This window comes from Micromonospora sp. A200, from assembly GCF_029893845.1.
GTDB classification, from domain to species: domain Bacteria; phylum Actinomycetota; class Actinomycetes; order Mycobacteriales; family Micromonosporaceae; genus Micromonospora; species Micromonospora purpureochromogenes.
In genome coordinates, this window is record NZ_JARXXY010000022.1 from 1 (window position 1) to 115,343 (window position 115,343).

Consider the following 115,343-nt stretch of genomic DNA (forward strand, 5'->3'; position numbering starts at 1 on the left):
AGGCGCACTTCGGGCCGCTGCGCACCTTTGTCATCGCCGGCTCGGACCACCCCAACCACACCGTCCTGGCCCGCGGCCTACACGCCTACCTGCGCTGGCGCAACGCCAACGCCCGCCACCCCGACGTCCTGGCCGCCCAACGCCGCCACCGCGCCCGCGTCCGCAGCGAACGACACCGCCGCTGGGGCCAACCCGCCAGCCGAGCCGCATAACCAACCCGGCCAACGTTTGTGGTCAGAGCACTAGCTGCCTGCCGTTCGGTCGGAAGCGGGAGAGCGATCCGACAGCGGCTGGCCGCCAGCGAAACCGAACGAGGGCGGCTAGGAGATCAACTGTCCGCGATCCTGCGAACCCTGCAGAAGGTGGGGCTCTGGATGCGCAAACTACGCCCCAGCAAGGTTTGCGCCGTCGTGAGCATCTGATCCGTAGACAGATGACTGTCTATGCACTGGGAGCGCGGCGCGGAGGGCGGGCCCCGGTCCCGCTCGTTCCAGGTTCGTCGCGGCGGATACCAGCAGGTCCGGGCGATGTATTCGTCGAAAACGGTGGCTCCGAGTTGCCCTGGAAGAGACGCTATTCCGGACAGGTACCGGCGCGTCCGCGCCAGTTCGCCGACGTCCGATCACCATCCGAGCACCAAGGGATGGGCCACGTGCCCGACTACGAGACGGCCCTCACCGAGTTGGACGGCAACCTGGTCAGCGGGAACTATCCCTTCGTGGCGGCCCCGGTCGACCCCTTCGAGGTGGAGTCACTGGAGTTCCTGGAACCCGACCACTCGGTCTACGCGCTGCGTCCGGCCGAGCCGCTGGAGGTCGTGTGGGGCTTCTACTCGCTGCGTTTCGTCATTCGCTTACCCGGGTGGCGAGTCGATGCTCGACTGAGCGGTTCCGGGAGGCTTCGTCGAGCTTCGGGTGGACTGCCGAACAGGTCCGCCGCATGTCGCTCTTCCGGCCGTCAGCCGCGCCATCTGGTCGTTCGCGGGTAAGCCGAGTAGTCGCGTGCGCGCGGTATCGCTCGTGGATGCGTCGATAGACCGACACGCGATGGTCGACCCTCCCCGGCGGCCAGTCGACGGGCGCCGCGGGAAAGCATCGCCACGACCCCTTCCAGTGGGCCATGACGCGCGGTGGCCAACCATGCGGTCCCGGACAGCACGATGGCCAGGACCTGTACGAGGTATCCGGTCATGGCCCCGAAGGAGTCGAGTGGGGAGCTGATGAACATGATGTGCGCGGTGTAGAGCGTCAGTGTCATGCTGCCGGCCGCGGCCAGGGGCAGCAGCAGCACGGAGATCGCCCGCCGCGGGAAGGGCCGTGCGACGTGGCCGGCGAGCAGCATGACGGCGAGCAGGGCGACCGCGCTCCCGGTGGTGCCGAGCAGGTCGAGCGGTGTGCTGGTGTGCGGCGCGTCGACGGCGAGCCACCACCAGGTGGAGGTGGGCGTGCTGCCGTTCCCGCCGAACGTGAGGAGTTCGCTTGTCTCAGCCGCGTTCAGCCCGCTCTTCGGCTGGGTGAACCAGATCTGCCGCAAGCCCTCGTACCGGTTGAGCAGGACCGAGGACGCCACCGGTGCCGCGACGGCGAACGTGACTCCGGTCAACAGCAGCGAGAGGACTACTCTGATCCTGGTCAAGTTCAGCCGCCCGATCACCAAGCCCGCACACAGGTACGCCAGCCACGCCACCGCCGGGTACACCCCCGTCACGGAGAGCTCGATGAGCAGCGCGCTGGGGTGGTCGACGAGGTGTGCGAATGCAGGGTTCTGGTAGGTCGGTTCCGGCAACTGCGGCAGCAGGATCTGGCGGAGCGCGAGAGTGCCGGCGGCCACGGTCAGGCCGGTGAACGCCACCAACCAGGTCGGCAGGAACACCAGCGGGATCGCCATCAGGAACATCACCGCGTAGGCGGGCAGGACCACCAACGCCAGGGACGCGTCGGTGTAACCCAGTGCCAAGCCGATCGCCCCGATGACCAGGGCCCGGACGACGAGCCCGGCAATCGGGCCCAAGCCATCGGTCCGGCGGACCCGGCGTCGACCGGTGATGAACGCGATACCGACTCCGGCCAGCACCGCGAACAGGGCAGCCGCGCGACCGCCGAAGATCGTGAACGTCCAGGTCGGCCGCCCTGCGGCGTCAGAGACGTACAACGAATGCACGGCGATCATGCCGAACAGCGCGACTCCCCGGGCCGCGTCCACGCCGAGCAGCCGGGATCGCTGGGCCGGCAGGCTCGTCGTCGTGGCGGGACGCTCGCCAACCTCTTCGAGGGCGTGGCGGCTGAGGTAGATGGTCGATGTCATGGCCTCATCACAGTGTCAATCAATTAGGCTTGGAGCGGGTATCGGTGCCGAGCCGGTCGGCGGGGGGCGGGGCAGCGGGCAGCGTCGCGGCCCCCCGGTAGACCAGCGCCATCGTGTTGCGGGAACTGGGGTAGTGGCGAGCGGACCGTCAGGCCGCGGCCGGCAGTGGGTTGTCCAGGGTCAGCGCGGTGCAGCGGACTCCGCCCCCGCCCTTGGCGAGTTCGGTCGTGTCGAGTTCGACGACCCGCAGGCCCCGCTCGCGCAGCGCGGCCGCCAGCCGGGGCGCCCCGTTGGTCATGGTCACGGTGGTGCCGTCACTGACCAGGTTGAGGGCGAAGCGGGCCGCCTCCTCGACGCAGACCTCGATCAGGTCCAAGCCAAGTCCGCGCAGCCGGTGGCGGCTCGGCTCATCGAGTGCCTCTGGGCAGTAGGCGAGTGTCCGCCCGGGCTCGACGACCCCGACTGCCAGGTCGAGGTCGTACCACCGGTGGCTGACCGTCTGCAGCGGCACCACCTCGTAGTCCAACTCCCGGGCGAGGACGGCGTGCATGCGCCGGTCGGTCCGCTGGCCGTAGCCGGCGAGCAGCAGGTCGCCGCAGGCCAGGGCGCGCCCTGCCCGCTGAACGGGTACGGCGCCTCCAGGACCTCGTAATCGTGGTTGATCAGCCACTCCTGGAAGTACGGCATCTCGGCCTTGCGCTCCGGCGGGGGTGCTCCCAGCACGGCCCGGTCGCCCCGCACCACTGCGGCGTTGGCGGTGAAGACCATGTCCGGGCACTCCGGCGCGGACGCCACGTACTCGATGCGGCGGCCCGCCGCTCGGTGCGCGACGACGATGTTCAGGTGCTCGACGACCGCCGCCGCGTGATCGGGCTGCACCTCGGTGTGCATGTACGGGTTGATCTCGTAGTCGACCCGGAAGTGAGCGGCGTCGGACACCAGCAGTGCCTTGTTCATTGAGCGGTTTCCCTCTCGGTGAGTGGAGAATGGACGGGATCTTGCTGGAGGCGATGCGACCCCCGGCCGTGCGTGCGGCATCAGGCCGCGCGTTGTTCGACGATCTCGCGGGTGATCACCCCCTGGGCGGGGATCCCGCGCCATCGAGTGCCGGGAGTGAGGTGTTCGCCCTTCATCAGGAGCGAGAGTGAGCCGAGGCTGACGTCGTCGCCGACGACGGCGTCGTAGAGCACGATGGCGCGGGTGCCGATGGTGGCGCCGGCGCCGACGGTGACGACGGACATCTTCATCACCCGGTCCTCGAACAGGTGCGTCTGCAGCGACACCTCGGTGCCCACGGTCGCGTCGTCGCCAATCTCGACCAGGTCGAACTCGGTGAGGTAGGTGGTCCCGATCCAGGTGCGTCTGCCGATGTGGACCCCGAACCAGCGCAGCACCGGCGGCAGGAACGGCGTGCCGACCAGGAGCCCGACGCCGACAGGGACCGCTGCGGCCTCGTAGAGGCCGGTGACGAACTCGGTGCGCCGGACGAAACCGCTCCACAGCGGTTCCACCCGAGGTCGGTAGGCGCCGATGACGTTGCGCTTGGTCGCCGCGCAGAACAAGATCACCCCGACGCTCGACGCCATCGCGACGAACGGTGACGCCAGCGCCGGCACGAGCAGGCTCCGGCCGTTGGCGAGCCAGGAGAGCGCCAGGAGGTAGAGGTAGAAGCTGGCGCCGAGCACCGATGCGGGCAGGGTGGCACGGAAGAACTCGACGAACAGCCGACGGGCCACCATCTTGCGCGGTGGGCGGAACGTCTGCTCCTCCGAGAAAGAGCCGCTGCTCTGGCGCACCGGCAGGTGCATCGCCGGTGAGCCCAACCAGGACGTGCCCTCCGGGACACCGCCGTCGGGCGGCAAGGTGCCGACGCCGAGCAGCGAGCCGTCGCCCAGCACCGTGCCGGCCGGCACGAACGCGGCGTTCCCGACGAAGGCTCGGCTGCCGACCGTGGTGGGTAGGAACGCCACCCGGCCGTTGGCGAACGTTGCGGCGCCGAGGCTGGCCATGTCGGCGACGAAGCTCTCCGATCCCAGGGTGAGCAGGTCGGGGTCCAGGTGCGCGGCGGTCGAAACCTCGGCGCCGCGACCGACCTTGGCACCGAGCAGTCGCAGCCAGGGCCCGGTGTAGAGGGTCGCGTAGAGCGAGTTGGTGAACGTCAGGCTGGACTCGAGCAGTCTGTCGGCGATCCACTTGCGTATGCCGAGCATCGAGTGCACCCGGTGGTGGACGCCGACGGGTACCCGCGCCAGCACGAGACGTTTACCGGTGGCGACCACCGCGCAGACGGTCAGCACGTAGACGACGCCGGCCGGGATGGTGGCGACCAGGCCGGCGAGCAGCCCCTGGGTCAGCAGCACCCACCAGACCAGCGCCACGCTGGGCAGGACCATCGCGATCGCGCCGAGTTCCAGGCCGATCAGGCCGACCAGGGCGGCGGCGATGTGGTGCAGGCGCCAGCCACGCCGCAGACGCCGGTAGCTGAGCATGGCTTCCACGGTGGGGGCGAGCCGGCGGGTCGGAGCCGGCGGTGAACCAGCCCAACGCGCTTCGGGTGGTACCGCCTCGCCGTGGACGAGGACGGACTGCTCGCCGAGGCCGGCGCGCGGCCCGACCGAAGCGCCGGGGTCGAGGACCGCGTTCGCGCCGACGAAGGCATCCGGCCCGACCGTGATCCGCCCGACCACGACCCAGCCGTCCTCCGCACGCCACGGGCGCAGGGAGACGCCGTACCCGATCGAGGCGGCCCGCCCGATGGAGATCAGGGTGGGCAGGCTGATTGCGTTGGTCGCGATCATGGTCCGGCGGCCGATCCGGGCACCGAGCAGTCGCAGGTAGGTCGCCATCAGCGGAGAACCACTGAGCACGTTCAGCGGCGAGACCGCCAGCAGCGTGTTCAACGCCCACAGCCGGACGTAGGTGGGTCCCCACAGGCGATACCGGCCGGGCCGGATGCCCGCGGCCAACGGTCGGGCCAGCAGCACCGGCAGCACCCACCGGACACCGAGGTAGCTGAGCAGGATCGCGACCATCAACTCCACGAGGACGCGGACCGACACGAAACCGTCGTTGCGGGTGTAGACGTAGGAGACGGGCAGCGTGACGGCCAGCAACAGCAGGTAGATCACCGCCCCTTGGCCGAACCCGGCCAGCGCGACCCGCCGGCTGCTGTGCCGCAGCGGGGCGAAGCGGGCGGGAGCGGTAGGCCCGCCGACCCGCTGGCCGGCGAGATGAGCGGCCATGCCCCGTACGGTCGGATTGGCGTACAGGTCCCGGATCGCCGGGCTCACGCCGATCTTTCGGGAGCGCAGCAGCGACACCACCCGCGCCGCGAGCAGCGAATGCCCCCCGAGGTCGGTGAAGAAGTCCGCCTCGACCGAGAGCGCCTCGGGCTCGATGCCGAACGCCTCCGCCCACGCCGCACGGACCTGCTCCTCCAGCTCGCCCTCAGCGGCCACCACGGGGCCACTGGCGCGGGTGAGCCGACGGCTCGGCGCGGGCAGACGTTTCCGGTCGACCTTCCCGCTCGGCATGGTGGGCAGCGCGGTCACGACATCCAGAAAGGACGGCACCATGTAGCCGGGAAGCCGGGTCTGCAGGGTCTGGCAGAGCCGGCCGGTCAACTCCTCCCACCCGCGCTCCGCGCAGTCGAGCGGAACGACGTACGCGGCCAGCTCGCGGGGGCCGTCCGGGCCGTCGACGACCGGAACGAGCGCCGCCACGGCCTCGGCCACACCCGCGTCCTCCAGCAGCACACTCTCGATCTCACCGAGGTCCACCCGATGGCCACGGATCTTGACCTCGGAATCCGCCCGGCCGAGGTACTCGATCTCGCCGTCGGAGGTGAGCCGACCAAGGTCCCCGGTGCGGTACAGCCGACTGCCGGGCGGCGCCAACGGATGCTCGATGAACCGGTCGGCGGTCAGGTCGGGGCGTCCTACGTACCCGCGAGCCACCCCCGGACCGCCGATGCAGATCTCGCCGACCTCTCCGTCGGGCACCGGCCGCCGCTGCTCGTCCAGCAGCACCACGGAGTACGTGGGCAGGGGCCGCCCGATGGTGACCGGCCGTCCGGGGAGCAGTTCCCCCCAGGTGGCGGTGACCGTGGCCTCGGTGGGCCCGTAGGTGTTCAGGATCCGCCGACCGGGTCGGCTCCACCGGTCCACCAGCTGACCCGGGCACGCCTCACCGCCGACGAGCAGGTTCCGGATCCGGGGCAGGTCTCGGGGAATCGTCGCCAGCAGGGTGGGCACGCAGTAGAAGACGGTGATGCGCGCCTCGTCCAGGAAGTCCGCCAGCTCCGCCCCGAGGCGGCGGGAATCGGTCGGCCCGGCCACGAGCGTCGCACCGACCGACCAGGTCGGCCAGATCTCCTCGATCGCGAAGTCGAACGCGATCGTCATGCCCTGATAGACCCGATCATCCGGACGCACGTCGTACACACCCGGAACCACGTCCAGGAAGTTGCAGATGCTCGACTGCGCCACCTCCACGCCCTTGGGTCGGCCGCTGGATCCGGAGGTGTAGATCACGTAGGCGCTGGGGTCCGGCACGCCGTCGCGGCTGAGGTCCGGCCGGTCGCCCGGCGCCGCGGCGAGTTCGGCGCACCGGTCGAGGACGAGAGCGCGCCGGTCGCCCACCCGGTCGGCGAGCGCCGAGGAGGTCAGCACCAGCTGGACGTCGGAATCCTCGGCGATGTAGGCGACCCGGTCGGCCGGGGACTCGGGGTCGATCGGCACGAAAGCGCCGCCGGCCTTCCCCACGCCCAGCAACGCCACGTACGTCTCGACCGAACGCTGCAGCAGGATGGCCACCCGGGCGCCGCCCGCGACGCCGAGAGCCCGCAGGTGTCGGGCCAGCCGGTTGGCGCGCTCATCCAACTCGCGGTACGTCAACGACTCGCTGCCACACTCCAGCGCAACGGCCGACGGATCGCGGTCACACGCGGCTTCGAACACGTGGTGCAGACGCCGCGTGCCCGGGACGCCTCCCCCGGTGCAGCGTCCTCGCACAAAATCGACGAGCGGCGGGCCGACGATGATGCGGGCGTCCGCGTCCGGAAGATCCTCCGGTCGCAGCGGCGAGATGGACGTGCTGGTAGACGCTGACTGCTGCACGGAACCGCAAACCTCCTGCACCGACCCACGCCCGAACCGCCCGTTGCCATGCAGCGACGACCGTGCGGACTCATCCGGTCACCAGGAAGGTGAAACGAGGGTGTCCGATAGATTCGAAGCAACCGACATAGGCTTATAGAAGCGAAATATGCCCGCAACACCGGCGGACCTCCGCAAAACTAGCAAAGGACCGCAATCGATGCCGCCGAAACACTGATTGACGCCGCAGTTAGTGCGCGCGTCGACGTGTGGGGCGTTCCAGCCGCAGGGCACGTCACATATTCAGATGACAGCGTGCCGTCACATCGGTGAGGGAGGTGGCGCGCCTGGTCGTCGCAGCCGGTCCGAATGGTCGCCTGAGGTGACCAGTAAGCGACCAATCCACCGAGACGGACGACCGGGTACCCGCGACAGCACTTCGGTGGCCGAGGACGGAGTCGTGACGCTGACACATCACGCAAGCGCGGTCAGGCTGGCCAGCCAATGGGTGTCACGGACCTCGACGTCCTTGTTTTCACCCGTATCGTGCCCGTCGGCGGACAAGCCGAGCCGCCGGGCGGCGTGCACGTCGGGGCCCCGCCAGCCGGAGTCGCCGGTTGATAGCTCGCACGTGGGCCACTGTCGCGAAACCCGCGGGCGGTGTAGGTGATCACGTAGTAGCCGTGTCTGGCGAACCAGTGGCTGTTCCAGTGGTACTTGTCCGTCCCATCGGCGACATCCGAGGTGGACTCCCACTCGGTGCTTGTCGTTGCCGAAGCCGTACAGCAGCACGATCATCGGATGGCGGTCACCGGTGCCGGGCATCGGCCGTGTCACGCGTCAAGCGGTGAACCATCGAAGCTGGGTACCTGGGCCGAGCAAATGGTCACATCACCCGCGTATTCCGCGCAGTTGGCCCTCAGCTCCCCGGCATCAGTCGGCCCGCTGCCCGCAGCACCCGACGTCACCAAGAGCGCACACCTGTTCCACGCCGACGGCACCATCACCGCTCAGGATGCCTCCGGCCGGAAGTACGAGGTCGACGGGGAGGCCGCCATCTACGGCAACGAGGACGCCAAGGGCTTCCTCGACGAGATCAACCCGGGCAACTCGGTGAAGGCGAACGTCTACTTCGACGTGCCGAAGGGCACGAAGCTGAAGACGATCACCTTCGACGCCGGCCTGTTCACCCTGGCCGAGGACGCCGTCGTCACCCTGTGACCGGCCCCCAGCCGCGAAATGCGTGACAGGCGAAAGCAGCGACAGCCCGAGAACCCCGGGTTGTCGCTGTCTTACCGCAGGTCGGCGGCGATCCGGTCGGCGTCGGCGGTCAGGGCGTTGTAGCCGTCGGCGGTGAGCTTGCCGTCGCGTCGCAGGTCGCCGAGCTTGTCGCGCAGCTTTTTGAGCTGGTTCTCGGCCTGGTCTGGGTCGTTCTCGGCGATCTCCTTCGCGATCGCGTCCACCTTGGTGTGCAGGTCCTTTGCGGCATCTGGGTTCAACCGGCCGGCTTCCACCTGCTCCCGGATCGACTGGCGCATGGCGGCGATCGGGTCAGCGGGTGGAGTGGGGCTCGGCCGGCGGGAGGTGGCCCGAGGGCTCGGTGTCAGGCTGGCCGGGTTGCGGGTGGCGGACGCGACGGTGCGCAGCGTCGGCGTGGCGGGCGCGACGGTGAGCGGCACAGCCGGCACGCGGGGTGCCACGGCGGTGGTGGCCGATGCCGGCGGCGTGGTCGGCCCCGCGCCCGAGGTGTGGTCGTCGCGGTCGCGCAGCGTGACGCCGGTCAGGGCGAGCAGCGCGACGCCGAGCAGGGCCGCCGCCAGCAGAGCGTCGCGCCGATGCCGTGCCGGGCGGCGGCCCGGCTTGGGGCGTGCCGGGCCGACTGCGTCCGGCCTGGGCGGACGAGCTGTCACCGGCGTGGGCCGTCCCGGCCGGCCTGGGTCCGCTGGCGCGACCGGCACGAGGGGAATCGGCGTGCCGGCCCGGGGTAGCAGGGCTGCCATGCGGTCCCGGACTTCGGCCGCGTCGCGCGGTCGGTCGGCGGGATCTTTGGCCAGCAGTTCGGCGGCCAGGGCGTCCAGCTCGGCGGGTACGTCGGGCCGGCGCTCGCGCAGCGGCTGGGGTGGCTCGTTGACGTGCTGATGCAGCACGCTGAGCGGCTCGCCGGTGAACGGCGGACCGCAGGCGAGCATGGCGTAGAGGGTGCAGCCCAGCCCGTACAGGTCGGTGCGGTGGTCCACCGGCTGGCCGAGGGCCTGCTCGGGAGACATGTACGAGCTGGTGCCGAGCTTGGTTGCCGGCTCGGTGAGGGTGTTCTCCCCCTCTGTCCAAGGAAGGCGGGCGATGCCGAAGTCGCAGATCTTCACTGTGCCGGTGGCGGTGACGATCAGGTTGCCCGGCTTCACGTCACGGTGCACCACCCCGGCCGCGTGCGCGGCGGCGATCCCGTCGCAGGTCTGTACGGCGATCGACAACGCCTGCAGGACGGTGAGCGGGCCGTCGGCGATCAGGGCGGACACGGTCCGCCCCTCCACCAGCTCCATGATCAGGTAGGAGTCGTTCTCCGCGGTGCCGAAGTCGTAGACGGCGACGATGTGCGGATGGGTCAGCCCGGCGGCTGCACGGGCCTCGCGGTCGAAGCGTTCCGCGGCCATCGGCTCCGTCAGGCCGGCGGCGGCGAGCACCTTGATCGCCACCGGGCGGTCCAGGCGCAGGTCGCGACCGCGCCACACCTCACCCATGCCGCCGCTGCCCAGCAGCTCCTCGGACTGGTAGCGGCCATCGAGCAGACGTCTCGGCACGCGTCTCACTGCTCCATCCCTGCGCGCCGCTACACGGGGGCGGTGACGCGACGGCCGGCATCGGGGTCATCGGACGAACCATCAGGAGTTGCTCATGGTGGTGGGTCCCCCAAATTGGTCAACGCGCCATTGGCACACGAGGAAACGACCGACCGGCGCCGGCTACGCCCTGCTCCGGCGGGCCGCCGAAGCTGCCGCCGTCCGCGTGCAGCTCAACAAGGTCGTGACCGCCTCCGCCGCCGACGGCGATCCCGGCGTACCCACCGTCCTCCGCGTGACCGCAGAATCCGCGCTGAGAAGTCGGTGCGCCGGATCTAACTGCCGGAGTCTGGCTCGGCGAGCGAGGGCAGGATCCCGGTCATCGAGAGCACGCGCCGGACATGGCCGGTGGGATTGATCAGGGCGAGGCTGACGCCCTTGTCGGTGGCACGACCGTGGGCGTTGACGAACGCGTTCAGCACGGTGGAGTCGATGAAGCTGACCCGCGCCAGGTCGACCTGCACGCGGGGCGCGCGGGCGATCGCGGCCTGAACGACGTCCCGCAGCGGGCTGGCTGCGGCGATGTCGAGTTCGCCGAACAGCGTCACGACGGCGGTCCCGTCGCGCACCGTCGTCTCCGACTGCCACGTCTGATCCACGCCGCACCTCACCCGCTCGACTGTACGCCGGGGAGGCGGGCGGTGACGGTTGCTGTCGTCCCGTCCGGCCCGCTGTCGATGACCAGGCTGTCGGTGAGCTGCTGGGCCAGCCACAGCCCCCGGTGGCCCGGGATCCCGGGGCGCGGCAGCGCGATCGGAACATGGTTCGCTCCGGGGCCGTGGTCGGTGACCTGGCAGGACAGGGATGCGGCGTCGCGCAGCAGGCGGAGCCGTCCGCTGCCGCCACCGTGGCGCACGACATTGGTGACCAGCTCGTGCACGGCCAAGACGAAGTCCTCCAACGGGTCACCAGCGAGACCGGCCGCGCCGGAGGCCGCGGCGACGGCGTGCCGCAGCCGCGGCACCGCGACCTCAGTGATTGATTCCGACAGTAGAGTCACCGCGCCCCGGACCTCGTCCGGATCGCCCCCGCCGGCCTCGACGTGGCCACGCCAGCTCACGTGGGCACGGTACAGGGGGTGGATGACCACCGCATGCGATGGGACGTCGGGTGGGGCGCTTCATGGCCTGGCCGCGGCTTGCCTCAAACGCGTGCCCGCTCTGCAGGTGCCGCGAGTCGTGCCTAGTATGTTCCCCGGATACGTCGGTGACCGGTTTGAGAGGTCGGGGTGCGCGGCCACCCATCCGTAGCGGTATGCCCCTCGACCCCCGGGGTTCCGGTACGGCGCTCAGGAAGGCCCCGTTCCCCCCAGAACGGGCCCCTCCGCGATGAGCAGCCAGCCAGCACAGGCACCCGGGCAGCTCGGTTCGAGCAGACAGTTGTCTATCCGCGCTGCTGATGGCGTCGAATCTTCCGCGAGCGCTGCAGGGCGCGCATGAATATCGGCCAGCTCCACGGCAGCCTACGGTCCGACTCGACGATCACTCGGACCTGGCAACTTGATCCAACAAGGCGCGGCCGACAGCGGGGGTCTGTTGTCTGTTCGCCGGATGAGCTGGGTGGACTTTTGGCTGATGGTGTGTAAGGTCAGCTAGCTGTCCGCACCTGTGCGTTCAGAGGAGGCCGGCGACCGTGGCCGAGAAATCGACCGCTCGCCCCGCCGATGGGGCTGCCCAAGTACACGACGACCCAAGTGAAATTGACAGTTGGATCGCTCACCTGTCGCGGCCGGCAGGAAGCGACTCCGACACGTACGACGAGTGGCCGGAGGCCGCCGCGCCGCAGTGGCGCGAGGACGTGTCGGACCCGGACGAGGAGTCGTACCAGCCCGAGGACACGAACCAGGATCACGAAGCGCGGCAGGCAAGACACCGGGCGGACCAGCAGTACGAGGAATACGAGCAGCACGACGGGGCCTACGGCCAGCACGAGTACGCGTACCGGGGGTCCGACCCGGTGGCCGACACCGCACCGGCGGGCTACGAGCCCGACCAGACCTACCGGGGCGACGAGCACGAGCAGGCCTCCTGGGAGGAACGGCGGGCCCAGGCGCCGTACGGACCGATCGATGTCGGTCCGGTGCGCGAGGACGCGCATTCCGGGCTGCAGGAGACCTACGTCGTACCAGAGGTGGGCTACGCCCACGAGGAGCATTACCCGCACGACGATCACGCCGGCCTCAACGAGTACCGCTACGGCGGGTCCGCCCCACAGTACCCCGAGGCGATCGAAGACGCTCCGACCCAAATGCTGCACAACATGGAGCTTGATGCCCGCCCGCGGCCGGCCGGTCGGCGGCGCTGGCTGATCGCGGTCGGCGGGCTCGCGGTGGGGGCGCTGGTCTGCGCTCTGGCGTTTGCCTGGGGGTCGGGCGGGCCGCCGGAAGGCGCGCTGCCGCTGGTGACAGCCACCATCCCGCCGGACGCGTCTGAGGAGCCGATTGCCCTCCCGGAGATGCCGACGGCGACGCCGAGTTCCGCGACCCCGCGCAGCTCCTCCGCCACACCTAGGACCACACCGAAAGTCACCCGTTCGCCTAGCGCCGCGCCGTCGGTCACCCGCCCCGCCGCGCCGCCCCCGACACCCGCCGTGGCCACGCCGACACAAACCCGAAGCGCGAGTCCGCTCCTGCTCGGGCCATCGAGCAACGGCGGGGTGGCGAACATGGTCCAGGGATACTGCGATCGGCACGCCGCCGGGAGCTCCGCGGAGCCCCGCAACGACGGCAGTTGGCAATGTACGAGGCTTCTCTCTGCGTCCACCGTCGACATGAACGTCGCCTGCCGCGACACGTACGGTTCGGACGCCTACGCACGAACATCGAATCCTGGCGATCCATACGCCTGGCGGTGCTACCGCTGACCACCGGTGCCGCGCAGAGTAGCTTTCCGGCCCGGCCGAACATTTGTACGAGTAGCCTGCCCTCGTGGAGTGGCGCACGCGCTGGCACATCACGATCCGCTGGGACCGGGCCGACAACTCGCCCGCCGGCGTGACCGTCGTCGAGCGCGTCGCCGACTCCCCCGCCGACCTGCGCCGCCTGATCGACCGGGCCCGCGCCGATCCGCACGTGGTCGCCTTCCCCTACCGCCAGGGCCGCGAGCTGGTCGGCGACGAGCCGCATGAGTGCCACAACGGGCACGGCTACGCCGGAGGGTCGGCGACCCGGCCGGTGCGGGGCTGGTGGCCGTGCCAGTGCGGGGGGCACTGGTTATCCGGTGCCAGGCGATTCGGGCGTCCAGCCAGGCAGGAGCAAGGCAGGCCAGCTCCGGCGTAGAAGCGAGGATCATTGTCCGCAGATGCCGCGTCGAGGGCTGGCGGTCCGAGGGTCATTCCCTTAGCTGGTTCGGTCTGGCTTCGCAGACCTGTGCGGCAAGTTCTTGGACGGCTGCGTGATAGGCCGGCTGCGTGTGGTACGGCCAGTGCCGCTCGATGGGTGGTGGCACGGTGTCGGCTGGGTCGATGGTCAGGCTGCGCGGATCGCGAAGCCGGATGTCAACCGACTCGGCCTGCGGGCTCTGACACGGCAGCTGCCCGCACGGCTGCGGAGTGAAGATGGGCCCTCCGACCGGGTCGGTCTCTCGCCACAGGTTCCGCCACCGCCAGTCCAGCCGCTCACCCAGTTCGCACAGGGTTCGCCCGCCCAGGTATGCCGGATAGAGGTGGGCGTAGATGCGCCGCAGCGGAGAGCCGTGGGTCAGCAGTGCGATTCGGGGCAGGACCGTCGGCGGCAGTTGCAGGATCGTGGCGGCGGCGAGTACCGAGCCGTGACTGTGCCCGGAGATGATCACACCCCCTTGTGCGGCGAGGGCGGAGACGCGCTTGACGAGTTCGGGCACTGCCCGGGCGGCGTAGCAGGGAGGCGCGAACGGGTGGACCGTCCGGGGCCAGAAATCGCCCAGGTCCCAGAGGATCGCCACGATACGTCGGGTCTCGGTTGACCGGTACGAGCGGAAGCCGAGAATCATAAGGCCGATCACGAGCAGGCTGATCAGCCAGACCCCCGCGTCCGTGGCTAGAGCGGCGATCAGCGTGGCTTCGGTGTGTGGCGCGAAGAGTTCGGCCGCGAGCTGGGTGGGACCGACACCGATCAGATCGAGCGCGACGGTCACCAAACCCAGCGAGGAGATCAGAAAGGACACCGTCAGCACGGGACCGAGTTCATCGGTCACCCGAGATCTCGCGATGGCCTCCCGGACAACTTCCCGCCGCGCCGGCGCCCGCGCCGACGCCTGTGCGTAATCGCGCTGGACAACATGATCGGCCAGCCGGCGTCGCCGCCGTCGGCCGAGTAGGAGTGTGGTCAGGGCGGCGGCGACGACGATCAACAGCGTGATCAGCCCGGCGAGTACGGCCCACCAGTAGGCGACCGGCGGGTCCAGCGGCGCGCCACCTGGTGGACCTGGGTGGACCGGACCAGGAATGGCACCGCGGTCAAGGAGATCGGCGACGCGGAACGTCAGGGTGCCCGCGAAGGCACCCCCGACGGTCACCGACGCCGCCGCCACGATCGGCGTTCCGAGCCCCTGCAGGACAGGCCGAACCCCGGACGTGGCCGCCCGCCCACGAAGGGTCGTGACGCCGGCGAGTACGGCTAGCAGGACGCCCTGTCCTGCCATCAGACCACCCGCAATGCCCTCGAAGCCAGGCAACTGCCCGGCCGCGGCTGGATTGCCCGGGAGTAGAACGGCATAGCCGAGGCTCAGGCCGGTCACCCCGGTCGTGGCCACCCACAGAGAGCGCAGGATGCGCCGAGCACTCCGCCGGGTGGTCGGCACGGGTAGGCACAGCAGCACTGCACAAAACCCCAGCAGGCCGACGGCGGCGGCGAACAGCAGCCAGCTCGCGGAGGCCTGCCCGCGGGAGATTGCGGCGAGCAGGCTGGCATCCACGGTGCCGGCGCCGATTCCCACGTGGATCTGACGCAGCCATGCCGTTGTCCGCTCGTCATCCCAGAATCCGGCAGTGCTGAGGCTCTCAGTCGGCTCGGACGTTTCCGCACGTGGCGGCGGTGGTCCGAAACCCTCGAGCGCCCGCGCGGACCGTACGCCGATCGCCCACATCAGCCGGAGCGCGAGCAGCGGGATGAGCGACATCAGGGCCAGACGCGGGCCCATCGCCACCTGACCAAGCCAGGACAGGTAGGGGCGGCCGTCCCGGCATTGCTCGTACGGCACGCATTGCCAGCCCACGAGGTCCAACGTGACGCCGACGATCGAGAGGACGAAGGCGGCCGTGAGCGTGCCGGCGAGCAGTCGGCACAGCGCACCGAGCAGCCCGAACCGGTCAGTCGGCGTCGGGCGCAGCCAGACCGCGAGGTTACCGAGCATGAACGGCAACAACAGCAGCATCGAGGCGGTCCGCATGGTCGCGCCGGCGGTCAGGGCACCCCAGCGGTACGCCTCCACGGCAACACCATCGGTGGAGCCCCCTGCTGCGCCGCTCCCCGCCCGCGGGCGGTAGAACCCGGCGTGGGCATCACCGGCGACACGCACCACGATCGGATGGTCGAGAATCTTCTCCGCCGTGCCACCGGATACCCCGTGCACCCTCAACTCGACAGCGCCACTTACCGGTGCTCTGCCCACGCCGACAGACTCACAGACAAATAGTGGGCTGGCCCCCGCTATCGCACAAACAGTCAACCTGGTGGGGGTGTCGTCGGCGGTCCTGGTCCAGACGAACGCTTCGGGTCGGCGTTGCAGGCGTCGATCCAGGCGCGGTTCGCTCGCCACGACCCGGGTGACGGGTGGTTCGTCGACGAAACGTACGTGAAGGTCAACGGGTTACGGCGCTACGTCTACCGTGCCATCGGCCAGCATGGGCAGGTCATTGACGTGCTCGTCTCGGCCCGCCGTGATGCCGCCGCAGCCCGGCGGTCCTTCCAGAAGGCCCTACGGTGCTGAAGGTGACGCACAGCGAAGTCGTCACCGACGCCGCCCCCGTCTACCCAGCGGTGCTCGACCACCTGATCCTCTCGGCCTGGCGCCACGTCGAGCGGCACGCGAACAATCCGATCGAGGCCGATCACAGTCAGCTCAAGCTCCGAGTCGCTTCGGCGTTCAGTGAACTCGCCCAGGTCATCTGACCGCGGACCCGACCCGGGCGTAACGCGCCTCCCGAGCAGATAATGCAACGGCGCCTCGGAGGCCGTGGAAGCCTCGTCGGCTTGGTCGTCGTTTGGGTGCGAGCCTGCTCCCGCCGCTGACATTAACGGCGCGAATGCGGGAAGAAGCGGTTCGTCGTGAGCGGATCAGGTCGAGGATCGTCCGAGTGACGTCTGGGGCCGGTAACGGGACCGGGCGGGTGCGCAGACAGCAGAAGAACGGGTCCTGTCCAGGCGGGCGGACGCGAACTGCCTACAGGTGCCCCGGGAGCCCGGCGATGGGGCACGAGGACGACTTCGTCCTGGCTCGCCGGTGAATAGACGCGATCGCGCTAAATCACTTTTGTCCGGTGCGACGTTGTCTGACCGGCTCTGCGTTCGCACCACGCCCTCGCCAACCGGATCCCGGAGATGGCGATAGGGAAATTCGACGGTTGATGGGCGAGCAGGCGGGGTTGGTTCGGGAGGGGGCTTGTGGCTGGGAAGGCACAGGCGGCCGGCGTGGCGGCCAGGCCCATACGAACCGCCGCGTGGTCGTGGTGGGCGGATGTGATCGCTTCGGCCGGCGTGGTCAGCGTGCTGATCGTCGTCGCGCTCTGGGTGCGGGGCGGCGGTGTGCAGGATCTTCGTGGCTGGGCGGCGGGCCTGACGTCGCTCGGCCGGTTGACCGGGCTTGTCGCGGCCGACCTGCTGCTCATCCAGGTGCTGCTGATGGCGCGCGTGCCGTGGATCGAGCGCACGTACGGACAGGACAGGCTCGCCCGTTGGCACCGTGTGGTCGGGTTCGTGTCTTTCAATCTGATGCTCGCGCACATCATTCTGATCACGTTCGGATATGCCGCGACGGGTGGTGTTTCTGTGACAGGCCAGGCGTGGAGCCTCGTCACCACATACCCGGGAATGCTGCTGGCAGTGGCCGGGGCGTCCGCCCTGACGATGGTCGTGCTCACCTCCCTGCGGGCTGCGCGGCGGCGGCTGCGCTACGAGGCGTGGCACCTGCTGCATCTGTACGCCTACCTCGGCGTCGGCCTGGCGCTGCCGCATCAGCTCTGGACCGGGGCCGACTTCACCAGCTCCCGGGCCGCGACGCTGTACTGGTGGACCGCGTACGCCGCGTGCGCCGGCGCGGTGGTCACCTTCCGGCTCGGGCTGCCGGCCTGGCGGACGCTGCGGCACCGACTCACGATCGCCGCTATCGTCCCGGAGGCTCCCGGCGTGCACTCGATCTACATGCGCGGACGCCACCTGGACCGGTTGCCGGCACACGCCGGGCAGTTCTTCCAGTGGCGCTTCCTCAGCGGCCCGGGTTGGAGTCGCGGCCATCCGTACTCGCTGTCCGCTATGCCGCGGGAGGACACACTGCGGATCACGGTGCGATCCCGCGGCGAGGGCAGCGAGCAGGTGTCAGAGTTACGCCCGGGAACCCGTGTGCTGATTGAGGGGCCGTACGGCCGGCTGACCGCCGCCCAACGCAGGGCTCCGCGGGTAACCATGATCGCGTCCGGGATCGGAATCACCCCGCTGCGGGCGTTGTTGGAAGAGTTACCGTACGCGCCGGGCGAAGCCACGCTGCTGTACCGTGCGCGCTCGGCAGAAGACCTGGTGTTCCGCCAGGAACTTGAGCGCCTCGCGGCCGTCCGTGGCCTGCGCGTGGAGTACCTGTTGGGACCGCGCGGGCAGGAGGGCTCGTGGTTGCCGGCCGGGTTCGGTGACGACGCGAAAGCCTTGCGTGAACTTGTCCCGGACATCGAGCAGCGCGACGTGTTCGTCTGCGGACCGGATGACTGGATGCAATCGGTGGTACGGGCGGCTCGGCACGCACGCGTGCCGGCGGAGCGCATACATCTTGAGCGCTTCACCTGGTAACCCGGCCACCCATCCTCATGGCGCTCACAAACCCACCCGAGGAGGACGACATGCGCAGGATCACGATGTGGTTCCTCGCCACGATCGCCGTGGTGGTACTTCTCTTCAGCTACCGAACGTCGACCGGAACCGACAGCTCGCCTTCGGCCGCGCCAGCCATGGTGACAGGCCCCGTTGCGCCGGCGGAAACCGGTACGTCACGCGGCACGGTTGCACGGTCCGGTTCCACCACCGTCGCCGACGGCCCGGTCGTGCAGACCAAGCGGGGGAACGTCCAGGTGCAGGCCAGCATCAGCGGTGGCCGGATCACCGAGGTCACGCCGATGACGGTGCCGAGCACGAACAACCGCTCCCGTGAGATCAACAAGCGCGCGGTGCCGCAGCTGCGCACGGAGGCGCTCGCCGCACAGAGCGCACAGATCGACGCGGTGTCCGGAGCGACGGCGACCAGCGAGGGCTACACGAAGTCGCTCCAGGCCGCCCTGGACTCCGCTCAGTTCCAGGCCAAGCCGTGACCAGGCAGGCATTCGTCGAGCAGATCATGGGTCTGCCCGTCAGCGTGCACGTGCGCGGTCCCGGCGCCGACTCCCCGGCGGCGGCACACGCCGTCGCCGGGGCCTTCGCCGAACTACGCGCGATGGACGCCGTCTTCAGCCCGTACCGCCCGGACAGCCGGGTGAGCGCGCTGAACCGGGGAGAACCGGTGGACGATCCGCTGGTCGCCGCGGTACTCGACCTGTGCGAGCAGGCGCGGCAGCGTACCGACGGCTACTTCGACGCGTACCTTCCCGAACCCGGCGGTGGCACCCGCTTCGACCCATCCGGCCTCGTGAAGGGCTGGGCGGTCGAACGCGCCGCGGAGCACCTGTCGGGATACGAGTTCTACCTGAACGCCGGTGGGGACATGACGGTACGCGGATCCTGGCGCGTGGGCATAGAGGATCCGGCACAGCCCGATCAGCTCCTCACCACCCTCGAGGTCGTCGACGGGGCCGTCGCGACCTCGGGCAGCGCACACCGCGGAGCCCACATCGTCGATCCGCACACCGGCACCCCCGCCCGCGGCCTGCGCTCAGTCACCGTCATCGGGCCGTCCCTGACTTGGGCGGACGTGTACGCCACTGCAGCGGCCGCGCAGGGGCCTCAGGCAATGACATGGCTCGCCACGCTACCCGGGTACGAGGCCCTGCTCGTTGGCGACGACGGCGCCCTGCTGGCCACACCCGGCTGGTCGCTACCCACGTAACGCGGCCAGGACCGTGACGGCTTGGAGATGGACATCCTGCATGTGCGGCTAGGCCCCGTGCTGGCGTACCGGCCCGCCGACCCTTATGGGTCGGATCGGCCCTGCCCCTTGCCGAGCTCCGATGGGGCAGGATGGTCGCCATGTATTGCGCCTCCGTCGTCTACCCGACCGACGCCGAGAACTTCGACTTCGAGTACTTCCGCAGCCGCCACGCGCCCATGTTCGCAAGGTTGCTCGGCGAAAACTGCATCCGGTTCGAGGTGCATCGGGCTCTCGCCACTCCGGGCGCACCGCCGCCGCCCTTCGCCGCCGCGCCTACTTCTGGGTTACGTCGCCAGACGTTCGGCGCCACCCTCGCCGAGCACGGCGCGGAGATCTACGTCGACATCGCCAACTTCAGCGGTACCCAACCGACCCGTGGCTGGGCAGAGGTGCTCTGACAGCCCCGTCCACGCACCACACACAGCGGAAGATGCAAGAAGCATTCAGCGACGCGACGATTTCCAGTCGCGACAGACTCATCTCGCACCTGGCAGGGCCTTCGATGTCAGTACAGAGGCAATGAGTTACCGGCTTATCAACCTCGGGCTTTACTCGGACGAACTCCTGCCTCCGTTGGCTGCGACGTCTCGCTTACCCGCCGGGGATTTCACCCGGAGCGGGTGATGACGGCGCATGCCTCTCCTTCATAGCGTGACGGCATGGAAGCCCGTCCCACTCCGGCCGATCCCACGCCCGGCGTGGTCGCCGTCGCCCGCGAGAGCGGCGACCAGCGGTCCATCCCGCCCGAGTTGGGCCCGGAGTCCATCGCCGTCCTGAACGGCCCCACCTTCATGTACTCCGAGCCGTCCGGCGACGTGCCGCCCGGCAGCATCGGCGGCCTGGTCCACCTGGACACCCGGCTGCTCAGCGGGTGGGTGCTCACGGTCAACGGCAAGCGCCTGCTCGTGCTCCGCTCGCAGACTCTTCAGCACTACTCGGCCCAGTTCGCGCTCGCCAGCCCCGAGCTGGCCGGCCTGCCGGCGAACAGCCTCGGGTTCCGGCGGCTGCGCTACGTCGGTGACGGCTTCCACGAGCGTGTGGAGCTGGTCTCCTACCAGGCCCACCCCGTCCGGATCGAGCTGCGCCTGGCGGTCGCCGCCGACTTCGCCGACCTCTTCGAGGTCAAGTCCGGGGTACGGGACCGCTCGGCGCACATCATTCGCCGGCACACCCCCGACGGGCTCTGCTTCTCGTACGCGTACAACGACTTCTCCGTCGAGACCTGGGTCCGCTGCTCGCGGCCGGCAGACCGGGTCGAGGGCGACGAGCTGGTCTGGGACCTGGAGCTGCACCGCCGGCAGGAGTGGTTCGTCGACCTCGACGTGCCGCTGCCGCCAGGCCCGGGGGTGGTCGAGTCGGTCCGCGGGGACATCGCCGAGGTGGTCCACGAGCAGGTACCCGACCCGATCCGCCGCTGGGTGGCGGGGCGGGCCCGGCTGTCCAGCGACAGCGAGGCGCTGGAGCGGACCATGCGCAAGTGCCGGGACGACATCGCCGCGCTCCGGTTGGAGCTGGAGGTCAAGGGGCAGCGGATCACGTTGCCCGGCGCTGGACTGCCTTGGTTCCTGACCGTCTTCGGCCGGGACACCCTGATCACCGCCTACCATGCGCTGGTCGCCGGTCCGAGCCTGGCTCGCGGCGCGCTGCTCGCCCTGGCCAGCCTGCAGGGCGACTGCTGTGACGACTTCACCGACGAGGAGCCCGGAAAGATTGTGCACGAGATCCGCAGCGGGGAGCTGACCCGGACCGGGGTGAAGCCGTACGGCCCGTACTACGGCACCGCCGACGCCACGCAGCTCTGGTTGATCCTGCTCTCCGAGTACTGGCGGTGGACCCGGGACGACGGGCTGGTGCAGAGCCTGCGGGACAACGCGATGGCCGCGCTCGACTGGATGGACCACTACGGCGACCGGGACGGCGACGGCTACGTGGAGTACGGCACCCGCTCGCCGGAGGGGCTCGGCAACCAGTGCTGGCGCGATTCGCCGGACGGCGTCATCTTCCACGACGGCCGGATTCCGGTGCTGCCGATCGCCACCTGCGAGCTGCAGGGCTACGGCTACGACGCGAAGCTGCGGCTGGCCGAACTCGCCGACGGCCCGCTCGACGATCCGGCCCTGGCTCGTCGGCTGCGCGAGGACGCCGCCCGGCTGTACGAACGGTTCAACCGGGACTTCTGGATCGAGGAGCGGGGTGGCTTCTACGCCGTCGGCCTCGACGGCGACAAGAACCGGATCGACTCGAAGACGTCGAACATGGGTCATCTGCTCTGGAGCGGCATCGTGCCACCGGAGCGGGCCGACCAGGTGGTGCGGCAGCTGATGTCGCCCGACCTCTTTTCCGGCTGGGGGATCCGGACCCTGTCCCGGGAGGACGAGTTGTTCAACTCCCTCGGCTACCACCACGGAACCGTCTGGCCGCACGACAACTCGCTCGCCGTTCTGGGGCTGGCCCGGTACGGGTACCGGGCCGAGGCCAACCGGATCAGCGTGGCGCTGATCGAGGTGGCGGAGCAGTTCGGCTACCGGCTGCCGGAGGCGCTGAGCGGGTACCCCCGCGAGCGGCTGCTGTTCGCTGTGCCGTACCCGACCGCGTGCAGCCCGCAGGCCTGGGCGTCCGCCACCCCGCTGGCCCTGGCCCGGGCGATGCTGAACCTCAACCCGGTCGACGGCCGGCTGGTCCTCGACCCGGACATTCCGTCAGAGTTCGGCCGGATCAATGCCCAGCGGGTCCGGGCGTTCGGACAGTTCTGGGACGTCGAGGCGGTGGGGCGCCGGGGGTACGTCCGGCTCTCCGCGGACTGACCGCTCGGCCAGGTTGTCCCGGCCGGCGATGGGGCCGCAATGACGAATCTTCGTGTGGTGATCGTGGGGGCCGGGTTCGCCGGATACCACGCGGCGAAGACGTTTGAGCCGGCTCGCCGGCACGCGGGCCGAGATCGTCCTGCTGAACACGACTCGACAGCCGCTACGAGCCCGGCAAACGCGGCTGGCAGAAGTACCGCGCCTACCACACCACCGAGGCCATCATCGGCGGCGTCAACCCCAGCCTCAGCAGTCCAAAACCCTCCTGCTCGGACGCCTCGACGAGCACGGACGACTCCGCTACACCGGCCGGACCCACGTCCTGCGGCCCGCCCAGCGCGCGGAACTAACCGACCTGCTAACCCCTCACACCGCAGCACCAGACGCCCATCCTTGGCCGCAACCACTGCCCGCCTCCTAGACCGGGCAGCTCGACCGGCCCCAACCCCTCCCCTACACCCCGGTCCTCCCCGCCGTGCCCGCGGAGATCGACGTCGACACCGCCTACGAACACCACCGATGGCGCCACCTCGTCCGCTACCGACGCCCCCGCCCCGACCTCGACCTCGACGACGTACCACCGCTCGACAGCCAGTTCTAACGTCCGCCAACACGGCGACCCAGGCAGAGACGGCCGGTTCGCCACTCCATGAAGCCGTAGCGCCGAGTCCGGCGCTAGCACAACCGGAACATGATCAGAGCGGTGAGATGCTTCGTCCCGCCCGGTCGGCCATGATCGTCGTGCTCCCGGCGCTGGTCTGACTCGTTATCCACCTGGCGCCACGGCTGCCCTTTGCTTGATTTGTCGGCCGCGCCGGGTGCACGCGCCGAACGGACGGGTGTGACCTAACAGGAGCCTGTGCAAGAGGTCCCATCACCGTGCTGTCCGTCCGCCCGACGGTGCGTGCTGCCCCGGTTGGACGCCTGGAAGGACAGCACCACCCACCATGACAGACCACCAGCTCGAAATCATCGGCGGCGTCGACACCCACGCCGACACCCACACCGCCGTCGTCATCGACGAGGTAGGCCGGATGCTCGGCCACCGCCAGTTCCCCACCACAGTCGCTGGTTACCGGGCGCTGCTGACCTGGATGAGCGAACACGGCCCGGTCCGGTCGATCGGAATCGAGGGCACCGGCAGCTACGGCGTCGGCCTGGCCCGCTACCTGCGCGCCCAAGGCATGCACCTCGTGGAGGTCGACCGGCCCAACCGCAAGATGCGCCGCCAGCGCGGCAAGTCCGACCCGATCGACGCCGAGGCCGCCGCCCGCGCCGTGCTGGCCGGCACCGCGACCACCGCCCCGAAGAACCGAGACGGGCAGGTGGAGGCCATCCGGGTCATCCGCGCGGCCCGCACCTCGGCAGTGAAGTCGCGCACCGCCGCGATCAACGCCCTGGTCGGCATGGTCCGCACCGCCCCGGAACCGCTGCGCACCCAACTCCTGGACCTGCGTAACTCGGAACTGATCATCACTGCTGCCGCGCTACGGCCAGCCATGGACATCGCCGACCCGATCGCGGCGACCAAGACCGCGATCCGTCGGCTGGCACGCCGCATCATCGACCTGGACCGCGAGATCCGGGCCGCCGACGTCGACCTGCAGGTGCTACTCAAGCAGGCCGCCCCGCAGCTGCTGGAGTTGCCCGGAGTCGGCCCTGAAGTCGCCGCGCAGCTGCTCATCACCGCCGGCGACAACCCGGAGCGGATCCGCGACGAGCGGGCCTTCGCCGCACTCTGCGGGGTCTCACCCATCCCCGCCAGTTCCGGGCGCACCGACCGGCACCGACTCAACCGAGGCGGGGACAGGATGGCCAACAGAGCCCTCTACATCGTCGCGGTCAACCGGATGCGCTGCCATCCCGAGACGCTCACCTACGTCGAACGCCGACGGAAACAAGGACTGAGCAACAAAGACATCTCCCGATGTCTGAAGCGGTACATCGCGCGTCAGGTCTACCCGCTGATCTTGGAATCCCTGCAGATCCGACCCCCGTCATCCACAACCCTCGCAGGGCTCTGACCAGCCCGGCTTGCATTACAGGAGCATCAGCCACGAGAGTTATCCACAACCGCAGGAGCGGCCGTGGCGCGCCAACGTCTTGGCGGGGAAGCTGAGGTGGTCGGCGAGGCCGCCTCCCGGCTGCTGGCCACGGCTACGTGCAGGTGGAGCAGCCCTGGCCGCAGGCCACCGACCACCGGTCCCCGCGCGACCAGCGCGGGGACCCACTGCATGTGGCGACAGGCACGTCCAGGGCCCGGCGGGCCAGCCGCATTCGCACCGCCGTGGTGTCCCAGGTCGGTGAAGCCTCATCCGGAGCAGCCAGCAGCAAAGACACCTACCTGCAGGCCCGATACCAGCGCATCGCCAGCCGCCGCGGCAAGAAGCCCGCCGTCGTTGCCGTCGGACACGGCATCCTCACCGCCATCTGGCACATGATCAGCAACGACGCCGTGCGGAGGCGGCACGGATTACTCGAGCGGCAACTAGGCCTGCTCGAATTCTTCGTCGGCATAGTTCCCCATAGCCACATCATCCAGGAAGGTCTCCCATAGACCGGTCGCTGCGGTGAGCGGGATGCACTCCGGCGCCCGGGAGCGCCACCCAGCCACGGAGTGCACGAGCCGCAGGAACCCGACTTAATCGACAGCACGGCATCGAATGGCGCTTATCGGCTCTATTGCACATTATTCCGAACACCGGCCCGGTCGCTGCGTCAAGCCACCGCAACAGCAGTTCTCAGAGTGACTCTCCGGCTGAAGCATTAGTGCCCATGTCAGGCGGCCTCAGAAACGTGCGTCCCGACTGGAACATACCATTCAGCATCCGCATTTTGTCTTGGTCTGGACCTTCTCGCGTTGCCCATTCGTTGTCCGACAGGAAATCGCCCCAAGCGCTTCGCTTACGCTCCATCAAGTCATCATTGTGCGACGGCTTCTGGATCATGCTGCGGTAGCCCCACAACGCACTAATACCGAAGACTTCCTCATCCCGCGTAGTGAAGCTCCAGCCGACGGGAAGCGCGGCATCAGCAAATTCGAAGAGTTCGACATGGCACCAGGCCGGCCGTGCATGGTCGGCCAGCACAAGGAGCCCGAGGTTCCCTTTCCTGATAGCCATTGCGTAAACCGCGTAAGCACTACCTACCGTAAGCTGAAACCTGGCCCGTCCGGAATTAGCCGTGCGACCAAGAACCGATTCCGGCAAGTCGCTTCCACGATTGCCGATACAAACGACCTGCATCACCACCGCTCATCAGCCCCAGGCATATGGTCCTTAACTTTAAGGTCGTCAACCGCTCCGGTTGTTATTTGATACTGGTAATGAACGTCAATTCCGTCGATCGTTTGCTCCATCTTTACCCAACCCTTATCGCGGGGCCATCTTGGATCCGTCTGCGGGACTTTCCAGAGCTCCACACCGGCCGCTGGATTTTCTCTCACCTCCAGCAGCAACTCCTCCTCCCAGTCGACGTGATCTCGTCGTGCGGTGCTGCCCCGCGATGGGTTTTGCACAGGCCCAAGACACGGATCCGTATTGTGAACGAGGACCGGGGTGTTGCCAGCGAGCACATAGTACGTGTGAATGCCGGCGACGGTGAGGTTGTAAGCAGCCGCGCGTTGCGTCGTGTCGGGGTTGAGTCCCACGGCTGCCAGGTCGGAGGTGCCACGGCCTGAGTGCAAAAGGTCACCGCGGTCAAGGTCCTTGACTTCCTGCCATTGCTGGTCGGTGTGGTTCCAGAAGGGGTGGTCATCAGTGGTGGTGAGAGTGGCTCCGTTGGACAACTCAAGATTGATCAGATCGTCGTCATGCACCCAGACGTGGGTCACCTTGCGAGGACCTTGCTCACCGGTCTCTGGGTCGGTAGCGAGGACTAGCTCGCCCACCTCGATGTCTTCGATGGCTTTGGTGCTGCCATCGGCCATGAGGACGTGGGTGTCGCCACTGAAGCTCTTAAAGGCGCATGTACGTGTACGCACGCTTTTCGCGGCGTGCGCATCGTGGGCTACATCAGCACCTTTTGCGAGGATTCGCAGCTCGACAACCGCTTTGGCGTAGCCGAGAAACGCGACCGCTGTCCAGAAGCATCCGCTTGCCTGCCCGTCAAGGCATCTTTTTGCGTCATTGATTCCAACCATTTCGGCAAGCAGGTTTTTGTAAACTTTGTCGAAATGCTCGTTTATTTTTTTGCAGAGTTCTTCATCGTTGGCACAGATAGCCTTGAAGGCCACTTGCTTCTGCTGTGCTTCGGGAAGTCTGCGGAAGGGCCGGTCGCGGTACCAGCCCGTTTGGCAGTAGACGCCGGTGGTGCAGGACCCGCTCTTGATGCATTCGCCGACCCGGCCCGGCTGCGACTGCTCAGTCTGATCCAGTCCGCTCCGGAGGGCGAGGCGTCCGTGAGTGACCTCACCGCGCCGCTTGGTCTCTCCCAGCCGACCGTGAGTCATCACCTTCGGATCCTCACCGAGGCCGGCCTGCTTGAGCGCGACAAGCGCGGCGTCTGGGCGTACTACCGCCTCGTGCCGTCCGCGATCGCGGCGATAGCCGAGCTGTTGACGCCGCCCCGCAAGCGGGCGACGAAGAAGGCCCGCTGAGCGGCACTGCGAAGGCCGGCGCCGGTGCAGGATTCCCGGGCCGTAGGTCGGTAGACCCCGAAGTCGTCGAGGTGGTGGCGGCGCAGTGGGTTCCACTTAAGCGTGAAGTGCTGGTTGGTGCGGAAGTCGGTGCCAGCCGCATGAGCGGCCGTGGCGCGCCAACGTCTTGGCGGGGAAGCTGAGGTGGTCGGCGAGACCGCCGCCCGGCTGCTGGCCACGGCCACGTGCAGGTGGAGCAGTCCCGGCCGCAGGCCACCGACCACCGGTCCCCGCGTCAGGCAGCCGGGCGTGGGGACCGACTGCCCTGCAGACCAGTACCAGCAGTCCGACCTGGCAACGGACATGATGTTGCTGTCCGCGCCGTGGCACGTCGCTGGCCCTCACGACTCAACCTCGCTGACGGCCGGCGCCGCGCTCCTGGTTCGGCTCGTGCGCCGTGAGGTTGTCCTCCAGTTGGTGCAAGACCCGGAGCGCTTCGCGCTGTTCAGCCGAGGTCATGTCGCCGACCGTACGGCGTTCGAGGTCTTCCCAGATGCGTTCCACCTGCTTGCGGAGGACGAGGCTGGCCGGGGTGGGTTCGACGCGGGTGGCGCGGCGGTCGTCGGGATCGGGGACGCGGCGTACGTAGCCGGCCCGTTCGAGGCGCTGCACGGTGCGGGTCATGCTGGCCGAGTCGGTGTCGAACTCGTCAGCGAGGTCGGTCTGCCGCTGCGGCCCCGACTCCCACAGTCGCTTCATCAGCAGTTCCTGGCCGGGGTGGAGCCCGACATCGCGGAGCAGTTGGCCGGCGAGCATTCGGTGGGTGCGGGCCAGCCGGAAGATCGCGTGGCTGATCGGCCCGCCCGCCGCGACGCCGGGCGGATGCCGCTCGACCGGCACGTCCTCTGCGCTCATCCGATAAGTCCGACCGATACCCCGCCGCTTCGCACCCACTGCCTGGACCGGCTCACCCGGCTGGCGGACGTCAGACAGCGGCGAAGGCGGCGAGCCGGTCCAGGCCGGCCGGTTCGGTCATCGGAATCACGGTAGGCGCGGGCACGCCCCCCGACGACCCGGTTTCCTCGCATCGACGCTGGTCACACCCTGGATCGGCCCGCTGCCCAGAGGCACTTTTTTCAGCTTTCGAACTTAGCCATGTTTCGTTACCCGCCCGTTATTGACGTGACCGCCGCCACTTCGGTTGACTGCGACGGAACCGCTTCCGCAACCGGTTCCGAAACAACGCCTCACCCCTTCGACCCGGGAGCGTCACGTGCCGATCACCATCGCCGACGTCGCCACCCGCGCCGGCGTGAGCAAGACGACGGTGTCGCGGGTGCTCAACGGCAAAGGCGAGGTGCACGTCCGCACCGCCGACCGGGTCCGCGCCGTCATCAACGCCCTCGGGTACGTGCCGAGCGCCCGCGCGGTCGGTCTGGCCCGCGGGCGTACCCGGGTGGTCGGCATGCTGGTGCCCGCCCTGACCTGGCCCTGGATGGGCGAGGTGCTCCAGGGCGCGGCCGACGTGGTCGAGGCCGAGGGGTATGGCATGCTGCTGTTCACCTGCACCCACGGCGACGAGTCGATGCGGCGGTTCGCCTCCCAGGTCTCCGCGAAGTCCTTCGACGGCCTGCTCGTGGTCGAGCCGGAGGGCACCCTCGACTACATCACCGAGCTGCACGAGCGCGGACTGCCGGTCATCCTTATCGACGACCGCGGCCACCAGCCCGGCTTCCCGTCGGTGCGCACCACCAACGAGTCCGGTGCGCGAGCCGCGGCGGCGCACCTGCTGGCGCACGGCCGGAAGCGGCCGCTGGTCGTCACCGGCCTGAGCCGCTTCGGCTGCACCCGGGAGCGGCTGGCCGGCTTCGCGGATGGCTACGCCGACGCCGGCCTGCCCATCGACCCCGCACTCGTCGTGGAGGGTGACTTCACCTTCGAGTGCGGGCGGGTCGCGGTGGAACGCCTGCTCGCCGACGGCGTGCCGTTCGACGCCGTCTTCGCGCACAACGACCTCTCCGCCGCCGGGGCGCTCCAGGCGCTGCGCGACGCCGGCCGGCGGGTCCCGGACGACGTGGCGGTGGTCGGCTTCGACGACCTGCCCCTGGCCGGGCACACCCACCCACCGCTGAGCTCGGTCCGTCAGCCGTTGCGGGAGATGGGGGCGGCCGCCGCCCGCACCCTCATCGCCCACCTCGCCGGCACGCCGCTGCCCGACACCCCGACCGTCATTCCCACCAGCTTCACCGTCCGCGCCTCGACCGGCACCACCTGACCTCTCTACCGCTGTATCCACCACCCACACCGGCGGGAGCACCGCGCCCACCGGTGGCAACACCGCACACCCTCCATCCACCACATCCCGCTCGAGGATTGCGGGAGCACCGAGGGAGACCTCCATGAGAAGAAGGCAGTTCCTCGCCGTCGCGCTGGCCGGCGCGATGGCCACCGGCGTCGCCGCGTGCGGCGACAGCCCGAACGCGAACAAGAAGAACGGCCAGGCGGCCACGGTGCTGAACGTCGGCATGCCGAACGGCCCGCAGGCCGAGAACAACAACCCGTTCCTCACCACGTCCGCCGCAGCCTCGCTGGGCTACCGCTGGCAGATCTTCGAGCCGCTGATGATGTGGAACCCGGTTAAGCCGGCCGACCCGTTCAAGCCGTGGCTGGCGACCAAGGCCGAGTGGTCGTCAGACTACGCCTCGGTCAAGGTCACTATCCGAGACAACGCCACCTGGTCAGACGGGCAGAAGGTCACCGCCGAGGACGTCGCCTTCACCTACAACCTGGTCAAGAAGTACCCGGCGCTCAACGACCAGGGCGTGCCCTACACGGACGCGACCGCCAGCGGCAACGAGGTCACCATCAAGATGGCCAGCCCGCAGTTCGTGAACCAGCAGAAGGTGCTGTGGCGGGTGCCGATCGTGCCCAAGCACATCTGGGAGAAGATCAGCGACCCGACGACCGACACCGTCAAGCAGCCGGTCGGCAGCGGCCCGTACACCCTGAAGTCGTTCACCCCGGCCAGCATGACCCTGGCGGTGCGCGACAGTGGCTACTGGCAGGACCTGCCGAAGGTCAAGGAGCTGCGCTACACCTCCTACACCGACAACAGCGCGCAGACCACCGCGCTGGCCAACGGCGAGTCGGAGTGGAGCTTCGTCTTCATCCCCAACTACCAGACCGTCTTCGTGGCCAAGAACCAGGAGCACCACAAGATGTGGGCGCCCGCGATCCTGGGCATCCACGGCCTCTACCTCAACACCACGAAGAAGCCGTTCGACGACCCGACGCTGCGCCGGGCCATGAACATGGTCATCGACCGCCAGGACATCTTCACCACGGCCGAGGCCGGGTACTTCCACCCGCTGGTGAAGAGCGTGACCGGCCTGCCCAGCCCGGCCGGTGACGCGTTCATCGCGTCGGAGTTCAAGGGCCAGGAGCACAAGGTCGACGTCGAGGGCGCCAAGGCGCTGCTCACCGGCGCCGGCTACAAGCTCGAGGGCAACACCCTCAAGGACAAGACCGGCAAGGCCGTCACGATCAAGCTGACCGACCCGGCCGGGTGGTCCGACTACCAGACCAGCCTTGAGATCGTGAAGGACAACCTGTCGAAGATCGGCATCGCCGCGACGGTCGACAAGGCCAACCAGGACGCCTGGTTCCGCAACGTCGAGCAGGGCAACTTCGAGGCGACCTTCCGGTGGACCGAGGGCGGTGCCACGCCGTACGACATCTACCGGACGATCATGGACGGCCGGCAGCTCAAGCCGATCGGCACCGCCTCCCCGGCGGGCAACTTCGGCCGCTTCGACAACAAGCAGGCGACCGACGCCCTGGTCGCCTACGCGAACGCCACCGACGAGGCGGCCCGTACCGCCGCGATGAGCACGCTGCAGAAGGTCTTCGTCGACCAGATGCCGATGATCCCGGTCGGCGCGGACAACATCGGCGGCGCGTACAGCACGAAGAACTGGACCGGCTGGCCCGACGACTCGAACCCGTACGGCGCCATGCAGCCCACCCAGCCCAACGCGCTGGACGTGGTCCTGCACCTTAAGCCCGCCGGTAGCTGACCCCCGGCACCGCCTCCCCGGTCGGCCCCGGCCGACCGGGGAGGCGGCACCAGATGTTCGTGACATCGCGATCCCAGACAGGAACTCGGCATGACGTTGAGCGAGAGCGCGGCGGCACCGGCCGACGAGGTGGTGCTGGAGGCCGTCGGCCTGACCAAGCACTTCCCCGTCCGCAGACGGCTGCGTGACCTCTTCTCCCGGACGCCGGCAGTCGTGCACGCCGTCGACGACGTATCGTTCGCGCTGCGTCGCGGCTGGGTGACCGCGCTGGTCGGGGAGTCCGGCTCCGGCAAGTCCACGGTGGCCCGGCTGCTGGCCCAGATCTACCCCCGCACCGCCGGCGACCTCCGCCTGCACGGCAGGTCGACCAGGGTGCGCGGCGGTCGTCCGTTCCGGTCGTACGTGCGGCGGGTCCAGCTGATCCTGCAGGACCCGTTCGCGTCGTTGAATCCGGTGCACACCGTCCGCTACCACCTCACCCGATCGCTGCGGATCCACGGCAACGCCGGGCGCAGCGCCGAGGACCTGGAGGCGGCCCTCGGCAAGCTGCTCACCCGGGTCAGCCTCACCCCGCCCGAGCGCTACCTGGACGCTTTCCCGCACGAGCTCTCCGGCGGCCAGCGGCAGCGGGTCGCCATCGCCCGGGCGCTCGGCGCCGACCCGGAGGTGCTCCTCGCCGACGAGCCGGTCTCCATGCTCGACGTCTCGATCCGCCTCGGCGTGCTCAACCTGCTCCAAGACCTCAAGCAGCGGCTCAACATCGCCATCCTCTACATCACGCACGACATCGCCTCGGCCCGCTACTTCGCCGACGAGACGATCGTGATGTACGCCGGCCGGATGGTCGAGGGCGGCGACAGCGAGACCGTCACCCAGAACCCGGCCCACCCGTACACCCGGCTGCTCACCGATTCGGCGCCAGACCCCGAGCGCATCACCGGCGACGGCGCCGGCGTCGACGCGGCCGCCGGGGAGGACCGCGGTCAGGGCGAGCCGCCGAGCCTGATCACCCCGCCCGCCGGCTGCCGGTTCCACCCCCGGTGCCCGCACGCCATGCGGCGCTGCACGGCGGACCTGCCGCCACGGCTGACCATCGGCGACCGGCCCGGCCACTGGGCGGCCTGCTGGCTCTACGACCCGGCCACCGTCGCCGCCGACACTCCCGGCTCCGCCGCGCCGGACGCCGACCCGGCCGTTCCACCGCCCCCGGCAGCGGTCGAGCGGGACGACAACGCCACCTTGGAGGAGACCCGATGAGATTCCTCCTGCAGCGCACGGCCTTCTACCTGTTCACCGCATGGGCGGCCATCACGCTCAACTTCTTCATCCCGCGGTTGGTCCCGGGCGACCCGGTGCAGTCCCTCATCTCGCGCAACCAGGGCCGGATCAGCGCCGACGCCATCGAGTCGCTGCGCGTGCTGTTCGGGCTGGACGCGAACGAGAACGTCTGGGAGCAGTACCTGCACTACTGGGGACAGCTCCTCCACGGCGACCTGGGGCTGTCGTTCACCTTCTTCCCGGCGCCGGTGTCGACGGTGATCGGCGACAGCCTGCCGTGGACGATCGGCCTGGTCGGCATCACCACGATCATCAGCTTCCTCCTCGGCACCGCGCTCGGCGTCGGCGCCGGCTGGCGGCGTGGCTCCTGGGTCGACGGCCTCCTGCCGGCCACCACGTTCCTGTCCTCGATTCCGTACTTCTGGCTGGGCCTCGTCGCCATCGCCCTGTTCGCCGGCCCGGGAAGTTTCTTCCCGTCCTCCGGCGGCTACGAGCCGGGCCTCGTGCCGGCGTTCGACCAGTACTTCATCCCGAGCGCGATCCAGCACAGCATCCTGCCCGCCGCCACCATCCTGGTCTCCTCGATGAGCGGGTGGATCCTCAGCATGCGCAACATGATGGTCACCGTCTCCTCGGAGGACTACATCACGGTCGCCCACGCGAAGGGGCTGTCCGAGCGCCGGGTCGCCCTCAGCTACGCGGCCCGCAACGCGCTGCTGCCGAACGTGTCGGGCTTCGCCCTGTCGCTCGGGTTCATCGTCGGCGGCACGCTGCTGGTGGAGATCGTCTTCTCCTACCCCGGGCTCGGCTACCAGCTGTTCCAGGCCGTCGGCGCCAAGGACTACCCGCTGATGCAGGGCATCTTCCTGATCATCACGATCTCCGTGCTGGTGGCGAACCTGCTCGCCGACGTCGCGTACCTGCTTCTCGACCCGCGGACCCGAAAGAGCTGAGCGATGACCATCTCACCGTCGAGCATCGAGCAGGTCATCCCCGGTCAGGGGGCGATGGCCCAGCCGTCGGCCGCGCCGGGCCGAGCGAAGCGGCGCCGGTTCCGGTTCGTCGCCAACGCCAAGGCCGCCACCGGGCTGGTAATCCTGGGCATCTACTGCCTCTTCGCGGTGATCGGGCCGTGGGTGGCGCCGTACGACCCGGACGCCCGCAGCGGCGACGTGCTCCAGGCGCCGTCGCTGCGGCACTGGTTCGGCACGACCCACCTCGGTCAGGACATCTTCAGCCAGATCCTGGTCGGCGCGCGCAGCGTCATGCTGGTGGGACTGGTCGCCGGTGTGCTGGCGACGATCCTGTCCATCCTCATCGGCGTGACCGCCGGCTACATCGGCGGCGCGGCCGACGAGGGCCTGTCGGCCCTGTCCAACGTGTTCCTGGTCATCCCCGCGCTGCCGCTGATCATCATCGTGACGTCGATCGTGGAGCAGGCCAGCGACACGCTGGTCGCGCTCATCATCGGCTGCACCTCGTGGGCGTGGGGCGCCCGGGTGCTACGCGCCCAGACATTGTCCCTGCGGCGCCGCGACTACGTCGAGGCGGCCCGGGCCACCGGCGAGCGGACGTGGCGCATCATCCTGTTCGAGATCCTGCCCAACCTCACCGCGATCATCGCGTCCGGCTTCGTCGGCACCGTCATCTTCGCCGTCATGTCGGAGATCACCCTGGCCTTCATCGGCATCTCGTCGATCTCATCCTGGAACTGGGGCACCATCCTGTTCTGGGCCCAGGGCCAGCAGGCCCTCGCGCAGGGCGCCTGGTGGTGGTTCGTCCCGGCCGGGCTGGCCATCGCGCTGCTCGGCACCGCCCTCGCCCTGATCAACTTCGGGATCGACGAGTTCGTCAGCCCCCGGCTGCGCAGCGCCGGCAGGACCCGGATCCGCACCGCCGACGGCCGCACCGTGCGGATGCGGGTCGGCTTCACCCCCGTGCTGGCCCCGACCCCGTCCGTCCCGACGCCACGGGCTGCCACCACCCGAGAGGACGTTGTGCGATGAGCGATCCGGTGCTGGAGATCCGCGGACTGCGCGTCGACTACGGGCTCGGCGACGCGGCGGTGCACGCCGTCCGCGACGTCGACCTGGCCCTGCACCGGGGCGAGGTGCTGGGGCTGGCCGGCGAGAGCGGCAGCGGCAAGTCCACCCTGGCGTACGGGCTGACCCGGCTGCTACCGCCGCCCGGGGTGGTCAGCGGCGGCCAGGTGGTCTACCACCCGGTCGACGGCCCGCCGGTGGACGTGCTGACCCTCAGCCCGGCGCAGCTGCGGAAGTTCCGCTGGGCGGAGACCTCGATCGTGTTCCAGGGCGCGATGAACTCGCTCAACCCGGTGCACAAGGTCTCCACCCAGCTGCTCGACGTGATCAAGGCGCACGAGCCGACGAGCACGGCGGCGGGCCGGCTGGCCCGGGCCCGGGACCTGCTCCGCCTGGTCGGCATCGCGGCGGACCGGCTGGACAGCTACCCGCACCAGCTCAGCGGCGGCATGCGGCAGCGCGTCATGATCGCGATGGCGCTGGCGCTGGAGCCGCAGGTGGTCATCATGGACGAGCCGACCACCGCGCTGGACGTGGTGATGCAGCGGCAGATCCTCGGCCAGCTCGCCGAGCTGCGGGAGCGGCTGGGCTTCGCTGTGCTGTTCATCACCCACGACCTGTCGCTGCTGGTCGAGTTCTCCGACCGGATCGCCATCATGTACGGCGGCCGGATCGTCGAGGAGGCGCCCGCCGCGCAGCTCTACCGGCGGGCCCTGCACCCGTACACGGAGGGGTTGCTGCACTCCTTCCCGGCGCTGCGCGGCCCGCGCCGCGAGCTGACCGGCATCCCCGGCTCGCCGCCGGACCTGCGGGCCATGCCGGAGGGCTGCGGGTTCCACCCGCGCTGTCCGAAAGCCTTCGACCCGTGCGACAAGAAGGTGCCGGCGCTGGGCCCGCCCGTCGACGACCACCCGGGCCGGGACGTCGCCTGCTGGCTGCACCCGGTCGCCGCGCCGGTACCCCGCTGACCCCCGCTCTCCGTCCGACAGAACGACCCGCTACCGCGAGGAGAACCATGGACACCCACCTCACCAGCCCGACCACCGACGGCTCCAGGTCGCCGCGCGGCGTCAGACGCGCTGAGCTGGAGTCGTCGCACGGGCAGGCCGACCCGATCGACACCCTCCCGCCGACCTTCCGGTGGGGGGTGGCGACCTCGTCGTACCAGATCGAGGGTGCGGTGGCCGAGGACGGCCGGACGCCGTCGATCTGGGACACCTTCTGCCGGGTGCCGGGCGCGGTGGCCAACGGCGACCACGGCGACGTGGCCTGCGACCACTACCACCGGATGCCGCAGGACGTCGCGCTCATCGCGGACCTGGGCCTGGACACCTACCGGTTCTCGGTGGCCTGGCCGCGGGTGCAGCCGGGCGGGCGCGGGCCGGCCAACCCGGCCGGGCTGGCCTTCTACGACCGCCTGGTGGACGAGCTGCTGGGCCGCGGGGTCGACCCGTGGGTGACGCTCTACCACTGGGACCTGCCGCAGGAGCTGGAGGACGCGGGCGGCTGGCCGAACCGGGACACCGCCTACCGGTTCGCCGACTACGCGGAGCTGGTCTTCGCCGCCCTCGGCGACCGGGTGAAGACCTGGACCACGCTGAACGAGCCGTGGTGCTCGGCGATGCTCGGGTACGCGTACGGCCTGCACGCCCCGGGCCGGCGAGACCTCGGCGCCGGGATCGCGGCCGCGCACCACCTGCTGCTCGGGCACGGGTTGGCGACGCAGCGGCTGCGCGCGGCGGCGGGCAGCCCGATCGAGCTGGGCATCACCCTCAACATGGCCACCGCCGACCCGGCCACCGACAGCCCCACCGACCGGGACGCCGCTCGGGCGGCGGACGGCCTGGGCAACCGGATCTACCTGGACCCGCTCTTCCACGGCCGCTACCCGGAGGACGTGGTGGCAGACCTGGCCGCCGAGGGGGTGCGCATCCCGGTCGAGGACGGCGACCTGGCGGTCATCTCGTCCCCGATCGACGTGCTCGGGGTGAACTACTACTTCGGGCAGGCGCACTCGGGAGTGGACGAGCAGGGCCGGGAGCGGGAGGACGACGGCCGGCCGGTGCGCCGGGTCGTCCGCCGGGACCTGCCGCGTACCGCGATGGACTGGGAGATCGTGCCGGACTCCTTCACCGAGCTGCTGGTCCGGCTGCACCGGGACTACCCGGGCGTGCCGCTGGTGATCACCGAGAACGGGGCGGCCTTCGACGACAAGCCGGACGCCGACGGGTTCGTGGCCGATGACGACCGGGTGGCGTACCTGACCGAGCACCTGCGGGCGGTGGCCCGGGCCCGGCAGGCCGGCGCGGACGTGCGTGGCTACTTCGCCTGGTCGCTGCTGGACAACTTCGAGTGGGCGTACGGCTACGACAAGCGGTTCGGCATCGTCCGGGTGGACTACGACACCCAGCGGCGTACGCCGAAGCGCAGCGCGCACTGGTACCGCGACACCATCCGGCGGGTGCGCGGGGAGCGCTGACCGGCCGCTCGGGGCGGCCGCGCGGGATCCTCCCGGGCGGCTGCCCCGCCGCGCCCGGGTGCCTTGCCGGCCACATTTTTCATGTCTTGACATAAGCAGGTGCGAGGGGTTTTCTAATTCGCGGACGTCGATTTATCCGGAAGGAGCATCCGTGTCCCCCACCACCGTTCCCCGGCTCGCCGGCCGCGCCGTCCTGGCGCTCTGCCTCGCGGCCGGCACCCTCGCCCTCACCCCGCCGCCGGCCGCGCAGGCCGCCGGCGAGACCGTCAACGTCTGGCTGACCACCACCTCCGACTCCGGCGGGCGGACCGTCACCCGGGGCCTGCAGCAGCAGAGCCCGCTGAGTTTCGCCGCCAGCAGCCCCGCCGCCGCGCACACCGTCACCGTCGACGAGAACACCCGGTACCAGCCCTTCGAGGGCGCCGGGGCGTCCATCACCGACACCACCGCGTACCTGCTACGGGGCGGGCCGGTGAGCGCGGCCACCCGGGACGAGGTGATGCGCAAGCTCTTCAGCCCCACCGACGGCATCGGCCTGTCCTACGTGCGCAACCCGATCGGCGCCTCCGACCTGTCCCGGCCCGGCAACGTCTCGCTCGACGACACCTGCTGCGACCTGAACGACTTCGGGGCCAACGGCTACGACACGAACGTCGAGCTGCTCACCGCCCAGGCCCGGCAGCTCAACCCGGCGCTGCGGGTGATGGTGGTGCCGTGGAGCGCGCCCGGCTGGATGAAGGACAACGGCCGGATGGACCAGATGGGCTGGCTCAAGTGGGAGTACTACGCCACCTACGCCCAGTACTTCGTCAAGACCATCCAGGCGTACGCGGCCCGGGGCGTGAAGGTCGACTACCTCTCGGTGCAGAACGAGCCGAACTGCTGCCAGGCCGGCAACCCCACCGCGATGGACTACCCGGGGATGAGCTGGAACTCCTCCGGCCTGGTCGAGCTGACCAAGAACTACGTCTACCCGGCGTTCCGCGCCGCCGGCATCACCACCAAGGTGCTCGTGCACGACTGGAACTACGGCGACTACGGCACCATCGGCTCCGGGTTGCTCGCCGACGGCGCGGTCCGCACCGACCCGCTGTTCGGCGGCATCGCCTGGCACGGCTACTGGGGTGACCCGGCGGTCGGCAGCCAGGTGCACGGCCAGTACCCGGCGGTGCCGCAGTTCAGCACCGAGCACTCCGGCGGCACCTGGATCGCCAACCAGCACAACGAGGACATGGCCGACATCGTGAACTACGCCCGGAACTGGAGCCGGAGCGTGGTGAAGTGGAGCCTCGCGGTCAACCAGTTCATGGGCCCGCACAACGGCGGCTGCGGCAACTGCACCGGCCTCATCACCGTGCAGGAGGGCGGCGCCCGCGCCGGCCAGGTCGACTACACGATCGAGTACTACACCACCGGGCACCTGACCAAGTTCGTCCGGCCGGGGGCGGTGCGGATCGACTCCACCGCCAACGGCACCGTGCAGAACGTCGCGTACCGCAACCCGGACGGGACCAAGGCGCTGCTGGCGCACAACGGCGGCAGCTCCGCCCAGTCGGTGAAGGTGGTCTGGGGCGGGCAGTCCTTCACCTACACCCTGCCGGCCCGCACCACCGCCACGTTCACCTGGTCCGGCAGCCAGTCGGGCGGGGGCGGCACGCCGACCGGCCCGATCACCGGCATCGGCGGCAAGTGCCTCGACGTCACCGACAACACCAGCGCCGACGGCACGCCGGCGCAGATCTGGAGCTGCACCGGCGGCGCGAACCAGCAGTGGACCCGGGCCGCCGACGGCACCCTCCGCTCGCTGGGCAAGTGCCTCGACGTGGCCGGGGGCGGCACCGCCGACGGCACGAAGGTGCAGTTGTGGACCTGCAACGGCAGCGCCGCCCAGCGGTGGACCTGGACGGCCGGGCGGGACCTGGTGAACCCGCAGGCGAACAAGTGCCTGGACGTCACCGGCAACACCTCCGCCGACGGCACCAAGACGCAGATCTGGAGCTGCACCGGCGGGGCCAACCAGAAGTGGAACCTCCCGTCCTGAGCCGGGGCCGGGCCGGCGCTCCCGCCGGCCCGGTGGCTCAGCGGGTCCGCGTCCGGGGCCGCCGCGCCGCCTGCGCCGGGACCACCCGGGCGACGGGTTCGCGCGGCACGCCGCCGTGGCGCAGCAGCCGGGCCATCGGCAGGGTGGCCGCGCCCATCGCGACCGCGTCCGGTCCGAGCCGGCACAGCTCGATCGAGGTCTGGGCGTACGGCTGGCGCAGCGCGTGCCGCGCGGTGGCCTCGCGGATCTGCGGCAGGTAGCGCTCGCCCAGGGCCAGGCCGGCCCAGCCGCCCAGCACCACCCGGTCGGGGTTGAACAGGTTCACCAGGTTCGCCACCCCGGCGCCGAGGTAGCCGACCGTCTCGTCGAGCACCTTGGCGGCGGTGCGGCTGGTGGCGCGCAGCAGCTCGCCGAAGGCGGTCTCCTCGTCGCCGCCGGTCGCCGGGCGACCACGGTTGGCCTGGCGGAACCGGTCGAGCACCCCTTCCGCCCCGACGTACGCCTCGAGGCAGCCGAGGTTGCCGCAGCGGCAGCGGCGGCCCCCGTACACGATGGTGGTGTGCCCCCACTCGCCGGCGCTGCTGTGCGCGCCGCGGTAGCCCACGCCGTCGGCCACCACGCAGGCCCCGACGCCGGAGCCGACCAGGGCAACGACCGCGTGCGGGACGCCGCGGCCGGCGCCGAACCACATCTCGGCCTGGCCGAGGGTCTTCGCGCCGTTGTCGATGTGCACCGGGATGTCGGTGCCGGCGCGCAGCAAGGCGCCGAGTGGCACGCCGTCCCAGCCGAGGGTCTGCGCGTGCACCACGGCGTCGGCGGCGCGCTCGACGGTGCCGGAGACGGCGACGCCGAAGCCGAGCACCGCCGCCGGGTCGATGCCGGCCTGCTCGATCACCGCGGTGAGACCGTGCAGCAGGTGGTCGGTGACCTGCCGGGGGTCGGGCTCGGCGGCGGCGATCGGGTACTCCGCCTTGGCGAGCGCGGTCATCGCCAGGTCGAAGAGTTCGACCTGCACCCGGGTCTCGCCGACGTCGGCGCCGACCAGGTAGCCGTAGCCGGGGGCGACCCGCAGCAGCACCCGCGGGCGGCCGCCGTCGGACTCGACCAAGCCGGCCTCCTCGACCAGGCCCTCGGCGATCATCTCGCCGACCAGGTTGCTCACGCTGGCCAGGCTCAGCGCGGTGGACTGCCCCAGCTCGTGCCGGCTCAGCGGGCCGTCCAGCCAGATCCGGGTGAGCAGGACCGACCGGTTGGCACGACGCATGTCGCGCACGGTGGTGCGTTTGGCGTCCACGTCCGCCGCCATCCTCTCCCGGCCGCCCCCGGCGGCCTGCTTCACGCGGTGAACCAAGTGCTGACAGACTACTGCGCGTTTACATTTAACAAAGTTAACTGCTAGGGCGAGCGCATTGATGAAATGCTATGTCATGCGACTCAGGCGCGGGTTGACCCCCGCGCTCGGCGGCGTCGCGCTGCTCGCCGCCACCGAGCTCGCCGCCACGCAGACCGCCCTGGTGGCCTGCTCCGCGCCGGCCTGGGCCGAGGGCGTCACCTGGACCGCCGGCAGCTCGGCCACCTACGCCGCCCGCCTCGGCCGCCGACCCGGCCGTGGTCGCCGGCTGGATCGCCGAAACCCAGGCCGAACGCCGACGCGCCCGAACAACACCACACGCCAGTCGAAGAGAAGACCGACGTCCCTCCTCGCTTCAGCGAGGAGCGGATCATTGGCGTCGTCGAGGAACTCGGAGAACATCACCCGAACACGCCCCGGAGCTTGGGCCGTATCTCGCTCTTCCACCGGGCTGGGGCGTGGTACCGGCACCCGGCTACGAGGACGTCTGGTACGACGAGACTCTCCTCGACGTCTGACCTTGGCTCGGCAGCACCAGGCCCCGCAGGTAGGCCAGCCCTGGCATCATCCGGCATTGAACCGCGGCGAGATGCGCGGTCCCGAGCAACGAGCCCAGTCCTGACGCGGCGCGCAACGACCCGACGTGGCGCGAAGTGGGCGGCCACGATCGGTGCAAGCCGCCACAACGCAAGGGCGCCCTGACGACAGCCGGACGGTTACGAGGTCAGCTGCGGCGATCGGGGCGTAGCCGGTGCGGCGGGCAGGCCGGCGACCTCCACGTCAACCGCGAGTAGCGCGCCGTCGACCGGGCCGCGCGGCGCCAACCCCAGGGCGGCGGTGGTGATGAAGAGTCGGCGCAGGTCGGGGCCGCCGAGGCAGACGCTGGTGGGCTGGGCTGCGGCCAGGCGGATCTCGCGATCCAGCGTACCGTCCGGACGGTAGCGGCGGACCGCGTGGCCGCCCCAGAGCGCGACCCAGAGGTGACCCGCGGAGTCGATAGTCATCCCGTCCGGGGTGCCTTCCGTGGCCGACAGGCGCAAAAACGGTGCCCGGGCGGACAGGGCGCCGGTGGCCGGGTCCACCGTGAACCGGTCCACCTGACCGAGCGGGGTGTCCGCCAGGTACATCAGGGTGCCGCTGGCATCGAAGGCGGGCCCGTTGGTGATGGTCAGCCCGGTCACCGCTGCCTCGGGCGGGCCGTCCGACGGCAGTCGGTAGAGGGTGCCCGCGCCGGGTGTGGCGTCGTAGGCCATGCTCCCCGCCCAGAATCGGCCGTGCGGATCGGCCACCGCGTCGTTCATCCGGGCCCGAGCCCGATTATCCCCCTCAAGGTCCGCGACAAGCTGCGAGTCGCCGGTACCGTCCAGTACCGCCACCCCGGTGCCGACCGCGGCCAACCAACTGCCCGGCCGCCCGGCGATCGCGGCCACCGCGCCGAGCGGGGCGTTCAGCTGGTGTACCTCGCGAAACGGCGCGGGCGCGTCGCCGGTGGTCTCCAGCAGCCGTCCGGCGAGGAGATCCACGAGCACAAGCCGGCCGTCCACCCAGCGGGCCCCCTCCCCCAGCTCTAGTCGATCGCTGTTCCATGGGGTCGGTTCGGATAGCACCAGGTCTCCTTTCGGTGGTCAGCGGACGGCGCTGCCCGGCGTGTGGTCGAGCAGCGCCAGCTCGGCCCGGGTGGGCAGGCCCTCCCAGTCGCCGCGGGTGGCGACCGCGAAGGCGCCGGTGGTGACCGCTCGATCGAGTCGGGCGTCGACCTCGGCGCCGTCGAGCAGGCCGGAGAGCAGGCCGGCCACGAAGGCGTCGCCCGCGCCGACGGTGTCGACGACCGGCACGTGGCGGGCGGGCCGGTGCACGCTGCCGAGGTCGCTGTGACTGGTGGCGCCGCCTGCGCCGTGCTTGATCACCACCTCCCGTACGCCGGCGTCGAGCAGAGCGCGGACGGGATCGGCCGCGTCGGTGAGCACGGCCAGCTCGTCGTCGGAGGCGATCACGATGTCGATCGAGGGCACCAGCGGGCGGAGCGCCGCGGCGGCCTCGGTCATCGACCACAACCGCTGCCGGTGGTTGACGTCCAGACAGACCAGACTGCCGGCGGCGCGGGCTCGGGTCACCGCCGTGCTGATGGCCTGGTACGGGCCGGACCCCAGCGCGCAGGTGATGCCGGTGATGTGCAGGAGGCGGGGTGGCGACTCGGCCCCGGTGAAGGCGGCTGTCACGTCCGACGCGGCCAGCCGGGAGCCGGCCGATCCGGCCCGGTGGTAGGTGACCCGGCTGATGTCGCCCACGCGGGACTCGAAGAGGATCAGCCCGGTCGCGGCGTCCGGGTCGACTCGCGCCAGGGCCAGGTCGACGCCCTCGGCGCGCAGTGTGCGCCGGATCAGCTCCCCCGGTTCGTCCGCCCCGGTAACGCCGATCCAGCTGGCGTGGTGTCCGAGTCGAGCCAGGCCGATCGCCACGGTCGACTCGGCGCCGGCCACGGAGAGCTGGACCGTGCCGCCCAGCCGGAGTGGAGCCGAGGTCCGGAAGGCCGCCATGGTTTCGCCGAGGGTGAGGACGTCGGTCACGACGACGACACCTCGGCGAGGAACTCGGCGGCGCGGTCCCGCAGCGCGCCCAGGTCTCCGCCGCGCACGGCGTCGCCGAGCAGCGGCGAGCCCACCCCGACCGCGACCGCGCCCCGGTCGAGGTACGCCCGGGCGCTCTCCGCGTCGACGCCGCCGACGGGTACGAACGCGGTCCGCGGGAACGGGTCCCGCAGCGCGCCCAGATAGGCCGGCCCGCCGATCGAGGCGGGGAAAAGCTTGACTGCGGTGGCCCCGCTCGTGCCGGCCTGCACCACCTCGCTGGGGGTTAGCGCGCCGGCGAGCACTGGCAGCCCCAGCCTGCCCGCCTCGGCGATGCTCGGCGCGAGTGCCGGGGTGACCAGGAATGAAGCGCCCGCGTCGGCGGCCCGCTGAGCTTCGTCGGTGCTGAGCACCGTGCCGGCGCCCAGCCCGAAGTTGGCGCCGAGGGAGGCGCGCGCTTGGCGGATCGTGCCCAGCGCGTCGGCCCCGGTCAGCGACACTTCGATCAGGGCGATGCCTGTGTCGGCCAGGGTCAGCACCGAGGCCAGTGTCGCCTCCGGGTCCGGGCCGCGGACGATCGCCATCAGCCGGTGGGTCCGCAGGGAGTCGAGCAGATTCATCGGGGGTGGCCTCCGGATGATCGGTGCGCGGCGAGGGTCAACCGCCAGGTGACCTCGCCGTTCGGCGGGACCTCCGCCGCGTCGTCGGGGCCGGCTTCGGCCACGTCGAAGGCGCGGCCGAGCATGGGTTCGACGCCAATGCTGCGGTAGGGCCCGTTGCTGGGCCAGCCGCGCAGATTGCGCCAGAGCGCGGTGGATCGGGGCTGGTCGTGACATTCGAGGTGCAGGGTGAGCCGGTCGGTGCCGTCGATCACCCGCACGCTCGGGCAGTCGAGCAGCACCGCGCCGACTGCGGTGCCGTCATCGGGGCCGAGCCGGTCCAGCGGCAGGCCGGCCGGCGCGGGCCACGGCGCGGACAGCCACGGGCTGCCCGCCGGCCACTGGCCGGGGGACAGCAGCACGGCGGCTTCCGGGTAGAGCCGGGTCGGGGTGCCCGCGGGCGCGTCCAGCCGGGCAGCGGGTGAGAGGTCGAGCAGGGCATGGGCTGCCCAGACGAAGCGATAGCCCGGGTCGGCCTGGAGCCGGTAGTCGGCGACCACCACACCGGAACGGTCGGTGAGCCGCCGGGTCAGGGTGAAGTCCGGGCGCTCGATGGTGGCGATGCCCACGCCGGTGGTACGCCACGGCCGGGACCAGACGTCCCCGTGGTCGGGGAGGCCGCGCACCGTCGGCAGGCACTCCTCCAGGCCACCTGCGTCGACGAACGGGTCACCGGGCCGCACCTCGTCCCGGCCGGTGCCCGGCCGCCGCCAGAGCCACTCCCGGCCGTCGCCGCAGAGCGTGGTCCACCGGCCGCCGTGCGGATCGTCGGACCCGACGCGCAGCGGCACCGAGGTCTCCGTTCCTGAGGTTTCCGGCACCCGGCCCTCGGCGGCGGCGCTCACCATTCGGCGAAGGAGCCGTCGTCGTGGCGCCAGACCGGGTTGCGCCAGGCGTGCCCGGTTCGCGCAGCGGCCCGGACCGCCGCCTCGTCGACCGTGATGCCCAGCCCGGGCGCCTCCAGCCGCTTGATGTGACCGTCGACGAACCGGAACGGCTCCGGGTCGATCACGTAGTCGAGGAGTTCGGAACCGGCATGGTAGTGGATGCCGATGCTCTGCTCCTGAATGAGGAAGTTCGGCGTCGCGAGGGCCACCTGCAGGCTGGCCGCGAGCGCGATCGGCCCCAGTGGACAGTGCGGGGCGAGCACAGCGCCGTACGTCTCCGCGAGGGCGGCGATCCGGCGTACCTCGGAGATGCCGCCGGCGTGGGACAGGTCCGGTTGGACCACCGCGACCCCGGCCTGCAGGGGCCCGAGGAACTCGTGCCGGCCGTACAGCCGCTCGCCGGTGGCCACCGGAACCGGGGAGCAGGTGACGATGTCGTGCAGGTGGTGGGCCTGTTCGGCGAGGACCGGCTCTTCCACGAAGAGCGGTCGCAGGGCGGCGATCTCGGGCAAAATGCGTCGTGCCGCGGCGGCGCTGGCTCGGCCGTGGAAGTCCAACGCGAGGTCCCGGCTGTCGCCGAGCACCTCGCGCGCGGCGGCGACCCGGCTGACGACGGCGTCCACCTCGGCCGGGGTGGGGATCGCGGAGAGCCGGCCGGAGGCGTTCATCTTGACCCCGGTGAGGCCGGCGGCGACCTGTGCGGCGGCCGCCTCGGCGACCTCGCCGGGCTCGTCTCCGGCGATCCACGAGTAGATCCGGACCCGGTCGCGCACGGGGCCGCCGAGCAGGGCGTGCACCGGGGCGCCGTAGGCCTGCCCGGCGATGTCCCAGAGCGCCTGGTCGAGGCCGGCGACAGCGCTGGAGAGCACCGGGCCGCCGCGGTAGAAGCCGCCCTTGGTGAGGACCTGCCAGTGCTGCTCTATTCGGAGCGGGTCCTCGCCGATCAGGTACTCCGCGAGCACCTCGACGGCGCTGCGGACCACCTCGGCGCGTCCCTCCACCACGGGCTCGCCCCAGCCGATCAGCCCCTCGTCGGTCTCCACGCGGCAGAACAACCAGCGTGGCGCGACAAGGAAGGTCTCGATTCGGTCGATCTTCACCGGCTGCCCTTCTTTCCCCGTACTTTCTCGACGTCCCGCACGGCCTTCTCCAGCAGTCCCCGCATGGCGGTCTCGGCCGCGGTCGCGTCCTGCGCCCGGATCGCGTCCACCACCGCCCGGTGGCTCGGTACCGGGTCGTCGTGCGGCTCGCCGCCGTGGACCAGGCGGTCGCGTTCGGCGAGGCCGGTCTCCATGACCACCTCCATGCGCTCCAGCAACTCGTTGTGCGTGGCGGCCAGCAGCGCGCGATGGAAGCTCAGGTCGGCGGTTACGGCGGCGGCCGGATTGCCGTTCGCGGCGGCCATCTCCTCCAGCGCGGCGTTCAGCGCGGCGAGGTCGTCGTCGTTTGCCCGGCTGGCCGCCAGCCGGGCGGCGGCCGGCTCGATGATGGTACGGACCTCGTGCAGCTTGTCGAGCAGTCGCGGGTCGGCGCCTTCGGCGAACTGCCAGCGGATCACGTCACCGTCGAGCAGGTTCCAGTCCGTGCGGGGCCGGACGAACGTGCCGCGCTTCTGCCGCGCGTCCACGATGCCCTTGGCGGCGAGCACCTTGAGCGCTTCGCGCAGTGCGGTGAGGCTGACGTCGAGTTCCGCCTGGAGTGCGGTGATGTTCAGCGTCGCGCCCGGGGGGATCTCTCCGGCGAGGATGCGGCGTGCAATGACCTCGACGGTTTGCCCGTGGAGGCCGCGGCGTGCGTACTGTGTCAATGCTCTTCGCACCTTAATCGCTCGTCAGTATCGATCTTTCAAGCTGAGGCTTTTACCGCGGTCCAGCCACCGTCCACCACCAGGCTCGCGCCGGTGATGTAGGCGGCGTCCGGCGAGGCGAGGAAGGCCACGGTGGCGGCGACCTCGTCCGGGCTGCCGAACCGCTTCGCCACCGTCCCCGCGACGCTCTTCCGTCGGTCCGCTTCGGACACCTCGTCCCAGGCGGCGGTGAGGATCGGCCCCGGCAGCACGGTGTTCACCCGGACCTCCGGCCCGTACTCGACGGCGAGTTGGCGGCCGAGCGAGACGAGAGCGCCTTTGGCGGCGGCGTAGGCCGGCCGTCCGGGTAGGCCCACCAGCGCGTGCACCGAGGAGACCAGCACCACCGAGCCGTGACCGGCGCGGAGATCGTCCAGGCAGGCCCGCACGCCGAGGAAGGTACCGGTGAGGCTGACGGCGAGCTGGTGGTCCCAGGACTCCCGGCTGGTCTGATGGGCGGGGGCCACCTCGACCGCGTAGGCGTTGCTGATCAGGATGTCCACCGGCCCGAACGCGCGACGCACGGCCGCCACCGCGGCGGCCCAGTTGCCCTCGTCGGAGACGTCGGCGATCACGGGGACTGCCCGACCGCCGGCGGCGATCAGCTCGTTGGCGAGCGGGGTGGAGTCCCGTACGTCCATCAGGCCGACGACCGCGCCTTCGGCGGCGAGTCGCCGGGCGGTGGCCGCGCCGACGCCGCCAGCAGCCCCCGTGACCAGCGCGGTCTTGCCTTCCAGTCGTCCCAGTCGTCGCATGTACCGGCCCACCGTCCACCCAAGACTCGAAGATCTAATCATTAATTATGAAAATATCTTGACAGATGCGAGCCGTGGGTGCAACCTTCTGGCCACACCGTTCACATGACCGACACATTGCGACGTCACGCATCGTGTCGACGAGGAAGGGACACTCCCGTGAGCGACTTCGACCCCAGTCGCCGCCAATTCCTTGGACACCTCGGCCTTGCCGGCGTCGGGGCGCTCGGCGCGAGCTCGTTACTGAGCGCCTGCGCCAGCTCCGCCAGCAGCCCCGCGGACAAGGCGTCCGGCGCGATCACCGTCCAGTCCAACCTCTCCTCGCCCCAGGCGAAGGGGGCGATGGAGAAGCTTATCGAAAGCTTCAACAAGCAGGGCAAGGGTCGGGCGACGTTGAACACGATCGCCGCCGAGACCTACCGCACGCAGCTCCCGACCTACCTGACGTCGGCCAACCCGCCGGACCTCTACACCTGGTACGCCGGTTCCGTCGCCAACGACTACGCCAGCAAGGGACTGCTGCTGGACGTCAGCGACGTGTGGCGGCAGCTGACCGACTACCCCGCATCGCTGCGTACCCTCTCCACCGACGCCACCGGCAAGCAGGTCTTCGTCCCGATGACCAACTACTGGTGGGGCTTCTTCTACCGGAAGTCAAACTTCGCCAAGTGGGGGGTCCAGGAGCCGAAGACCTGGGCCGAGTTCGTCGCCCTCTGCCAAACGCTGCAGGGCAAGGGCATCTCGCCGATCGGCATCGGCCTGGGTGACACCCCGTGGGTCGCCTCCGCCTGGTTCGACTACCTGAACATCCGGATCAACGGCGCCCCGTTCCACCGCGAACTCCTCGCCGGCAAACAGCGCTTCGACGACCCGAAGGTCAAGGCGGTCTTCGCCCGGTGGCGCGAAGTGCTGCCCTACTTCGACCCGAAGGGCAAGGCGTACCCGTTCCAGGAGGCGACCACCGCGCTGCTGGCGGGCAAGACCGGCATGTTCCTCATCGGCACCTTCTTCGCCGATGCCACCTCGACAGACGCTTTCGACGACCTCGACTTCTTCCGCTTCCCGATCATCGACCCGGCGGTGCCGGTCGCCGAGGAGGCGCCCACGGACGGCTTCTTCGCCAGTACGCGGACCGCGAACCCCACCGGCGTCAAGGCCATGCTCACCTATCTGGCCTCGGTCGAGGCGCAGGAGGCGTACATCGCCAACAGTTCAGGGATCGTGCTGCCGGCACATCCGAAGGCGAAGGCGGCCGATGTGCCGCTCGTCGCCAAGGGCAAGGCGATGCTGGACAGCGCCCAGGAACTCACCCAGTTCTTCAACCGCGACTCCAGCGACGCGTTGCAGCCGACCGCGGACACCGCGCTCACCAAGTTCCTCGACAAGCCCGACCAGATCGACGCGATCCTGCGCGAGTGGCAGGCTGGCGCCGAGAAGGTCTTCAAGAGCTGATGACAACGCTCGCACCCGCCACCTCCCGAGCACCGGCAGCGGGAGCGACCCCGAAGCAGCGGCGGCGGAAGAACCGGCCGTCGCCGCTGCTGGTGGCGTTCGTCCTGGTGCCCTTCGCGGTCGAGAGCATCTGGGTGTTCTGGCCCGCCCTGCAAGGCTTCTACTTCTCGTTCACCCGATGGGACGGCCTGGAACCGCCCGCGTTCATCGGCTTCGGCAACTACACCGAGCTGGCCGGCGATGCGGTCTTCCGGGGGGCCGTGGTCAACACCTTGATCTGGCTGGTGCTCTTCGGCGGGCTGTCGGTCCTCGGCGGGTTCGGGATGGCGCTGCTGCTGCAACGCGAGCGGCGCGGGGTGGCCTTCTACCGCGCCGCGCTCTTCAGCCCGGTGGTCTTCTCACTCGTGGTGACCGCGCTGGTCTGGCGGGTCTTCTACCAGCCCGACGGGCTGGCCGACCAACTCCTGCGCGCGGTGGGCCTGGAGCAGCTAATCCGGCCCTGGCTCGCCGATCCGGAGACCGCGCTCTACGCAGTGATCCTGCCCGCCCTGTGGCGGCAGATCGGCTACGTCATGGTGCTCTACCTGGCCGGCCTGAAGGCGATCGACCCGGCGCTGCAGGAGGCGGCCCGGGTGGACGGCGCCAACAGCTGGCAGCGGCTCTGGAAGGTGACGATCCCGCAGCTGCGCGGGGTCAACTCGGTGGTGCTGTCGGTAATCGTGATCGACTCGCTGCGGTCGTTCGACATCGTCTGGGCGCTCACCCGGGGCGGCCCCTACCACTCGTCCGAACTGCTGAGCACCTACATGTACTCGACCGCCTTCCAGAGCCTACGGCTCGGCTACGGCTCCGCCATCGCCGTCGTGATCTTCGTGCTCGCGCTCGCGGTCATCCTCGGCTACCTCGTCCGCGCGTTCCGGGAGGACGCATGATTCGCGCGCTACGCACCGGCGTTTTCCACGCCAGCATGAGCCTGCTGGCCCTGCTGTGGCTCGGTCCGATCCTCTGGGTCGTCACCATGTCGACGAGGACCTTCGACGACATCGCGGCGCACGGGGTGGGCAGCCTGCCGCGCTCGTTCACCCTGGACACCTACCGGCAGGCCTGGACCGACGGCGGTCAGCTGCGCGCCCTGGTCAACAGCATGCTGGTCACCGTACCCGCGGTCGCCCTCAGCCTGGTGCTGGCGGCGGTGGCGGCGTTCGCGCTCAGCCGGTTCCGGATCCCCGGCCGACGTACGATCCTGCTGCTCATGCTCGCCGGAAACCTGCTGCCGCCGCAGATCCTGCTCATCCCCGTCAACAAGTTCAGCGAACTGACCGGCGTGTACGACACCCTCCCCGCGCTGATCGCGGTGCAGGTGGGTTTCGGGCTCGGGTTCTACACATTCGTACTGCACGGCTTCATGCGGGACCTGCCGGGCGAGATCCAGGAGGCGGCCACCATCGACGGGGCCGGCCCGGGGCAGATCTTCGCCCGAGTGATCCTGCCGCTGACCCGACCCGCGCTCGCCGCGCTCGGCGCGCTCTCCTTCACCTGGATCTTCAATGACCTGCTCTGGGCGATCACCGTGCTACGCACCGAAGACAGAATGCCGGTGACCCCCGCCCTGCTCGGGTTGCAGGGACAGTTCGTCTCGTCGTGGAACGTCATCGCCGCCGGCACGGTGATCGCCGCGGTGCCGACCATGCTGGTGTTCCTGAGCTTCCAACGACACTTCGTGTCCGGCCTCTCTATCGGAGCCGTCAAGTGAGCGAATCCACCACCGAGCCCGGCAGCGTCTACGAACGCGCCGCCGCGCGGCATGCGGCGGACAGCGGCGAGGAGGCGGCCCCGCTCGCCGGCCCGTGGACGCTACGCGGGGTGGACACCGAGTACACCGTCACCGTACCGGGGCACGGCCGGTGGTTGGAGCTGGTCAGCTGGGGGCCGTCCGGAGTCGCGGGCGGCCCCTCGCCGGTCAGCCACACCGGCCCTACCCCGTTCCTCACCGCCGGAGACTTCGCACCCGTGGAGTACGCGACCGACGCGGCCCGTCCGTTCGCCGGCGCCGACCTGGTCGTCGAGACGGCGGCCGGCGACCGGCGAGTCTCCTGGCGCTTCCAGCATGCGACCACCGGCCGCGACCAACTGCGGGTCACCTTCATCGACCCGCTGACCGGGCTGTGCGCGGAGCACTGCTACCGCGTCCCGGCGGGCACCGACGTGGTGGAGCGGTGGGTCGAGCTGAGCAACACGGGCACGGCTCCGCTGCGGCTGGCCCGGGCCGGTTCGGCCGGGTTCTGCGTACCCACGCCGCACGGCGCCCGATTGAGCTACCAGTGGGGCCAGTGGGCCCAGGAGTTCCAGCTCACGCACCTCGACCTCGGCCATGGCCAGTTCTCCATCGGCAGCTCCCAGGGGGTGCCGGGGCACACCTTCGTACCGTGGCTCGCGATCCGGGACCAGGCCGAGACGGATGGGCCCACCTGGGGCGTGGCGCTGGCCTGGACCGGTTCGTGGGAGATCACCGCCGAGCCGGACACCGGCGGGCTGACCCGGATACGGATCGGCCGCCGTCTCGTCGACGGTGGGTTGGAACTGCCCGCCGGGGCAACGATCACCCTGCCGGTGGTCGCTGGCGCCTACAGCGACGCCGGACTGGACGGACTGGCCCGGGTCTGGCACCGCTACCAGCGGCAGCTCGCCGGTGACCGGCTCGACCGGCCGCGGCCGGTGCTCTACAACTCGTGGGAGGCGACCGAGTTCGCCGTCGATGCCGACAACCAGGTGGCGCTGGCCCGGATTGCGGCGGAGCTCGGCGTGGAAACGTTCGTGGTCGACGACGGCTGGTTCGTCGGCCGGCACGACGACCGGGGCGGGCTGGGCGACTGGGCCCCGGATCCGGCCAAGTTCCCAGCCGGGTTCGACGCCTTCATCGCCGAGATCCGCGCCCTCGGCCTCAACTTCGGGCTCTGGGTCGAACCGGAGTCGGTCAGCCCGAAGTCACGCCTCTACGCCGAGCACCCCGACTGGGTCTACTCGATCGATGGCCGGCCGATCACCCCGATCCGCAACCAGTACCTGCTCGACCTCGGCCGTCCCGAAGCCGCCGAGTTCGTCCACTCGGCGCTGGACGGTCTCCTCCGTCGGCACGACATCGGGTATCTGAAGTGGGACTTCAACCGGCCGCGTACGGAGTCCGGCCGGCCCGGCGCGGCCACCCGGCTGGACCTCGACGGGGCCCACGTCGCCAACCTGCACCGGATCTACGCCGCTCTCCGGCGGGACCACCCGGACGTGGTGATCGAGGCGTGCGCGGCCGGCGGCGCCCGTACCGACCTCGCCATGGCAGCGCACGCGGACGTTTTCTGGCCGAGTGACAACACCGGCCCGTTGGACCGGCTCGCCATCCAGTACGGCTTCCTGCACGCCAATTCCCCGCACCTGCTCAGTTCGTGGGTAACCGACGCCGTCGGGCTCTTCGACCAGCGGCCCCGCTCGCTGGCCTTCCGGTTCGTGCTCGCGATGGCCGGCGTGCTCGGCATCGGTGCGGACATCCGGCACTGGACGCCGCAGCAGCGGACCGAGGCGGCCAGCTGGATCGCCCGCTACAAGCAGATCCGCGAGGTGATCACGCACGGCGAGGTGCAGCTGATCGGCGGCCCCGACCAGCTGCGCTGCGCCGTGCAGTACACCGCGCCGGACGGCAACACGGTTGTCGTACTCGCCTGGCACACCGGCCGGCTCGACGGGCACGGCCTGCTGCCGTCCCGGCCGGTCCGGCTGCCGCTGCGCGGGCTGGCCGCGGAGTCCAGCTATCGGCACGGCGACGGCACCTACTCCGGCAGCCACCTCACGGCGGTGGGCCTGCCGGTGCAGTGGGCCGCGGACCACGACGCGGAACTGTTCGTCCTGCGCCGCGGCTGACCCCGTCCCCCCTTCCTGGACAGGAGTATCCGGTCGCCGACCGCCGCCGCCCCACGTCTTTGGCGTCCGGCGACGGGTCCAGACTGACCAGTCCGACGATCATGAAAACTCGGCTGGTGACGGTCTACGACGCCGAGTGCCCCTGGTCGCGCAACGACGGTTTCTTGCCTCGGCGGTGAACGAGACGCCAGCCGCCCCGGGTGCTCGACCTGGGCTGCGGAACCGGCGTCTCGCGCTGGGCATGGCCACAGCTGGGAGCAGGGAATCCGGCCGACTCCCTCCGTCGGGCATGCCTGGCCGACGGCTATCAGGTCGAAGCACGGACCGAGGTGGCCGCCGTTCACCGCAGCGACGTGGGCTTCACCCACCAATACACGTCCCCGGCGAGGAACTCATCAGCACGGCGCGCTGCGCTTCCGACCCGAGGACCAGCTACGCGCCTCGCTGGGAGCTGCGGGATTGAACGTCGAAAGCATCCACGGAGGACGGTCCAGGCAGCCCGCAGGCCAGGGCGACGCCGAGTTCCTCGCGCGGAGGCATACCTGGCAAAGCGACAGTCGCACCCAGGTGAACCAACACCTGGGTGCGACTGTCCCGGTTCAGCAGGTGGCGTTCAGGCCGGCCCAGTTGGCGCGGTCGTTGTAGCCGCCGTCGCCCGCGTCGCCGACCACCAGGTCGAGCACCCGCACGCCGGTCAGGTCGACGTCGACCTGGCGGATGTCGTCGCGGGTCAGCACACCGCTGTCGAACAGGACCCGGCCGTCGCCGATCACCTGGAAGGTCGAGGTCGCGCCCTCAGGTCCGACGTTGCGGACCGCGTCGTCCAGGCCGACGATCGCGGTCAGCCCGCTGCACTTGTCACCGACGTAGTAGCGGACCGTGGACGGCGATGCGACCCCGATGCCGGTCGGGTACACCTGGCCGAGCATGCTGATCGGCGACCAGCCGCCGACGCTGCGATCGATGGTCGGGCTCATCCAGCCGCTGGTGGCGCTGATCCACTGGTGGTGCGACAGTACGACCTCGCCGTCCGGTGGGGCCGGCGCGACCACCACCGCCGAGACCGTCGCCTGCCGCAACCGTCCGTGCCCGATCACGTCGTACGAGGTGGTGGCGGTCAGCACGGCATCGCCAGGAGCGGCAGCGGTCGGGAGGGTCACCGCGAAGGCGAAGGTGGCGGAATCGCCGGGGGCCAGCAGGATCGGCGCCCGGCTGAGGGGGCGGACCGTCCAGCCGGCCGGCGCCGCCAACGTCACCTCCGGCGCGAGTACCGGCAGCACACCGTCGTTGCGTACGGTGGCCTCGACGCGCGCCTCGTCACCACCGGCGATTACCGGCGCCGTACCCTCGGGCGTCGGGTCACCGCCCACCTGCGTCACCAGCGGGAGGCCGGCGGTCACGTGCGGGACACCCGGTAGGCCGCGGGCCGGGCCGACCCGGAACAGCGCCGCGCCGTGGGCCGCGACGGCGGCGCTGATGGTGCCGGCGCTCTCGGTGACCTGGTCGGTCCACGCATTCTTGAGGGTGAACCGCGCCCCGGAGAGGCCGACCGACGAAGCCTTCGTGGTCAGGATCTTCGGGCTGTCACCCCTGTTCAGCAGCACCACGGCCCGGTCGCCGTTCGCCAGCCGCTTCACCCACGTCTCGGTCGTACCGGCGGGGCCGACCCGGACGGCCTGAACGACGGCAGGGTCCTGGTTGATCGCCAGCACGTCGGGGTCGGTGAGGATGTCCACAGAGGCCTGACTGAGCGTGCGGGCGTCGCTGCCGATCACCAGCGGCGCGGCGGCCGCGGACCAGAGCGTCATCTGCGTACGGAATTCCTCGTCGGTCATCCCGAGTTGCGGGCCGAGGTAGTCCGGGTCGTTGAAGTGACCGGGCCCGGCGACCTCGGGGTGCCGCGCGTTCGCGTCATAGTTACGTAGCACGTCCTTGAACTTGATGTCCCCGACGAAGCCCACGTCGGTATAGGTCCGCCAGGACTGCGCGATAGCCGGAGCATAGGTCCAGGAGTACGTCGACTGCTGCTCCTCCGGGTAGTTGCCCCAGTCGGGCGAGGTCACCGGATTGCACAGGTTGAAGAGGATGGGCCGTCCACTGGCGTTGTTCCGCAACGCCTGCGCGAACTCGGTGAAGACGGTCTTCGGGTCAAGGTCTGCGGCGATCCCGCAGAGGAAGTCCACCTTTACCGCGTCGAACTCCCAGGCGGCGAACTGGTCCGCGTCGCGCTGGTAGTAGCCGCCGCTGCCGAGTCCGCACTTCCCAGGGATGTACGGTCCGGCATCGGTGTAGATGCCGGCCTTAAGGCCCCTGGAGTGGATGTACCGCGCGAGCTCGGCCATCCCACTCGGAAAATGGTCGGGGTTGGCCACGAGTTGGCCGGCCGAGTTGCGTGGGGTCGGCGCCGCCCAGTTGCCGTCGATCCAGACGTACCGGTAGCCGGCGTCGCGCAGACCGCTGCTGACCAGGTAGTCGGCTGTTGACTTGACCTCGGCCTCGGTCGGATCGCCACCCAGGCCGAAGTAGGTGTTCCAGCCCATGTACGGCGTCGGGCTCAGCACCTGCTGAGGTGCTGGCGTTGTGATGGCGGCAGTGCCGGCCGCTGGGCCGGCGTGGGCGGGTGCCGGCACGATCAGCAGACCGGCCGTGAGGGCGAGCAGGGCGGTGAGCACATGTCGTTTCACATCGGATTCCTTTGCTGCCGGGGATGGGCGGACGCCACGACGGGCTACTTGCCGGCCTTTCTTCTCGTTCTGGACCTGCTTGTACTCCGGCTTGACCTCACTCCAGCGCCTGGGCTTGTTACGCACCGGCGCGGAGTCCGGAGCAGCACCGCGCGTTTCGTGGGCGGTGCCGGGAGCACGTCGGTCGTTCCGCTCACATCAACCAGCTGCAAGCCCGGCTCAAGGTGTCCGACGTGGAGGTAGCGCAACCGCCGACGTGAGTCGGGGCGCACACCACCCCGAGACCTTGAAGCAGGTCCCCACGATCGGCTGCCAGACCAGTCATGCCCGCACTCCTGAGGTTTGTTTCGAGGATCTTGCATCCCAGCGCGACGGCGTGTCAATATTAATTCGTAAATTATTAGTTCTAGCGCGTCCGGGGTCCATCCACATCCGACCCGAACCCCGATGCCGGAGCGGACCCGGCGGTGGTCACCGACTGGATCGCACAGACCCAGGCGGAACGCGCTCGTGCGGAAGCAGATCTGAACGCGAACGAGGGCGACAGCCCACGCCGGATGAGCCGAGCAGAGATCACGACCCTGGTGACCGCACTCGGCGACATCGCCACCGTGCTCCGCGACGCCGATCCCGCCGATAAGGCCGAGGTCTACCGGCAACTCGGACTCCGGCTCGCCTACCATCCTGAAACGCAAACGGTGCGCGCTGAAGTGGATCTCAGCGCGCACCGTGGGGCAATGGTTTGTGTCCGAGGGGCGACACGAACCATTGCCCCACTGCCACTGATGATCGGCAAGACATTGAAGCTCACACAGGTTTAGCTGCCCGGTGACCTCTTCGGTGCCGCCGGAGAGGTCACCGAGCAGCAGCGCCCCGAGGGCGGCGGATGCTGTGGGTGATGAGTGCTGGACAGGCCGTTCGCGGCAGATGCCGCGGGTCCGGCGGGGTGGGCAGGCCGGCCGGTCCGTGGCATGTGAGGATGCGGCGCATGCGTGCCGTGGTCTTCGACGAGTTCGGTGTCCGGCCCGAGGTCCGCGACGTCCGGGACCCGGTGCCACCGTCGGGAGGCGCGGTCATCCGCGTCGAGGCGACCGGGTTGTGCCGCAGCGACTGGCACGGTTGGCAGGGACACGATCCCGACATCCGCCTGCCACACGTCCCCGGCCACGAGTACGCCGGCGTCGTCACGGCGGTCGGCGCCGGCGTACGCGGCTGGCAGCCCGGCGATCGGGTCACCGCGCCCTTCGTCTGCGCCTGCGGGCAGTGCCCCGCCTGCCTCGCGGGGGACCAGCAGGTCTGCGAACGGCAGACGCAGCCCGGCTTCACCCACTGGGGCTCGTTCGCCGAATACGTGGCGGTCCATAACGCCGACGTCAACCTGGTCCGGCTCCCCGACGAGCTGGACTACCCGGCCGCGGCGGCCCTCGGCTGCCGCTTCGCCACGGCGTTCCGGGCCGTGGTCAGTCAGGGGCGGGCCGCCGCGGGCGAGTGGGTGGCGGTGCACGGCTGCGGCGGAGTGGGACTGTCCGCGGTGATGATCGCGGCGGCGTGCGGCGCGCAGGTCGTGGCGGTGGACGTTGCCCCCGGTGCGCTCGAGCTGGCCAGGAACTGCGGGGCCACGATCTGTCTGGACGGTAGCGCCCTCACCGGACCCGGCGAGGTGGCCGCGGCCGTACGGGAGGCGACCGGCGGCGGCGCCCACCTGTCGCTCGACGCGTTGGGCAGTCACGCCACCTGCACCGCCTCCATCGAAAGCCTCCGGCGGCGCGGACGCCACGTGCAGGTCGGACTCCTCCCCGCCGCCCAGGGCCGCCCGGCCCTGCCGATGGAGCTCGTGATCGCGTTCGAGCTGGAGCTGCGGGGCAGTCACGGCATGCCCGCGCACACCTATCCCGAACTGCTCCGGCTGGTCACCGCCGGCGTACTGCGCCCCGCCAAGCTGATCACCCGCACCATCGGCCTCGCCGAGGTGCCCCACGCGTTGACCACGATGGACCGGGACGCGCCCGGCGGAATGTGCCTCATCCACCCCCGGTAAGTCGGCGTACCTACGACGGGTTGACTGGACTGCAACACCTCATCGACGACGACCTGGCCACTCGCTTGCGCCGGTGTGCACGAACGTGACGATGAGCGGCTGTCACAGGTTGTGACGGTCGTCGGTCGGCAGGCGGGGCGGCTCCGGTGGCTCCGGGGACTGGTCGGGCTGACCGAGCTGCGCGACCTGGGTCGGGTCGAGAACCCGAGAGAGGAACGAGCGGGTCCGTTCGTGCTGCGGCGCGCCGAGCACCTCCTGCGGCGGCCCCTGCTCGACCACCACGCCGCCGTCCATGAACACGACCCCGTCCACCTGGGCGAAACCGGGATCGACGGCCCCGTCCAGAGGCATACGCTCGGGGCGAGCCTCAGCCCCCTATCACGGCGGCACAGAATCAGACCGGCCCGGACACGCGTAGGCTGGGGCTATCCCGGAATCGACGACATCCCACTCCTGAGGTGCCCGCCACGCCGGCTCCGTCCGAGGCGATGCCATGTTCGTACCCGACCGCGCCCGATCCGCAGTGGCCCGACCGACCGATCTCCCGCCGTCGGAGCATCGGGAAGCACTCCCCACCTTCCAGCGGCCCAGGTGCCGTTGACCCGCGCCGGCGCGACCCGGATCGGCGTCCGCGCCGCAGCGCTCGCGATAGTCGCCATGGTGATCGGCACCGTCCGCATCGCCCAGCTGCAGCGCCGCCGCTAAGCGGGGCAACCGACGACCCGGCCGGACGGGTCGGCGAACCTGGCATCCCGCCCAGCGCATGACGCAATTCCGCGCACGACTTCACCGCTACACCCCGGTCACGGCGATAAGGATCCGACATGATGCCATCGACCAACGCCCTCGCTCCCCCATCGCCGCCATCGACGCCGCGCCTTCGGATCGAACCGACCCGGTCCGCGCGCACGCTGCTCGACGGCGGCTGGTGGCCCCGCTCGACAGATCCGCTCGCGGAGCTGCCCGGCCTCATCCTCGCCATCGACCTACTGCGCGGGCCGATCGTCCGGGTGGTCCTCAGCGCCGACACCTGGAACGGCAATCCGCGCCGCCTGGCCGTCGACGGCAGGGTCCTGCGGTTGGGATACTTCACCAGTCAGCCCGCCAGCCTGCTGACCGCGATCTGCCTCAACGACGACCGGGTCGACCTGCTGGTCGTGCCGCCGGAGACCGCGGCCGACCTGGCCGAGGCGGCGATGGCGCTCGCCGCCACCGCCGGCAACCGGGTCCATGCTCCGCAGCTGCTCACCGCCGCGGGCACCATGTCCGACGCGAGGGCCGACAGCGCGGGCAGGCGCACCTGGGAGGGGGAGGGCGGCCGTCTCCGCACCGCCCCCGACGCCCCTCCCACCGTCGCTTCCCGCACGTCCGAGGCTGGACCAGCCGGGAAGTTCGCGCCGGTCGAACCGGCGTCCGCGCCGGCAGCACCTCCGCCGAGGCGGCGGAGGACCGGTGATCTTCCCACCATCACGACCGAGGAGCAGAGCATGACAATCGCCCGGCACACGATCGTCTCCGCGCTGCGTCGACGCGGCCAGCACACCAGGGCCGACTGGGTCGAGCGGGAGCTGCCGGAGCAGGTCGACACCACCCGGCACGCGGGACTGCTCGCGACCCTGCGTCTCGACCCCGCCGAACTCGGCGAGCCGACAGCTCGGTGAGAGTCGCCCTGCTGGGACCTACACGGGAAGGCAACACACGCCGAGTCCACGCTGGCGCACCAACCCGCAGGTTCGTCACCATCGCGGCCCTCGTCGGCGAGATCCAGCGCACGCCTTGAGCAGCGCCGCGTCGACCGGTTCTGGGCGGCCGACGTCCTGCCGGCCGCCGGGACTGAACTGCCTTCATGTCGAACCGAGCAGCAGTACCTACGGAGACGACCCCCATGCGCTACCTCAGCGACGTCAACCTGCGCGCCGTACTCATCGTCCTCATCGGCCGGTCCGGTCGCACTGTGGACGTCAGCAACGAAGAAATGTACGACGCGATGCTGCCAGACCACAGCCACGGCGAACGAGTGCTCATCGAGGAGACGGAGACCGGCCTCCGACTGTCCATCGTCTCTCGCCCATAGTCCGGACCGCGCAGCACCAAAGACGCCAAATCCCCGGACCCTGCTCCGGCTCAACCCGGTGCTGCCCGACGGGCTCGACCAGCTCGACTGCGTGATCCGGTACCGCAACCAGTTGATCTCCCTGCATGTCTAGCACGAGCGGTTGCGAATCTCGGTCGCCCCCGGGTCGGAACAGCCCGTCCCGGTGGCCATCCGGGACAGGTCCTTCATGCTCTCCCCCGGTGCGACCGTCACCGTCGCGCTGCACCGCGGGGCCCCGCAGGCGAGTCGACCGGATCACGGCGACGCACCGCAGCTGTCTCATGTCCGCCCGGCGCCGGTCGTCGTCTCGTCCGACGGCTCCGGCGGCGACGCGCGATCCGTTCGCTCCCGCTCCTGTCGCCGGCGGTCCCGCCGCCGGTCGACGAGCGCCGCGAGCAGTAGCGACCCGGCGGCTGCGGCGCGGCCCCACCGGCGCAGGGCGACGCGGATCGGGCCGGGTGGTGGGGGCGGGGGCGGCCCGGGCACCACCACCCGGTCGACCCCGGGGTACGCGAGCCGGGAAGCCGAGACCGCCTCCTCCTCCGATCGCACGGCCCGGTTCGCGGTGATGACGATGTGCCGTGCCTCGTCCCGGTAGCGCCACCGCCACAGTTCGCCCTCCGGCCACATCTCGATTCGCTCCCCCGGCCTGTCCCTGGCGGGGATGTCGGAGGCACCGGAGGGATCCTCACCGTCGGACCCGGGGGCCGCCCGCCGCGCCGCCCGCCGCAGGTCGGCGCGGGTGAGTTCGCCGATGCCGGCGGCGTCGCCGCGGCGCAGCGCCCGCGCGACCAGGAAGGCGAGCAGCCCGGCGAGGAGCGGCAGGACGAGCACCAGCACCTGGAACACCGACAGCAGGTCGTAGACGGGCACCCCCAGGAGCCGGGCGAGGATGTCGTCCCCGGCGGCGACGGTCAGCACCACATAGAAGGTCAGCGCTACGACCCCGACGGCCAGCCGGGCCGGGTGGTCGCGGGGCCGGTCGAGCAGGTGGTGCTGTCGGTGGTCCTTCGTGCGCAGCCGCTCGGCGAACGGCCAGGCGTAGAGGGCGAGGAAGGTCAGCCCGCCGAGCACTACGCCGGGGAAGAACGGCGCCGGCACCAGACGCCCGGCGATGCGGAACTCCAGGGGTGGGAACAGCCGCAGGGCGCCGTCGCCCCACGCCACGTACCAGTCGGGTTGAGCCGGTGAGGTGGCCTGGGCCGGTTCGAACGGGCCGTAGATCCAGACCGGGTTGATCTGCACCAGGCCGCCGAGGGCGAACAGCACCGCCAGCACCCAGGCGAACAGGGCGAGCGTGCGCAGTGTGTAGCTCGGCCACAGCGTCGACCCGACCACGTTGTGCTCGGTCCGTCCCGGGCCGGGGAACTGGGTGTGCTTCTGTCGCACCAGGATCCCCAGGTGCAGCGACACGAGGGCGACGAGGACGGCGGGCACCAGCAGTACGTGGGTGACGTACATCCGGGGGATCATCGCGTCGGAGGGGAACTCCCCGCCCAGGGCCAGGGCGGCCAGCCACGCCCCGGCCACCGGGATCGACTCCACCACCGAGGTGATGATCCGCAGGCCCACGCCGGAGACGAGGTCGTCGGGCAGGGAGTAGCCGGTGAAGCCGTTGGCGAGGGCGAGCGTCAGCATGGTCACGCCGATCAGCCAGTTGAGCTCACGGGGTTTGCGAAACGCGCCGGTGAAGAAGATCCGGGCCAGGTGCAGCACGATCGCCGCGACGAAGACCAGCGCGGCCCAGTGGTGGGTCTGCCGGACCAGCAGACCGGCCCGGACGTCCCAACTGAGCCGCACGGTCGAGGCGTACGCGGCGGAGGTGGTGGCGCCGTCCAGCGGGGCGTAGTCGCCGTGGTAGACCCGGTCGGCGGAGCTGGCATCGAAGAAGAAGGTGAGGTAGACGCCGGTGAGGATCAGCGCGACGAACGAGTAGAGCGCGATCTCGCCGAGCATGAACGACCAGTGGTCGGGGAAGACCTTCGCCAGCGCTCGGCGGGTGACCGGGGAGAGCCGCAGCCGGTCGTCGAGCGCTCTGGCCAGCCGGTCGGTGATCACGGCCGGCTCCAGAAGCCGGCGCCGGGTGGGGCGGTGAAGTCGCCGGTCGCGCGGAGGAAGCCGTCCGGCCCGACCTCGATCGGCAGACCGGGCAGCGCCCGCGCAGCCGGGCCGGCGACCGGCCGGGCGTCCGCCAGCAGGTCAAACGACGACTGGTGGCAGGGACAGAGCACCCCTGCGGCGCCCTTGAGGTAGAGCCGGACCGGACAGCCGGCGTGCGTGCAGAGCAGTGAGTAGACGACCAAGCCGTCGAGGTGCCCGCCGGAGGGCGGCCGGGAGAAACGCGCCGGGTCGAGGCGGACCGCGAAGGCGGGCCCGTCCCCGGTGTCGAGGTGACCCTCCGGGAAGATGCCGACCACGGTGTCGGCGGGCACGTCCTGCGGTCGCAACGGTCGTCCGTCGGCGTCGACCAGCCGCACGCCCGGCCCCCACGGAGTGTCCTTGAGGTCCTGGACCGGGCGGGCACCGTGGAACGGCAGCAGGGAGCGCAGCGGGAACAGCGCGGCGGCGCCGAGCGCGGTCAGCGCCAGCCCGAGCGCGGCGAGCGGGCCCCGCCGCCGCACCGGGCTGTCCGGCGCGGTGAGCACCGCGGCGGTCATCGCCTGCTCCGCCGGGGTTGGCGCGAAGCCCTCGTGCTCCTCGACGTAGCCGCCGACCGGCACGAGCCGCCGCCCCCAGACGGCGAGGCCCACGGCCAGTCCGGCGAAGGCCACCGCGAGGCAGATCCCCTCCCAGCGGGTGTTGCCGCCCAGCCCGTACGTCACGGCGAACCCCACCGCCCCGGCCGTGCTGGTCAGGAACGCGGCGACGACCCGACGGCTCGCCGCCCGCTCGCTCGTCGACGGACGTCGACCGCTCAATCCCCCGCCCTCCTGCCCAACCATCGGGCGGCGGCCACCAGCAGCGCCAGTACCGCCAGCCAGGCGACCAGCCCCTCGGCCAGCGGGCCGAGCCGGCCGAGCGGGTTGCCGCCCCGGTCCAGCCGCTCACTGCGCAGCCGCTGCACGTAGGCGGTCACGTCGTTGACCTGCTGGTCGTCGAGCACCTGACCGGGGAAGACCGGCATCAGCCCCGGGCCGACGCGGACCGCCTCGGCCACCTGCGTCGCCGTCGCGTCGTACAGCGGCGGGGCGCTCCGGCCGTTGGTCAGCGCGGCCCCGGAGCCGGTCGCGCCGTGACACGGGGCGCAGTTGGCCGCGAAGATCTGCCGGCCGGAGGTCAGGTTTCCCGCCGAGACCTGGGGGATCTGCGGGCCGCCGCCGCCGAAGCTGTCGACGTGGTCCACCAGTGCCGCGATGTCGTCGGCCGAGAACGCCGGTTCCCGACGCTGGGGCTGCTGTACCTCCTGCGAGACCGGCATCCGTCCGGTGGAGACCTGGAAGTCCACGGAGGCGGGACCGACGCCGATCAGGGACGGTCCCCGCTGCGTACCCTGCCCCTGCTCGCCGTGGCAGCTGGCGCAGTGCTCGAGGTAGATCGGGGCGCCCCGGTCCCCCGTGCCGGCCGGTGGTGCGGAAGCGGCCGGGGTCGCGGACTCCCCGGGGCGCGGTGCGGGGGCGAGCGCCACCGGGCCTGCGGCGAGCAGCAGCACCGTCCCGACCGCGAGGGCTCGGTGCGGGTGCAGGGCGGGCCGACGGATGGCCGCTCGTGATCGCCGCATAGGTCAGTCCAGGGTGTAGAGGTAGGCGGCGATGTCCTGCGCGTCGATTGCGGTGACGCCCAGGTTCGGCATGGCGGTGCCCGGCTCCACCGCCTGTGGATCGGCGATCCAGCGCTGCAGGTTGTCGGCGTTGTTGGGCAGTTGGCCGGCGATGTAGGAGCGGGCGCCGAACCGGGTCAGGGGCGGGCCGACGAGGCCGCCGGCGCGGTTGACGCCGGGGATGGTGTGGCACGATCCGCAGCCGTACTGGGCGATCAGTTCCGCGCCCCGGTCGGGCCGTCCGGTCCGCGACTCCGGTGGTGGCGGTGGGGTCGTCGAGGCGCAGGCGGTGACCGCGACGACCGGCAGGATCATGAGGGCCGCACCGAGCGCCCAGAGCCGGCGGGGCACCATCATCGGACCATCCTTTCCGTTTCAGCTGTTGTCGCCATCGGTACGGCCCCTTGGGGTACCGGCTTTCCGCGCAGGCCGTCGGGCCGGTCGCGGTCCATCCGCAGCAGCCAGCGCAGGAACACGGCCAGCGCCACGACCAGCACGGCCAGGTCCATCGGCGCCCACATCAACAGGCCGGCGAGTTGCTGGTCGGCCAGCGGGTCGGCGCCGAGCACCCGCTGTGGATAGACCGGTTGCGGGGCGAAGGTGAGCACGGCGCCGAGGGCAGAGGCGGGCAGCATGGTGCCGGCCAGCAGCAGCACCGTCACCGGGGCGGGCGCGCGGTGCCGTGGCGAGCCGAGCACCGGGGCCCAGAACAGCCAGGCCGTGGCCAGGAAGCACAGATGCTCGGTGGTGTGCACGGCGGGCCGGTCGACCGCGGCGGCGTACGGCCCGGGCAGGTGCCAGAACCAGAGCACGACGGTCTGCCCGCCACCGGCCAGCAGGGCGTACGTGCTCGGATGGCGTAGCCGGCGCACCGGCGGCGCCACCCGGCAGCGGGCGAGCAGCCGGCGCAGCGGCAGTGGCGCGGCCATGCTCAGCGGCAGCCCCGCCGCGCCCGCCGCGAGCAGCGGCCCGGCCACCAGCAGGAGCAGCATGTGCTGGGCCATGTGCCCGGCCAGGCCGGACTCCGCCACGTCGTGCACCGGTCCCTGCTCCGCGCCGAGCAGCACCAGCAGCCCGGCACCGAAGGCGCCGACCCGCCAGCCTGGGATGACCCGGCCGGTACCGCGTCGGGTCCACAGCTCCTGGACGCCCCGCCCGTAGCCGGCCGCGAGCAGGCAGACCGTGACGACCGCCAGCATGGTCAGCAGGCTCTCGGCGACCGGACTCTGACCGGGCTCGTGAGCCCGGTAGACGCTCAGCTCTGACATGGCGGCAGCACCAGCACGGCGACCCCGCCGAGCACGATGATCGTCAGGAACAGCAGGTTGAGCCAGATGCCCACCACGGCGAGCATCCTGGACCGGCCGAACGCCCGGTCCTCGGCGCCCGCTGACTGCGCGCCGGCGGTGCGCCGCCACACCAGCGCGGCGACCGCCAGCGAGCCCGCGGTGACCAGCGCCGGGACGACCACCGCCAGCCCGACGGCCGGCCCGAGCGGTACGGCGGAGACGCGCTCGGAGCCGGCGGCGCAGGCCAGTTCGTCCAGGCCCCAGGCGACGAGCACGTGCACCGCCCAGGCGACGGCGCCACCGAGCACGCCGTACCAGAGCAGCAGCCCGCCGGTGAGGCGGGCCCGGGGGCCGGGTCGCGTGGTCGTCACAGTCGTGGGGAGAGGTAGATGGTGAACAGGATGGCGGCCCACACCGCGTCGACGAAGTGCCAGTAGATCGCGCCGTTGCGGACCCGTTCGTGGTGGTGGGCGCCGAAGCCGCCGCCCAGGGAGGTGGCGAGCAGCCAGCCGATCATGGTCAGTCCGACCAGGACGTGCAGTCCGTGGAAGCCGGTGATCAGGTAGAACAGCGAGCCGTAGACGTCGGTGGTCATGGTGAAGTGCCGGAGCTTCTCGGCGTACTCGGTGGCCTGCAGGGCCAGAAAGGTCAACCCGAGCACCATGGTGGCGGCCAGCCCGGACCGCAGCCGCCAGAGCTGGCCGCGCCGGATGCCGCGTTCGGCCCAGATCATGGGCAGGCTGCTGGGCAGCAGCACCGCCGTCATCACCAGCGGCTTGACCAGCTCCGGTGCCCCGATGCCGTTTGGCGGCCACTGCGGGCCGTACTGGAAGCGGAGGTAGAAGTAGCTGCCGATCAGGCAGGCGAAGAGGGTGGCCTCGGTGGCCACGAACATCACCATGCCCCACCAGCCGGTGGACCGGCCGACCGGCAGCTCCGTGCTCAGCGCCTCGGCGCCGGTGGCCGCCGCCACGACTCCGCCCCGACCCGTCATGCCGTCACCCCTGGTTCCTGATCCGGGCGGGGCGGCCAGAGCCAGACCGCGATCGTCGCGATGACCGCGACCATGGCGACGGCCGCCACCGGGTACCAGGCGAAGAGCAGGGCAGTGAAGAAGATCAGCAGCGCGCCGGCGAGCACGAGTGGCTTCAACGTCGACTCCGGCATCTCCACCGCCCGCTCGCAGCGGGCGTCCAGCTCGCTGGTGAACAGGGTGCGGCGCCCCGCACTGAGGATGCGGTCCTCGGTGGCGCCCGCGCCGGTCGACTCGGCGGTCCGTTCGTCCCACACCGGGTGCAGGCTGTGCACCCGGGGCAGGACGGGGAAGTTGTACGGCTCGGGCGGCGACGCGGTGGCCCATTCCAGGCTGTCGGCGTCCCACGGGTCCGCCGGGGCGGGCCGGCCCCGGCGGACGGCGTGCACCACGCCGACGAGCACGAGCAGCAGTCCGAGGGCGAGCAGGTACGACCCGGCCGTGCTGACCAGGTTCCACCCGCCCCAGCCGGGCTCGCCTGGGTAGGTGTAGATCCGGCGGGGCATGCCGAACAGGCCGTAGAGGTGCATCGGGAAGAAGGTGACGTGCATGCCGGCGAAGACCAGCCAGAACGCCCAGCGGCCCAGCCGCTCGTGGTACATCCGACCGGTGATCTTGGGCAGCCAGTAGTAGATGCCGGCGAGCATCGGGAAGACCGCGCCGCCGACCAGCACGTAGTGGAAGTGCGCCACCACGAAGTACGAGTCGGTGACCTGCTGGTCGAACGCGGTGATGGCGAACATCGTGCCGGTGACACCGCCGAGCACGAAGGTCACCACGAAGCCGATGACAAACAGCAGCGGCACGCGGATCACCAGCCGACCGAGCAGCATGGTGGCCAGCCAGGCGAAGATCTGCAGGCCGGACGGAATGGTGATGATGGTGCTGGCCGCGCTGAAGAAGCTGTAGGACAGCGCCGGCAGGCCCGTGGCGAACATGTGGTGCACCCAGACCCCGAACGAGATGATCGCGATCGCCACGATGGACAGCACGATCAGCGGGTAGCCGACCACGCCGCGCCGGGTGAAGGCGGGCAGCACGGCGGAGACGATGCCCAGCGCTGGCATGACGATGATGTAGACGTCGGGGTGCCCGAAGATCCAGAACAGGTGCTGCCAGAGCAGTACGTTCCCCCCGGCGGACGGGTCGAAGAAGTGGGTGCCGAACCGGCGGTCGAGGAACAGCATCGCGTTGTCCAGGTTCAGCGCCGGCAACGCGAAGATCACCATGAGCGCGGTGGCCACGATCGTCCAGACGAACAGCGGCACCCGGTTCAGCGACATCCCCGGTGCGCGCAGCTTGAGCGCGGTGGCGATGAAGTTGATCGAGCTGGCGGTCGTCGAGATGCCGAGGAAGAGCAGCCCGAGGGCGTAGACGTCCATGTGCAGGCCGGGGTTGTGCTGCTCCGAGTTCAGCGGCGCGTACGCGAACCAGCCGTTGTTGGGGGCGGCGCCGAAGGGCAGGCTCGCCCACATGAACAGCCCCGCGAACAGGAACACCCAGTAGCCGAAGGCGTTCAACCTCGGGAACGCCATGTCCCGGGAGCCGATCATCAGGGGGAGCAGGAAGTTGCCGAACCCGAAGAGCATCGGCGTGGCGAACAGGAAGATCATCGCCGTGCCGTGCATGGTGAAGAGCTGGTTGTACTCCTGGGGCGACAGGATGCCCGCCTCGGGTCGGGCGAGCTGGGTGCGCATCGCCAGGGCGCTGAGCCCGGCGAGGACGAAGAAGAACCCGGCGGTGACCAGGTAGCGGCGGCCGATCCTCTTGTGGTCGACCGTGCTGAACCAGGCCCGCAGCGAGGGTCGCTCGCCCCAGTGTTCCGTCAGCCGCGCCAGGTCCTCCCGGCTGACGCCGGGCGACGGCGTGGTGGTGGTGGACATCGTCTCCCCTCCCCGGCCTACTCCAGCGACCGCAGGTATGCGATGAGGTCGGGCAGCTGGGCGGCGTCGACCGGCTGTGGGGGCATCGCGTTGCCGGGCTTGACCGTCTGGGGGTTGGCGATCCAGCCGCCGAGGTGCCCGGCGTCGTTGGGCACCGCCCCGGCGCCGAGGCTCCACCGGGTGCCGACGTTCGACAGGTCGGGCCCCGCCTGGCCCTGGGCGCCGGTGCCCCGCACCGCGTGGCAGGCGGCGCAGGTGCCCTGCAGGAACGCCTGCTGGCCGCGGCGCTCGGCCGCGGTGCGCGGCTGACGGGCCGGGGCGTTCAGGCGGGTCAGCCACGCGTCGAAGTCGGTGCGGGGTTCCGCCACGACCAGGAAGGCCATGTGGGCGTGCTGGGTGCCGCAGTACTCGGCGCACTGGCCGCGGTAGCGGCCGGCCCGCTCCGCCCGCAACCAGGTCTCCCGGGTCTCGCCGGCGATCAGGTCCGTCTTCGGCATGAGCTGCGGCACCCAGAAGCTGTGCAGCACGTCGTCGGTGCGCAGGCGCACCTTCACCCGCTCCCCCACCGGGATGTGGATCTCGTTGGCGGTGGCTCCGGACGCCCCCTGGTAGCGCACCTCCCACCACCACTTGTGCCCGGTTACCTCCACGGTGGGGGCGTCCGGGCCGGGGTGGTCACCGAGCGCGGCGAGGTCGCGCAGACCCACTCCGTAGACGGCGACGAGGATGACGAAGGGCAGGCCGGCGCCAGCGATCGTGACGAAGCGCAGCGGCTGCCCGTGGCGCACCCGGGCGTTGCCCCGCCGGAACACCAGCGCCCAGATCAGCAGCACCATGACCTCGACAACCACCGCCGTGGAGATCCAGAACAGCAGCCACCAGGTGTCGGCGATCCGGGCCGCCCCGGTACCGGCGGGGTTCAGGGCGGACGGCGGGTTGCCGGCGCATCCGGCGAGCAGCGCCACGCCGCACAGCGTCGTCAGCGCCGGGAGAGGGCGCGGTCGCCGGCGCCGCCCGGCGGGTCGGGCCGCGCTCAGGGTCATCCCAGCTGTCGTGTCCACCGGGAGCGACACTAGGCCCTTCTGACCCCCGTTTGTCCCTGTTTGCGACTGATACCCGGACGGGTGCGACCAGAGCGATTTATGGTGAGTTCGCACTCGTTCATCCGCAAGCGCCCCTCGGGGCGCGGACAGGGAGATCATGCGAGCCTCCACGGTGGACCTTGTCGCGGACACCGGCAGAGCGGCCGCCGGCCGCCGGACGATGGCCTGGCTCGCCGGTGGGCTCACCGCGGCCGCGACGGTGGCCGGCGGGTGGCTGGCGCCCCCCGACGAGCTGCAGGGCCAGGCGCAGCGACTGATGTACCTGCACGTCCCCGCCGCCTGGGTGGCCTACGCCGCGTTCGCCGTCGTGCTGGCCGCCAGCGGGGCGTACCTGATCGGGGGGGACCTGCGCTGGGACCGGTTCGCCCGGGCGGGCGCGGAGATCGGGGCGGCCCTGACAGCCGTCGCGATCGCCACCGGGTCGCTCTGGGGCCACCTGGTCTGGGGTACCTGGTGGGCCTGGGACCCCCGGCTGGTCAGCACCGTCCTGCTCCTGCTCGCGTACGCCGGCTACCTGGCCCTGCGCCGCGCGGTGGGTGAGCGGACCGGGGCCCGCGACGGAGGCGACCACCGGGTGGCGCGATCGGCCGCGGTCGTCGGGGTGGCCAGCTTCCTGCTCGTCCCGGTGGTGCACTTCTCCGTCGTCTGGTGGCGGTCGCTGCACCAGCCGGCGACCGTGCTCGCCCCGCAGCGCCCGCCGATCGACCCCAGGATGGGCGTCGCCCTGCTGCTCGCCGTGGCCGCCGCGACGCTCGCCGCGCTCTGCGTCCTGCTGTACCGGGTGGTCCGGCTGGAACGCCGGCTGACCCGCGACGCGTCCCCCGCCCGCGACCGCGTCCCGGTCCGGGTCGGATGATCCGTCGCCGCGCGGGCCGGACCGCCGTCGTCGCCGTGCTCCTCGCCGCCGGCGCGCTGCTGGTCACCAGCGCGCTGCGGGACACCCTGACCTACTACCGCACCCCGGGCGAGGTGCTCGGCGACCCGGACGCGACCTGGGAACGGGTACGCCTCGGCGGCGACGTGGTGCCCGGGTCGCTGCGTCAGACCGGCGACCTCGTGGTGTTCCGCCTCGCCGAGGACGGTCACGAGATCACCGTCGAGCAGCGCGGCGTCCCACCGGAGACGTTCCGGGAGGGCGAGGGAGCGGTCGTCGAGGGCATCCTGTCGCCGGACAGGGTGTTCCGCTCCGACCACGTCGTGGTCCGGCACGGTAATGAGTACCGGCCGTCCACCGCCCCGGCAGGGCCGGTAGATGCTCGGTGACCTCGGCACCGCGAGCCTCGCGGTCGGGCTGCTCTGCGCTACCCTGACCGCCCTGCTCTGGCTGCGGACGGCCCTGTTCGCCGTACCCACCCGACCGGCCCGCCTCGCCACCGCCGCGACACTGGCGACCGCCGTCGTCGCCTGCGGCCTGCTGGAGGCGGCCCTGCTCCGGCACGACTTCAGCGTCCGCTTCGTGGCGGAGAACGGCGGACGTCAGGTGCCGTTGTACTACACGCTGACGAGTCTCTGGTCCGCCCTGGACGGGTCGCTGCTGCTCTGGCTGCTGATCCTTGCCGGGTACGCGGCACTGCTGGCCCACCGCCGGCACCCGGCCCGGCTGCACGCGTACGCGATGGTGGTCGTCAGCACGGTGACCATGTTCTTCTTCGCGCTGTCCGCCTTCGCCGCGAACCCGTTCCGGGCGGTCGGTCCGGTACCCACCGACGGCCCGGGACCGAACCCGCTGCTGCAGCAGCACCCGGCGATGGGGGTGCACCCTCCCCTGCTCTACGCCGGCTACATCGGCCTGGTCGTGCCGTTCGCCTTCGCGATCGCCGCACCGCTGGCCGGCCGGGACGGGCGGGGCTGGCTGCGGGCCGCCCGACCGTGGGCCCTGGCGGCCTGGGCTGCGCTGACCGCGGGTATCGGGCTCGGGGCCTGGTGGTCGTACGCGGTGCTGGGCTGGGGCGGCTACTGGGCGTGGGACCCGGTGGAGAACGCCTCCCTGCTGCCCTGGCTGACCGCCACCGCCTTCCTGCACACCACCCTTGGTCGCGCCGCCGGCCGGGCCGGCTGGAACCTGACCCTGGCCTGCGCCAGCTTCGTGCTGGTGCTGCTCGGCACGTTTCTCACCCGGTCCGGCGCGGTGGCCAGCGTGCACGCCTTCACCGACTCACCACTGGGGCCGATGCTGCTCGGCTTCGTGCTGCTGACGGTCGTCGTGTCGACCGTCGTGACCGGATCCCGCGGCCCCGAGCCAGCCCGCCGCAGCAGCACACCGCTGCTGTCCCGGACCACGGCCGTGCTGGTCAACGGCGTGCTCCTGGTGACGATCGCGGCGGTGGTGCTGATCGGCACGATCTTCCCGCTGCTCTCCGGCCCGCTGGGTGGGGTACGCACCTCGGTCGGACCCGCCTACTACCAGCGCACCGCGGTACCGCTGGCGATCGCGGTGCTGCTGGTGATGGGGGCGACGCCCGCCCTACGGGTCCGCGACCGGACGCAGGCGCTGCGGCGACTCGCCGTACCCGGCGGCGTGGCGCTCGCCACCGTCGCCGTGGTGGGACTGCTCAGCCGGCCCGGCCCGACGACGCTCACCGCGTTCGGCGCGGCGGCGTTCGTGCTCACCGGCCTGACCGCGGAGCTGCTCGGCCGGCTACCGCCGGCCGGCCCGAACCGGAGACCGGGCAGGGTCGCCGGGCTGATCGGGCACGCCGGAATCGCCCTCGTCGCGGTGGGCGTCGCCGGATCCTCGGCATACGGCCAGGACGCCGAACGGACCCTCCGCACCGGAGAGGCCCTGCGGGTGGCCGACGCGACCGTACGCCTGACCGGGGTGGACCGGGCCGCCGGCAGCGGCGGCATGGCGGTGCAGGCACGACTCCGGCTCACCGAATCGGACGGCCCGGAGCGAACCGTCACGCCCGCCCTGCGCTACCACCCCGCCCGGGACACCGCAGTCACCGTGCCGGCGATCGACACCGGGCTGCTGCGGGACACCTACGTGACGCTGATCGCGGTCGCCCCGGACAGCGGCAGTGCCACCATACGGCTCGCGGTGAACCCGCTCGTCGGGCTGCTCTGGGCCGGCGGCGCGCTGACGGCCACCGGGGGACTCGTGGCCGCGATCGGCACCGCCCGCTCCCGCCGCCGGCCGCACCGGGACGTCGCCCTGCCAGCTCCTGACCCGGTCGCCGCCGGGACCTCGAGATGATCAGCCGCGGAGCCCGTCCACGACCGCGCGCGCTGCGCACCGGCCCCGCGCTGGTGCTGGCGGTGACCGTCGCCGTCGGCGCGCTGGTCGCCCTCGGCCTCCGGTCACCCGCCACGCCGGCACCCGTCGGCACCGCCGGTGTGACGCCCACGCCGGCCCCGGCGCTCTCCGGCGCCACCCTGGACGGTGGCCGGTTCGACCTGGCCGACGCCCGCGGCCACGTGCTGCTGGTCAACGTCTTCGCCTCCTGGTGCGGCCCGTGCCGGGATGAGCTGCCGCTGCTGGTCGAAACGGAACGACGGTGGTCGCCGCAGGGACTACGGCTGGTCGGGCTGAACGTCCGGGACGGCACCGAGGCGGTCCGGGCGCTGCTCGACGAGACCGGAACGCGCGGGCTGACCGTGCTGACCGACCCGGACGGCAGCCGGTCGGTCGACTGGGGCGTACGGGGGGTGCCCGAGACCTTTGTGGTGGACCGCGACGGCCGCATCGTCGACCGGCAGCAGGGCGTGGTCACCCGGGAGTGGCTGGAGCAGCGGGTGGCGCCGCTACTGACCGGATGAGGTGGCGCGCCGCCCTGGCGGCACTCGTCCTCACGGCCCTGACAGCCGCGGCCGGCGCGGGACTGGTCCGGTCGGCCGGCGACACCGACCGGGATGACCCGGTCCGCGCGGCGGCCGCCGGTCTGCGCTGCCCGGCCTGCCAGGGCGAGTCGGTGGCGGACTCCCGGTCGCCGATCGCGGCGGCGATGCGGCAGGTGGTGGCGGACCAACTGGCGCAGGGGCGGGACCGCGACGAGATCCGGCAGTGGTTCGTCCAACGCTACGGCGCGGAGGTGCTGACCGATCCACCAGCCCGCGGCGCGCAACTGCTGCTCTGGGCCGTACCCGCGTTGACCCTGCTGGCCGGCGGCTACGCCGCCCTGCGCACGCTGCGTCCCCGCGCGACGTCGACCGCTCCCACCATGGCGGCGCGGCGCGCGCCGACCGCCCGGGCCGCCCGCCGGGCGTGGCGGGCCGGGTCGGTCGGCCTGGTCGCCCTCGTGGTGTCGGTGGCAGTCGCCGCCGGCCGTCTCGACCGGCCTTCGCCGCAGTCGCCACCGGCCGACCCGGTCGCGGTCGCCGTGCAACTGGGCCGCGACCTGGAGACCCAGGACCGGTACCAGGCCGCGGCCCAGATGTACCGGGAGGCGCTACGGGACCGGCCGGACGACAGGATCCGACTGCGGCTCGCCTTCGCGCTGCTTCGAGCCGGCGACACCACGGGCGCGGAGCAGACCGCGCGCGAGGTGCTGGCCCGCTCTCCGGACTCCCCGGACGGGCTGCTCGTGCTGGGGCTGGCGCAGCGCGGCAGCCGTTCCGCCGAGGCGGCACGCACCCTGCGACGCTTCCTGGCCGTCGATCCGGAGCACCCGGCCGCCGGGGAGATCAGCCGTCTGCTGGTCACCGCCCCGTGACCCTGACGGAGCGCGCGCCCAGATCCGCGATCAGCGCAGCCGTGTGCCGGGTATGTCGCAGCTAGTAGTGCTGTGTTAGGTTCTGTGGCATTTGTTGCGGTGTAACGGTTTCACGGGTTGGTGGCAGGTGAGACAGGCGCCGGTCCAGGTCGCGAGGAGTCGTTGCAGCTCGCGGATGACCTTGTAGAGGGTCAGACCGGCGCAGCCGCTTTTGGGTCCAGACGCAGTTCGGTGATGAACAGGTGCGCGGCGGTGACCAGGGTGACGTGGCGGTGCCAGCCGGTCCAGGATCGGCCTTCGAAGTGGTCCAGACCGAGGCCGGTCTTCAGCTCGCGGTAGTCGTGTTCGATCCGCCAGCGGATCTTGCCGAAGCGGACCAGGTCGGTGTGATCGGTGGTGGCGGGCAGGCTGGACAGCCAGTACTTGACCGGCTCGGGTTGATCGTCGGGCCACTGGGCGATCAGCCACCGCTCGGGCAGGATGCCGTCGGCGTTACGGGCGACGCGGTGGCCAGCCGGACGCACTCGCAGGAAGACGAATTGGGAGCTCATCGTGCCCTTCGAGCCTTCCCGCCAGGTGACCGTTTCGGCGGCGGCGCGTCCGGCGGCGCTAACGTGTTCGACCAGGCTGACCGCGGTCTTGGGGTAGCGCGGGTCGGTACGGGTGGGTGGGCGGCCCCGCCCGGACCAGACCCGCGGCATCGGTTGCACGCCCGGCTCGTGCGCGAGGGCGTCGCCTTTGACCTGCATGATGTAGCCGATCCCGCGTTCATCCAAGACGCTGCGGAACTGGCTGTTGTCCCCGTAGCCGGCGTCGGCGGCCAGCAACGGCGGACGCAGCCCGTGCCCGGCCAGTTCGTCGAGCATCTTCACCACCAGCGCCCACTTCGGGCGATGACGCTCCTCATCAGGGATGCCGCAGCGGGCCCGGGCCGCGGCCACCCCGAGACGGGCGGCCTCGTCAACAGCGTCGTCGTCCCAGATTGTCGGCAGATACAGCCGCCAGTCCAGAGGGCACGACGCGGTGTCGGTGACGGCGTGAACGCTCACCCCGATCTGGCAGTTCGCGACCTTACCGAGGGTGCCGGAGTACTGCCTGGCCACACCCGGCGAGCTCTTGCCGTCTTTCGGAAAGCCAGTGTCATCAACCACCCACGCGACCGGCTTGACCACCTCAACCGCACGAGCGGCCAGCCGCATCCGCACCGCCGTGGTATCCCACGTCGAGGTCGTCACGAACTGCTGCAACCCCTGATGATCCACCCCGAGCCGATCCGCCATCGGCTGCATCGACTTCCGCCGCCCATCCAGCAGCAGACCCCGCAGATACGTCTCACCCTTCGCCCGCTGATCCGACCGGGGCAACGGGGTGAACACATCCGCCGCGAACGCCTCAAGCCGTTGCCGCACAACGGAAAGCTCGTCAGGAGTCACCCCGACATCGAACTACCCGGACCACTCCGAGCACCCCAACGACACGCCGACCTAACAAAGCACTACTAGGCGGTGTCTTCAAAGGATCTTGGTGTCGGATGATGTAGCGCGTGGGTCGTCGCTACGAGTTGTCTGACGTCGAGTGGGAAGCGCTGTCGCGGTACCTGCCGTCGGCGGTAACCGTTGGTCGGCCCCGTGCCGATGACCGGCGGGTGCTCAACGGAATCGTGTGGAAGATCCGGGCGGGCGCGGCGTGGCGGGACGTACCCGCCCGGTACGGGTCCTGGCAGTCGATCTACACCCGTTTCCGCAGGTGGGCTCTGGACGGCACGTTCGCGCGGATGCTCGCCGGTGCGCAGGCCGACGCGGACGCGGCCGGGGACATCGACTGGCTGGTGTCGGTCCACTCGACCATTGTGCGAGCTCACCAGCACTCCGCTGGCGCTAAAGGGGGCGCCGAGAAACGGACGAACCACAAGATCACGCCCTCGGTCGAAGTCGAGGTGGACTCACCACCAAGATTTCACCTCGCCTGCGACGGCCTGGGCCGCACTCTCGCCTTCGTGCTCTCTGGTGGCAACGTCAACGACTGCACCCGCTTCGCCCACGTCATGGCTGCCATCCGTGTCGAGCGGGTAGGAACTGGCCGCCCTCGGGTCCGCCCGGACCACGTCATCGCCGACAAGGGCTACAGCTCGAAGTCCATCCGGTCCGACCTGCGTCGACGAGGCATTGGGCACACCATTCCTGAGCGCGCTGACCAGCAGGCCAACCGCCGCCGACGAGGCAGTCGGGGCGGCCGGCCGCCGGTGTTCGACAAGCATCTCTACAAGCGCCGCAACGTCGTGGAGCGCTGCTTCAACCGGCTCAAGCAGTGCCGCAGCGTCGCTACCCGCTACGACAAGACCGCAACCTCGTACCAGGCCACGGTCACCATCGCCGCGCTACTGCAATGGTTGTGAGCCTTTGAAGACACGGCCTAGCTACGGGCGACCGTAGGCGCACTCCTGCACTCGGGCACGGGCAAGGCATAATCGCAGGGTGATCGCGAGCGTGTACTTCGACGTGGGCGAGACGATCGTCGACGAGTCCCGGGAATACGGAACCTGGGCGGACTGGCTGGGCGTGCCCCGGCACACGTTCTCGGCGGTCTTCGGGGCTGTGATCGCTCGCGGTCTGGACTACCGGGAAACGTTCCAAGTCTTCCGGCCCGGCTTCGACCTAACCGAGGAACGGAAGCGCCGCGCAGCGGTCGGCCAGCCCGAGCACTTCTCCGAGGAGAACCTCTACCCGGATGCTCGGCCGTGCCTGGCCGCGCTGCGTGAGTTGGGCGTGCAGGTTGGCCTGGCCGGTAACCAGACGGCAAGGGCCGAGACGATCCTGCGCGCCTTGGACCTGCCGGTGGAAGTGATCGGCACGTCGGACGGCTGGGGCGTGGAAAAGCCGTCGGCGGCGTTCTTTGAGCGGGTTGTCGCGGAGGCTGGCTGCCCAGCCGATCAGGTGCTGTACGTCGGTGACCGGCTGGACAACGACATCCGGCCCGCGCAGGACGCCGGGATCGCGACCGCGCTGGTACGGCGCGGCCCGTGGGGGCACATCCTCGACGACAAGGCCGTCAGCGAGCGCTGCTTGTTCCGGCTCGACTCGCTGGCTGAGCTGCCCGAGCTGGTGCGCAAGCACAACGAGTCGGCGGCCTAGCTGCCGGGTAGGGCGGCTCGGCTGGCGGCGAGGGCGGCGACGCGTTCGTCGAACTGCCTGCCCTGCCGGCTGTCGCCGAGTATGGGCCGAACTTCCCTGACTCGATCGAGGCCGGTGCCGTACCAGTCGTTGTGTAGGGCGTCCACCGCCTGGTTGAGGTAGTCGGCGGCGTGGTCGCCGTCGTCGCTGTGTGCGGAGGCGAGGTCGGCGAGGATGACGCTGCGCTGCTTAGCTGCGTTAGAGGTCAGGCCGGCGAGGGCCTCGGTGAGCTGCCTGGCGGCCTCGGTGTGGTCGTCGGCTGCGAGTGCCGCGTAGCCGGCGAAGGAGCGCAGCCGGCCGGCGTCGTAGAAGTCGAGCCATTCCGGTGGGGTGGGGTTGGCCTCGATCGCGGTTGCGGCGAGGTCGATCTGGTGGCGGCTGGCGGCGCCGGCGCCGGCGCGGGCCTCGACTTCCGAGGCGACGCAGTGCAGCCAAGAGCGGACGGCCGGGCTGACGCCGTGCCAGGTGTGCTGGAGCGCCGCGTCGACCAGTGGGCGGGCGGCGGAGGAGTCGTTGCTGAAGGCGGGGATAAAGGCCATATGGCCGAGGACGGCGGCGGCCAGGGCGTGGTCTCCGGCTTCCCGGGTCGCGGCGAGGGCGACGTCGTAGCAGCGCTGGGCGATGGCGGGTTGGTGGAGGTCGAAGAACGCCAGCCGGGCGGTGAGGAGCGCGGACTCGGCGAGGGCGGCCGCGAGGGTAGTGCGGCTGGTGCCGCTCGCCGCGCGGACGAGTCCGGTGCCGAGCTGGGTGTGGGCGTATGCGGCCTCGTAGAGCGGCCGGGCCGGGCTGGTCCAGTACAGCGCCCGCTGGCAGCGGACGATGTCGGTGTAAGCGTCCGGGTCGTTGGTCTTCGTGTCGGCGTGCGCTGCTTGCGGGTCCAGTGACAGCAGCGGCGCGACCAGTGGCAGCATGCTGGCGCCGAACAGTGCGCGCAGGACCGCTGCCCGGTCCCAGCCGGCTTCGCTCTCATCACCGGTAAGCATGTCCCACAACCTCCTGAACTCGTGCAATGTCTCCGCCTGCGGGCACATGGCCAGCTCGTCAGCGGTGAGGAGGCCGAGCTGGCTGGCTGGCTTGTCGAATATGGCCACCAGGTGCTTGCGGTAGCGGGGATCGGGCCACCGTTCACCGGTCTCCCATCGCCGCACCGTGTTGGCGTTGAGGCCGGTGTCCGTCTCTCCGGCGTGGCTCATCCCCGCGCGGATGCGCTCGGCGACCTCCTCGTACGACCAGCCCCGCTGAAGTCTCTCCCACGCTAGCCGCCGGTTGGGGGGATAGCGCCGTCCGGCCATCTGAACACCTCCGCGCATTGCTTGTCGACCGCAGTCGACGCTAGCTACCTCCGCTACGGCTCGTCACCGCCTGGTTGCGAGCGGACGGCTGGTGGACGGTACCGCCCGACTCCTGTGGACGGTTCGCTGTTGTTGAGCATCGAAGACCGCTGCGGAGCGGCGGGCCGGCTCACTGGCCCATTGTCATCGACGCCAGGAGATTCATGGTGGACAGGTTGATCGAATCTGGCAAGGCGGTCAGGGAGTTTGCTCGGCTGACTGTGGCGGTGGCCGGATGCGCGTTCGTGAGGGTGACTCCTCGTCCGCGTACCGCCATCGGGGCTGCGCGGGCGGGTGACCGGCGGCGTGCTCCCAGCCGCCGCCTCGCGATGGCGGACCCGCCGGGATTCCGGCGGGTCCGCCAGGACTGGCCGAGGAGCTGGGTTCGTCGACCGGTGGCGCCATGACCCTGTATATCTCGCAGCACGCCTTCGCCGGAACCACGGACACCCCACACCACTTGGTTCCCGTCTCGGTGCGGGTGGTTACCGACCGGGCGGCGGTATCGCCGGGAGACCCTCCCCTCCTAACGCATGTGTGGCAGCGGGTGTTCGCGCAGCGGACCGACATCAGCAGGCAGCGATGATGGCCCGTGTGCGGGTGACCGCCGCTGCCCGATTCATCGGCCCATATCTGGTCGACGCGCTACTCTCCCGCGGCGTAAAGGTCGTTGGCCTCGACCGTCGCGGGCTTGGTGATCACGCCATCGCCGATGAGAACCTGGCGGCAGTCGAGAATCGGCTGTGCACCCCGGTGTGCCGGAACCTGTCCACCGACCAACTCGGCGACGCCCTGGACGGCCGCGACACCGTGTTTCACTTGGCCGCCCGGCCAGGAGTCCGGCCGCCGTCGGCCGCGGAGTTCGTCGACTACGCCCAAGCCAACGTACTCGGCACCAACCGGCTGCTTGATGCCTGCGTTCGATCGGGCTTTCACCGGCTGCGCACGCCTCGTCGTCCAGCGTCTGCGGCCCGGCGAATCGGCCCAACCGCGAGGCCGACCCGACCTCTCCGGTCTCGCCGTACACCCTCTGCGCTGCAACTCTCACCGCACCAGCAGCCCTGTGCCGATCAACACCGCCCAATCGGTCGGCGACTGCTGTCGAGACCGCTGAAGGTGAGTGCCATCACCTCCCTCGGTGCGGCATGGAGCTCACTGTGCCGCTGCCGATCCCGCAGCCAGGCCGGGTGGGCACCTCGCTCCGGGCGGGAGCGGCGCCCGAATGGAGGCCGCTGGTGACATCCAAGCTGCCGATCCCAAGTGCCGGGCCCAAGCCGATCCGGCCGAGCTACAGGACGGAGACAGCACCCCCACACACCCCGTTGAGGCCGATCTGGGTGTGCCGCTCGTGCGGCCAGCCATGGCCCTGCGCCGAAGCGCGTCTCCTACTGAAGGTTGAGTACGAGTCCGCTCTCCCCGCCCTGTCGATTTACCTCAGCGGCTTGATGTACGAGGCGATGCGCGACCTGCTCCATCTGAACCCGCACGACGGGCCGAGCCCGCGCGAGATGTTCGAGCGCTTCGTCGCCTGGGGGCCATTCCGAAAGTCGATCGTGGAGGGCCGGTGACCATGCGCTGTCACCTGCTGAGGATGAGAGGGCCTCCGTAACCGACCCGCCCGAGCCCTCCGCGCCTCATGATCCGATCCACGACATGACATGCACCGACGCAACTCAGCCTCGAAGGTACCGCGATGACGCACCTTCCTCGCTGACCCGCACAGAATGAAGGAGGAGTCTTGAGTATTACCGCAGACAGGCCGGCCACGACAATCGCCGCAGACCCTCGCACCCTCGTCTCGGCCGAGGTGTTCGACAAGATCGCCCACTACTTCGCCGCCAGGCAGGAGGTGACCCAGGGCTACGCCGAGCGTGCGGTCGGGCAGTTCCTCGTCTTTCTGAAGGCGTACGCCGACCGCGTGGACAAGCCCGACTTCGGGATGCTCCTGCCGACCGGCGAGTCTTACCGCGTCGTGCCGACCAGGCCGGTCGACGCTGTCTGGCACGCCGCCCTCCAGATCAGCGAGCCCTACACGGCCGCCTGCAGGGAGATCGCGGGCCACTACGTGCACCACCGGCCGATCCTGACCGAAGCCATGCAGGACGGCACCGCCATCACCTACACACTCGCGGCATTGCACGACACCGGCTACCGCGTCGACATGGAATTCTGGGGTGGCCAGGCCGAGTCCTGCTGTCCGCCGAACCCGCCTCAGCCCGGCAAGTAGCAGAAAGAGAACCGATGCGTAGCGACTGGACCGCTCTGCCGGAGAGTGTCACGACAGGGATCGCCGAACGGGTCGGCGGAGCCTTCGGCGTAGCCCCGGCTACGAGTGGGAACCATGCGGAGATCGCCTCGACGGTCACCGGGCCAGCCGGTCAGGTCTTCGTCAAGGCGGCCTCTGGAGAGCTGAGCGTTCGGTCACTGCGCTACGAACTGGCGGTAACCCAGGCCATCGACCGGTACCCGCCCGCAGTCCTGTGGCACTTCGACTCCGATGGCTGGCTGGTGGTGGGGACCGAGCATCTCGCCGGTCCCCACCCCGACCTGTCACCCGGCAGTGCGGATCTCGATCTGCTCGCCGTCGCACTCAAGGGACTCCAGGAGACTCCCGCGCCCGGCGAGTCATGGTTCACCCCGCCAGCCCGCCTCGGGTTCGCACACCCGGCGATGGACGGCGAGATACTCATCCACTCCGACCTCAATCCGGCCAACTTGATCGTGACTCCGCACGGCCTACGGATCGTCGATTGGGCATGGGCAACGAAGGCAGCTCCGTGGGTCGAACTCGCATTGCTCGTCCAGTGGCTCATCGGCAGCGGCCACAGCGCCGAACAGGCAGAAGAGTGGCTGACGCAGCTTCCCGCATGGACCGCGACCGACCGCGAGGTGTTGGACGACTTCGCGTCAAAGAACGCATCCAAGTGGTCGGCCAAGTCCCGGCAGAGCACCGAAAGCTGGGTACACGACCTGGCGACGTGGACCGGTGAGTGGGCAGCCCACCGGACCGCCAGCCATCAGTCAGGCACATGAGCGATAGCGGGACGGCTCCCTCGTGACATGGGGCCCGGTACCGGTAGCTCCAAGTCCTCCATCAGCCGGCCAGCCCGGTCGGACCGGTAACCCGAGGCCGCCGCCGGGCGCCCCCACGGCGATCGGACCCCAGAGCCGAACGCCCTGCTCCCAATCTGCTCCCAATTTAAGGGGCAACAGCGCGGAAGCCCGTTACCGGCTGAACCGGTGACGGGCTTCCTACCTGCATGTATCTATGGTGGGCGATACTGGGATCGAACCAGTGACCTCTTCGGTGTGAAGAAAGTGCTCTCCACAGCATTGCTAGTTCACCCGGACGCGCGGCAGCAAGCCTCGCCATCAAGCAGCGCTCGCCCATGTCGAGGCTGCCAAGAGACATGACAACCGCAATGATGTAATACCCGCCCTGCTCAATCAGCGGCCGGTGCCCGACGGCACCGGCCGCTTCTTCATGCCCGCCGGAGCAACCGGCACACGACCAACTTTCGGAGGACCTCTCCCATGACAACCCACCCATCCGCCAGGGCGCGAGTCGCCGACGCATCGAGCTACAGCGCCACCACCCCGCCCGCCCACGAAGCCGATGCTGGCATCGCCCTCCAGTCCGCCCTCTTTCGCATCGGGGTCGCGAAGGCCAAGGAGCGAACGATGCACGCCCACCGGCGCGTGTCTCGGCCGGGCCAACCGCCGGACGGAGGCGCATGACGCTGCCGCCCGATGACCAACATCAGCAAGGCAAGGAGCCCGATCCGGCAACGGCCGGGGCACCGGACAAGCCACTTGACCAGCGCAGCGAAGACAACGGTTCATGGACGGTCGACAACGTCGACGGCCGCGCAACGAACGGATTCACCAGCGTGGCGGCTCCGGGCCAGCCACCCGAGCTGCACCCCGGCGCCGCTGCCGCCCTACTGAAGCTGCTCAGACGCGTGAACGACCGCTGCACGGACAACTCGAACCAGGAGAACTGATGACCACCCCTCAACCGAAACCCTTCGCCTTCTACGGTCGCGTGTCGACCGAGGACAACCAGGACCCCGAATCGTCCCGGAGCTGGCAACTCACACGGGCGACTAGCCTCATCCAGCCCCGCGGCGGCCGCATCGTCACCGAATACTTCGACGTCGGCCAGAGCCGCTCCCTGCCGTGGCAACGCCGTGCCCAGGCCAACCAACTCCTCGCCGCGCAACCCGCAACGCGGCTTCTCCGCCGTCGTCGTCGGCGAACCCCACCGTGCCTTCTACGGCAACCAATTCGGGCTCACCGTGCCGCTGTTCGCCCACTACGGCGTCGAACTCTGGGTGCCCGAGATCGGCGGCCCCATCGACCCCGAGAACGAGGCTCACGAACTGGTCATGTCCGTCTTCGGCGGCATGAGGAAGGGTGAACGCAACAGGATCAAGCTTCGCGTCCGCACCGCCATGGCCGCCCAAACCCTCCTAAAAGGTCGCTACCTAGGCGGCCGCCCGCCCTACGGCTACACCCTGCGCGACCTCGGGCCCCACCCCAACCCCGCGAAGGCTGCCGACGGCAAGCGCCTGCACGGGCTCACTCCGGACGACCAGACCGCTCCGGTCGTGCGCCGAATCTTCGACGAGTTTCTCGCCGGCGATGGACTCTTCACCATCGCCGAAGGCCTTACCGCCAACCACGTGCCCTGCCCCTCGGCGCACGACCGCGCCCGCAACCCGCACCGCAGCGGCATCGCCTGGTCCAAGAGCGCCGTCCGCGTCATCCTCACCAACCCCCGCTACACGGGGCGACAGGTGTGGAACAAGCAACGTACGGACGAAGTACTCCTCGACGTCGATGACGTCGCCATGGGCCACACCGGCGTCATGCGATGGAACCCCCGCGACAAGTGGGTGGTCTCCAAGGACATCACCCACCCACCGCTCATCGACGACGCGACCTTCGAAGAAGCGCAGGCTCTCCTCAGCCGCCGTCGGCAAAAAACCGACGGCGAAAGAACCAGGAAGCGCACCCGCAACCCGTACGTCTTCCGCGGCCTGATCTACTGCGCCGCCTGCAAGCGCAGAATGCAGGGCCAGTACAACCACGGCGACGCGTACTACCGCTGCCGCTTCCCCAGGAATACGCCCTCGTCAACCAGGTCGCGCACCCCCGCAACGTCTACCTGCGGGAGGACGCCCTCACCGACCCGCTCAACACCTGGCTGGCCTCCGCCTTCGCCCCAGAGCGCATCGAACGAACGATCAGCGCCATGGCTAACGCCCAGGCCACTGATGATCTACCCGCCCTCGGCACCGCAGCCCGGGCAACCATCGCCGACTGCGACGCCAAACTTGAGCGCTACCGAACAGCCCTCGACGCCGGAGCCGACCCGACGGTGGTTATCGGCTGGTCGCCCAAACCCAGGCGGAGCGGACGCGTGCCGAAGCCGATCTCCACGCCACACCGAACAAGAGCTCACAGCGGATGAGCCGAACAGAGATCACCAAACTGGTACAAGCGCTCGGCGACATCGTCACCGTGCTCCGCGACGCCGACCCCGCTGACAAGGCCGAGGTCTACCGTCAACTCGGCCTCCGACTCACGTACCAGCCAAAAACGCAAACGGTGCGCGCTGAAGCTGATCTCAGCGCGCACCGTGGGGTTATGGGTCGTCTCCGAGGATCGACACGAACCGATACCCATCACGGGTTGCGTCTTTTCGGCGCCATTCCGCTCGGCTGACAGCAGCCTACCTAGATTGGATTGGCCCCGGACTCTCAACCGGGCCAACCTGGTACAGGCATCTCCTCAGGCCGAGGCAGGCTGCTGGTGTCCGGTGACCCCTCCGGGCTGAAGCCTGTCGGCGATGAGGCGGAGTTGTTCCAGCGGGAGTTCACCTCCGTGGCGACGACCCCACCGTCCTCACCCATGTCGTTACCCAGGCTGCTCGCCACCTGCAGACCCTGCAACTGCCCTGCTGCAACTGCCACACGCGAGTTCGCCAGTCTCGTGGCTGGCCACCGGCAACCGCCAACGGTTGAGGGAGCGCCGTATCGTCAATCCGCGTCGTCGAAGATTCCGCTGTCGAGGTCGTACCGATACCGGCCGCTGCGAAACTGGTCACGGTAGCGGGACAGGTAAGCTTCGAACGAGCTGGCCATCGGACCGACCGGACCACCGTGGACCTCCCACGCGATCACCTGGCCGCGCACGCCCCGCCGGGCCGGGGCCAGGTCGACGCAGTACAGGTTGCCGCCGCTGTCCTCGGCGAACGGCAGCCACGCCGGACTCCACCACACCGGCTCGACCAACTCCTCCTCGGTGTCCAGTTCGCCCGGCGCCCAACCGTCGAATGTGCCCTGCCGGCGCAGCTCGGCGAGGTCGCGCCATCGCCCGAGTGCTGCGTCGACGCTCAGGCCGGCGTACTCGAAGAACATGCCGCCGCCGTTGCCCCCGTACAGCTGGAAATGCGCACGCAGATCGACCGGCAGGTGGTGGCCGACCGCGACGGCCAGGGCCTGGACCGCGGCGGGACTGGCGCCTGTTCCGGCCCGCAGCTGCTCAGCGCAGGGCGGCGCGTGTACGGCGAACCAGTCGCCGATCTCGTCCCACAGTGCCCGTACCTGGGCGGTCGCGCGGTCCACGGGATCGTCCGCACCGTGTGCCCGCAGCAGCTCGACCACTGCGGTGCGACCCCAGTGCTCGGCGACGCTCATCGCGGTGACCTCGCCGTCCTTGACCGCTGCCGGGTCAGCGCCGGCGTCGAGCAGCAGCCGGCACCGTGGCCGGCGGACCGTCCTGCGCGGCGAGCATGGGCGGGGTCCAGCCGTCGCCGCGCGCCGCGTTCGGATCGGCGCCGGCGGCCAGCAGGGCCGCGATGATCGGTTCGGCCGGCGTCTCCAGTGCCCGGGTGAGCACTGTGTGCCCGTCCTCGTCGGGATCACCGTGGCTGTTGACGTCAACGCCGCAGGCGACGAGCAGATCCACCAGCTCGGCCGCTGGGGCGCCGGCCATGACGGCGCACATCAGCGGAGTCACGCCGTACTGGTCGGCGAGATCCACCGGGGCACCGGCGTCCAGGAACGGGCGCACCAGCGCCACGTCGCCAGTGTCGGCGGCGTGGCGCAGCAGCGGCACACCCTCGCCGTCGCGGCCGCGCGGATCGGCACCGGCTGCCAGCAACCGGACTATCCCATCGGCATCGCGGCTTGTCACCGCATCGAGCAGTGCCTCAGAACGATCATCGGTCGGCACCGCGCCAGCGTACTGCACGCTCACCAGCCGGGTGGCCGGCTCCATACCGCGACGCCGCGAGTGGAGTCGCACGGCCTGAGGCGGGCGGCAGTCCGTCTGCGCCGCCGCAGAGACGATGCCCTGCCATCCGGTGCTTTCGGGGTGCGGCGGCGTGGCACGAGCGAGGAGCCATGGGTATCCGCACTCGTCAACGCCCGGCGCTGGTCGCAGTCCTTACCGGCCGGTCGATCACCGCCGTACGAACGTGACCGTGTCGGCTCGGGCGCAGCCGCTGCCGCTGCCGGTCAGCTCGGCGTAGCCCGCGGTGCGCCTTCTTCCCGATCGGCCTGGCCGTCACCGCGGCCTCGGGACCAGGCCCAGCGGCCGGTCGATCCTCGTCGAGGACGTCGTCAGCGGCACCCCGGTGCATCCCTTCGGCGGCTGGCCCACCGATGCAGCCCTCGCCGCAGCCGTTCGACCGAACGGCGCCGACCCGCCAAGCCTTGACGCATTGACGGGTTGGTTATTAAGGTCCGGACCGTAATAATGCCGACGAACGGAGACCTCCATGCCCCTCAGCCGTCGCGCACTGCTCGCAGGTAGCGCCGTCGCAGGAGCATCGCTGGCAGTCGGGCATGGCGGGCTTTCCTCGCCCGCGTCCGCGACCGAGCAGTCGCTCACGCCGACCAGTTTCGGCCCCGCCTCTTTGACCGCTGCCGTCCGTGGTGCCGCCGTCATCGGAGACAGCGTCTTCATCACCTCGCGCTTCAACACCCCCGAGGGAAAGATGCGGCTGGGCGAGTTCGACGTGCACACCGGCGCGCAGCGGACGATCGTGGACCTGGCGATCCCGAGCAACGGCGGGCAGAAGCTCGCCGCCGACGGTCGGTACGTCTACGTCGGCCCCGCCGGCAGCGCGTACGTGTACCGGTACGACCCGCAGACCGGCGACGTCGTCGCGTGGGCCCGGGCCGGCGGTTCCACCACCTGGTACTACGACATGGTGGTGCACGGCGAGCACCTGTACATCGGCACGTATCCGGACTGTACGGTCAAGCGGATCCGGCTGGCCGACGCCGCCGTCGAGACGTACGGTCGCATCTCGACCTCGCAGTACGCGGCGGCCGTCGCGGTCGACGACGAGTACGTCTACGGCGGCTCGGCCGCCCCCGGCACCCTGCTGATGTGGCCGAAGGCCGGCGGCGCGCCGACCAACCTGACGCCGTACCTCAGCTCCTCACCGGTGGGCATTCTCGACATGACCGTCCGGGACGGCACGCTCTACGTCGCCTGCGGCCGGCAGTTGATCTCCTTCCGTCGGGACGGCTCGGAGCGGGTGTCCCGGGACATTCCCGCCGAGGACCGCTACATCGACCAGGTCACCGTCGGCAGCGACGGCACGGTGTACGCGTTGTGCCGGCTGACCACCAACCTGTACGAGGTGACCCCCGACGGCCTGGTCAAGGTGGGCCAGCCCCTGGCCGATGTGGAGAACCAGCTGCTCGCCCCGCTGCCCGGCGGCGCGCTGCTCGGCGTGAGCGGGCTCGGGCACGTCTGGAAAACCACGCCCGGTGGCACCGCCAGCGTGTGGCAGACCGCCGACCGGGGCTTCGGGTACCCGGAGACCATCCAGTCGATGATGCGGCACACCCGGAACAGGATCTGGGTGGGCGGGCACTACGCGATGACGGTGCACCGGCCGGAGGCGGGCAAGAGCGACCGCTTCGACATCAACGGCGAGGTCAAGGCGATGGCCGAGGGTCGGCGTGGCGTGGTGTACGCCGGCCTCTACCCGAGCACCCAGATCGTCGCGATCGACCCGGACAGCTACGAGATCAGCGTGCTGGGGCTGCTCGGCAACGAACAGCTGCGCACCAAGCGGATCCACCACGACCGGCGGCGCAACCAGCTCATCGTGGCGTCCAGCCCGCAGACCACGAAGCACACCGGCGCATTGACCTTCATCGACCTGAGCGACAACACCTTCGACACGCACCGGGAGTTCCTGCCCGAGCAGAGTGTGATGGACGTGGTGGTGCAGGGCAACACCGCCTACATCGCCGGGGACACCTACGGCGAGGGCACCAGCGGCCCGATCCGCAAGGTGGCCCAGGTGGCGGCCGTCGACATCGTCACCCGCCGGCTGCTGTGGCGCGAGGAGATCAAGCCGGACTGGCTGTCGTACGAGAGCCTGTTCGTCGTCGGCAACCTGCTCTACGCGATGGGTCGCCGCCCGCGCGGGGCCTGGTTCGCCTACGACCTGCACTCCCGGCAGATTGTGATGGAGGGCGACCTCGGCGGGTACGGCCAGTTCAACGGGGTCGACGGCCGGGTGTTCTCCTGGGTGCACTGGACCAACGACATCTCCGAGCTGCCGACGGCCCCCGCTGGTGAGGTGACCACCCTGTACGACAACGTGCCGCGTGGCTGGTACAACAACCCGTCGTTCCACTTCACGCCGGACGGCAAGGCGACCTGGGGCATGCTCGGCAACGACCTGGCCCTGTTCCCGCTGCCGCGGAAGTAGCGCTCCGACAGCGATCGCGGGGCCGTCCTCCCGGTTCGGGGGACGGCCCCGCGCCGTACGGGTACTCAGCCGGTGACGTCGAGGCGGAACAGCTCCGCGGCGTTGCGCCAGGCGACCCGCTCGGCCAGCGTCGGGGGAAGGTCGGCGGCGAGCACCGCTCCGTACGCGGCGGCCGGGTCGATCAGCGTGGCGTCGGTGCCGAACAGCAGCCGTCCGGGGTCGACCGCCGCCGCGACCGCTGCGAAGCGGCCTGCCTCGGTGTGCGAGAAGCACGGTTCGAGCCAGAGCCGGTCCACCGCGTTCGCCGCCTCGACCGCGTACCGCCAGCCGTTGGCCCCCATGTGCCCGGCGATGGCCCGCAGGCCGGGAATCTCCACGCAGGCCTGGGCCAGCTCCAGCGGAGAGGTGTCCCAGGTGTGCACCAAGGCGGGCAGGTCGTGGGCTGCGACCAGTTCCAGGGCGGCCCGGGTCTGTGGCGAGCCCACCGGGGAGTCGGTGTAGTCGGTGTGGATCTTCACCCCGACGAAGCGGCCGGTGGGCAGCAGCTCGTGCAGGTCGCGTTCGGCGTCGTCGAGCCGGCGCGGGTTGACCGTCAGGTATCCGAGCAACCGATCGCTGTGCTCCAGCGTCCGGGCCATGGCCCGGTTCCCGGCGGTCACGTCGTAGATCACCGCCTCGGTGGCCGAGACGACGGCGAGGTCGATCCCGTACCGGTCCATCACGGCGAGGTTGGTGGCGAGCGCCCCGACCTCCATGCTGAAGAACCAGGGCCCCCAGTGGGCGTGCACGTCGATGATCACGCCGACGGCTCCAGGACCCGGCGGGCGTTGCCGCCGGCCACGGCGGCCACGTCGGTGGGCGTGAGGCCGCTCCGGGCCAGCCGGAGCCGGGGTACGACGGCCTCGTACCACGGCGTGCGGGAGCCGTAGAGCAGACGTTCGACGCCCAGGTGCTCCGCGACGGTCTCCAACGCGTCGGGCGAGTTGAGCAGCCGGGTGGAGGTGTGGAAGCCCGGTTCGTCGCGGGCGACGACGACGAAGTCACCCAGGTGGTAGAAGTGCGTGTCGAGGAAGACCACCGTCGTGCCGCGCAGTGGACGCCAGAACCGGCGCACGTCGCCTCCGGCGAGAATGACCAGGCCGACCTCGGCGGCTCGGCGGGCGACGTGCCGTACGGCCGGGAAGTCCGCTTCCACCCGCTGTTCGTCGGGGAAGAGACGGACCGCGCGGAAGCCCCGCTCGGCCAGCCGGTCCACCTCCCGCTCGGCCCCGAGCGGGTCGCGCAGGTCGACCCCTCCGACCGGAAGCACGCCCGGGCCGGCGAGGGCGGCGGCCTCGTCGTTGCCGGTGGGCACGTCGAACAGGGCCGCCCGCAGGTTGGCCACGGCGGCCCGGTCGATCCCGTTGGCGGCAAGGACCTCAGCCACCTGGCCCGGGGCGCCGACGGGCCCGGGACGGTCGGCGTACCGGCCGACCAGCACGTCGACGTCGAGCGTGACGGCCGGCAGGTCGCCGGCGGTGAACGGGCCCGTCACGACCGTCTCGCCAGCGTGAGCACCCGGGCCCGGTCGTCCTCGGGCAGGGCGGGGCCGTACGGGTCGGCGGCGTGCGATTCCGGGATCCGCCCCTCGTCGGCGGCGATCCACAGCATCCGGCGCACGTAACCCTCCATCGGCTCGGTGAAGGTCACCTGGGCGAGGCGGTCCAGGCCGGCGGAGGCGGCGACGAAGTCGGCGTACCGCTGGTCGGCGTAGGCCCGGAGCACGGCGGCGGTGACGGGCACGGCGGCCGCGGCGAGGCCGACCAGGGCGGCCTGCGCGCCCCACATCAGCGACGGCCCGAACATTCGGTCCTCGCCGGTGACGGCGAGCCGGTCGACGGCGCGGGCGGCGGCGAGCGCGGCCTGGCAGGCCATCGCGTCGTGCAACCGGGCCACCTTGACCCCGGCCACCCCGGGGTGTTCCAGCAGGGCTGCGAGCTCTGCCTGCGGGTAGGGCCGGACATAGAGGTCGAAGGCGAGCATCGGCAGGCCGGCGGCCCGCCAGACCGCGTCGTGGTGGGCGAGCGCGTCGCTCCCGACCGGGAAGACCAGCACCGCGGCGGCGCCGAGCGCGGCGGCACCGGACGCCTGAGCGGCGACCTCGTCGGTCCGCTCCCCCGGCCGGCCGCCCACACCGACGATCACCGGTACGCCGGTGGCGACGGCGCGACGGATGACGAGGTCGCGGGTGGCGGCGTCGAGGAAGGGACCGCGACCGGTGTGGGCGAGCACCGCCAGGGCGTCGGCCCCGTCGGTGACCAACCCGCGCAGGTACTGGTCGAGGATCGCCTCGTCGACCACGCCGTTGCCGTCGACCGGGGTGGCCGTGGCCGCGACGAGCTTCCACCGCAGCCGGTCGCGCAGCGCGGCGGCAACCGGGGCGATCACGCCGTCACCGCCGTCCGGACGGCGCGGGCGATCTCGTCGACGTGGTCGTCGGTGTACCGCTCGTTCCAGTCGATCACCAGCAGGGTCTCGTCGACGAGCCGCTCCGCCACCGGGCAGGCGCCCGGCCCGTAGGCGGGCTGCCGGTCGGCGGGCGGGGCCGTGAGCGGGAAGCGGGAGGTGCCGTAGACGGGGGCGTCGGTGAGGGCGGGCGCGTGGTGCAGCGGCTGGTCGAGGTAACCGGCGCGGGCCGGGATCCCGGCGGCGGCGAGCGTCCCGGCGACCTGCTGGTTGGTCAGGGGTGGGTCCAGCACGATCGGGAAGAGCCACCAGGCGTGCGCGTCGATGTCGACGGGCAGGCGTACGCCGGGCAGGTCGGCGAGGGCGGCGTGCAGCCGGGCGGCGGTGCGGCGGCGCTCGGCGAGTACGCCGGGCAGCTTGGCGAGCTGGGCGCGGGCGACGGCGCCGGCCAGCTCGGTCATCCGGTAGTTCAGGCCGAGCCCGACGTGCCGGCGGGCCCCGTCGCGCGGCCAGCCCTTGTCGGCGAAGAGTCGCATCCGCCGGGCCAGAGCCGGGTCGTCGGTGATCGCCAGGCCGCCGTCGCCGCAGGTGATGTGCTTCCACTGCTGGAGGCTGAAGCAGCCGACCGCGCCGGCCGTGCCGACGAGCCGGCCGTCGGGATAGCGGGCGAGCCAGGCCTGTGCGCAGTCCTCGATCAGCGGCACACCGGCGGCGTCGGCCACCGCGCGGAGGTCGGCGGCGGCGCCGAACAGGTGCACCGCGAGGATCGCCCGGGTCCGCGGCCCGACCGCGGCGGCGACGGAGGCCGGGTCCAGGTTCCCGGTGTACGGGTCGACGTCGGCGAAGACCGGCACGGCGTTCTGCGCCAGGATCGGCGCGACGGTGCCGAAATCACTGATCGGGGACGTGATGATCTCGTCTCCCGGGTCGGGCGCGGCGGCGGCGACCGCACAGTGCAGGGCTGCCGTCCCCGAGCTGGTGGCCACGGCGTGCGAGACTCCATGCCGGTCGGCCATCTCGCGTTCCAGGGTCCGGACCTCGGTGCCCCAGACGGAGCTGAGCATCCCCGAGCGGAGCACCCGGGCGACGGCGTCCAGTTCCTCGGTGCCGAGCGTCCGGCCACCGGCATCGGCCATGCTGGGAAACGACACGTACCCTCCCGGCTTCCAGAAATACCGGGCCTGACCGTAATCTTGAGCTACGGAACATGCAACCCTTCGACCGGAGGCAGCCGTGACCATCGAGATAGGGGTCGTCGGGCCGCACGACCTCGTCGACGACGTGGCGGCCACCTGCGAGGAGCAGCCCGGCGTCACCGCTCGGCGGCTGCACTACGACCACGAGTCCCAGACCCCGGCGCTGGTGGAGGCGCACAGCGCGCAGGTCGAGGCGTGGCTGTTCACCGGCGTGGTGCCGTACACCCTGGCTCGGGAGGCGAACGTGCTGACCCGGCCGGCGACCTTCGTCGACTACACCGGGGCGACGCTGCTCCAGGCCACCGTGCGGCTGCTACGCGACGGGCACGACGTCACCCGGATCTCCATCGACACGATCACCGGCGCCGACGTCGCGGCGACGTTCACCGAGGCCGGCCTGCCGGTCGACCGGGTCCGTACCCTGCCGTACCGGGGCAGCCTCAGCTCCGACGACGTGGTGGCCTTCCACCGGCGGCAGCACAGCTCCGGCGCCCAGGTGGCGGTCACCTGCATCAGGTCGGCCTACGAGGTGCTGCGGCACGAGATGCCGGCGTTCCGGCTCGCCCCGTCGATCCATTCGGTGCGCACCGCGCTGCGCCAGGTGCTGCTGTCCGCCAACAGCCAGGCCCAGGAGGACGCACAGATCGCCCTCGGCCTGGCCAACCTCCCCGGCGGCGACGACGGCCTGCTCAAGGAGGTAGCCACGCTCGGCGGGACGCTGGCCCGATTCGCTCCGGACACGTACCTGATCGTCACCACCCGCGGGCCGCTGCACGACGCGACCGGCGGCTTCACCGCGCTGCCGATGCTGCGTCGCCTGGCCGACCGGCACGGCACCGTCCAGATCGGCTTCGGGTTGGGGCGCAGCGCCGCGGAGGCGGAGAACCTGGCGCGCCGGGCGTTGAGCCGGGCTCGTCGGGTCGGGTCGACGACCGCGGTGCTGTCGCTGCGCGGCGAGACCGACATCGTGCTGGAGTCGACGACAGCGACCCCGCCGCCGGCGGAGGCGAACCTGGCGGTCATCGCCCAGCGGGTCGGCCTGTCGGTGCCCACCCTGCTGCGCCTGCGGGAGGTCCGCGCCGCGGCCGGCGACGAGCCCCTGACCAGCCGCGAGGTCGCCGAGCAGCTCCACATCCAGCAGCGCACCGCCCGCCGCATGCTGCACCGTCTGGAACTGGCCGGCCTAGCCGAGCGGCTGGGCAACCTCGCCTCCGGCAGCAGCGGCCGCCCGTTGACCCTCTACCGCCTGACGGTGTGACCCCCGCCCGGTCCGTACCCCCGTGGCACGGACCGGGCACGTCGGAGGTCAGGCCAACCAGGAGTCGAGGTGCTCGGCGACGAACGCGTCGTCGCGCAGGTGCGGGTAGGCGGCGTGCACCCGGTCCAGTTCGGCGAGCTGCCCCGGGGAGAGTTCCTCGGCCGGGTCGAGGCACCAGCGGCCGGCGAGCAGACCCTGGCGGCGCAGCACCTCGTGGATCCCGGGGATGCAGCCGTGGTACCCGTTCGCGGCGTCGAAGATGGCGGCGTTCGCGTCGGTGAGGTGGCCGTCGAGAGTGAGCAGCCGGCGCAGCGCGGTGTCGTCACCGCCGCGGGCGCTGCGGGCGTCCTCGAGCAGACCCACGGCGGTACGCGCCCACACCGCCCACTGGCCGAGCAGGCCGCCGACGAACTCCACCTCCACCGGACGACCGTCCACCGTGATCCGGTGGGGGGCCACCAGGTCGGCGAGGATGTGGTCGTCGTTGCCGGTGTAGAGAGCGAGGTCGCCGGTGCGGCCGGCGGCACAGACGCCGTGCAGCACGTCGAGGGTGCGGTAGCGGTCGAACGGCGCGACCTTGATCCCGACCACGGATTCGAGTGCGGCGAGCCGAGCCCAGAAGTCGCGCGACAGGTGCCGCCCGCCGACGGCCGGCTGGAGGTAGAAGCCGATCACCGGCAGCACCTCGCCGACCGCCCGGGCCCGTTCGACCAGGGCGTCCTCGTCCAGCGGCCCGTACGGAGACAACAGCACCAGGTGGTAGCCGAGCGAGGCGGCGAGTTCCGCCTCCCGGACCGCCTGCGCGGTGTCGCCGCAGACGCCGGCGACCAGGATGGCGTCCGAGCCGGCGGCGGTCTCGGCGGCCAGCTCCAGCACCGGGGCGAGCAGCCCGACCGCCGGGTCGTGGATGGCGAACTGGGTGGTGTGCACGCCGACGGCAATGCCACCGGCACCGGAGGCGAGGTAGTAGCGGGTCAGGGCCCGCTGCCGGCGCTCGTCGAGCCGTCGGTCGGCGTCGAGGGCGAGCGGGTGGGCGGGGATGACGCAGCCCCGTTGGAACCGGGCCAGGGCCGTGGTCTGTCGGGTGTCCGGTGCGGTCAACACGGTCTCTCCTAGAAGTTGCCGTCGCGGCGTTGGAATCCGGTCGGCTTGCCGAGCAGGGGAAGGCCGTCGGCGACCCAGTCCGCCGTCAGGTCGATCAGCTCGGCGACCGGCACGTCCGGGTAGCCGAACAGCCGGTGGCAGAGCTGGGCGTTGGACAGCAGCGCGGTCGGCGCCTCGGTGCCGGTGAAACGCGCCTCGCGACCCAGCCGGTCGGCGAGCGCGGTGGCGACCTGACGGACCGAGACCAGCTCCGGACCCGTCAGGTTCAACACGAACGGCGGTGTCCGTGTGTGGTGCAGAGCGCGCAGGGTCACCTCGTTGGCGTAGCCCTGCCAGACGATGTTGGCGTGGCCCATCGTCAGGTCGACGGGCTGGTCGGCCAGGACCGCGGAGGCGATGTCGACGAGGACGCCGTAGCGCATCTCGACGGCGTAGTTGAGCCGGATCAGCGCCAGCGGGGTGTCGTGGCGGTCCGAGAAGTGGGTGAGCACACGCTCCCGGCCCAGGCAGGACATGGCGTACTCGCCGACCGGCCGCACCGGGGTCTGCTCGACGCAACCGCCGGAGGTGACCGGCACCAGCGGGTAGACGTTGCCGGTGCTCAGCGCGACGATCCGCGACCCGGCGAAGCGCTGCGCGACCCGGCCGGGAAGGTAGGCGTTGGTCGCCCAGGTGGCGTGTTCCCGCCCGGTGGTACCGAACTTGGCGCCGACCAGGAAGATCACGTTCGGCGCGTCGGGCAGGGCGGCGAGGGCGGCGTCGTCGGTGACGTCCGCCTCGACGACCACCGCGCCCTCGTCGCGCAACGAGTCGGCGAGCCCGGCCTCGGAGAAGCGGGACACGGCGATCACCCGCGCACCGGTGCCCGCCTCGGCGACGCCGCGAAGCGCCAGTCGGACCAGGCTCGGGCCCAGCTTGCCGCCCGCGCCGAGGATCAGCAGATCACCGTCGAGCTTGCGCAGGTCGTCCACCAGGACGCCGCGCGGCCGCGAGAGGCGCTCCTCCAGATCCGCCACGGTACGCATGCCACCACACCCCTTCCGGATTAACGGTCATGACCGTAACTTCCGCCCGGAGGGGCGTCAAGGTGTCGCGGGGCGAGGATCGACCGAACCGGCCGCAGACGTCAGGCCAGGGCGCGGGCGGAGGCGAGGATCTCCAGCACCGCCCGGGTCTGCTCCCACGGCACCGGGGTCGGCGCGCCGTGCACCATGTCCAGGAAAGCGTCGACGGTGGCGCGGTAGCCGAGTTCCTCGGCCCCGCCGCGCAGCACCACCCGGCGGTCACCGGCGGCGGTGTACACGGTCATCTCGTACGCCTCGCCCTGGCTGACCCCGAGCACCTCGACCGTGCCTGGCACGCCGTCGTCCCACTGGACCGTCAGCAGGCCGGTGTCCTCGGAGCGCAGGCCGTGGTGCCGGCGTACGGTTGCGGCGGCGCCGACCAGCCGGACCGCCGGCCCCAGCAGCGCGACCAGCAGCTCGACTCCGTGCAGGCCCATCATGACCAGCGTCCCGCCACCGACCGTCGGCTCGTCCTGCCAGGGGTTGTAACCGGTGGCCCACAGGCCGACGTCGTGGCGGACGGTGACCCGGACGGCGAGCACCTCCTCGCGCGGCACGTCGAACGCGGCGAATGCCGGGGCGAACCGCAGCACGGATGAGGTGAGCACCAGCTCCGGAGCGCGGGTGACGACGGACTCCAGCCGGTCGAGCTGCTCGCGGGTGGCGGCGGCCGGCTTGTTGACGAAGCAGGGCAGCTTCCGGTCGAGGATCCGCGCCAGCGCCTCCGGCACGCCGGAGGTGGGCACGGTGAGTACCACCCCGTCCGGGGCGGTGGCCAGGAGCGCGTCGAGGTCCGGCACCACGACCGCGTCAGGTTGCTCGGCCCGGAACCGGGCCAGCCGCTGCGGATCCGGCTCCCACACCACCAGCTCGGTCGCCGCCGCGTCGGCGCGCAAGGTCCGGGCGTCGGTGTACGGGTGGCTGGTGGCGAGTCCGGCGAGGGCGATGCGCATGACCGCAGAGGCTACTTCTCCCCCAGCCGCCACCCAACCCGCCACCCGGCGGAGGCGGGACGGCAGGTCACCCCATGGTGTCGAGCAGTTCAGGCGTCACCTCGTGCCGCAGCGGCTCGCCACGCAGGAACCGGTCGATCTCGGCGTGCACGATTGCGGCGGCCCGTCGGCGGGACTGTACCGTCCCGGCCGACTCGTGCGGCGTCAGCAGCACGTTCGGCAAATCGCGCAGCGGATGGTCGACGGGCAGCGGCTCGGCGTCGAAGACGTCCAGGGCGGCGTCGAGGCGCCCGGCGCGCAACGCCGCCAGCAGCGCGGCCTCGTCCACCAGCGCCGAGCGTGCGGTGTTGACCAGCAGGGCGCCGTCCGGCATCAGGGCCAGCTCGCGCGCGGAGATCATGCCGGCGGTCTCCGGCAGCACCGGCGCGTGCAGGGAGACCACCAGCGACCGGGTGAGCAGTTCGTCCAGGGTGACGCGCTCGACGCCGAGCGCGGCGGCGTCGCCGTCGCGCAAGTACGGGTCGGCGACCAGCACCCGCGCGCCGAGCGCCCGCACCAGCCCGAGGTACGCCCGGCCGGTGCGCGACGCGCCGATCACGCCGACCGTGGCCCCGCGCAGCTCCCGGCGGGGCGGGGCCGCCTTGGCCGTCGCCCAGTCGACCCCGGTGCGCAACGCGTTGTCGAAGCGGTGCACCCCGTGCAGCAGCGCCAGGGTCAGCGCGAGCGCCTGCTCCCCCACCGCGTACGCCATGGCGTCGCCGGCCTGGGTGACGCGCACGCCCCGGGCGAAGCTCGCCGGGGTCACGAACGGTTTCACGCTGGCCCCGGTGTGCGCGAGCAGCCGCAGCCGGGGAGCGGCGGCGAGCACCCGAGCGGTCAGTGGTGCGGTGTCCCATCCGGTGACCACGACATCGGCGTTGGCGAGCAGCCGGGCCAGGACGGCCTCGTCGCCGACATCGTCGTCGGAGGGCAGCCGCACCTCGCCCAGTCGGCGCAGGGCCGCCCAGGCGTCGGCGTCGAAGAACAGGGAGCGGACCTGCGGTGTCACCGCCACCGCGATGACGGGCCGTCCCGCCACGGCGGGCCCGGTCACCCCTTGATGCCCGTGGTCGCGACGCCCTCCTGGAAGTAGCGCTGGCCGATCAGGTACGCCACGAAGATCGGTACGAACGCCACCACCGAACCGGCGAGCAGCATGTTCAGCGCGACGTTCTCCTGTTGCAGGGAGGCGATGCCGGTGGTGAGGGTACGCATGTCGAGGCTCTGGCCGACGATGAGCGGCCAGAGGAAGTCGTTCCAGTGCCAGAGGAAGACGAAGACACCGAGGGTGGCGAGGATCGGCTTGATCAGCGGCAGCACGATCGACACGTACACGCGCCACTCGGAGCAGCCGTCCAGTCGGGCAGCCTCGAACAGCGAGTCGGGCAACGAGGCGATGAACTGTCGCATCAGGAAGACCGCCTGCGCGTTGGCCAGGGTCGGCACGATCATGCCCCAGTAGGTGTCCACGCCGCCCAGCTCGGAGATGATGATGAAGGTCGGGATCATCGTGACGTGGTACGGCACCATCAGCATCGCCAGGAACGACCAGAACATGGCTTCCTTGCCGGGAAAGCGCTTCTTCGCGAACGCGTACCCGGCCATCGAGGCGAACAGCAGCACACCGACGACCGACACGACCGAGTAGACGATCGTGTTCCACATCCACCGCAGCACGCTCTTCGCGCCGACCACCTGGTCGTACGCCTCGGTGGAGAACGGCCAGGGCAGGAGGCTGTCCGGGAAGGTCACCGGCCCGGTCGGCTTGAACGACAGCACGACCATCGCGTAGAAGGGGAACAGCGTGATCACGGCGCCGATCAGCAGCAGCGCGGTGCGGCCGACGAGCCAGCCCCGGCTGGCCCGACCGACCCGGTAGGGCCGCCCCTTCCGGGTCGACGCGGGCGTCGGATCGGTGACGGCGGGCGTGGCCAGCATGGTGTCGGTCATTCTTCCCTCCCGAGGGTCAGCCGCTGGACGAGCGCCACGACGATGGTCATCACGAACAGGGCGACCCCGATGGCGCTCGCGTAACCCAGGTCGAAGTACTTGAAGCCCTGGTCGTAGAGGAGGTAGACCAGGCTGTAGCTGGACCGCACCGGGCCACCGCCGGTCATCACGTAGATCATGTCGAAGACCTGGACCGCCACCGTGGTCTCGATGAGGGCCACGAAGAACAGGGCGGGCCGCAGCTGCGGCAATGTGACGTAGCGGAAGCGCTGCCAGGCCGAGGCGCCGTCGGTCAGTGCCGCCTCCTCCAGTTCGGCGGGGATGTCCTGCATCCGGGCGAGCAGGATGAGCATCCCGTAGCCGAAGCGGGACCAGACCGCGACCAACACGAGCGCGGGGATGACCAGCACGCTGTCGGCGAGCCACGACTGCTGCGGCAGTCCCAGCGCACCCATCGCCCGCGACCACGGACCCCCGTCGGCGAAGACCCAGCTGAACACCACCCCGGCGAGCACCAGACTGGTCACGACGGGGAGGAAGAACACCGACCGGAACAGCTTCGCGCCGCGGAAGGCCCGGCGGGTCAGCAAGGCCATGCCGAGCGACGCCAGCATCGACAACGGTACGGACAACGCGGTGAAGATGACCGTCACCCGCAACGCCGACCAGAACGTCGGGTCGTCGACGAGCCGGCGGAAGTTCTCGACGCCGACGAAGCTGGTGTCGCCGCCGATCGCGTAGTCGGTGAAGCCGAGGACCACTCCGGCGATCGCCGGCCCGAAGCGGAACAGGGCGAACAGCACCAGGAACGGCAGGACGAACAGCAGGGCCGTCCCCGCCTCCCGGGCGGACGGGCGGCGGACGCGCCGTCGGCGGATCGTCGGTAGTGCAACCATCTGACAACCTTTCCGAGGGCTCGCGGTGGGCGGGTCCCCGCCCACCGCGAGCCCTGTCTGAGCTAGCCGAGCAGCGGGTCGGCGGCCTTGGCCGCGTCGTCGAGGGCCTGCTCGACCGACTTCTTGCCGAGCAGCGCGGCCTGGATCTCCGGGGCGAGCACGCCCTGGACGTCACGCGCCTTCTCGTTCAGCGGGCCGACGGTGCTGGTGGCGACCTGCTTCTCCTGCTCGCCGAGGACCGGGTCGTCCGCGTAGAGCGCGCCGACGGACTTCTTGGCCGAGAAGAAGCTGGCGGCGACGTCGTACTTCTTGGCGTTCTCGGCGTCCGAGGCGAACGCGATCCACTTGCCCGCCGCCTCCTTGTTCTTCGAGTTCTTCAGCATCGACAGCGAGCCAACGGTGCCGTACCCGATCTGCTTCGTCTCGGTGAAGTGCGGGAGGGCCTGGATGTTCTCCTTGCCCCAGAACTTCTCGATCTCCGCCGGCAGCACGTGCCAGACGCAGCCGACCTTGTTCTGCGCGATGCGGGTCTGCTCGATGGGAGGGAGCGTGGTGAGCAGGCTCTTGTCGACGAAGCCGCCGTCGACGAGCTGCTTGGCGAACGCCAGCGCCTTCCTGCCCTCAGCGCTGTTGAAGGCGACCGACTTGCCGTCCGGGCTGAACACGTCTCCGCCGGCCTGCCAGAGCAGCGGGTAGAAGGTCTGGTTGAGGGTGTTCTTGACGTCGCCCGCGTACGCGGTCACGTCGTATCCCTTGGCCTTGAACGTCGGGGCCATGGCGAGCAGGTCGCTCCAACTGCTCGGGTAGGTGGTCTGGCCGACCTCGGCGAAGACCTTCTTGTTGCAGAGGGGGGTGACCGCGCTGGTCAGCACGGGTGCGCCCATCATCTTGCCGTCGATGGAGACCGACTCCACCACGTTGGGCAGGTAGTCGGCCTTGGCCGCGTCGTCGAGGTACGCGTCGACCGGTTCGATGTTGCGGGCGTACTTGGGCAGCTGGTCGGGGATCAGGTAGACGACGTCCGGTCCCTTGTTGCCGGCGATCGCCGTGGCCAACGCCTGGTCCCGGTTGGCCCAGGGGAAGATCTCGGTCTTGATCTCGACGCCGGGGTTGGCCGCCTGGAACGCCTTGGCGGTCTCGTCCCAGTACGCACGGTGCTTCGCCTCGTCGAAGATCACCGGGTAGATCCACATCGTCACGGTCTTCTTGCCGGAGTCACCGGAGCCGGAACCACCACAACCCGTGGCCGCGAGCGCGGCGACGAGCGCCACCGCCACGGCCGACAGGCTCTTGCGAACACGCATCTCGCATCCTTCCGGGGAGGTCAGGTGGGCAGTACAGTAACTTACGGTCCGGGCCGATACTAGAGCGAAGATGAACCGAGGTCATATCCTCACTGCTCGTACGCTCGGCGACACAGATCAGCCCACGCCCTAAATAGTCAAGGACACCGATGAGTGTTTCCCTCGCCATCGTCGGGGCGGGCAACCGCGGCAGCACCTACGCCGGCTACGCCCTGCGGCACCCCGACCGAGCCCGCGTCGTCGCCGTCGCCGATCCCCGGGCCGCGCACCGGTCGGCCCTGGCCGAAGCCCACCGGGTGCCGGAGAGCGGACGCTACCGGTCCTGGCAGGACGTCGTGGCGCGGCCCCGGCTCGCGGATGCCGTCGTACTGGCCACCCCGGACCGCGAGCACGCCGAACCGGCCGCCCGTCTCGCCGAGCTCGGATACCACGTTCTCCTGGAGAAGCCGATCGCCCCGACCGAGGCGGAGTGCGCGGCGGTCACCGACGCCGCCGAGCGCAGCGGCGTGCTGCTCGCCGTCTGTCACGTCCTGCGCTACACCCGGTACACCGACGCCGTACGAGGATGCATCGAGGCCGGCTCGCTCGGCCGCGTCATCGGGGTCGAACACCTGGAGCCCGTCGGCTGGTGGCACTTCGCGCACTCCTACGTGCGCGGCAACTGGCGACGCGCCGCGGATTCGTCCAGCAGCCTGCTCGCCAAGTGCTGCCACGACCTGGACTGGCTGCGCTACATCGTCGACGACACGCCGGTACGGGTGAGCAGCGTCGGAGGGCTGCGGCACTTCCGGCCGGACCAGCGCCCCGAAGGCGCCGCGGACCGCTGCCTGGACTGCCGCGTGGAGCCGGACTGCCCGTACTCCGCGCGGCGCCTCTACCACGAGTGCCTCGCCGCTCCGGAGCGCCACATCTGGCCGCTGTCCGTGGTGACGCTGGACCTCACCGCCGACGGCGTCGACAGGGCACTGCGCGAGGGTCCGTACGGCCGGTGCGTGTACCGCGGCGACAACGACGTCGCCGACCATCAGAGCGTCACGGTCACCTTCGCCGGTGGAGCCACGGCGACCCTCACCATGAGCGCCTTCACTCCCGCCGGGCACCGCCGTACCCGCGTCATGGGCACGCACGGCTACCTGGAAGGAGACGGTGAGCGGGTGACGGTCACGGACTTCGTCAGCGGCCGTACGGTGGCCACCGACACCCGCGACGGCGGTGCCGACGCCGCCGCCGGTCACGGCGGTGGCGACATGCGTCTGATGGCCGCCTTCGTCGACGCGGTGGCGACCGGCGACCGGGCGCGGATGCGGTCGGGCCCGCGGGAGTCGCTGGACGGCCACCGGATGGCGTTCGCCGCCGAACGCAGCCGACTCACCGGCGGTGCTCCGGTCACCCTCGGGTGACCGGAGCACCCCCCACGGGCGCGGACGGTGAGGAGGCCGACCGGCACCGACCCGGTCCGCCATCAGCCCAGGTCGACCCGGATCAAGTTGGTCCCACGGGTGGTGAACAGCGTGCCCACGCCGTCGGTGACCACCTCCGGAGCGCCGAACCAGGACTGGTTGAGCCCGTCGGCCAGGACGGTGAGCGACGGCTTGCGACGACCGGCATGTACCGCCCACAGTCGTGCCCCGTCGGTGCCGAAGATCCGCTCGTCGATGGCGGCGAGCTTGCCACCGACAGGGCCCACGTCGAGCCGCCACATCACAGTCCGGGTACGCGGATCCAGACCGAACAGTTCGCCCTCGCGGGTCACCCCGACGAGCACCCTGCCGACCAGTTTCAGGTCGACGATCACCCCGCCGGCCGTGGGCTCGACGAGCCAGCTCAGCCGCTGGGTGCGGTAGTCGAAGTATCCGAGCTTGGCGCGCGTCGTCGTCGGGGTGGTGCCGTAGCCGTTGATGACGCTGCCGCCGAGGAACACACCGTGCGGGTCCGGACAGAGCGACTGGACGGTCTGATCCGGCAGGATGCCCCGCCAGGTGTGGGAGCGCCGCCCGTCGAAGATGGTGAGCGCACCCTCCCACCGGCCGTAGTCCGGCTCGGTGGCCATCAGCACCACGCCGCGACGCCGGTCGACGACCAGGGACGTCGGGCGGGTCTGCTCCTGGCCGGGGTCGACCCGGGCGACCTCGGTCGCGACCCGGTCGCCCACCGGAAGGGTGAGGTAGCGGGCCAGGGTGTAGACGCCCATGTGCGTCACCCCTCGCCAGGTGTCCATGTCTTTGGCCTCGCCACCGAAGGGCACCCGGTAGGTGTCGAAGGCGGGCGTGGGCTCGGTGGAGACGACCTGGACGCCGAGGGTGCCTCCGACGACGATCCGGTCACCGGCGTGGCAGAGCGACATCGGTCGTTCCGGGGTGGGCGCCAGTTCCGGGGAACTCATGTCCAGCGCCTCGGTGGTCCGGGTCGTCAGGTCGTAGACGATGCCTCCGGCCCCCTGCACGGCCCAGAGCCGGCCGTCGTCGAGGAAGCCGATTCGCACGTTGGACGCCTCGGCGACCGGCACGCCGACCAGGGTGGGCGTGGTGTCGCCGAGGGTGAAGCGGTACAGCGATCCGCTGGGGCGGGTGGTGTAGAAGATCTCGTCGCCGCGGCTGGTGATGCCGACGACGAAGGAGTCGTCGGGCGTGGACAGGATCTGGTGGCTGTTGTGGTCGCGGGTGTCGACGACCAGGATCTCGGCGGTCGGCGAGATCCCGACCACGAGGTGGTCGCCGGCCAGGTGGCAGACCGCGCCGAAGGTCCGGCCGCGCAGGGCCGCCGGGAGGATGTCGGTACGCGTACCGGTGTCGCGGTCGTAGGCGACGAGGCCGGCGCGCGAGCCGATGCCGCAGTAGACCGTCGTCTCCGTGGCGACCAGGTCGCGGACGTAGGTGTCGTCGGGATCCATCCGGCCGTGGTCGGTCGCCTGCCCGGTGGCCGGGTCGTACTCCCAGAGCCGGGCCGACGGGTACGTGCCGACGAAGATCTTGCCGTCCGGGGACGCCTTGACACTCCACCCGACCTCCTGTCGCAGGTCGAGCACCTGCGTGACCGCGAGGGTGACCGTGTTCACCTTGAACAGCAGGCCCGGGCTGTACGAGCTGACGAACAGTTCCGTGCCGACGGCGTCGATACCCCACAGACCGGGCACCCCGGGGATCAGCGCAGTCTTGGTAATCCGACGTTCGGTCAGGTCGTACGCGGCGACCCGGGTGGGCAGGATCTGCCGGGTCGCGAACCAGATCTCGTTGCCGACGCGGACGCCGTTGCCGAAGTTCAGCACCCGCGAGGCGGGGCCGAGGTCGCTGATCACCACGTCGAGCGGGACGCCGCCGGGGGACGCGTACGCCTCCCGAGGAAATACGGCTCCTGCCGTTACCGCACCGATTCCAGCGAGCGCCGCTCGCCGTGACACAACTCCCGACATTCTTGCCCCTTCCACAGAGACGGCCGCGAACTCGGACCAGTTACGGCCCTGTCCGTTAATGCGACCGACCCTAGGTTCGGGCATCTCCCCCCGTCAACGCCGGTGGGCCCGACGGCACGATCGGACACGCCCTGCGGACCTACGGGTGAACCCTGCCGGTGGCCGTCGATGCCGGTGGCGACGGAGCCTTCCGCACGCCGTCGTCGGCATCGGGACGTGCCGACAGTGTCCCGCTCACCCTCGGCGCGCCACCGGCCGCCTCTCGCCGCGAACCGCGCGGGGCGTCACTCTCCCGCTGCCTGGTCCCGTGCGAGCAGGAGCACGGTAGCGAGCAGTCGTCGCTTCCGGTCCGACCTGGGGCCGAGCGCCGCGCATTTGGTGAATAGGCCGCGGAGCCGGCTGACGAAGGTCGCACGTTCGGCGTCGGTGGCGTGGAAGGCGTTCTGCCGGTAACCAAGGTCCCGGCGTCCCACCGCCCGCGTCCGGGACATGCTCGGCCGGCGGGCTCGCACCGCCACCGCGCCGAAACGGGCGCACCGATCCCGTCACCCCTACATCTTCAGGAACGAGGTCTACCGCAGCCTCGAGCTGCACCTGTCCTACGACCCGGAAACACAAACGGTGCGGGCAAGTGTTGACCTTGCCGCGCACCGTTGGGATTCGGTTCGTGTCCGAGGGCCAACACGGTCGCTGCCCACCCCCGCCGCACCACCATCCGATCCAGCCGCCGTCGCGGTCGATGCAGACCCCGTCGCGCTCCTGCATCACGGTCACCGTGGCGCCCAGATCGACTGGCGGCGTGCAGCTGTCGCAGCATGTCCGCGTTGGTCTGCACGCTCTCGCGGTCCGGCGCACCACCATCGGCCCGGTCAGGACCGATGCGGTGAAAACTGGCGCTAAATGCCGCGAAATGCGCATAAGCTGGGGCTCGCTGAGGATCGAACCAGTTGCCCCGCGGGGCAGCCACACCAGGCCGGAGAAGCTGCCATGACCAGCGTCAAGCTGTCCGTCATCTACTACTCGGCTACCGGTACCGTCCATGCGATGGCCGAACGCCTGGCCGAGGCCGGGCAGAAGGCCGGGGCTGAAGTCCGCCTTCGGCAGTGTCCCGAGCTCGCCCCCGCCGAGGCCATCGCCTCCAACGCGGCATGGAGCCAACACTTCGACCGGACCAAGGACGAGCCGAAGGCCACCGCGGATGACGTCGTCTGGGCTGATGCCGTTCTGTTGGGCACCCCGGTCCGCTACGGCAACGTCTCCAGCCAACTCAAACAGTTCCTGGACACCCTTGGTCCGCAGTGGGTGCAGGGCCTGCTGGCCGACAAGGTGTACGCGGGCTTCACCGCCGCGCAGACGCCCCACGGCGGCCAGGAGGCGACGTTGCTAGCTCTCTACAACAGCATCTATCACTTCGGCGGCATCATCGTGCCGCCCGGGTACACCGACCCATTGAAGTTCGCCGACGGAAACCCCTACGGGGTCTCCCACGGCACGGGCGGCAACAACACCGACCCGCTGACCGAGGTGCAGTTCGCCGCCCTGGATCACCTGGCGCAGCGAGTGGTCCGCCAGGCCGGCAAACGCTGACATCTGAAGGTCGAGACGACCCAGTGAGGCGGAGTCGAGCTGGTCGAGCCCCGTCGGGCAGCACCGGGTTGAGCCGGAGCACGTCGCCGCCGGCCGCGGTGAGGGTCGGCCTGCCGGCGGGCCGGGGCATGGCGCGCCTGCACGCCCACGGCGCCCGCGGCCACGCGGGCAGCGAGTCGTGCGATCTTCATCGGCGAACCCTTCATCGGTGACCAGATCCGTGACTTGTCGTCACGACCATTGCTTCGCCCCGACTCCGGCCGGTGGATGCACCCTCCCTCAACCGAGCTCGGCGACCACCTTCGCGGTGAGTTCGCGGACCACGTCGACCAGCAGGTCGATGTCGGCCTCGGTGGTGCGCCAGTTGACGATCGCCGGACGCAGGGCCACCCGTCCGTCGTGGACGGTGGTGCCGGCGTACACCCGGCCGTCGGCGAGCAGGGCCGCGCCGAGCCGCCGGTTGACCTCGTCGAGCGCCGCTTCACCTACGCCCGCCGGCCGAGCCCGGAAGCAGACGATGCAGAGCGGCACCTCGGCGAGGCGTTCCAGCTCGGGCGTCTCGTCGACCCGGCGCGCCAGGCGCTGGGCCAGGTCGAGGTGCCGTTCCACCATGGACCGGTAGCCCTCCCGCCCGTACGCGGCCAGGGTCGCCCAGATCGGCAGGGACCGGGCCCGGCGGGAGGAGTCCGGGCCGAGCAGGGCGTAGTCCGCGCCCTCGCCCGGTGTCGGCAGGGCGCTGCCCTCCCCCGGCAGGTACGCCGCGCCGGGCATGCCGAACGCGACCGGCAGCCGGGACGGGTCCTTGAGGAAGGCGAAGCCGCTCTCGTACGGCACGTTGAGCCACTTGTGCCCGTCGCCGGCGATCGAGTCGGCGCGTTCCATGCCGGCGACCAGCCCGGCGGTGCGCGGGGAGAGCGCGGCGAAGATCCCGAACGCGCCGTCGACGTGCAGCCAGGCGTTGTGCCGTTCGGCGATGTCGGCGAGGTCGGCCAGCGGGTCGAAGTCACCGGTGTCCACCGCCCCGGCGCTGGCGATCACCACCGCCGGGGCGGCCAGCTCGGCGAGCCGCCGGTCGAGGGCGACGAGGTCGACCCGGCCCGCGCCGTCCCGGGCGTGGATCTCGACGCTGTTGCGGCCGTGCCCGAGCAGTTGCAACGCCTTGCGGTCGCTGGGATGCAGGTAGCCGCCGGAGAGCACCGGCATCCGGGGCAGCCCGGCCAGCCCGTCCGCGGCGACGTCGACGCCGTGCCGCTCGCCCCACCAGTGGGTGGCGGCGGCGAGCCCGGTGACGTTGGCGAAGGTGGCGCTGGTGACCAGCGCGCCGCCGTACGTCGCGGGCAGCCCGAACAGCTCCCGCAGCCAGGTCAGCGCGATCGTCTCGACCTCGCTGGCGAGCCGCGAGGACGCGCGGAAGGCGGCGTTCTGGTCGAGCAGGGCCGCGGTCCAGTCGGCGGCGAGGGCGGCCGGGGTGACCCCGCCGATGATGAAGTGGAAGAAGCGGGGGCCCGCCGAGTGGGTGGCCGCGGCCGTCCCGACCCGCAGCAACCGGTCCAGCGCGGCGGCCGCGCCCGCGCCCCGCTCGGGCAGCGCGCCGCCGTCGGCCGGGTGCCAGAGCTGGCCGAGCAGCGCCTGGCTGTCCGGGTCGTGCACCGGCCGGTCCGCCAACGACGACAGGTACGGCCCGGCCGCCTCGTACACCCGGCGCAGCGCCTCGTCCCCGTCGGCGTCCCGCAGCGGATCGGTCATCGCAGCGCCCTCCTCGGCGGTCGGGTGGCGGTCCTCGGTGCCCGTGGGGCGGCAGCCCTGGGTGCAACGTCATCCCGACGGGAGCCGGCCCGGTCCTCCCCCACCCTGGCACCGGTCGGCCGGGTTCGCGCCGGCCAATTCCGCCGCGGTGGCCCGCGACGTCGTCGACGACGGCGCACCGGACGCCTGGTGACGCTGGCCGGCGGTAAGGGGCGGACGTGAGGGCCGTCATAACGGCTGGACGATCGGCCCGGCCCTGCTGCTAGCCTTCTCGGCAGGTCATGAGCGCCAGCGTCAAGCCCCGGCTCGCTGGCCGGCAACCCTCCTCCACGGTGGGGTGCTCCGGGTGAGGACCAGGCACCGGTGTGGCACCGGTGCAAGCGTGGCCTGGTTCCCAGGTCAGCAATACGGACCCCAGGAGAACCATGTCTGCTGATCTTTTCGCCCCGCCCGTCGGCGGCGCCGTGTCCACGGCCCCGTCCGACGCGCCGGCTGCCGGCCTGATGCTGGTCAAGCGGCGACACGTCGACCTCATGCGGGTCTGCAGCGACGGCTGTCGCCGCCCGACCGCGTAGTCGACGACCCCCTTCTCGTACCACCCGCAGCGGTGTGCCGGTCCGGCACGCCGTCTCCCGGCGCGCCCGTGTGCCCGCCGACCGATCAACCCGGAGACACCTGTGCGATTCCTTCCCGCTCTGTCCAAGGTGGCCGCGCTCGGCGCCGCCGCCGTCCTCGCCGCCACCGCGCTGACCGCCTGCGGCGACGACTCGTCCGAGGCCGCCGACAACCCGTACGGCCTGCTCCAGCCGGGCGTGCTGCGCGCCGGCACGCTGACCGACGCGCCGCCGAACGTGTACCTGAAGGACGGCACGTTCACCGGCTTCGACAACGACCTGCTCACCGCGGCCGCGGCGAAGGTCGGCCTGAAGGTGGAGTTCGTCGGGACCGACTTCTCCGCGCTGCTGTCCCAGGTCAACAACCGCAAGTTCGACATCGGCAGCTCCTCGATCACCGTCACCGAGGCGCGCAAGAAGACCGTCGACTTCGGCAACGGCTACGACTTCGGCTACTTCGGCCTCGACGTGCCCGCCGGTTCCCCGATCACCGGCTTCGACCAGCTCGCCGGCAAGCGGGTCGTCGTCGTGCAGGGCACGGTGCAGGACGACTACGCCACCGGCCGGAACCTCGACCCGGTCCGGGTGCCCGACTACAACGGCGCGATCAACCAGCTCAAGGCCGGCACCGCCGACGCCTGGATCGCCCCCGCCGAGATCGGCGAGAAGTCGGCGGCGGACAGCAACGGCAAGATCACCGTGGCGGCCAAGCAGCTCAGCCCCGCCCCCACCGCGTACGCCTTCGCCAAGGGCAACGACAAGCTGCGCGAGGCCCTGAACAAGGGCCTCGACGAGGTGATCGCCGACGGCACCTGGACCCGGCTCCAGGCGCAGTACTACCCGGGCCGGCCGATCCCGGCCGACTTCACGCCCGGCAGCGGCGCCGTCGCGGTGCCGGCGGCGTCGGCGTCGACCACCTCCTGACGGTACGGATGACGAGCGAGCAGGGCGGACGGGGACGAGACCGATGGACACCTTGAGCACCCTCTGGGAGACCTTCTTCGACGGGGACTCGATGCGCGAGGCGCTGCCCGAGATGCTGACCGTCGGGCTGCCCAACACGCTGATCCTGGCGATCTCCGCCGCCCTGCTCGGCTCGATCCTCGGCATGCTGCTGGCCATCGCCGGCATCTCACGTACCCGATGGTTGCGGTGGCCGGCGCGGGTCTACACGGACGTCTTCCGCGGCCTGCCGGCCGCGGCGACCATCCTGCTCATCGGTGTCGGCCTGGCGCCGCTCGGCATGGAGGTCTGGGGGCCGAACCCGTACCCGTTGGGCATCCTGGCGCTGTCGCTGATCGCCGGCGCGTACATCGGGGAGATCTTCCGCTCCGGCATCCAGAGCGTCGAGGCCGCGCAGCTGGAGGGGGCCCGGGCACTCGGCTTCTCCTGGGGCGAGGCGATGCGGCTGGTGATCATCCCGCAGGGGGTACGCCGGGTCCTGCCGGCCTGGGTCAACCAGCTGATCGCGCTGATCAAGGACTCCAGCCTGGTCTACTTCCTCGGCCTGGTGGCCAGCCAGCGGGAGTTGTTCCGGATCGGCCAGGACTACGCCGCCACCACCGGCAACGAGTCGGCGCTGCTGCTGGCCGGCCTGTTCTACCTGGCGTTGACCGTGCCGCTGACCCACGCGGTCAACTGGATCGACCGGCGGCTGCGCCAGGGACGGTCGGTGACCGTCGACCCCGACGACGACGGCGGGCTGGCCCTGGCCGGCGAGACCGCCCTGCCTCCGCAGACCCCGACCGGGAAGGACCACCGATGACCGGCACCGACACCACCGCCTCGGTCAGCCTGGCCGTCCGGGACGTCCACCTCGCCTTCGGCGCCAACCGGGTGCTGCGCGGCGCCGACCTGGACGTCGGGCGCGGCGGCACCGCCTGCGTGATCGGCCCGTCCGGCTCGGGCAAGTCCACCCTGCTGCGCACCATCAACCGGCTGATCGAGCCGGACCGGGGTGACGTGCTGCTCGACGGGCGCAGCGTGCTGCGTGACGATCCGGACGCGCTGCGCCAGCGGGTCGGCATGGTCTTCCAGCAGTTCAACCTCTTCCCGCACATGAGCGTGCTGCGCAACATCACCCTGGCGCTGCGCCGGATCAGGAAGCTCGCCGAGGACGAGGCCACCGCGGTCGCCCGCGCCCAGTTGGAGCTGGTCGGGCTGGCCGGCAAGGCGGACTCCCGACCTGCGCACCTGTCCGGCGGGCAGCAGCAGCGGGTGGCCATCGCCCGGGCGCTGGCGCTGCAACCGCAGGTGATGCTCTTCGACGAGGCCACCTCGGCGCTCGACCCGGAACTGGTCAAGGGCGTCCTCGCGGTGATGGCCGACCTGTCCGCCGGCGGCATGACCATGGTGGTGGTCACCCACGAGATGGGCTTCGCCCGCGAGGTCGCCGACACCGTCGCCTTCATGGACCACGGCGTGGTCCTGGAGGCCGGGGAGCCGGCCGCGATCTTCGAGGCGCCGGAGCACCCCCGGCTGCGCCGCTTCCTGTCCCAGGTGCTCTGAGCAGCCGCCTGGGCAGCGGCGGACTCCCCGGGCCGGTCAGATCCGGCGGGCGGTGAGCCACCTGTCCGGCCAGTAGCCGACCCCGTCCAGCAGGGGTGCGCCGGAGACGTCACCCATGGTGGGACCGTCGGTCTGGGACCGGCTGGAGATGAACCGGTGGTGCCCGCCGTCGTCGATGCCGAGGTAGATGCCGGAGTGGTCGATCTGGCGGTTCGGTACCGGCTGGGCGTTGAAGAAGACCAGGTCACCGGGGAGCAGCTTGTCGATTCCGCGGGCCCGCTGGCCCGAGTTGGGCATCAGCTGAACACCCGGGCCCAGCTCCGCCATGGCGTACGCCCGGCGCGGAAGACCCTCACCCGGGGTGTTGGTACCGCGCAGCGGATACCCGAGCCGGTGACCGTAGACCATCCGCAGGTAGCCGGAGCAGTCCAGGGCCAGCTTGCGCTGCGGCTCGGGCACCACCGCCTTGCCGTCCAGGAAGGACCAGGGCAGGCCCAGGTAGTCGTAGAAGTCGGAGCGCTCCTGACGGCCGTCGGGGTCCGCCGGGTCCGGCGGCCCGAACGAGGCGTCTCCGGAATACTGCTGCCCCTGGTTGTCCCGCTTCACCGGGGCTCCGTCGATGTACTCGAAGGAGATCGCCAGCACGTCCGGCGAGCGGTCCCGGCGGGCCGCGGCGAACCAGTCGATGAACCACTGCTCCTGTTCGGCGCCGGCCCGCCACGGCTGCGGCGCGAGCCGGACCCACATGTCGGTCTCGACCTTCGCGTCCGTGAAGCTCGGCTCCTCGAACGTCCGGGACGGACCGTAGATGTGCGCGGTCCGCGCGCCGTCGGTCATGACCGCGACCGGCTCCCCCGACGAGTCGATGATCTCCGTACGGTCCGGTTCGGACGACCGCTGGTAGTGGTAGCCCGACGCGCCGGCCGCCTGGCCCTCGGTCGCCTTCGCCAGGCCCAGGGTCAGCTCGCGTTCGTCGGCCGGCGACGGCCGGGCCACCAGGTAGGTGAGCATGCTCGCGGTGATCAGCAGGACGAGCCCGACGACGCTCGACACGGCCGGCCTGCGGAGGTACCTGCGGTAGCTCATTCCTGCTTCTCCTTTCGAAGACGTTTGCCAGGAAGGGTCAGGTCACCGGCACGAAGCCCGCGACCACGCCGCTGTACGTGATGCCGAACGTGATCGCCGTCACGATGACGGTGGCCAGGATGGTCGCCCTGGGCGGCTGGCGCACGAGCTGGTAGGCGATCAGCCCGGGAATCACGAAGCCCAGCGTCTGGTGGGCGAACAGCAGTGGCAGGTCGCGCTGGACGAGCACGAACATGGTCAGTTGCAGCAGGACGCTGACCAGCACGATGGCGGCGAACAGCCGCTTTCCGTACAGGATGATCACCCGGTGCATCAGCCGGGCGATGAGGTAGGTGACGATGGTGACCGCGACCACGATCACCGACTGGAGCTGGTCCTCGATGAGGGTCAACGCGATCCAGCCCGGGGTGATCATGCCCCCGGGCGAGAGGTTGGTGGTCAGGTAACACAGCAGGGCGAACACCAGCCCGATGCCGAGGCTCGCCGTGGCCAGCTGGGCGCTGAGTTCTCCGCCGAACGTCATCAATGGCTCCCTTCTCCGGTCGACGTACGAAGGGTGGAGGCGGAGGGAGAGCCGTCCTCGCAGGTCCAGCCCGGCAGTGTCGCCAGCTGGTGGACCAGCACCTCACCCTGCCCGTGGATGTTCCCGACGGCGACGATCGAGGAGTCGTCCGGGGTCGCCGCGCTCACGCCCTGCAGCAGGCTGTCCGGGTCCGGTTTGCCGCCGAGGTCGACCACGCGGTCCTGCAGGTCCGCGGGCACGGTCGTCCGGGCACTCTTGGTGACCTCTCCGATCAGGACGATGGTCTCCGGTTTCACGCGGCCGCTCAGCTCGCCCATCTGCCCGTTTCGCTCGATCCGGTCCGGCCGGCAATTGATCACCATGGTGAGCGGTCGGGTGATGAGCTGCTGGTCCTCCAGTTGCTGGATGTTCATGAAGGTCGACTCGGGGTCGTTGGCGGCGAAGATGTTCGCGAACCGGAACCGCTTGTCGCCGTGCATCACCCGGGCCACGGAGAGCACGCCCGGGTCGGGCGGCGCCTCCCACATGCCCTTGAGCGCGCTCTGCCGGTCGACGCCCAGTTCGCCGGCGACGGCCAGCGCGATCGCGACGTTCTCCTTGAAGGTGATCCAGCCGAATCCGTTCATCTCGTGGTCGCTGACCGATTCCGGGTCGACCGCGATCAGGCGGCAGTCCCGCCGCTCGGCCTCCTCCTGCAGGATCGCGAGCCGTTCCCGCTCGGCGGTGATGCAGGTGCCGCCGATCGGCATGGACCGGCTCAGCGACCGGGCGACATCGTCCAGCGTCGGCCCCATCTCGGCGAGATGGTCCTCGCGCACGTTGCACAGCACCCCGATGTTCGACCGGATCAGCTTGCTCTGGTTGACCTCCTGCAGCGCCGGCATCACCGCCATGCACTCCATGACCAGAGCGTCCGGGTGGTAGACGGCGGCCCGCCGCACGATGCCGATCTGCTCGACCACGTTGGCGATGCCGAACTTGCGGTGCACCGGCTCCTCGCTGGCGTCCGGAAAGATGAACCGGGCGGCCGTGCCGGTGGTCTTGGCCACGACCACCCGCCCACCGCCGCGCAACGCGCCGGCACAGAGCCGGGTGATCGAGCTCTTGCCCCGGATGCCGTTGACCAGCACCCGGTCCGGAATCATGTTCAGGTTGCGATAGTGGTTACGCTGCTCGACCATCCCCGCGCCGAACAGGGCCACACAGCAGAGGACGAAAACGACGTAGAGGTATACCACGTCAGCTCCTTTCGTCTCGGTCGTCGGCGCGGGTGTCGGCACTCTCGCTGTACCAGAGAGTGGCCCGACCGGCTTCGGGTTGCGGCGGGACCTCGGGGAGGACGACGGTGCGGTCGTCCTCCGTGCCGCGCAGCCGGCTGGCACCGCCCAGCCGGCCGGAGCCGGTGTGCCGGACCTGGCGGCAGACCTCCAGGCACATCGCCAGCGCCCCGATGTCGTCGTGGCGTTGCGGCGAGATCGGCTCCTCCACGTCCCCGTCGCTGATCCGGTCGGCCTGCCCGGCGAGGCGGCGCAGTGGCCGCGCGAAGACGAAGTACTGCCACGTCTGGGTCAGCAGCACCACGCCCGTCGTGGCACCGGCGACGAGCAGCGTCCACCGCCGGCCGTCGCTCTCCGGCAGCCGCAGCCCGGCCAGGTCCTGCTCCACCACCAGCGACCACTTCAGCGGAGCGACGGTGTTCGGCTTGTTCAGACCGGCGGCGGCGATCAGCGCCGGCCTGCCGTCCGGCGTCTTCGCCATACCCACGGTGCCGCCCTTCAGCGCCTCGGACGCGGCGACCCGGGCGGTGCCCTCCAACTGCTGGAAGGCGCGGAAGCCGTTGGAGTCGAAGACGGTACGCAGATCCTCGTCGACGACCCGTACCTGCCCGTCCACCGCCCGGATCATCTCCAGCAGGTAGTCGATGTCGAACTCGCCGACGGTCGCGACGCCGTTGGGAGCGACCCGGAAGGCGTACACCAGCGGCACGCGCGCGGTTGCGCCGTCCAATTCGATGCCGGTCTCACCGCGCAGCGGCTCCTTGCGCAGCGGCTCCCGTCCCGCGGCGCTGACGACCGATCCGTTCGGGTCCATCAGGTAGAGGCTGCGGAAGCGGTGTTTGTCGGCCAGTTCCTGCTTCAGCTGCGGGGCCAGTTGAGCCAGGTCGGGCGTCGACTCCGAGGCCTGGGAGATCCGGGTCACCGTCTGCAGGCCGTTGTTCAGCGCCTTGCCCATCACGTTGCTCGCCGCCTCGGCCCTGCTCTCCTCGTCCCGGACGAGTTGGTTGGGGATCGGCGGCTCAGGTGAGCTCAGCGTGTAGGCCACCGCCGCCGCCGGCCAGAGCAGCGCCACGACGGTGGCCAGGGCCAGGCCCTGGTTCGCGGTCGGTCGCCACCGCCACCGCCAGCGCTTCCGGCCGGCGGTGCCGGACGATGGATCGTCGGACGTGAGGGACAGTGCCCGGGCGATGCGGTGGGCCTCCGCGATGCGCAACGGGAACCGCTTGTTGGGGACCTCACCGCAGGCGTCAGCCTTGGCCCGCTCCAGCAGCGACCGGACGGGGCTGACCAGTGCCAGCCGCATCAGCAGGAAGCTGGGCACCGCCATCGCCAGCAGGGTCAGGCCGAGCAGGAAGCCGTGCAGGGTGGAAGTGCCGCCCGTTTCCTCGGCGACGATGAGGGTCGCCACCGTCGCCCCGGTCTCCCCCACCGGAGCGGAGGAGACGACCAGTTGCTTGTTCAGCCACTCCGTCACCCGGATCGGGTGGCCCTCGGTGGACTGGGACCCGGCCAGCTCCTGGAAGACCACCGGCAGGTGGACATCGGGTACGGCGCTGACCCCCTGCATCAGGGTGCTCTTGCCGTCCGGCGTGATGACGAAGATGCCCTGTCGGGCGTTGGGGTTGAGGCGGAGTTCGTCCACGTCGAGCGGTTGGGTCGCCAGCAGCGTCCGCGAACCGTCCAGCGCGACGCTGCGGACCAGCGTCGGCCCGTCCGGAGTGGTGATCGGGAACGTGTCCTTGGCGGGAAGCGTCGGTGGCAGCAGCTCCATCGGTACGCCGGTGCCGGCGGTGGCCAACGGGCGCCGCGAGGCGGTCTCCACGATCACGGCCCCGGTCCACTCCGTACCGTTGCCCACCACCTGCTTGACGAACTCGGGGTCGGGCGTCGTCGGGGGCCGAGACACGATGCGCTGGTCGAGGTCCTCCACGTAGTGGTTGATGGTCAGCCGCATGCTGGAGGCGACCTTCGACACGTTGTCCCGCTGCGAGTCGACGACGGCCGGAGGGACGCCCCGTTGGTTGTTGATGGCGAACCCGAGCACGATGGCGGCCGCCAGCCCCATGATCGCCCAGAGATACAGCAGTGCCGGCTTACCGGAGCCGGCGGGAAAGCCGGCCGCCGGGAGCTGCTGGTCCAGCGCCCGCCGCCGCCACGGGACCGCCTGCTCCTGGGGTGGGTCGGAGGGCATTGACGGCACGGACGCGCGGCCGCGGAAGGGCTGCTGATCGCGGCCCCGGTCGGGGGCGGGCTGCTCGCCTCCGTTCTTGCTCTTCATGGCGACCCTTCGCTCTCGGCGACATCGGAACTTGCGCGTCATGTCGATCATCGAGCTCGGCAGGGTGAGGAGACTTCACCCGACCGGGATGAACTCGCCGGGGGTCGAATCCGCGTCGCGGCCGCGTCGAGCGGTGGCACCAGCGTGGTGGCCGGCGGGGTGAGGCCGCCTCACACCGCGGAGGTGAACCGGTACGTCAGCGCCCGATCGCGCTGCCGTCCCGGCGCTTGTCCGCCGCGCCGAGAAGCTGGTCGCCGCGTACCTCGATCGCGGTGAGACCGCTGTCCAGTGCGATGAGCCGGGGACACGGATGCTCCCGGACCACGAGTTCGGCCATGATCGCGCTGATCCGCCGGCCCGCTTCGAGTTCGGAAGGCGCCCCGACCGACCCGCCGCACTTGCGCGTGATGTCCTGCCCGCTGAAATGCCCCTGGTCGATGGCCTCGGCCGGCCCCATGCCGTCGACGATCACACCGACCAGCGCCTGGGTCACGTAGTCCGGGATGTGCGAGCCGCCGGCCGCGCCCACCACCAGCTTCAGGTTCCGTCCCTGTTCATCGAGGACGATGGTCGGCGCCATCGACGCGGTGGGGCGCTTGTTCGACTGCATGACGTTCACCGGCTTGCCGGGTGAGACCGACGACGTGTCGGTGAAGTTGTTCATCGCGTTGTTGAGGATCATCCCCCTCGCCTCGATGTGCGCTCCGAAGTGCGTGTTGATGGTGGTCGTCATGGAGATGGCGTCGCCGTCGCTGTCCACGATGCTCACGTTGCTGGTCGGGTCGCCGACGTCGATGGTGCTCGGGACGTCGCCGGTGGGCCCGGGAGGGGTCCGCTCCGGCGGCTCCCCCGGTTTGACCGGGTCGATCGCCCGGTCCGGAGAATAGAGGGAGAAGCGCTGGTCGAGATACTTGCTGTCCAGCAGGCCGGCCGCCGGCACCTTGTGGTAGGCCGGGTCCCCGATGTACGCCCGGCGATCGAAGTTCGCCAGGCGGCTGACCTCGACGAAGAGGTGCATCCGATCGGCCGAGTCCGGCTCGCTCTCGCCGACCTTGCCGCGGTCGAGCAGGCCCAGCATCTCCAGTACGGACACTCCCCCGAACG

Annotated in this window: 100 protein-coding genes, 5 pseudogenes and 1 riboswitch (1 of these 106 running past the window's edge); of the genes and pseudogenes, 53 read left to right on the top strand and 52 right to left on the bottom strand. The window is 70.7% G+C overall.

Features of this window, described 5'->3' with window-relative positions:
- Together M2302_RS21175 and M2302_RS21180 are read left to right on the top strand one after the other, a co-directional pair.
- A pseudogene (locus M2302_RS21175) lies at positions 1-212 on the top strand (hypothetical protein); the annotation flags it as partial.
- Between the two features lie 440 nt (positions 213-652).
- Positions 653-988: a hypothetical protein gene (locus M2302_RS21180; RefSeq protein WP_280839594.1), complete on the top strand. Its 336-nt coding sequence runs from the start codon at positions 653-655 to the stop codon at positions 986-988.
- On the opposite strand, the gene M2302_RS21185 is transcribed toward M2302_RS21180, so the two are convergent.
- The 3 genes from M2302_RS21185 to M2302_RS21195 all read right to left on the bottom strand — a co-directional run bounded on the left by M2302_RS21185 (position 958) and on the right by M2302_RS21195 (position 7,442).
- Complete coding sequence (locus M2302_RS21185; RefSeq protein ID WP_280839595.1) at positions 958-2,304, bottom strand: heparan-alpha-glucosaminide N-acetyltransferase domain-containing protein; 1,347 nt, start codon at positions 2,302-2,304, stop codon at positions 958-960. The genes M2302_RS21180 and M2302_RS21185 overlap by 31 nt on opposite strands.
- Before the next feature lie 148 nt (positions 2,305-2,452).
- Positions 2,453-2,974 carry an arginine deiminase-related protein gene (locus M2302_RS21190; protein WP_280839596.1) on the bottom strand — a complete coding sequence of 174 codons (522 nt, stop codon included), beginning with the start codon at positions 2,972-2,974 and terminating at the stop codon, positions 2,453-2,455.
- A 367-nt stretch (positions 2,975-3,341) separates the two neighbouring features.
- Entirely contained in the window at positions 3,342-7,442 is a 4,101-nt protein-coding gene (locus M2302_RS21195; protein ID WP_348529435.1) for a Pls/PosA family non-ribosomal peptide synthetase, read from the bottom strand.
- An 870-nt stretch (positions 7,443-8,312) separates the two neighbouring features.
- On the opposite strand from M2302_RS21195, the gene M2302_RS21200 reads away from it, so the two are divergent.
- On the top strand, positions 8,313-8,621 hold the full coding sequence (locus M2302_RS21200; RefSeq protein WP_280839598.1) for a DUF4352 domain-containing protein: 309 nt from the start codon (positions 8,313-8,315) through the stop codon (positions 8,619-8,621).
- Between the two features lie 71 nt (positions 8,622-8,692).
- On the opposite strand, the gene M2302_RS21205 is transcribed toward M2302_RS21200, so the two are convergent.
- From M2302_RS21205 to M2302_RS21215, 3 genes are all read right to left on the bottom strand, one after another.
- Entirely contained in the window at positions 8,693-10,198 is a 1,506-nt protein-coding gene (locus M2302_RS21205; protein ID WP_280839599.1) for a protein kinase, read from the bottom strand.
- 314 nt (positions 10,199-10,512) lie between these two features.
- Positions 10,513-10,836 (bottom strand): STAS domain-containing protein, encoded by a 324-nt coding sequence (locus M2302_RS21210; RefSeq protein ID WP_280839600.1) that lies wholly within the window; start codon positions 10,834-10,836, stop codon positions 10,513-10,515.
- 8 nt (positions 10,837-10,844) lie between these two features.
- Positions 10,845-11,297 (bottom strand): ATP-binding protein, encoded by a 453-nt coding sequence (locus M2302_RS21215; RefSeq protein ID WP_280839601.1) that lies wholly within the window; start codon positions 11,295-11,297, stop codon positions 10,845-10,847.
- Between the two features lie 572 nt (positions 11,298-11,869).
- Here M2302_RS21215 and M2302_RS21220 point away from each other — a divergent pair.
- The gene (locus M2302_RS21220) at positions 11,870-13,099 is read left to right on the top strand and encodes a hypothetical protein (RefSeq protein ID WP_280839602.1); all 1,230 of its coding nucleotides are present in this window, start codon (positions 11,870-11,872) and stop codon (positions 13,097-13,099) included.
- A gap of 64 nt (positions 13,100-13,163) precedes the next feature.
- Positions 13,164-13,514 (top strand): hypothetical protein, encoded by a 351-nt coding sequence (locus tag M2302_RS21225; RefSeq protein WP_280839603.1) that lies wholly within the window; start codon positions 13,164-13,166, stop codon positions 13,512-13,514.
- Between the two features lie 52 nt (positions 13,515-13,566).
- On the opposite strand, the gene M2302_RS21230 is transcribed toward M2302_RS21225, so the two are convergent.
- Positions 13,567-15,786: a hypothetical protein gene (locus M2302_RS21230; RefSeq protein ID WP_280839604.1), complete on the bottom strand. Its 2,220-nt coding sequence runs from the start codon at positions 15,784-15,786 to the stop codon at positions 13,567-13,569.
- A 207-nt stretch (positions 15,787-15,993) separates the two neighbouring features.
- On the opposite strand from M2302_RS21230, the pseudogene M2302_RS21235 reads away from it, so the two are divergent.
- From M2302_RS21235 to M2302_RS21280, 10 genes and pseudogenes are all read left to right on the top strand, one after another.
- A pseudogene (locus M2302_RS21235) lies at positions 15,994-16,137 on the top strand (DDE-type integrase/transposase/recombinase); the annotation flags it as partial.
- The gene (locus M2302_RS21240) at positions 16,137-16,325 is read left to right on the top strand and encodes a hypothetical protein (RefSeq protein ID WP_280839605.1); all 189 of its coding nucleotides are present in this window, start codon (positions 16,137-16,139) and stop codon (positions 16,323-16,325) included. The pseudogene M2302_RS21235 and the gene M2302_RS21240, both read left to right, overlap by 1 nt.
- Before the next feature lie 567 nt (positions 16,326-16,892).
- A complete protein-coding gene (locus tag M2302_RS21245; RefSeq protein ID WP_280839606.1) occupies positions 16,893-18,209 on the top strand; it encodes a ferredoxin reductase family protein in 1,317 nt (438 codons plus the stop codon).
- A 50-nt stretch (positions 18,210-18,259) separates the two neighbouring features.
- A complete protein-coding gene (locus M2302_RS21250) occupies positions 18,260-18,724 on the top strand; it encodes an FMN-binding protein (protein ID WP_280839607.1) in 465 nt (154 codons plus the stop codon).
- Positions 18,721-19,455 (top strand): FAD:protein FMN transferase, encoded by a 735-nt coding sequence (locus tag M2302_RS21255; protein WP_280839608.1) that lies wholly within the window; start codon positions 18,721-18,723, stop codon positions 19,453-19,455. The genes M2302_RS21250 and M2302_RS21255 overlap by 4 nt, the downstream gene beginning before the upstream one ends.
- A 131-nt stretch (positions 19,456-19,586) precedes the next feature.
- Positions 19,587-19,895 (top strand): EthD family reductase, encoded by a 309-nt coding sequence (locus M2302_RS21260; RefSeq protein ID WP_280839609.1) that lies wholly within the window; start codon positions 19,587-19,589, stop codon positions 19,893-19,895.
- 261 nt (positions 19,896-20,156) lie between these two features.
- Positions 20,157-22,301, top strand: coding sequence for a glycogen debranching N-terminal domain-containing protein (locus tag M2302_RS21265; protein ID WP_280839610.1), 2,145 nt, complete (start codon positions 20,157-20,159; stop codon positions 22,299-22,301).
- Positions 22,302-22,776: 475 nt separating this feature from the next.
- Positions 22,777-22,902, top strand: coding sequence for a hypothetical protein (locus tag M2302_RS21270; RefSeq protein WP_280839611.1), 126 nt, complete (start codon positions 22,777-22,779; stop codon positions 22,900-22,902).
- 346 nt (positions 22,903-23,248) lie between these two features.
- Positions 23,249-24,325 (top strand): IS110 family transposase, encoded by a 1,077-nt coding sequence (locus tag M2302_RS21275; protein WP_280839612.1) that lies wholly within the window; start codon positions 23,249-23,251, stop codon positions 24,323-24,325.
- A gap of 275 nt (positions 24,326-24,600) precedes the next feature.
- Positions 24,601-24,747 (top strand): annotated as a pseudogene (locus M2302_RS21280) (IS110 family transposase); the annotation flags it as partial.
- Between the two features lie 295 nt (positions 24,748-25,042).
- Here M2302_RS21280 and M2302_RS21285 read toward each other — a convergent pair.
- The gene (locus M2302_RS21285; RefSeq protein WP_280839613.1) at positions 25,043-25,549 is read right to left on the bottom strand and encodes a hypothetical protein; all 507 of its coding nucleotides are present in this window, start codon (positions 25,547-25,549) and stop codon (positions 25,043-25,045) included.
- The gene (locus M2302_RS21290) at positions 25,546-26,751 is read right to left on the bottom strand and encodes a polymorphic toxin-type HINT domain-containing protein (protein WP_348529436.1); all 1,206 of its coding nucleotides are present in this window, start codon (positions 26,749-26,751) and stop codon (positions 25,546-25,548) included. Before M2302_RS21290 ends, M2302_RS21285 begins: the two co-directional genes overlap by 4 nt.
- Between M2302_RS21290 and M2302_RS21295 the strand changes: the two are divergent.
- Positions 26,638-26,898: pseudogene (locus M2302_RS21295) on the top strand (metalloregulator ArsR/SmtB family transcription factor); the annotation flags it as partial. The gene M2302_RS21290 and the pseudogene M2302_RS21295 overlap by 114 nt on opposite strands.
- Before the next feature lie 387 nt (positions 26,899-27,285).
- Here the strand turns inward: M2302_RS21295 and M2302_RS21300 are convergent.
- Positions 27,286-27,777, bottom strand: a complete 492-nt coding sequence (locus M2302_RS21300; protein ID WP_280839614.1) for a MarR family winged helix-turn-helix transcriptional regulator — start codon at positions 27,775-27,777, stop codon at positions 27,286-27,288.
- A 373-nt stretch (positions 27,778-28,150) separates the two neighbouring features.
- Here M2302_RS21300 and M2302_RS21305 point away from each other — a divergent pair, with 373 nt between their 5' ends.
- The 8 genes from M2302_RS21305 (at position 28,151) to M2302_RS21345 (ending at position 38,793) form a co-directional block, all read left to right on the top strand.
- On the top strand, positions 28,151-29,152 hold the full coding sequence (locus tag M2302_RS21305; RefSeq protein WP_280839615.1) for a LacI family DNA-binding transcriptional regulator: 1,002 nt from the start codon (positions 28,151-28,153) through the stop codon (positions 29,150-29,152).
- A gap of 124 nt (positions 29,153-29,276) precedes the next feature.
- Positions 29,277-30,953 carry an ABC transporter substrate-binding protein gene (locus tag M2302_RS21310; protein ID WP_280839616.1) on the top strand — a complete coding sequence of 559 codons (1,677 nt, stop codon included), beginning with the start codon at positions 29,277-29,279 and terminating at the stop codon, positions 30,951-30,953.
- A 90-nt stretch (positions 30,954-31,043) separates the two neighbouring features.
- Entirely contained in the window at positions 31,044-32,210 is a 1,167-nt protein-coding gene (locus M2302_RS33165; RefSeq protein ID WP_348529437.1) for an ABC transporter ATP-binding protein, read from the top strand.
- A complete protein-coding gene (locus M2302_RS21325; protein ID WP_280839617.1) occupies positions 32,207-33,184 on the top strand; it encodes an ABC transporter permease in 978 nt (325 codons plus the stop codon). Before M2302_RS33165 ends, M2302_RS21325 begins: the two co-directional genes overlap by 4 nt.
- A 3-nt stretch (positions 33,185-33,187) precedes the next feature.
- The gene (locus tag M2302_RS21330) at positions 33,188-34,237 is read left to right on the top strand and encodes an ABC transporter permease (protein ID WP_280839618.1); all 1,050 of its coding nucleotides are present in this window, start codon (positions 33,188-33,190) and stop codon (positions 34,235-34,237) included.
- Positions 34,234-35,241, top strand: a complete 1,008-nt coding sequence (locus M2302_RS21335; RefSeq protein WP_280839619.1) for an ABC transporter ATP-binding protein — start codon at positions 34,234-34,236, stop codon at positions 35,239-35,241. Before M2302_RS21330 ends, M2302_RS21335 begins: the two co-directional genes overlap by 4 nt.
- Positions 35,242-35,288: 47 nt before the next feature.
- Positions 35,289-36,752, top strand: coding sequence for a GH1 family beta-glucosidase (locus M2302_RS21340; protein WP_280839620.1), 1,464 nt, complete (start codon positions 35,289-35,291; stop codon positions 36,750-36,752).
- Positions 36,753-36,903: 151 nt separating this feature from the next.
- On the top strand, positions 36,904-38,793 hold the full coding sequence (locus tag M2302_RS21345; protein ID WP_280839621.1) for a ricin-type beta-trefoil lectin domain protein: 1,890 nt from the start codon (positions 36,904-36,906) through the stop codon (positions 38,791-38,793).
- A gap of 37 nt (positions 38,794-38,830) precedes the next feature.
- On the opposite strand, the gene M2302_RS21350 is transcribed toward M2302_RS21345, so the two are convergent.
- The 8 genes from M2302_RS21350 to M2302_RS21385 form a co-directional block, all read right to left on the bottom strand.
- On the bottom strand, positions 38,831-40,144 hold the full coding sequence (locus tag M2302_RS21350; protein ID WP_280839622.1) for an ROK family transcriptional regulator: 1,314 nt from the start codon (positions 40,142-40,144) through the stop codon (positions 38,831-38,833).
- A gap of 716 nt (positions 40,145-40,860) precedes the next feature.
- The gene (locus M2302_RS21355) at positions 40,861-41,751 is read right to left on the bottom strand and encodes an SMP-30/gluconolactonase/LRE family protein (protein ID WP_280839623.1); all 891 of its coding nucleotides are present in this window, start codon (positions 41,749-41,751) and stop codon (positions 40,861-40,863) included.
- Between the two features lie 18 nt (positions 41,752-41,769).
- Positions 41,770-42,711, bottom strand: a complete 942-nt coding sequence (locus M2302_RS21360; RefSeq protein ID WP_280839624.1) for a sugar kinase — start codon at positions 42,709-42,711, stop codon at positions 41,770-41,772.
- On the bottom strand, positions 42,708-43,331 hold the full coding sequence (locus M2302_RS21365; RefSeq protein ID WP_280839625.1) for a bifunctional 4-hydroxy-2-oxoglutarate aldolase/2-dehydro-3-deoxy-phosphogluconate aldolase: 624 nt from the start codon (positions 43,329-43,331) through the stop codon (positions 42,708-42,710). The genes M2302_RS21360 and M2302_RS21365 overlap by 4 nt, the downstream gene beginning before the upstream one ends.
- Positions 43,328-44,218 carry a hypothetical protein gene (locus M2302_RS21370; RefSeq protein WP_280839626.1) on the bottom strand — a complete coding sequence of 297 codons (891 nt, stop codon included), beginning with the start codon at positions 44,216-44,218 and terminating at the stop codon, positions 43,328-43,330. The genes M2302_RS21365 and M2302_RS21370 overlap by 4 nt, the downstream gene beginning before the upstream one ends.
- Complete coding sequence (gene dgoD, locus M2302_RS21375) at positions 44,212-45,357, bottom strand: galactonate dehydratase (RefSeq protein WP_280839627.1); 1,146 nt, start codon at positions 45,355-45,357, stop codon at positions 44,212-44,214. The genes M2302_RS21370 and dgoD overlap by 7 nt, the downstream gene beginning before the upstream one ends.
- On the bottom strand, positions 45,354-46,064 hold the full coding sequence (locus M2302_RS21380) for a FadR/GntR family transcriptional regulator (protein ID WP_280839629.1): 711 nt from the start codon (positions 46,062-46,064) through the stop codon (positions 45,354-45,356). Before M2302_RS21380 ends, dgoD begins: the two co-directional genes overlap by 4 nt.
- 38 nt (positions 46,065-46,102) lie before the next feature.
- Entirely contained in the window at positions 46,103-46,858 is a 756-nt protein-coding gene (locus M2302_RS21385; protein WP_280839630.1) for an SDR family oxidoreductase, read from the bottom strand.
- Positions 46,859-47,017: 159 nt separating this feature from the next.
- Between M2302_RS21385 and M2302_RS21390 the strand changes: the two genes are divergently transcribed.
- The 4 genes from M2302_RS21390 to M2302_RS21405 are packed head-to-tail and all read left to right on the top strand — an operon-like array spanning position 47,018 to position 52,219.
- On the top strand, positions 47,018-48,310 hold the full coding sequence (locus tag M2302_RS21390) for an extracellular solute-binding protein (RefSeq protein WP_280839632.1): 1,293 nt from the start codon (positions 47,018-47,020) through the stop codon (positions 48,308-48,310).
- Positions 48,310-49,242, top strand: a complete 933-nt coding sequence (locus M2302_RS21395) for a sugar ABC transporter permease (RefSeq protein ID WP_280839634.1) — start codon at positions 48,310-48,312, stop codon at positions 49,240-49,242. The genes M2302_RS21390 and M2302_RS21395 overlap by 1 nt, the downstream gene beginning before the upstream one ends.
- Complete coding sequence (locus M2302_RS21400; RefSeq protein WP_280839635.1) at positions 49,239-50,063, top strand: carbohydrate ABC transporter permease; 825 nt, start codon at positions 49,239-49,241, stop codon at positions 50,061-50,063. Before M2302_RS21395 ends, M2302_RS21400 begins: the two co-directional genes overlap by 4 nt.
- Positions 50,060-52,219 carry an alpha-galactosidase gene (locus tag M2302_RS21405; RefSeq protein ID WP_280839636.1) on the top strand — a complete coding sequence of 720 codons (2,160 nt, stop codon included), beginning with the start codon at positions 50,060-50,062 and terminating at the stop codon, positions 52,217-52,219. Before M2302_RS21400 ends, M2302_RS21405 begins: the two co-directional genes overlap by 4 nt.
- 599 nt (positions 52,220-52,818) lie before the next feature.
- Here M2302_RS21405 and M2302_RS21410 read toward each other — a convergent pair.
- Positions 52,819-54,903 (bottom strand): NPCBM/NEW2 domain-containing protein, encoded by a 2,085-nt coding sequence (locus M2302_RS21410; RefSeq protein WP_280839637.1) that lies wholly within the window; start codon positions 54,901-54,903, stop codon positions 52,819-52,821.
- Positions 54,904-55,370: 467 nt separating this feature from the next.
- Here M2302_RS21410 and M2302_RS21415 point away from each other — a divergent pair, with 467 nt between their 5' ends.
- Both M2302_RS21415 and M2302_RS21420 read left to right on the top strand, forming a co-directional pair.
- The gene (locus M2302_RS21415; protein WP_280839638.1) at positions 55,371-55,724 is read left to right on the top strand and encodes a hypothetical protein; all 354 of its coding nucleotides are present in this window, start codon (positions 55,371-55,373) and stop codon (positions 55,722-55,724) included.
- A gap of 167 nt (positions 55,725-55,891) precedes the next feature.
- Positions 55,892-56,941: a zinc-dependent alcohol dehydrogenase family protein gene (locus M2302_RS21420; RefSeq protein ID WP_280839639.1), complete on the top strand. Its 1,050-nt coding sequence runs from the start codon at positions 55,892-55,894 to the stop codon at positions 56,939-56,941.
- A 102-nt stretch (positions 56,942-57,043) separates the two neighbouring features.
- Here M2302_RS21420 and M2302_RS21425 read toward each other — a convergent pair.
- Positions 57,044-57,250 (bottom strand): annotated as a pseudogene (locus M2302_RS21425) (amino acid ABC transporter ATP-binding protein); the annotation flags it as partial.
- A 515-nt stretch (positions 57,251-57,765) separates the two neighbouring features.
- On the opposite strand from M2302_RS21425, the gene M2302_RS21430 reads away from it, so the two are divergent.
- Together M2302_RS21430 and M2302_RS21435 are read left to right on the top strand one after the other, a co-directional pair.
- Positions 57,766-58,602: a DUF5994 family protein gene (locus M2302_RS21430; RefSeq protein ID WP_280839640.1), complete on the top strand. Its 837-nt coding sequence runs from the start codon at positions 57,766-57,768 to the stop codon at positions 58,600-58,602.
- A 224-nt stretch (positions 58,603-58,826) separates the two neighbouring features.
- A complete protein-coding gene (locus tag M2302_RS21435; protein ID WP_280839641.1) occupies positions 58,827-59,015 on the top strand; it encodes a hypothetical protein in 189 nt (62 codons plus the stop codon).
- A gap of 300 nt (positions 59,016-59,315) precedes the next feature.
- On the opposite strand, the gene M2302_RS21440 is transcribed toward M2302_RS21435, so the two are convergent.
- From M2302_RS21440 to coxB, 9 genes are read right to left on the bottom strand one after another with little or no spacing between them, the layout of a single operon-like run.
- The gene (locus tag M2302_RS21440; protein WP_280839642.1) at positions 59,316-61,094 is read right to left on the bottom strand and encodes a cytochrome bc complex cytochrome b subunit; all 1,779 of its coding nucleotides are present in this window, start codon (positions 61,092-61,094) and stop codon (positions 59,316-59,318) included.
- Positions 61,091-61,954 carry a Rieske (2Fe-2S) protein gene (locus tag M2302_RS21445; protein ID WP_280839643.1) on the bottom strand — a complete coding sequence of 288 codons (864 nt, stop codon included), beginning with the start codon at positions 61,952-61,954 and terminating at the stop codon, positions 61,091-61,093. The genes M2302_RS21440 and M2302_RS21445 overlap by 4 nt, the downstream gene beginning before the upstream one ends.
- On the bottom strand, positions 61,951-62,754 hold the full coding sequence (locus tag M2302_RS21450; RefSeq protein WP_280839644.1) for a c-type cytochrome: 804 nt from the start codon (positions 62,752-62,754) through the stop codon (positions 61,951-61,953). The genes M2302_RS21445 and M2302_RS21450 overlap by 4 nt, the downstream gene beginning before the upstream one ends.
- Positions 62,755-62,757: 3 nt before the next feature.
- A complete protein-coding gene (locus tag M2302_RS21455) occupies positions 62,758-63,150 on the bottom strand; it encodes a c-type cytochrome (protein ID WP_280839645.1) in 393 nt (130 codons plus the stop codon).
- The gene (locus M2302_RS21460; protein ID WP_280839646.1) at positions 63,147-64,061 is read right to left on the bottom strand and encodes a cytochrome c oxidase assembly protein; all 915 of its coding nucleotides are present in this window, start codon (positions 64,059-64,061) and stop codon (positions 63,147-63,149) included. The genes M2302_RS21455 and M2302_RS21460 overlap by 4 nt, the downstream gene beginning before the upstream one ends.
- Positions 64,049-64,453, bottom strand: a complete 405-nt coding sequence (locus M2302_RS21465; protein WP_280839647.1) for a hypothetical protein — start codon at positions 64,451-64,453, stop codon at positions 64,049-64,051. Before M2302_RS21465 ends, M2302_RS21460 begins: the two co-directional genes overlap by 13 nt.
- Positions 64,450-65,076 (bottom strand): cytochrome c oxidase subunit 3, encoded by a 627-nt coding sequence (locus M2302_RS21470; RefSeq protein ID WP_280839648.1) that lies wholly within the window; start codon positions 65,074-65,076, stop codon positions 64,450-64,452. Before M2302_RS21470 ends, M2302_RS21465 begins: the two co-directional genes overlap by 4 nt.
- The gene (gene ctaD, locus M2302_RS21475; RefSeq protein WP_280839649.1) at positions 65,073-66,998 is read right to left on the bottom strand and encodes a cytochrome c oxidase subunit I; all 1,926 of its coding nucleotides are present in this window, start codon (positions 66,996-66,998) and stop codon (positions 65,073-65,075) included. Before ctaD ends, M2302_RS21470 begins: the two co-directional genes overlap by 4 nt.
- Positions 66,999-67,015: 17 nt before the next feature.
- On the bottom strand, positions 67,016-68,059 hold the full coding sequence (coxB, locus tag M2302_RS21480; protein ID WP_280839650.1) for a cytochrome c oxidase subunit II: 1,044 nt from the start codon (positions 68,057-68,059) through the stop codon (positions 67,016-67,018).
- Between the two features lie 139 nt (positions 68,060-68,198).
- Between coxB and ccsA the strand changes: the two genes are divergently transcribed.
- The 5 genes from ccsA to M2302_RS21505 are packed head-to-tail and all read left to right on the top strand — an operon-like array spanning position 68,199 to position 72,753.
- Complete coding sequence (gene ccsA, locus M2302_RS21485) at positions 68,199-68,957, top strand: cytochrome c biogenesis protein CcsA (RefSeq protein ID WP_280839651.1); 759 nt, start codon at positions 68,199-68,201, stop codon at positions 68,955-68,957.
- A complete protein-coding gene (locus M2302_RS21490; protein WP_280839652.1) occupies positions 68,954-69,364 on the top strand; it encodes a cytochrome c maturation protein CcmE in 411 nt (136 codons plus the stop codon). The genes ccsA and M2302_RS21490 overlap by 4 nt, the downstream gene beginning before the upstream one ends.
- Positions 69,354-71,297 carry a cytochrome c-type biogenesis CcmF C-terminal domain-containing protein gene (locus M2302_RS21495; RefSeq protein ID WP_280839653.1) on the top strand — a complete coding sequence of 648 codons (1,944 nt, stop codon included), beginning with the start codon at positions 69,354-69,356 and terminating at the stop codon, positions 71,295-71,297. The genes M2302_RS21490 and M2302_RS21495 overlap by 11 nt, the downstream gene beginning before the upstream one ends.
- Positions 71,294-71,860: a redoxin family protein gene (locus M2302_RS21500; protein WP_280839654.1), complete on the top strand. Its 567-nt coding sequence runs from the start codon at positions 71,294-71,296 to the stop codon at positions 71,858-71,860. Before M2302_RS21495 ends, M2302_RS21500 begins: the two co-directional genes overlap by 4 nt.
- Complete coding sequence (locus M2302_RS21505; RefSeq protein WP_280839655.1) at positions 71,857-72,753, top strand: cytochrome c-type biogenesis protein; 897 nt, start codon at positions 71,857-71,859, stop codon at positions 72,751-72,753. Before M2302_RS21500 ends, M2302_RS21505 begins: the two co-directional genes overlap by 4 nt.
- A gap of 191 nt (positions 72,754-72,944) precedes the next feature.
- Here the strand turns inward: M2302_RS21505 and M2302_RS21510 are convergent, their stop codons facing one another.
- Entirely contained in the window at positions 72,945-74,186 is a 1,242-nt protein-coding gene (locus M2302_RS21510) for an IS701 family transposase (RefSeq protein ID WP_280839656.1), read from the bottom strand.
- A gap of 110 nt (positions 74,187-74,296) precedes the next feature.
- On the opposite strand from M2302_RS21510, the gene M2302_RS21515 reads away from it, so the two are divergent.
- Together M2302_RS21515 and M2302_RS21520 are read left to right on the top strand one after the other, a co-directional pair.
- A complete protein-coding gene (locus tag M2302_RS21515; protein ID WP_280839657.1) occupies positions 74,297-75,148 on the top strand; it encodes an IS5 family transposase in 852 nt (283 codons plus the stop codon).
- Between the two features lie 79 nt (positions 75,149-75,227).
- Positions 75,228-75,884 (top strand): HAD family hydrolase, encoded by a 657-nt coding sequence (locus M2302_RS21520; protein ID WP_280839658.1) that lies wholly within the window; start codon positions 75,228-75,230, stop codon positions 75,882-75,884.
- Here M2302_RS21520 and M2302_RS21525 read toward each other — a convergent pair.
- The gene (locus M2302_RS21525) at positions 75,881-77,215 is read right to left on the bottom strand and encodes a helix-turn-helix transcriptional regulator (protein ID WP_280839659.1); all 1,335 of its coding nucleotides are present in this window, start codon (positions 77,213-77,215) and stop codon (positions 75,881-75,883) included. The two genes, M2302_RS21520 and M2302_RS21525, sit on opposite strands and share 4 nt — an antisense overlap.
- Positions 77,216-77,657: 442 nt before the next feature.
- Here M2302_RS21525 and amcA point away from each other — a divergent pair, with 442 nt between their 5' ends.
- Positions 77,658-77,840 carry a multiple cyclophane-containing RiPP AmcA gene (amcA, locus tag M2302_RS33170; RefSeq protein WP_348529438.1) on the top strand — a complete coding sequence of 61 codons (183 nt, stop codon included), beginning with the start codon at positions 77,658-77,660 and terminating at the stop codon, positions 77,838-77,840.
- A 59-nt stretch (positions 77,841-77,899) separates the two neighbouring features.
- Here the strand turns inward: amcA and M2302_RS21530 are convergent, their stop codons facing one another.
- Positions 77,900-78,190: a hypothetical protein gene (locus M2302_RS21530; RefSeq protein ID WP_280839660.1), complete on the bottom strand. Its 291-nt coding sequence runs from the start codon at positions 78,188-78,190 to the stop codon at positions 77,900-77,902.
- Between the two features lie 299 nt (positions 78,191-78,489).
- Here M2302_RS21530 and M2302_RS21535 point away from each other — a divergent pair, with 299 nt between their 5' ends.
- The 5 genes from M2302_RS21535 (at position 78,490) to M2302_RS21555 (ending at position 82,806) form a co-directional block, all read left to right on the top strand.
- Positions 78,490-78,822, top strand: coding sequence for a hypothetical protein (locus tag M2302_RS21535; RefSeq protein ID WP_088963196.1), 333 nt, complete (start codon positions 78,490-78,492; stop codon positions 78,820-78,822).
- 170 nt (positions 78,823-78,992) lie between these two features.
- Entirely contained in the window at positions 78,993-79,481 is a 489-nt protein-coding gene (locus tag M2302_RS21540; RefSeq protein ID WP_280839661.1) for a hypothetical protein, read from the top strand.
- Between the two features lie 14 nt (positions 79,482-79,495).
- Positions 79,496-80,287 (top strand): phosphotransferase, encoded by a 792-nt coding sequence (locus M2302_RS21545; protein WP_280839662.1) that lies wholly within the window; start codon positions 79,496-79,498, stop codon positions 80,285-80,287.
- A 701-nt stretch (positions 80,288-80,988) separates the two neighbouring features.
- Positions 80,989-81,258, top strand: coding sequence for a hypothetical protein (locus M2302_RS21550; RefSeq protein WP_280839663.1), 270 nt, complete (start codon positions 80,989-80,991; stop codon positions 81,256-81,258).
- Between the two features lie 186 nt (positions 81,259-81,444).
- Positions 81,445-82,806, top strand: coding sequence for a recombinase family protein (locus M2302_RS21555; RefSeq protein ID WP_280839664.1), 1,362 nt, complete (start codon positions 81,445-81,447; stop codon positions 82,804-82,806).
- A 492-nt stretch (positions 82,807-83,298) separates the two neighbouring features.
- Here the strand turns inward: M2302_RS21555 and M2302_RS21560 are convergent, their stop codons facing one another.
- On the bottom strand, positions 83,299-83,958 hold the full coding sequence (locus M2302_RS21560) for an SMI1/KNR4 family protein (protein WP_280839665.1): 660 nt from the start codon (positions 83,956-83,958) through the stop codon (positions 83,299-83,301).
- Positions 83,959-83,992: 34 nt separating this feature from the next.
- Positions 83,993-84,496 (bottom strand): ankyrin repeat domain-containing protein, encoded by a 504-nt coding sequence (locus M2302_RS21565; RefSeq protein WP_280839666.1) that lies wholly within the window; start codon positions 84,494-84,496, stop codon positions 83,993-83,995.
- Between the two features lie 685 nt (positions 84,497-85,181).
- On the opposite strand from M2302_RS21565, the gene M2302_RS21570 reads away from it, so the two are divergent.
- Complete coding sequence (locus M2302_RS21570; protein WP_280839667.1) at positions 85,182-87,002, top strand: hypothetical protein; 1,821 nt, start codon at positions 85,182-85,184, stop codon at positions 87,000-87,002.
- A gap of 65 nt (positions 87,003-87,067) precedes the next feature.
- Here M2302_RS21570 and M2302_RS21575 read toward each other — a convergent pair whose 3' ends face one another.
- From M2302_RS21575 to M2302_RS21590, 4 genes are read right to left on the bottom strand one after another with little or no spacing between them, the layout of a single operon-like run.
- Positions 87,068-87,802, bottom strand: coding sequence for an amidohydrolase family protein (locus tag M2302_RS21575; RefSeq protein ID WP_280839668.1), 735 nt, complete (start codon positions 87,800-87,802; stop codon positions 87,068-87,070).
- The gene (locus tag M2302_RS21580; protein WP_280839669.1) at positions 87,799-88,536 is read right to left on the bottom strand and encodes an amidohydrolase family protein; all 738 of its coding nucleotides are present in this window, start codon (positions 88,534-88,536) and stop codon (positions 87,799-87,801) included. Before M2302_RS21580 ends, M2302_RS21575 begins: the two co-directional genes overlap by 4 nt.
- The gene (locus M2302_RS21585) at positions 88,533-89,429 is read right to left on the bottom strand and encodes a dihydrodipicolinate synthase family protein (RefSeq protein ID WP_280839670.1); all 897 of its coding nucleotides are present in this window, start codon (positions 89,427-89,429) and stop codon (positions 88,533-88,535) included. The genes M2302_RS21580 and M2302_RS21585 overlap by 4 nt, the downstream gene beginning before the upstream one ends.
- Complete coding sequence (locus M2302_RS21590; protein ID WP_280839671.1) at positions 89,426-90,598, bottom strand: DegT/DnrJ/EryC1/StrS family aminotransferase; 1,173 nt, start codon at positions 90,596-90,598, stop codon at positions 89,426-89,428. The genes M2302_RS21585 and M2302_RS21590 overlap by 4 nt, the downstream gene beginning before the upstream one ends.
- A gap of 82 nt (positions 90,599-90,680) precedes the next feature.
- On the opposite strand from M2302_RS21590, the gene M2302_RS21595 reads away from it, so the two are divergent.
- Entirely contained in the window at positions 90,681-91,901 is a 1,221-nt protein-coding gene (locus tag M2302_RS21595; RefSeq protein WP_280839672.1) for a hypothetical protein, read from the top strand.
- Positions 91,902-91,949: 48 nt separating this feature from the next.
- Here M2302_RS21595 and M2302_RS21600 read toward each other — a convergent pair whose 3' ends face one another.
- From M2302_RS21600 to M2302_RS21630, 7 genes are all read right to left on the bottom strand, one after another.
- Positions 91,950-93,005 carry a dihydrodipicolinate synthase family protein gene (locus tag M2302_RS21600; protein WP_280839673.1) on the bottom strand — a complete coding sequence of 352 codons (1,056 nt, stop codon included), beginning with the start codon at positions 93,003-93,005 and terminating at the stop codon, positions 91,950-91,952.
- An 8-nt stretch (positions 93,006-93,013) separates the two neighbouring features.
- Positions 93,014-94,030, bottom strand: coding sequence for an NAD-dependent epimerase/dehydratase family protein (locus M2302_RS21605; RefSeq protein ID WP_280839674.1), 1,017 nt, complete (start codon positions 94,028-94,030; stop codon positions 93,014-93,016).
- Between the two features lie 101 nt (positions 94,031-94,131).
- Entirely contained in the window at positions 94,132-95,022 is an 891-nt protein-coding gene (locus M2302_RS21610) for a Gfo/Idh/MocA family oxidoreductase (RefSeq protein WP_280839675.1), read from the bottom strand.
- 67 nt (positions 95,023-95,089) lie between these two features.
- Entirely contained in the window at positions 95,090-96,115 is a 1,026-nt protein-coding gene (locus M2302_RS21615) for a hydroxyacid dehydrogenase (RefSeq protein WP_280839676.1), read from the bottom strand.
- Positions 96,112-97,011, bottom strand: coding sequence for a carbohydrate ABC transporter permease (locus M2302_RS21620; protein WP_280839677.1), 900 nt, complete (start codon positions 97,009-97,011; stop codon positions 96,112-96,114). The genes M2302_RS21615 and M2302_RS21620 overlap by 4 nt, the downstream gene beginning before the upstream one ends.
- Positions 97,008-97,907, bottom strand: a complete 900-nt coding sequence (locus tag M2302_RS21625) for a sugar ABC transporter permease (protein ID WP_280839678.1) — start codon at positions 97,905-97,907, stop codon at positions 97,008-97,010. The genes M2302_RS21620 and M2302_RS21625 overlap by 4 nt, the downstream gene beginning before the upstream one ends.
- A 62-nt stretch (positions 97,908-97,969) precedes the next feature.
- Complete coding sequence (locus M2302_RS21630; protein WP_280839679.1) at positions 97,970-99,211, bottom strand: sugar ABC transporter substrate-binding protein; 1,242 nt, start codon at positions 99,209-99,211, stop codon at positions 97,970-97,972.
- A 149-nt stretch (positions 99,212-99,360) separates the two neighbouring features.
- Between M2302_RS21630 and M2302_RS21635 the strand changes: the two genes are divergently transcribed.
- Positions 99,361-100,611, top strand: coding sequence for a Gfo/Idh/MocA family oxidoreductase (locus tag M2302_RS21635; RefSeq protein WP_280839680.1), 1,251 nt, complete (start codon positions 99,361-99,363; stop codon positions 100,609-100,611).
- A 62-nt stretch (positions 100,612-100,673) separates the two neighbouring features.
- Here the strand turns inward: M2302_RS21635 and M2302_RS21640 are convergent, their stop codons facing one another.
- Positions 100,674-102,506 carry a hypothetical protein gene (locus tag M2302_RS21640; protein WP_280839681.1) on the bottom strand — a complete coding sequence of 611 codons (1,833 nt, stop codon included), beginning with the start codon at positions 102,504-102,506 and terminating at the stop codon, positions 100,674-100,676.
- A 1,101-nt stretch (positions 102,507-103,607) separates the two neighbouring features.
- On the opposite strand from M2302_RS21640, the gene wrbA reads away from it, so the two are divergent.
- The gene (gene wrbA / locus M2302_RS21645; RefSeq protein WP_088962270.1) at positions 103,608-104,207 is read left to right on the top strand and encodes an NAD(P)H:quinone oxidoreductase type IV; all 600 of its coding nucleotides are present in this window, start codon (positions 103,608-103,610) and stop codon (positions 104,205-104,207) included.
- A 279-nt stretch (positions 104,208-104,486) separates the two neighbouring features.
- Here the strand turns inward: wrbA and M2302_RS21650 are convergent, their stop codons facing one another.
- Positions 104,487-105,953, bottom strand: a complete 1,467-nt coding sequence (locus M2302_RS21650) for a pyridoxal-dependent decarboxylase (protein ID WP_280839682.1) — start codon at positions 105,951-105,953, stop codon at positions 104,487-104,489.
- A gap of 277 nt (positions 105,954-106,230) precedes the next feature.
- Positions 106,231-106,342: riboswitch (SAM riboswitch) on the top strand.
- A gap of 36 nt (positions 106,343-106,378) precedes the next feature.
- Between M2302_RS21650 and M2302_RS21655 the strand changes: the two genes are divergently transcribed.
- The 4 genes from M2302_RS21655 (at position 106,379) to M2302_RS21670 (ending at position 109,075) form a co-directional block, all read left to right on the top strand.
- Positions 106,379-106,528, top strand: a complete 150-nt coding sequence (locus tag M2302_RS21655; RefSeq protein ID WP_280839683.1) for a hypothetical protein — start codon at positions 106,379-106,381, stop codon at positions 106,526-106,528.
- 102 nt (positions 106,529-106,630) lie between these two features.
- Entirely contained in the window at positions 106,631-107,491 is an 861-nt protein-coding gene (locus M2302_RS21660) for an ABC transporter substrate-binding protein (RefSeq protein ID WP_280839684.1), read from the top strand.
- A gap of 43 nt (positions 107,492-107,534) precedes the next feature.
- A complete protein-coding gene (locus M2302_RS21665) occupies positions 107,535-108,332 on the top strand; it encodes an amino acid ABC transporter permease (protein WP_179804698.1) in 798 nt (265 codons plus the stop codon).
- Entirely contained in the window at positions 108,329-109,075 is a 747-nt protein-coding gene (locus tag M2302_RS21670; protein ID WP_280839685.1) for an amino acid ABC transporter ATP-binding protein, read from the top strand. The genes M2302_RS21665 and M2302_RS21670 overlap by 4 nt, the downstream gene beginning before the upstream one ends.
- Before the next feature lie 36 nt (positions 109,076-109,111).
- On the opposite strand, the gene M2302_RS21675 is transcribed toward M2302_RS21670, so the two are convergent.
- From M2302_RS21675 to M2302_RS21695, 5 genes are all read right to left on the bottom strand, one after another.
- Positions 109,112-110,161, bottom strand: coding sequence for an NlpC/P60 family protein (locus tag M2302_RS21675; RefSeq protein ID WP_280839686.1), 1,050 nt, complete (start codon positions 110,159-110,161; stop codon positions 109,112-109,114).
- A 37-nt stretch (positions 110,162-110,198) separates the two neighbouring features.
- Positions 110,199-110,684: a poly-gamma-glutamate biosynthesis protein PgsC/CapC gene (locus tag M2302_RS21680; protein WP_280839687.1), complete on the bottom strand. Its 486-nt coding sequence runs from the start codon at positions 110,682-110,684 to the stop codon at positions 110,199-110,201.
- Complete coding sequence (gene pgsB / locus M2302_RS21685) at positions 110,684-111,922, bottom strand: poly-gamma-glutamate synthase PgsB (RefSeq protein WP_280839688.1); 1,239 nt, start codon at positions 111,920-111,922, stop codon at positions 110,684-110,686. Before pgsB ends, M2302_RS21680 begins: the two co-directional genes overlap by 1 nt.
- A 1-nt stretch (position 111,923) precedes the next feature.
- Positions 111,924-114,239: a HAMP domain-containing protein gene (locus M2302_RS21690; RefSeq protein ID WP_280839689.1), complete on the bottom strand. Its 2,316-nt coding sequence runs from the start codon at positions 114,237-114,239 to the stop codon at positions 111,924-111,926.
- Positions 114,240-114,435: 196 nt separating this feature from the next.
- On the bottom strand, positions 114,436-115,343 hold the 3' portion of the coding sequence (locus tag M2302_RS21695; protein ID WP_280839690.1) for a gamma-glutamyltransferase. 1,156 nt of this gene lie beyond the right edge of the window; only the last 908 of its 2,064 coding nucleotides appear in the window; its start codon lies beyond the right edge, outside the window; its stop codon occupies positions 114,436-114,438.

Excerpts from the sequence above, each read along its gene's own strand:
- M2302_RS21675 (WP_280839686.1), bottom strand. The coding sequence starts at position 110,161 with ATGAGCTACCGCAGGTACCTCCGCAGGCCGGCCGTGTCGAGCGTCGTC.
- M2302_RS21450 (WP_280839644.1), bottom strand. The coding sequence starts at position 62,754 with ATGCGGCGATCACGAGCGGCCATCCGTCGGCCCGCCCTGCACCCGCAC.
- M2302_RS21435 (WP_280839641.1), top strand. The coding sequence starts at position 58,827 with ATGCGCTACCTCAGCGACGTCAACCTGCGCGCCGTACTCATCGTCCTC.
- M2302_RS21290 (WP_348529436.1), bottom strand. The coding sequence starts at position 26,751 with ATGACTCACGGTCGGCTGGGAGAGACCAAGCGGCGCGGTGAGGTCACT.
- M2302_RS21560 (WP_280839665.1), bottom strand. The coding sequence starts at position 83,958 with ATGAGCGTCGCCGAGCACTGGGGTCGCACCGCAGTGGTCGAGCTGCTG.
- ccsA (WP_280839651.1), top strand. The coding sequence starts at position 68,199 with ATGCGAGCCTCCACGGTGGACCTTGTCGCGGACACCGGCAGAGCGGCC.
- M2302_RS21385 (WP_280839630.1), bottom strand. The coding sequence starts at position 46,858 with ATGCGACGACTGGGACGACTGGAAGGCAAGACCGCGCTGGTCACGGGG.
- M2302_RS21545 (WP_280839662.1), top strand. The coding sequence starts at position 79,496 with ATGCGTAGCGACTGGACCGCTCTGCCGGAGAGTGTCACGACAGGGATC.
- M2302_RS21635 (WP_280839680.1), top strand. The coding sequence starts at position 99,361 with ATGAGTGTTTCCCTCGCCATCGTCGGGGCGGGCAACCGCGGCAGCACC.
- M2302_RS21690 (WP_280839689.1), bottom strand. The coding sequence starts at position 114,239 with ATGAAGAGCAAGAACGGAGGCGAGCAGCCCGCCCCCGACCGGGGCCGC.
- amcA (WP_348529438.1), top strand. The coding sequence starts at position 77,658 with ATGACCCTGTATATCTCGCAGCACGCCTTCGCCGGAACCACGGACACC.
- M2302_RS21460 (WP_280839646.1), bottom strand. The coding sequence starts at position 64,061 with ATGTCAGAGCTGAGCGTCTACCGGGCTCACGAGCCCGGTCAGAGTCCG.
- M2302_RS21275 (WP_280839612.1), top strand. The coding sequence starts at position 23,249 with ATGACAGACCACCAGCTCGAAATCATCGGCGGCGTCGACACCCACGCC.
- M2302_RS21525 (WP_280839659.1), bottom strand. The coding sequence starts at position 77,215 with ATGGCCGGACGGCGCTATCCCCCCAACCGGCGGCTAGCGTGGGAGAGA.
- M2302_RS21505 (WP_280839655.1), top strand. The coding sequence starts at position 71,857 with ATGAGGTGGCGCGCCGCCCTGGCGGCACTCGTCCTCACGGCCCTGACA.
- M2302_RS21265 (WP_280839610.1), top strand. The coding sequence starts at position 20,157 with ATGGAAGCCCGTCCCACTCCGGCCGATCCCACGCCCGGCGTGGTCGCC.
- M2302_RS21620 (WP_280839677.1), bottom strand. The coding sequence starts at position 97,011 with ATGACCGACACCATGCTGGCCACGCCCGCCGTCACCGATCCGACGCCC.
- M2302_RS21340 (WP_280839620.1), top strand. The coding sequence starts at position 35,289 with ATGGACACCCACCTCACCAGCCCGACCACCGACGGCTCCAGGTCGCCG.
- wrbA (WP_088962270.1), top strand. The coding sequence starts at position 103,608 with ATGACCAGCGTCAAGCTGTCCGTCATCTACTACTCGGCTACCGGTACC.
- M2302_RS21335 (WP_280839619.1), top strand. The coding sequence starts at position 34,234 with ATGAGCGATCCGGTGCTGGAGATCCGCGGACTGCGCGTCGACTACGGG.
- M2302_RS21185 (WP_280839595.1), bottom strand. The coding sequence starts at position 2,304 with ATGACATCGACCATCTACCTCAGCCGCCACGCCCTCGAAGAGGTTGGC.
- M2302_RS21395 (WP_280839634.1), top strand. The coding sequence starts at position 48,310 with ATGACAACGCTCGCACCCGCCACCTCCCGAGCACCGGCAGCGGGAGCG.
- M2302_RS21625 (WP_280839678.1), bottom strand. The coding sequence starts at position 97,907 with ATGGTTGCACTACCGACGATCCGCCGACGGCGCGTCCGCCGCCCGTCC.
- M2302_RS21550 (WP_280839663.1), top strand. The coding sequence starts at position 80,989 with ATGACGCTGCCGCCCGATGACCAACATCAGCAAGGCAAGGAGCCCGAT.
- M2302_RS33165 (WP_348529437.1), top strand. The coding sequence starts at position 31,044 with ATGACGTTGAGCGAGAGCGCGGCGGCACCGGCCGACGAGGTGGTGCTG.
- M2302_RS21365 (WP_280839625.1), bottom strand. The coding sequence starts at position 43,331 with ATGAATCTGCTCGACTCCCTGCGGACCCACCGGCTGATGGCGATCGTC.
- M2302_RS21310 (WP_280839616.1), top strand. The coding sequence starts at position 29,277 with ATGAGAAGAAGGCAGTTCCTCGCCGTCGCGCTGGCCGGCGCGATGGCC.
- M2302_RS21330 (WP_280839618.1), top strand. The coding sequence starts at position 33,188 with ATGACCATCTCACCGTCGAGCATCGAGCAGGTCATCCCCGGTCAGGGG.
- M2302_RS21400 (WP_280839635.1), top strand. The coding sequence starts at position 49,239 with ATGATTCGCGCGCTACGCACCGGCGTTTTCCACGCCAGCATGAGCCTG.
- M2302_RS21470 (WP_280839648.1), bottom strand. The coding sequence starts at position 65,076 with ATGACGGGTCGGGGCGGAGTCGTGGCGGCGGCCACCGGCGCCGAGGCG.
- M2302_RS21250 (WP_280839607.1), top strand. The coding sequence starts at position 18,260 with ATGCGCAGGATCACGATGTGGTTCCTCGCCACGATCGCCGTGGTGGTA.
- M2302_RS21655 (WP_280839683.1), top strand. The coding sequence starts at position 106,379 with ATGTCTGCTGATCTTTTCGCCCCGCCCGTCGGCGGCGCCGTGTCCACG.
- M2302_RS21630 (WP_280839679.1), bottom strand. The coding sequence starts at position 99,211 with ATGCGTGTTCGCAAGAGCCTGTCGGCCGTGGCGGTGGCGCTCGTCGCC.
- M2302_RS21495 (WP_280839653.1), top strand. The coding sequence starts at position 69,354 with ATGCTCGGTGACCTCGGCACCGCGAGCCTCGCGGTCGGGCTGCTCTGC.
- M2302_RS21370 (WP_280839626.1), bottom strand. The coding sequence starts at position 44,218 with ATGGTGAGCGCCGCCGCCGAGGGCCGGGTGCCGGAAACCTCAGGAACG.
- ctaD (WP_280839649.1), bottom strand. The coding sequence starts at position 66,998 with ATGTCCACCACCACCACGCCGTCGCCCGGCGTCAGCCGGGAGGACCTG.
- M2302_RS21665 (WP_179804698.1), top strand. The coding sequence starts at position 107,535 with ATGGACACCTTGAGCACCCTCTGGGAGACCTTCTTCGACGGGGACTCG.
- M2302_RS21605 (WP_280839674.1), bottom strand. The coding sequence starts at position 94,030 with ATGCGTACCGTGGCGGATCTGGAGGAGCGCCTCTCGCGGCCGCGCGGC.
- M2302_RS21490 (WP_280839652.1), top strand. The coding sequence starts at position 68,954 with ATGATCCGTCGCCGCGCGGGCCGGACCGCCGTCGTCGCCGTGCTCCTC.
- M2302_RS21610 (WP_280839675.1), bottom strand. The coding sequence starts at position 95,022 with ATGCGCATCGCCCTCGCCGGACTCGCCACCAGCCACCCGTACACCGAC.
- M2302_RS21430 (WP_280839640.1), top strand. The coding sequence starts at position 57,766 with ATGATGCCATCGACCAACGCCCTCGCTCCCCCATCGCCGCCATCGACG.
- M2302_RS21325 (WP_280839617.1), top strand. The coding sequence starts at position 32,207 with ATGAGATTCCTCCTGCAGCGCACGGCCTTCTACCTGTTCACCGCATGG.
- M2302_RS21500 (WP_280839654.1), top strand. The coding sequence starts at position 71,294 with ATGATCAGCCGCGGAGCCCGTCCACGACCGCGCGCGCTGCGCACCGGC.
- M2302_RS21680 (WP_280839687.1), bottom strand. The coding sequence starts at position 110,684 with ATGACGTTCGGCGGAGAACTCAGCGCCCAGCTGGCCACGGCGAGCCTC.
- M2302_RS21260 (WP_280839609.1), top strand. The coding sequence starts at position 19,587 with ATGGTCGCCATGTATTGCGCCTCCGTCGTCTACCCGACCGACGCCGAG.
- M2302_RS21650 (WP_280839682.1), bottom strand. The coding sequence starts at position 105,953 with ATGACCGATCCGCTGCGGGACGCCGACGGGGACGAGGCGCTGCGCCGG.
- M2302_RS21455 (WP_280839645.1), bottom strand. The coding sequence starts at position 63,150 with ATGATGGTGCCCCGCCGGCTCTGGGCGCTCGGTGCGGCCCTCATGATC.
- M2302_RS21670 (WP_280839685.1), top strand. The coding sequence starts at position 108,329 with ATGACCGGCACCGACACCACCGCCTCGGTCAGCCTGGCCGTCCGGGAC.
- M2302_RS21420 (WP_280839639.1), top strand. The coding sequence starts at position 55,892 with ATGCGTGCCGTGGTCTTCGACGAGTTCGGTGTCCGGCCCGAGGTCCGC.